Here is a 115,343-nt window from a genome sequence, read left to right on the forward strand (position 1 = left end):
AAATCAACGCCAAGGTCCCTGGCGATTTCGCCAAGAAAACCCTGCTGGTCACCACCGGCTCCGAAGCGGTGGAAAACGCCGTGAAGATCGCCCGTGCCGCCACTGGTCGTGCGGGAGTGATTGCTTTCACCGGCGCTTACCACGGTCGCACCATGATGACCCTGGGCCTGACTGGCAAGGTCGTGCCGTACTCGGCCGGCATGGGCCTGATGCCGGGTGGTATCTTCCGCGCGCTGTACCCGAACGAACTGCACGGCGTGAGCATCGACGATTCCATCGCCAGCATCGAGCGCATCTTCAAGAACGACGCCGAGCCGCGTGACATCGCTGCAATCATCATCGAGCCGGTGCAGGGCGAGGGTGGTTTCTATGTGGCGCCGAAGGAGTTCATGAAGCGCTTGCGTGCCCTGTGCGACCAGCACGGTATTTTGCTGATCGCCGACGAAGTGCAGACCGGCGCAGGCCGTACCGGTACCTTCTTTGCCATGGAGCAGATGGGCGTTGCCGCCGACCTGACTACCTTCGCCAAATCCATCGCTGGCGGCTTCCCGCTGGCCGGTGTCTGCGGCAAGGCCGAGTACATGGACGCCATCGCCCCGGGTGGCCTGGGTGGCACCTATGCGGGTAGCCCGATCGCTTGCGCGGCGGCGCTGGCAGTGATGGAAGTGTTCGAAGAAGAGCACCTGCTGGATCGCTGCAAGGCCGTGGGCGAGCGCCTGGTCAACGGCCTCAAGGCCATCCAGAAGAAATACCCGGTAATCGGTGAAGTCCGCGGCCTGGGCGCGATGATTGCCGTGGAGTTGTTCGAAAACGGTGATTCCCATAAGCCGAACGCCGCTGCCGTGGCCCAGATCGTGGCCAAGGCGCGCGACAAGGGTTTGATCCTGTTGTCCTGCGGCACTTATGGCAACGTCCTGCGTGTGCTGGTGCCGTTGACCTCGCCAGACGAACAGTTGGACAAGGGCCTGGCAATCATCGAAGAATGCTTCTCCGAGCTCTGACGTTGCGAGCTGTGTGTTGATCCATGAAAAACCCGCTTTTTAGCGGGTTTTTTCATGTTCGGGCACCTATTCTGAGAGTTTGAGCTGTTTGCAACGGCGGCCATTGTCTAAGGTGCAGCTATTGCAAGGGAGCGATGCCGCATGACTGCTGTGGATTTGCCCGCTGTACCCCGTGTGTTGATCGCCGAGGCCGACCCGGCGTCCCGTGAGTTGCTGGAACAGGTGTTATCGGGCTTGCGCTGCGATGCGCGGGTGGACACGTGCAGTGAAGGCAAACAGGCGCTGGAGTTGCTGGCGCATCATCCTTACGACCTGGTGATCGCCGATTGGGAGCTGCCGGGTGTCGATGGCTTGAGTATCCTGCGGGGCCTTCGCCATCAACAGCGCACCCCGCCATTGCCATTCATCCTGATGAGCCGGCGCAATGACAGCGCCAGTGTACGAGAGGTATTGCCACTGGCGCCGGCCGCTTATCTGACCAAACCCTTGAACCGGGAAAGCCTGACCCAGCGTCTGCAAGGCTTGCTGTTGAGTGGCTCTGAAGACGTCGCCAGCGATGCGCCGACGCCTGGCCCCGCCCAGACCCTGGCGACGTATCTTGAGCGTCGGCGCGAACTGTCCGAAGGCGCGCCGCTGATGACCGATGTGCAACTGGCCGTCAAGCGCAGCCTCAACCCCGGCGGCCTGGACCTGAAGTTACTGGAAGAGGACATCCGCACCGACCCGCAAATCACCGCCGTGCTGATCGCCGCGGCCAACAGTGCAGCCCAGCATCAGGGCGGCGGTTCGGTGCAGACCGTGGCCCAGGCGCTGCACCAGCTCGGTACCGGGCAGAGCATGAACCTGATCCTCGGGTTGACCCTCAAGCGCTGTGCCCGGCTCAGCAATCCCTGCCTGGCAGACTATGCCGAGCGTTATTGGCTGTTGTCGCTGCATACCGCCGAATACGCCCGGACGATAGCTCGTTTGCTGGATCTGGAACCGGAGCGCTGTTATTGCGCCGGGCTGCTGCATCGCTTGGGTGAACTGGCGGTGTTGCGCTGTCTGGAAGAATGGAAGCAGGCCGGTGGCGAACTGGATGAGCTTGAGGAAGTGGGAAACTTCCTGGAGCAGCAGGGCGCCGGTTTTGGTTCGGCGTTGCGTACGCGCTGGCGCTTGCCGCTGGAACTGCGGGAGTTGATTGCGGCGGTCTACGGCCTTGGCGGCGGGGTTTACTCCCGCGAGGCCCTGGTGATGAACATGGCAGGGCAAATGGCCCACCTGACCGAGCGTGAGGGCCTTGAGGAGCTGGCCCGGGGGCGCACGGCGCGGTTGCTGAAGATTGGCTTGCCGGAGTTGATGCGTTTGCGCAGGAAGTAAGAACGTCGATTCAACCCTGTGGGAGCGAGCCTGCTCGCGAAAGCGGTCTTGCATTCAACGATGCAGTGACTGTCAGACCGCTTCGCGAGCAAGCCCGCTCCCACAGGTACTTGTATAGGACGTCGATCAGGCGACGATGATCCGATTCTTGCCCTGGCGCTTGGCTTCGTACATGGCGGCGTCAGCACGCGAGAACAGGCTGTCGAGGGTCTGATCCTCGTCGGTAATACTGGTCAGCCCCTGGCTGACGGTGATACCGAAACCCTGATCCCCGCTGCGGAAGGTCAGGCGCTGGATTTCCCGTTGCAGGCGCTCGGCCACCTGCATGGCCATGTCCGGGGCACAGCCGGGGAATACGGCGGCGAATTCTTCGCCGCCGATCCGCCCGAACAGGTCGCCTCGCCGGAGCACGGTCCGCCCGCTTTCGGCGATTTTCTGCAGCACGCTATCGCCTTCCTGGTGACCGTAGGTGTCGTTGATCACCTTGAAATCATCGATGTCCAGCAGCAGGAAGGCCATGGGCGTACCTTGCATTCGTGCCTGTTCGAATTCGCGGTGGGCGCATTCGAAAAAGTGGCGGCGATTGCTGCTCTGGGTCAGCACGTCGGTGGTTGCCAGTCGCTGCAGTTCGCTTTCCAGCAGCTTCTTTTCGGTGATGTCTTCGGCGATGCCCACCACGATTACCGGCTGTCCCGATTCGGCCTGGCGGTTGATGAAACACTTGTCGCTCAGCCAGCGGATCTGGCCATCGGCGGCGATGATGCGGTATTCGCGATCTTCCACGGCACCCTTGACCAGCACTTCGGCCAGACTGCGCTCGGCATAGTCCAGGTCGTCGGGGTAAATCGCGTCGCGCCATTCGTTGAAGTCGGCCAGTACCAGGCCGACGGGCCGGCCGAAGATACGTTCGTAGGCGGGGCTGACGTAGAGCAGTTGCCGGGTTTCCCAATTGAACGCCCAGAGCACCGCGTTGACGCTGACCAGCAATGAGCTGAAGAGCTGTTCACGTTCGCTCAGGCGCGCCACTTCGCCTTGGGCGTGCATCAGCGCCATGAGTGTCTGGGCCGCCTCGGGCCAATGAGGTTGGGTTGAATCCTGCAGGTTCTTGTCGACCATTGGTACAAATCTCAAAGAGCGTGCACTGTTGAAGGTTCGCACGCGCTTGCTCCAAAGCCCGCCTGGATGGCGAAGTGCTCTTGAGATAAGGGATTCGGGGTGAAGTTCCTTTTCAGGCGACGAAGGGGCGGGGTTTCGGCAGCCAAATCTGTGGGAGCGTGCAGGAAAGAAAAACCCCGCCGGGTGGCGGGGCTTGGTTATCAAGCCGTAGCAGGCCGCAACGAGTAGGTCTTGAGTTGGTCGGCAAAGTCCCGCAAGGACTGGATTCCGCTGATCTCCGCGTCGTGGACCCATTCCTTGATGGCCGCCAGCATGTCGTGGCCGTTGCTGCTGGTCTTTGCCCAGATCTGCTGCAGGGCCAGGCGTTTTTCGTAGATCACCTTCAACGCCTGGCTGTGTTCCAGCATGTTCTGGATGCGCAGGTGATGACGGTCGTCCAGCAGGCTGGTTTCTCGCGACAGCAGGCGTTTGGCCCGGTGGAACTGGTGGCGTACCGAATGATCGACCTTTTCCAGCTCCTGCTTGACCAGCGGGGCGATTACCAGCCTGCGGTACTGGGCCATGATCTGGAACCGGTTGTTCAGGATCGCGATGGCGGTGTCCATGTCCAGATGACCCTTGCCTTCGATTCGGTGGGCAATCGGCGCGACTCGCTGGACCTTGGCCAGGCGCAGGAAGCGGAACACCTGGATCCAGGCCCAGCCCAGGTCGAACTCCCATTTGCGTACCGACAGTTTGGCGGAGTTGGGATAGGTGTGATGGTTGTTGTGCAGCTCTTCGCCACCGATGAGGATGCCCCACGGTACCAGGTTGGTCGCCGCATCGCGGCACTCGAAGTTGCGGTAGCCCACGGCATGGCCCAGGCCATTGACCACGCCGGCCGCCCAGACCGGGATCCACATCATCTGGATGGCCCAGATGGTGATGCCGATGGTGCCGAACAGCAGCAGGTCGATTACGCCCATGATCGCCACGCCCAGGAGTGGGAAGCGGCTGTAGAGATTGCGTTCGATCCAGTCTTCAGGGCAGTTCTTGCCGTAGATGCGCAGGGTTTCCGGATTTTCCGCTTCGGCTCGGTATAGCTCTGCACCTTTGCGCAATACCGTGGAAAGGCCTTTGACAACCGGGCTGTGGGGGTCGTCCACGGTTTCGCATTTGGCGTGGTGCTTGCGGTGGATGGCCGTCCACTCGCGAGTGTTCTGCCCTGTGGTCAGCCACAGCCAGAAGCGGAAGAAATGTTTGAGACCGGCGTTGAGCTCCAGGGAGCGGTGAGCCGAGTAACGGTGCAGGTAGACCGTGACGCTGATGATCGTGACATGGGTCAGCAGCAGGGTGACTGCCACCAGTGACCAAGGTGACAAGCCAAGAAAACCTTCGTACCACATAGGCTGTAGGGCCCTCGATAAAGATAGAAACAGCCGTTGCATTATCACCAGCCCTACAGATAAAACCAGTCGGCCTTTCAGATAAGAGTGGCAGGATGTTTCTTCCTCTATAATCCCGGCCTATTTATAAGGACATGGACGACCGAATGACTGCCCATCACCGCATTGCCATGCGAGAAGCGCTGTTTTATCTCGTGCTGTCAGTCGCCTGGCTGCAGCTGGTTGGTTATTTAATAAGCAATTTCTTCGATCAATCCGCCGTCAGGCAGAACTGGCAACTGATCAACGGTTATGTCTGGATGTTGATCAGCGCCGGGTTGATCTTCTTCGCGCGGGCGCGCATGTGCCAGTCGCTCGGCGAAGGCGGGCACACGGCCGATCGCGAACGTCTGCGCCAGGCCGCCGCTGTCTTCGATTGCACCCGCGAGGGGGTACTGGTGACGGATCGCAGCGGCCTGATCGTGCACGTGAACCGTGCCTTCATGGCGATCACCGGTTATGACCGGGACGAGGTGCTGGGCCAGCGTCCCAACCTGTTCAAATCCGGCCGCCACGGACCGGAATTCTACCGTGACATGTTTGCCTCACTGAGCGGGCGGGGTGAATGGAGCGGTGAAATCTGGAATCGACGAAAAAGCGGTGAAATTTTCCCGCAGTGGCAGACGATCCGGGTGCTCGCCGACGACAGTGGCCAGGTCAGCCAGTACGTTGCGGTGTTCTCCGACATCAGTGCGATCAAGGATTCGCAGCACGAACTGGCGTATCTGGCCCATCACGATCCGCTTACCGGCCTGCCCAACCGCATGCTGTTTTCCGACCGCGCGGAACAGGCCCTGGCCTCGGCGCAGCTGCACAAGCGCGGTTGCGCTTTGCTGCTGGTGGACCTGGACCACTTCAAGAACATCAATGACAGCCTCGGACATGCGGTGGGCGACGAGTTGCTCAAAAGCGTGGCCGAGCGGTTCCAGGCACTCTTCGTGCCGGGGGTGACCCTGGCTCGCCTGGGCGGCGATGAGTTTGCCGTGCTGGTGGAAAACTGCTCGCAGCCGGGGCAGGCAGCGGTCCTGGCCCAACGTATTCTCGACACGTTGAAAGAGCCGTTGCGGCTTGATGGTCATGCCCTGTTCATCAACGCCAGCATCGGCATCAGCCTGTTTCCGGGCGACGCCCTCAGCGCTGGGCAATTGCTACGTAACGCCGACTCGGCCCTGTTCAAGGCCAAGAGCGCCGGACGTGACGGCTACGCCTTGTACACCGAAGAACTGACCGCCCACGCTCAACAACGGGTCGAGATAGCCTCCGAATTGCGTCGTGCTCTCGCCCAGCAGGAGCTACGGGTGCACTACCAGCCGGTGCACGACCTGACGTCCAGTCGCCTGATCGGGGTCGAAGCGCTGGTGCGCTGGGAACATCCTGTACGTGGTTTGATCTCGCCGGCCGAATTTATCCCCGTCGCCGAGCGCACCGGGCTGATCGCCCAGATCGATGGTTGGGTCCTGGCCCAGGCCTGCCGACAGATGTGCCAGTGGCAGCAGGCCGGGGTTGCGCTGGCGTTTGTTGCGGTGAACGTTTCCAGCCGACTGTTCGCCCATCGCGAGTTGTATGAGCAGGTCGCCCGGGTGCTGCATGAAACCGGGCTGGATCCAGCGTTCCTGGAGTTGGAGGTGACCGAAAGCGCAGTGATGGAGGATCCGGAAGTGGCGTTGGAGCAGATGCATCGTATGCGGGAGCTGGGTGTGCGGCTGGCGATTGACGACTTCGGTACCGGCTATTCATCGCTGCTGCGGCTCAAACGCCTGCCGGTGCAGAAGCTCAAGATCGACCAGGGTTTTGTCGCTGGGTTGCCGTGGGACGAGGACGATGCAGCAATCGTCCGGGTGATCATCGCCCTGGCCCATAGCATGGGTATGCAGGTGCATGCCGAAGGCATCGAACAACGCGAGCAGGCGGGATTCCTGCTGGAGCAGGGCTGTGGGATGGGACAGGGCTACTGGTTCGGGCGGCCGGTGCCGGCGCAGCAGCTGGATTGGGAGCGGGCCCCGGCAATCACCTGACAGCCAAAAAAACCTGTGGGAGCGAGCCTGCTCGCGATGCGGTCTGCCAGAGACAAAAATGTTGACTGTCCCACCGCTATCGCGAGCAGGCTCGCTCCCACAGGGTTTGCTGGCGATATTTTTGGTTATATAAAAATTCTTAAATAGTCTTTTTAAGAATATGCCGGCTTATCTAGTATTGCTCCACGCCCCGGGCAGTACCGCCCACTGCCGGGCACTCATCCAAGGAGCAGCAGCATGAGCGTATCCCTACGTAGCGTTGACGGCCAGGACGAAGCAGGCATCTTGCGCGAAATTCAGAGCGCGTTGCGTGATCTGCGCTTTGGCGCTGTGGAAATCACTGTGCACAACGCGCAGGTGGTCCAGATCGAACGCAAGGAAAAATTCCGCCTGCAGCAGCCGAGCCATAAGCCGGGCTGAAACAGTTTGGCCGTGGGGAGTTTTCAAGACCATCCGATCTGCCGGAAACCATAAGAAGCCAGAGTTCCAGGAGCTTTCATCATGTCGTCGATTCGCCGTTATGCCCTGGCCGTCCTGGCCAGCGCTGTTTTCGCAGGTTCCGCCGTCGCGAAGGATTACGAACTGCTTAACGTGTCCTACGACCCGACCCGCGAGCTGTACCAGGATTACAACGCCGAATTCGTCAGTTTCTGGAAGCAGGCGCACCCGGATGACAACGTGAAGATCCAGCAATCCCACGGTGGTTCGGGCAAGCAAGGTCGAGCGGTGATCGACGGGTTGCGGGCCGACGTCGTAACCCTGGCCCTGGCCGGTGACATCGATGAAATCGCCAAGCTGGGCAAAACCCTGCCGGTGGACTGGCAGCAGCGCCTGCCGGAAGCCAGCACCCCTTATACCTCTACCATCGTGTTCCTGGTGCGCAAGGACAATCCCAAGGGTATCAAGGATTGGGGCGATTTGATCAAGAGTGACGTCTCGGTCATCACCCCGAACCCGAAGACCTCCGGTGGAGCGCGCTGGAACTTCCTCGCGGCCTGGGCCTATGGCCTCAAGGCCAATGGGGGGGATGAGGCCAAGGCCAAGGAGTACGTGCAGGCACTGTTCAAGCACGTGCCGATCCTCGACACCGGGGCCCGTGGTTCGACCATTACTTTCGTCAACAACGGTCAGGGCGACGTACTGCTGGCCTGGGAAAACGAAGCCTTCCTGGCGCTGAAAGAGGAAGGTGGGGCCGACAGATTCGACATCGTCGTGCCGTCGTTGTCGATCCTCGCCGAACCACCAGTGGCGGTGGTGGACAAGAACGCCGAGAAGAAAGGCAACCTTGGGATCGCCGAAGCTTATCTCAAGCATCTGTACAGCCCGGCCGGACAGGAAATCGCCGCGAAGAACTTCTATCGCCCGCGCGACAAGGACGTGGCCGCCAAGTACGCCCGGCAATTCCCGAAACTGGAGCTGGTGACCATCGACCAGGATTTTGGCGGCTGGAGAACCGCCCAGCCGAAATTTTTCAATGATGGAGGGGTGTTCGACCAGATCTATCAGGCGCAGTAGGCTGGGCTGATCTGAAAAACCGAACATTGAATCTGTGGCAAGGGGATTTTGTGGGAGCAAGGCTTGCCCGCGATGAAGGCGATGCGGTCCTTTAGAAACCGAGTCGCCCCCTTCGCGTGCAAGCCTTGCTCCTACCCAGTTCTGCTCCCACAGTGTGTTTTCAACCAAGGACTTTTATGTCGCGTCGCATCTCTCCTGTCATACCCGGCTTCGGGCTGACGCTGGGCTACACCCTGGTGTACCTGAGCCTGATTGTGCTCATACCGCTGGCGGCGATGTTCGTGCATGCCGCCCAACTCACCTGGGACCAGTTCTGGACGATCATTTCGGCGCCGCGTGTGCTGGCTGCCTTGAGGCTCAGCTTCGGCACCGCACTGTGCGCCGCGATCATCAACGGTGTGATCGGCACGCTGCTGGCCTGGGTGCTGGTGCGGTACACCTTTCCTGGCCGCAAGATCATCGACGCGATGATCGACCTGCCGTTCGCCCTGCCAACCGCCGTGGCCGGTATCGCCTTGACGGCGCTGTATGCTCCGACCGGCCTGGTGGGCCAGTTCGCCACCGACCTGGGTTTCAAGATCGCCTATACCCCGCTGGGTATTACCCTGGCGCTGACCTTCGTGACGCTGCCGTTCGTGGTGCGTACGGTGCAGCCGGTGCTGGCGGATATCCCCCGTGAGGTCGAAGAGGCTGCCGCCTGCCTCGGTGCCAAACCTTGGCAAGTGTTCCGCCATATCCTGATGCCAGCGTTGTTGCCGGCCTGGCTGACCGGTTTCGCCCTGGCGTTTGCCCGGGGCGTGGGCGAGTACGGTTCGGTGATTTTCATCGCCGGCAACATGCCGATGAAAACCGAGATCCTGCCGCTGCTGATCATGGTCAAGCTCGACCAATACGACTACACCGGCGCCACCTCCATCGGCGTGCTGATGCTGGTGGTCTCCTTCGTCCTGTTGCTGCTGATCAACTTGCTGCAGCGGCGTATCGAAACCCCATAAGGAGGCGCGAACATGTCCCAATCGTCTATTTCCGCAGGCTCCACCAACGCTGCCCGCCGCGGCAGCGCGACGTCGCGCCGAATCCTGATCGGCTTTGGCTGGTTGTGCTTTGCGCTGTTCCTGCTGTTGCCGCTGTTCATCGTGGTGTCCCAGGGCCTGAAGCTCGGTCTGGGCGCGTTCTTTAGCGCGATCTTCGAACCCGACGCGCTGTCGGCGCTGAAACTCACGGTGATCGCGGTGCTGATTTCGGTGCCGCTGAACCTGGTGTTCGGGGTCAGCGCCGCGTGGTGCGTGAGCAAGTATTCGTTCCGTGGCAAGAGCATGCTGGTGACCCTGATCGACCTGCCGTTCTCGGTCTCGCCGGTGATCGCGGGCCTGGTCTACGTGCTGATGTTCGGTGCCCAGGGCCTGTTCGGTCCTTGGCTGGCGGACCACGATATCCAGATCGTGTTTGCGCTGCCGGGCATCGTGCTGGCGACGATTTTCGTCACGGTGCCGTTCGTGGCCCGTGAGCTGATCCCGCTGATGCAGGAACAGGGCACCCAGGAAGAGGAAGCCGCGCGCCTGCTGGGCGCCAACGGTTGGCAGATGTTCTGGCATGTCACCGTGCCGAACATCAAGTGGGGGCTGATCTATGGCGTGGTGCTGTGTACCGCCCGGGCCATGGGCGAGTTCGGCGCAGTGTCGGTGGTTTCCGGACACATTCGCGGGGTGACCAACACTCTGCCGCTGCACGTCGAGATTCTCTACAACGAATACAACCACGTGGCCGCGTTCGCCGTGGCGAGCCTGTTGCTGATCCTGGCGCTCTTCATCCTGCTGCTCAAGCAGTGGAGCGAGAACCGAATCAACCGCCTGCGCGACAGCAGCTCGGAGGAATAAGTCATGTCGATCGAAGTCCGTAACGTCAGCAAGAATTTCAACGCGTTCAAGGCGCTGGACAACATCAGCCTGGACATCCAGAGCGGCGAGCTGGTGGCACTGCTGGGCCCGTCGGGTTGCGGCAAGACCACGCTCTTGCGGATCATCGCCGGCCTGGAAAACCCGGATCAGGGCAGCATCGTGTTCCACGGCGAGGACGTGTCCGGCCATGACGTGCGCGATCGCAACGTCGGGTTCGTGTTCCAGCACTACGCCTTGTTTCGCCACATGACGGTGTTCGACAACGTCGCCTTCGGCCTGCGCATGAAGCCCAAGGGCCAACGGCCAAGCGAGAGCCAGATCGCGACCAAGGTTCACGAGCTGCTGAACATGGTGCAACTGGACTGGCTCGCCGACCGCTACCCCGAGCAACTCTCCGGCGGCCAGCGCCAGCGTATCGCCCTGGCTCGCGCACTGGCAGTGGAACCCAAGGTGTTGCTGCTGGACGAACCGTTCGGCGCCCTCGATGCCAAGGTCCGCAAGGAACTGCGCCGCTGGCTGGCGCGGCTGCACGAGGACATCAACTTGACCTCGGTGTTCGTGACACACGACCAGGAAGAAGCGATGGAAGTCGCCGACCGCATCGTGGTGATGAACAAGGGCGTTATCGAGCAGATCGGCTCGCCCGGCGACGTGTACGAGAGTCCGGCCAGCGACTTCGTGTACCACTTCCTGGGCGACTCGAACCGCCTGCACCTGGGCGAAGACCGGCATGTGCTGTTCCGTCCCCATGAGGTCTCGCTGTCGCGTTCGGAGCTCGAAGACCATCACGCCGCCGAGGTGCGGGACATCCGTCCGCTGGGCGCAACGACCCGGGTGACGTTGAAGGTGGAAGGTCAGAGTGAGCTGATCGAGGCTGAAGTAGTGAAGGATCACGACAGCCTGGTGGGATTGGCGAAGGGTGAGACGCTGTTCTTCAAGCCGAAGGTCTGGCAGAAGGTCGCCAACCTCTAGGATCAAAAGCATCGCGAGCAGGCTCGCTCCCACAGTGGGCAGCGTCGATCAGCTGATTTGTGAACGACGCTGAACCCTTGTGGGAGCGAGCCTGCTCGCGATGGCGTCCTCCGTCACACCGTCTGTATCCGAATAACACCGTCACGCTTTGCTTCGATTGGTTCTACTTCCACCCCTCTTCTTGATTCAAACCCTACCTAGACTCTGACGTGCCAGGAGGCAGTGAGAGTCCATGACGGACCGGTGTGATCTCCTGGCCCTGATTGCCAAGGAGATCAAGCATGAGAATGGAAGTCAGTCGGCATGGCCCGCTGGGCTGTGCCTTGTTGAGCGTTTTGCTGTGCCCGTTCGCCAGCGCCGACCCCTCGTTGTCGCCGCAAATACCCTTCGATGTCACGGCCACCCAGCCTGTCTCCCTGTCCAGCCTGCAAGGTAATTTCGATGACCTGTCGTGGCAGACCTTCATCGCCCTGAACTGGCCGGCGCTGGACAACGGCAATCCCAATACCGGCACCACCATCGGCCAGCAGGACGGGGCCACGGTCTGGGAAAGCTGGAAAGAGAGTTACCAGATTTTCCGAGCCAAGGGCCAGGCGCCCTTGCCTTGGGATGCGCCAGCGACGCTTCCCGAGGTGTGCAAGCAGCTCAAGCCCGGGCGGTTGCTGCAGCAGATGGGCAAGGTCCCCGACATGTTGGATGAGTTTATCCAGCCCTTTGATAGTGGTCCGCTGGTGGATCAGAACGGCGCTTATACGCGCAATGAAATCGTGGTCAACCAGTCCATGTTCAACGGGATCGTCGACAACGGCCTGTACAGCATCGAAGGTCAGCGGAAATTCTTTGCCGCGAACAAGACCAACACCGTTGCGTTCAGCTGCGGCTCCAACGACACGAGCCAGGTCGGTTCGGTCATGGTGAAGGCATCCTGGAAGGTGCTGGGCGCAAACGACCGTCCCCAGGATTTCCACACGGTCGACGCGCTGGTCTATACGCCGGGCAACAGCGACCCGAGTCATGGGCCGATAGTCGAGGAGTCGTGCGCATCGCAATCGGTCGGGCTGGTGGGCTTGCACATCGTCCACAAGACCGCCAGCGCGCCGCAGTGGGTCTGGTCGACCTTCGAGCATGTGAACAACGTGCCGGAACAATCCACACCGGTGGCGCAGCGCAAAGGCCCGTACCTGTTCTACAACGCCGCCAGCGACAGCGCGGTCAATCGGCCACCGCCACGGCCATGGAACCCGGCCGTCAAGGCGACGCCCTCGCAGATCGTGCGCGAAGTGCCGCTGACCGGACCTACCAATGCCTTGAACGCCAAATATCAGGGCCTGTTGCGCACGGTCAACCCGCAGAGCGTCTGGGCCAACTACCAGTTGGTCAGTACTCAGTGGCCGAGCGCCGCGCCGCCGCCGAACTGCCAGATTTCGGCCGCCAATCCGCTGGGTAATCCCGCGCCACCGTTCCTGGCCAACGCCACCCTGGAAACCTACATCCAAGGCACCACGCCCCAGGCGTCTTCCAGTTGCATGGCTTGTCATGGCAACGCCGCCACCCATGTCACCGAATCCCCGCGTACCAGCTTTGCGGACTTCACCTATTTGCTCGAACGCGCGCAGTCCACTTCCGGACAAGGAGCCAAACAATGAGCACTGACCTGGACAACTTCGTCGGCCTGTCATCGGCCCTGACCGGCATTCCCATCGCGCGCCTGGCGCCGCAGCTCGACCCGGTAGGTCTGCCGCCGCTGTTTCTCGATTACGTCACCCCACGAATCACCACCGATGTGCTCAACCCGTTGTTGACGCTGTACGCCACACTCGCGGCTGACAACGTGCCCCCGGACAAGATCGCCCAGCAGGTGCTGACGACTGTGCAACCGACTCCCAACTCCGTGCTGGCGGCGCGTTCGATCATGAAACTGTGGTTTCTGGGTGTCTGGTACCAACCCTATGACGCAGGGAATTACAAAAAGGATGACTCGGCGGTGGTGTCCGACCAGGCCTACATCTACAGCTGGGCCTGGAAAGTGGCCCAGGCTCACCCCATGGGCTACAGCGAATCGTTCTTCGGCTACTGGAACGAACAGCCGCCGAGCCTCGAGGACTTGACCGGCGTCCCCGCTACCGCGTCCTCTGATGCACAACAAGGAGACCGGTCATGAGTACTGAACAAGCCGAAGTGGTGATCGTGGGTGCCGGGCTGGCGGGTAGCATCGTGGCCTATCAACTGGCCATGGCTGGGGTGGAGGTGTTGGTGCTCGAGTCGGGGCCAGAGATCCCGGTCAACCGGGCTCAATATCTGGAACGGTTCTACACCACCACACTGAAAACCCCGGAATCGCCCTATCCACCGGTCACCAGCCTGGACCCGCCCCGCGACCCGGCCGGGCAGAACGCCCCGCGTGCGACCATCGCCGACCTGATTCTGGGATGGGACAATCCAGCCGTCAGTTACCTGGTGCAGAAGGGCCCGATGCCCTTCACCAGTACCTATGAACGAGTGGGTGGCGGGACCACCTGGCACTGGGTCGGAACGAGCCTGCGTATGGTGCCGAACGATTTTCGCCTGAAATCCTTGTACAACGTCGGGGTGGACTGGCCCATTGGCTACGACGATCTGCAAAGCGCCTACTGCCGGGCCGAGGCGGAAATCGGCGTCTCGGCCAACGTCGCCGACCAGGCGTACCTGGGCATAACCTTTCCCGAAGGCTATGCCTTCCCGATGCACAGCATTCCGCTGTCACTGGTCGATGGCAGTTTTGTCACGGCGGTGACGGGGCAGAGCTTCGACGGCTTGCCGCTGGTGGTCAGTCCGACACCGGCCGGGCGCAATTCCGAGCCCTACGCGGGGCGCCGGGTGTGTGCCGGTAATACCAATTGCACCCCGATCTGTCCGATCCAGGCCAAGTACGACGCCACCGTGACGATGACCAAGGCTCTGGCCACCGGCAAGGTCAAGGTGCTGTACCGAACCGTGGCGAGCAAAGTGACCGTGGGCGCGGACAACAATGTCAGCGGTGTGGAGTTCATGCAGTATCAATTGGGTGACGGACCGGTCACTGGCACTGGCGTGGCCCTTGGCCAACGTTATGTGATCGCCGCCCATGCCATCGAAACCCCCAAGCTGTTGCTCAACTCCGCAACGCCCGCCTGGCCCAAGGGGGTGGCCAACAGCAGCGGTCAGGTGGGACGTAGCCTGGCCGACCACCCGATCTACCTGGCGTGGGGCCTGATGCCTGAGGGCAAGGCGATTTTTCCGTACCGTGGCCCCTTGTCCACTGCGGGTATCGAGAGTCTGCGAGACGGTGCCTTTCGCAGCCAACGAGCGGCGTGGCGCATTGAAATCGGCAACGAGGGCTGGAACTGGCCGGCCAACGATCCCTACGACACGGTGGCCGACTTCATCGACGGCACGAACAACAACCGCGTCAACCCGCTGTCGTCGAATCAGGACCCCAAAGCCCCCACCGAAGCGCTTTATGGGACGGCGCTGGTGCAAAAACTCAACGACATCTTCGTCCGTCAGTTCCGCATCGCGTTCCTGGTGGAGCAGGTAGAAGACGATCCCGATAACGCCAAGTGCTACATCGTGCCGTCCGCCGACTTCAAGGACCGGCTCGGTATTCCCCGGCCGGAAATCCACTATGAGTTGTCCGAGTACACCAAGAAGGGTTTCCTGGAGGCAAAACGACTGGCCACCCACATTATCAAGGACCTGCTCGGCGCAGAGGAGTTGACCAAGCCTCTTAAACCGGGGAAGTTCATTTACGATAAAGAACCTCTCAGCTTCCAAGGGGCCGGGCACTTGATGGGTACCTATCGCATGGGCAGTGACCCGGCCACATCGGTGGTCGACAAGGACCAGCGCAGTTGGGATCACAAGAATCTGTTCCTGGTGGGCGATGGGGTTTTCCCCAGCAGCGGGACCTCGAATCCTAGCCTGACGATTGCAGCGTTGTCGTTCCAGGCCGGCGATACGCTGGCCAATGACTTGAAGGCCGCGGCGGCAGTAGTTGTGGCCGACAAGGGCTGGCAGGGAACTGGCGTGCAGATCGACGGTGTCGTGCCGCGTCGTGCCCGTTGGATTCTGGGCTTCTGGAACGCCAGCCCGGACAGTGGATGGGTGGACGGAAAAGGTAATCCGAACTACACCGCCAAGTCCGGTTATACCTTGCCGGGTGCCGCCGAAGGTGCCTTGATCGGCCGTGTCGGCGACAGCGGTACCCCATTCCTGATCGGTGATCTGGCGCAGATTCCGGCTGGGCAGAGTGGGGAACTGCAGCTGTGTATCAACGATGACCTAATGGGTCGGTATGGCGCGGGCTTGAGTGACAACCAGGGTGCGCTGACGGTGGGGGTCGAGTTCGGTACGGTGTGACCCCAGGTTTTATTCGGGTCAATGTGTCGAGGGAACAAGCTCCCTCGACACAAATCCCGGCACAACCCTTCAGGCGGCCGAGCGCTGGTTGCGCAAGGCCATCGGCCCGGCGCGCTCTTCGATGGCCCGCTTCAGTTCGCCGCGAAGCCCGAGCAGGAAGCCTGCCTCGACCACTACGAACAAGGGCCCGACGATCAACCCGGTCAGGTCATCGACGAATGCCGGTTTGCGACCTTCGTAATAGTGACCGACGAACTGGATCGCCCAGCCCACCACAAACATCCCCAGCCCACTGCCCAGCCACGCCAATGTACTTTGCGCCGCCAATACCTGCCCCAGCCACACGGCCAGGCCCAGTAGAACCGTCATCAGCACGCCCAGGCGTATCTCCAGGCGCAGGTAGAACCAGGCACTGGCCGCCGCGACGAGTAACGCTGGCGAAAGCAGTAGCGCACCCACTGGCCAGCCCGGTCGTGACAGCAGCACGGCGACAGCGACGAAAATCAGCGGGATGCCAATGAAATGGCTGGCGATGTTGCGCGGGTCGCGGTGATAGGCGGCGTATTGACTGAGATGATCGACGAGGCTTTTCATTGTTGTTCCTCCTGAGGTGATGCCTGCATGATGCCCAGGTCCCATAAGGTGTTCTGTCAGTTAGCCGACACTTCCCGGAGTTTCCATGAATTCGCACCCCTGGCATTCGCACCTGATGGCCGGACACTGGTACAGCCATCTGCCTGTTGAATTGCAGAATAGCCTGCTGGGCATGTCACGGGTGCGGCGCCTGTCGACAGGACATCGGCTGTTCCAGCGCGGCGATCCACCGTGCGGTCTGTATGCTGTTCTCGAAGGTTCGGTGCGGGTCGGTTCGGTGAGCGAGCAAGGCAAGGAGGCGCTGTTGAGCGTGGTAGAGGCACCTCACTGGTTCGGTGAAATCTGCCTGTTCGATGGCCAGCCGCGTACCCACGACGCAGTTATCGTGGGGCAGTGCACGCTACTGCACGCACCCCAGGCGACGTTGCTGGCCTTCCTGGAACAACACCCGGTCTACTGGCGGTACCTCGCGCTACTGATGAGCCACAAGCTGCGCCTGGCCTTCATCAACCTCGAACAGCTGAGCCTGATGCCTGCTCCGGCACGCGTGGCCCATCGCCTGCTGCTGATCGCCGAGGGCTACGGCGAGATCGAATCGGCGCGACAGGTCCTGCAACTGTCCCAGGAACAACTGGCCCTGATGCTCTCGCTGTCACGCCAGACCACCAACCAGATCCTCAAGGATCTGCAGACCCAAGGCATTCTTCACCTCGGTTATGGCGAGATCGAGATCCTTGATATGGGGCGGTTGCGGGAGATGACACTGGTCTGAGTGCGGTATCGACTGATCCATCGCTTTCGCGAGCAGGCTCGCTCCCACATTGAGTCTGTATTGGCCGTGCATCTCTGTGGGAGCGAGCCTGCTCGCGATGAGGCCAGCCCTGCTAGCGCAACCCCTCCCGAAACTGCCCGGGCGTCATTCCAGTCCAGCGCTTGAACGCGCGGCTGAAGCTGCTGGCATCGGCAAACCCCAGCAGGTAGCCGACTTCGCTCAACGAGCATTGGGGATCGCGCAGGTGCAGCAGTGCCAGGTTTTCCCGGCACTCGTTGAGCAGCGCGTCGAAGCGGCAGCCTTCATCAGCCAGGTGTCGTTGCAGGCTGCGCAGGCTCAGGTGCATGGCTTGGGCGATGCGTTCGGCGCTGGGTTCGCCTTCGGGTAATTGGGCCTCGATGGCTGCGCGCACCTTGCGCTCCCAGGTCAGTGGCTGGAGGTGGGCGAGGGTGCGCTTGAGCACCGCTTCGTTGTGTTCGGCCAGCTCCGGGTTGGCATCGTCCAGGTGGCTGTCGAAATCGGCAAGGCTGAACTCCAGATAATCGTGTTCGGCGGCGAAATGCACCGGCGAGCGGAACACCTTATGCCACGGTGCAGGGTCTGCCGGTTCAGGGCGCCGCAGGTAAACCGCCAATGGTGCGTAGTCGCGACCCAGGCGATTGCGACAGGTGCGCACGTAAATCGCAGCGAACGCGTCGATGGCTTCGAAAGCCGGCATAGGGCGGCCCTGGGGCACATCAAGGGTGAAACGGTAGCGGTCCTCGCAACGGGTCAGTTGCAGCGTCAGCGCGTCGCTGACCACCGGGTGATAGCGCACGATGCGCTCGAATACTTCGCGCAGACTGCCGCTGGCCACCAGGGCGTAACCCAATGCGTGAAATGTCGTGGGACTTACGAAGCGTGACACCCGCAGGCCGATTGCCGGATCGCCGCTGGCTTGCACCGCCAATGCCCATAGACGGGTGGTGGCTGAAAGCGGGTAGCGGGCGTTCGGATCGTCCATCAACTGTGGGTCGAGCCCGGCCTCAAGGCACAAGGCGTGGCCATCCAGGCCCAGCGCATCGAGCTGTTTGCGCAGGGCGCGGGTCCAGCTGGCGAGGGTGGTAGGTTCAGTCATGGCGATTGGCGCTTGCGGTCAACAGGTTGGCGTCTGCGGCTACCACCCTGCGCAGCAACGCTGGTCAGGATGAGCACATCTCTAACAGAGGATTTAAGCCATGCATGGCCGTAGCGCAAGTCCCGAGCGATTGAATGCACAACAACGATCCGCCCATATTCGCCAAGTGGTATTGGCCCATGGCGAAGAATTGCGCAGACGCTACCCGATTCTGCTCCATCAGGATGCCTTGGGTGCGGGCATTCTGACGTTCGCCCTGGCGGGGATGATCGGATCGGCGCTGCTCTACATCAATGGCCACCTGGTCGGCTGGGCGTGCCTGCTGCTCAACGCCTTTTTTGCCTCGCTGACCCACGAATTGGAGCATGACCTGATCCACAGCATGTATTTTCGCAAGCAGCGCCTGCCCCACAACGTGATGATGGGGCTGGTGTGGCTGGCGCGGCCGAGCACCATCAACCCGTGGATCCGCCGTCATCTGCACCTCAATCATCACAAGATGTCCGGCACCGAGGCCGACCTGGAAGAACGGGCCATCACCAACGGCGAACCCTGGGGGCTGGCACGGTTGCTGATGGTTGGCGATAACGTGATGTCGGCCTTCATCCGCTTGTTGCGCGCCAGGACCTGGGCGCACAGGCGCAGCATCCTCAAACGCACGCTGAAAGTGTATTTCCCGCTGGCGTTGCTGCACTGGGGGGCCTGGTACGTGTTTCTCGGGTTCCACGGGGCCAATGGCGTCGCCGGCCTGTTTGGCACGTCGATTGACTGGTCGGCGAACACCTTGGCGATGATGCACGTGATCGACATCGCGGCAGTGGTGATTATCGGCCCAAACGTGTTGCGCACCTTCTGCCTGCACTTCATCAGTTCCAACATGCATTACTACGGCGACGTCGAACCGGGCAATGTCATCCAGCAAACCCAGGTGCTCAACCCGTGGTGGCTGTGGCCGTTGCAGGCATTCTGCTTCAACTTCGGCAGCAGTCACGGGATTCATCATTTTGCGGTGAAGGAGCCGTTCTACATCCGTCAACTGACGGTGCCGGTGGCTCACAAGGTGATGCGCAAGATGGGTGTGCGGTTCAATGACTTCGGCACCTTTGGCCGGGCGAACCGGTTTGTAGGCGAGGATAAACCGAGGCAGGAAGCGGTGAGTGCTGTTCAGGGTTGAGGTGGCTTTTTTCACACGTCGTCGATAGACCCATAGTCCGTGGCGAGGGAGCAATTCCCTTTGCCACTGAGGTCGCGCCTGTTGGCCATGCAGCAGCCCTGGCGGGCGGGTGCATAACGACTACGCTCATCCTCTCGTCGGGCCACGCCAAAAAAGCCTAATTTTTTCCCGGGGCTTGCCGACAGACTGATATGCGTGCACCAAAGTGGAGCAGACCACAAGTCCTGCCCGCGCTGTCATGTGAACGTTGCAACCGGAATGCACCCCCACTCCCTGCATAAGAAGCCTCTTCGATGAATTTGAAATTCAGCCATAAAATCCTTCTAGCCGCCTCTGGTGTGGTAGTTCTGGCTTTTGCCCTGTTCACCCTCTACAACGACTATCTGCAGCGAAACACCATCGGCCGCAGCCTTGAGTCCTCCATCGAACAATCCGGTGACCTGACGGCCAGCAGCGTCCAGAACTGGATGAGCGGTCGCATCCTGGTGCTGGAAAACCTGGCGCAGAACATCGCACACCAGGGGGCTACCGCCGATCTGGCGGGGCTGGTCGACCAGCCGGCGCTGACATCGAATTTCCAGTTCACCTACGTGGGCCAGGCCAACGGTGTCTTCACCCAGCGCCCCGACGCAAAAATGCCCGACGGCTACGACCCGCGTCAGCGCCCTTGGTACAAACAGGCGGTGACCGCCGATAAAACCATGCTGACCCCGCCCTATTCGGCTGCCGTTGGCGGGCTGGTGGTGACTATTGCCCTGCCGGTGAAAAAAAGCGGTGAGTTGCTGGGTGTGGTGGGCGGTGACCTGAGCCTGGATACCTTGGTGAAAATCATCAATTCGGTGGACTTCGGTGGCATCGGCCATGCTTTCCTGGTCAGCGGTGACGGTCAGGTGATCGTCAGCCCGGACAAGGACCAGGTGATGAAGAACCTCAAGGATATTTATCCCGATACGCCTGTGCGCATTGGCAAAGGTATCCAGGACGTCGAGCTGAACGGGCAGGATCGTATTCTCTCGTTCACACCGGTTACCGGCCTGCCGGGCGCCGAGTGGTACATCGGTTTGTCGATCGACAAGAACAAGGCCTATGCGCCGCTGAGCCAGTTCCGCACTTCGGCGCTGATTGCGATGTTTGTCGCGGTCGCGGCCATCGCGTTGCTGCTGAGCCTGTTGATTCAGGTGTTGATGCGTCCGCTGACCACCATGGGGCGTGCCATGCAGGACATTGCCCAGGGCGAAGGCGACCTGACCCGACGTCTGGCCGTGCAGGGCAAAGATGAGTTCGCGGTGTTGGGCGGCTCGTTCAACCAGTTCGTGGAGCGGATCCACGCCTCGATCTCCGAAGTGTCTTCCGCCACCCGACATGTGCATGACTTGTCGCAGCGCGTGATGACGTCGTCAAACGCTTCACTCGTCGGCTCGGATGAACAGAGCGCCCGCACCAACAGCGTGGCGGCGGCCATCAACCAGTTGGGCGCCGCGACCCAGGAAATCGCCCGCAATGCCGCGGACGCATCGCAACAGGCCAGTGGTGCCAGCGAGCAGGCCGATGACGGTCGTCAGGTGGTGGAAAAAACCATTCAGGCCATGACCGAGCTGTCGCAGAAAATCAGCCTTTCTTGCACCCAGATCGAAACCCTGAACGCCAGCACCGATAACATCGGGCACATTCTGGATGTGATCAAAGGTATTTCCCAGCAAACCAACCTGCTGGCCCTGAACGCCGCCATCGAAGCCGCTCGTGCCGGTGAAGCCGGACGTGGTTTTGCGGTGGTGGCCGATGAAGTGCGCAACCTGGCGCACCGCACCCAGGAGTCGGCGGAAGAAATCCATAAGATGATCACTTCGCTTCAGGTCGGCTCCCGTGAAGCGGTAACCACGATGAACGCCAGTCAGGCGTCCAGCGAAGAAAGCGTGGAAGTTGCCAACCAGGCCGGTCTGCGGCTGGTCAGCGTGACGCAGCGTATCGGCGAAATCGACGGCATGAACCAGTCGGTGGCCGCCGCGACCGAAGAACAGAGCGCCGTGGTGGAAACCCTCAACATGGACGTCAGCCATATCAACCTGCTGAACCAGCAAAGCGTGGCCAACCTCAATGAAACCCTGAAGGATTGCGACGCCTTGTCCCAACAGGCCAACCGGCTGAAGCAACTGGTGGACAGCTTCAAGATCTGACAGGCGCGGGGGCTGTACTGCCGCCATCGCGAGCAGGCTCGCTCCCACAGGGGATTTGGGGTGAGTCTGGATTTTGCAGCCGCTCGGAACCCAGTGTGGGAGCGAGCCTGCTCGCGAAGACGGCGGCACAGCCAACCTCATCGCCAACTGACCCGGCGCTATCGCGAGCAGGCTCGCTCCCACAAGGGGACTACCTAGGCGAACATCTTCTGCACATTCCCCATCGCCTCATCGGCAAAGCCTTGCAGGAAGTCCCTGAACCCCGATGGTGAATGGGCGTCGGTGTGGTCGGCGATGATGGTCCAGGTGGCGCGGCAACGGTTGTCTGCCAGGGGCTCGACGCGCATGGCAGCCCACAGGTTGTCGATGCCCAAGGTGTTGTAAATCAGTGTCCAGGTCATGTGCATGGCCTGGTCGTCACGGCTGTTGAGCTGCTCCACCACCAGGTTCTGCCCGTCGACAAAGAACTTCTTGCGCAGGGACCTCACGCCCTCGCCGGTCATTTCGATACGCTCGAGCGCCGGGATGAAACGGTTGAAACCTCCAAAGTCGCCCACCAGTGCCCAGACCTGTGCCGCGTCGGCCGCTACCTCCACCGAGGTTTCGACTTGGCAGGCTTGAGGATTTCTGATCAGGGTGTCGGGTTGAAATGCATTCATGGTCTTGCTCCTTGCTTCGGGTTGGATTGCTTCAGATGAAGTCGATGGCTTTGAGGTAGTCGGCACCGCGCCGCAGCAGGGCCGGGGATTTTTCCGGGTAGCAGGCGCCCATCTGCCGCACCCCGGTCCGGGCGTTGTCATGGCGGATCATCGAGATGTCGCCGATGTCTTCTTCAAACCCGTTGAGATAAAACCCCAGCACGCCGAACAACGCGTTGTTGGCATCGACTCGACCCAGTTGCCGTTGCCAGTCCGCGACGCTTACCAGGGAAAACTCCCGGCCGCTGTCGCGGAACGACGCCACATAGGCGTCCCAGCTCAACGGCTCGGGGTTGTGCAGGTTGAACACCGCTTGCGTCGGCTGGTAGCGGCTGGCGTGGAAGGCGATGAAACGGGCCAGGAAGTCCACCGGCATCAGGTCGAAATTGAGCGACAGATCCGGCACCTGGCCCAGCTGGATCGAGCCCTTGAGCATCAGCATCAAGCGATTCTTGTGGGGCTGGCAGACTCCGGTCAGGCTGTTGAAACTGATGTTGCCCGGGCGGAACAGGTTGACCCACACCCCGCGATCCCGTGCCCGTTGCAGGATCCGTTCGCCGACCCATTTGGACAGGTTGTAGCCGTTCTTGATGTAGATCGGTGGCGTCGGTGCGGCGGGTTGTTCCAGTACCTGGCCGTCGATGCCCAAGGCACTGGAGGCTGAAAGCGTGGAGACGAAGTTGAAGATCTTCTTGCTGCGGCCTTCACACAGACGCAGGCATTCGAAGATCGGCTCCACGTTGTCCCGCGCCAGGGACTCGTAGTCGAGCACGTGATTGACGTGGGCGGCGTTGTGCACCAGGGCGCCGAAGGTACGGTCGATACGGGCATAGACGTCGTCCGGCAAACCCAATTGTGGCTGGGTGATGTCGGCGGCATAGACGCTGACCCGGCTCAGGTCCAGATGAGTCAGGCGATTGTCCTGCAGTGCCTGGGAAAAGCGTTCCGCCGCGCTTTGTCCGGCGGACGCGCGCACCAGGCAGGCGACTTCGGTGGCGCCCCAGGCCAGCAGTGCCTCGACAATGTGCACTCCGAGAAAGCTGTTGGCTCCGGTCACCACCACTTTATGCACGTCACCGCATTGGCTGATGGGCAGTGGATCGATGTGGAGTTCGGTTTCGGCATCGATGAGAGCCTGGGGACTGAGTGCCGATGTGTCGCTGTGTTCATTGCTGTCGAGCAGCTTCGCCAAGGTCATCAGTGTCGGTGCTTCGATGAAGCGATTGATCGACAGGCTGCGACCGAAGGTCTGGCGAATGCTCAGCAACAGTTGCGACAGCAGGATCGAGTGCCCGCCCAGGTTGAAGAAACTCTCGTCGGTGGCAATGTCTTCGGCCGGCAGTTCCAGCAGCTCGGCCCACACTTGCTGCAACTGGGTTTCCAGCGGATTCTGCGGCTGGCGTCGTTGGCCACCGACCTGGACCTGCACCGACAGAGCGAGCAAGGCGCGGCGATCGACCTTGCCGTTGCTGGTGTAGGGCAGGCTGGGCAGCTCGATGTAGGCGCCAGGGTGCATGTAGCTGGGCAACGTGTCCTGCACATGCTCGCGCAGCGCCTGGAGCGCGGCACCGGGCCGATCTTCCCGGGGATGAACCAGGAACGCCAGGATCCGTCGGCGCTCGTCCACACCCACGGCCACCTGGCGGAACAGCTGGCTCTCCCGCAGGCAATGTTCGATTTCCTCTGGCTCGACCCGAAAGCCACGGACCTTCACCTGATTGTCGCGCCGGCCGCACAGTTCGATGCCGTTGTCGCTCCACTGGCCGATATCGCCGGTGCGATAGACCCTCAGCCTCTGACCGCCGGGCAGGGACAGGTCAAGATACCGCGTGGCGGTCAGCGTCGGGTCGTGCAGATACCCCAGGCCGACGCCCGGCCCCGCGATATAGAGCTCGCCGGGTACGCCTTGGGGCACCGGTTGCAGCCGTTCGTCGAGGATCAGTACCCGACCGTTGGCGATGGGCACGCCGAGGTTGCGGTTGTTATCACCCACGCCAAACTGCCGTGTGGTGGCAAGCACGGTGGTTTCAGTCGGGCCATAGATGTTGTGGAACCGGCATTGGGGCGCAAGCCGCTCGATCACGAACGGCTCGCAGACGTCCCCACCGGTGATCAGGTGTGTCAGGCCCAGCGGTGCCTCCAGCGGCATCACGCTCAGCAATGCAGGCGGTAGAAAGGCGTGGGTGACATGCTGCTGGTGAATCAACGCCACCAGTTGCTGCGGGTCGCGGCGCTGGTCTTCGCTGGGCACTACCAGCAATGCACCCTGGATGAAGGTTGGGAGGATATCCAGCAGCGATGCATCGAAGTTGATGGTGGAGAACTGCAACGCCCGACTGTCTCGCTGTAACCCGACGTAGTCGCTGTACCAGGCACAGAAGTGGCTGAGGTTGCGATGGCTGAGCAGCACACCTTTGGGTTGACCGGTGGTGCCGGAGGTGTAGATCGCCACCGCCGGTTCGTCGATGTCCACTGAGCGACGGATCAGCGAGACGGGGATGCCCGGCTTGAGCACTGGCAGCCGATGCACGTTCAGCGCGGGCACGGGCAGATCGACCAAGTCGCTGTCGCCATCGTGCAGCAGCAGGTCGGCCTTGGCGTTTTCCAGGATGAAGCGTCGACGCTGCACGGGGTGTTGCGGGTCCAGCGGCAGGTACACGGCGCCACAGCCCAGCACGGCCAGGATCGCCGCATATAACGGCGCGGATTTAGGCAGACACACCGCAATCACCATTTGAGAGCTAGGCTTGTGAGTGCAAGTCCTGTGGGAGCAAGGCTTGCCCGCGATGAACGATGACTCGGTCTGGTTGGGTACCGCTGTGTCCGTATCGCGGGCAAGCTTTGCTCCCGCAGGTTTTGCTTCCACAGACTCTGCATATCCCAGCCGTTCCAGTATTGCCTGCTGCAAACCCAGCGCCTGGGTGCGCAAGGTCTTGTAGTCCGTGAGCTGGCCTTCGACCAACAGTGCCGGACATACCGCATCATCGAGCAAGCGCTGTTCGATGCCGTGCATCACCGGCACTTCGGCGGCGGCCAGCAGCCAGGGCACTGGCGGCCGGTTGAGGCCATGCTCGAAAGCCAGCGCGTCCAGTGCGTCGAGCCCCTGTAAAGGGTGTTCGGCAGCGTCGGCCTGCACCGTCGGCCAGTGATCGAGGCCGGTGTCATCCCGGGATAACTGGCTGACCAGCCTTGCACCGACCTCAACCAGCACGGCCTGGGCCTGCAGTCGCAAGGACTGACCATTGCCGCTTTGCGGGTCAATTGTCTCCTGGCTTAACAGCCGCTGCGCGCCGTCGCGAAACACAATGACCGGTTGCGGCAAGGCTTCGCCGGGCACCGTCCGTAACGCGACGCGGACCTCAAGGCGTGAGCGGGCTTCAATGGCGCATGGCGCCGTACCGTCGTCGATCAACAGGTCGATCGCCGGTGCTTGAGTCGTCACGACACCGTGGCCGTGCAGTTCAAGTTCCTGGGCCAGTTCGGCCATGGCCTGGCTGGTGCCAGGCACTGCAATTTCTAGGCGTCTCATTGGCAGCTCCTCATGCGGTCAGGTAGTCGGCCAGGGCATCGCGCACGCAGGGGGAAGCGAGCATCGAACTGCTACGGAAAAAACGGGTGATGTTGCCCACCAATGGATGGAAGCGATTGATGGGGTAGGCCAGCGCACTGGCTTCTTCGCGCAGGGACTGGCGCACCGATTCATCGACGGGCAGATGGGCGATCAGCTCGAAATCGAAGGCCTGCTGCAGATCGCTGGCCAGATACTGGACGATAAAGCCGGGCATCAACCGGGCAATCGCTTCATGGTCTTCTTCGGGTGCTGCACGCCAGTACATCTGTACCAGCCGCGTCCAGAAACCCGAATGTCGGCCCTCATCCATCAGATGATCGGCCATCAGTCCCTTGATCGATGCCTTGACCGAGTCGTCCCGGGCAAATGCGGCGACTTCGTTGGTCACGGTGTTTTCGGCGATCGCGATGCAGATCAGCTCCACGGCGCTTTGCAGGTGTGCCGGCGCCTGGGCCAGCGTCGCCGGTATCGCACGGCTGAGTTCGATCTGCGTCGGTAACGGAATCGGCTCGATGCCGGTCATGTCGATGGTCTGCTGCATGAAATCCATCGCCACCAGCGCGTGATAATCCTCGTCTACCACCACCGTCATTGCGTCGTAGCGACAGGCGAACGGGAATTCGATGCCGAAGCGATTCTTGGCGATGCGCCGGGCGGTGTGGTCCACCAGTTCGGTCTCGAAGATCACCACATCGTTGATGAACTTGTAGAGGCTCTGCACCAGCGCGTAATCACGCAGTTGTGGGCAGTGGCTGAGAAAGGTCTGGCTGTGCACCAGAGGCTGCCGGCTCATGGGAAAGATCATTCTGTCGTCATTTTCGATCCGCCGCCGTGGCCGGGTTCGGATCGTCGCGCGGCTTTCCCAGGTGTCGGCGAAGGACTGGTATTGGATGGCGTTCATGGCGTCACCTGCGCGATCGGTTGGGTCATGCTCTGGCGCAGGCCATCCCACAGGGCCGCCCGACTGTGGACGGCGGCGAGCGCGGCGGACAGCACCTCGGTTTCGCGTTGCGGGTCGCCGTCGATCAATCGGGCCAGCAGTTTCTCCGCAGCAGGGCCGTGGTCTTCGGAGTCGACTTCGATGTGCCGTTGCAGGTAGTACCGAAACGTCGGCGCTTGATCCAGGCCGATGCCCCAGGCATCCAGCATGCGTTGGAACATTTGCGGGATGACGCTCTCGCGACCATGCACGAACGCGGCGGCCACGCTGTGGGCTGGGGCATGCAGGGCGGTGTGCAGGGTCTGACGAACGAAGCGGGCCGCCGCGGGTTCTACTTCGACGCTGTCCAAGGCGGTTTCGGGGCTGACACCTTCCTGTTGCAGGGTGATGAATTGTTCAATCGCCCGAGTATCCGCGCCGACTTCCCGCATGGCGTCCAGGTACAGTTCGAAATGGCTGCAATACCCTGCGCCGGGGCGATCGTCGGACTCCTCTCCTAGCACGATTTCATTGATCAGGCGTGCCGCGTGCGGGTCGGCTGGTGGTAACCAGGGCAGATGAACGCAGGTCAGCTCCCTTTGCAGCCGCTTGGTCAACGACATGAAGTCCCACACGGCAAAAACGTGGCTTTCCATAAAGCGGCGTAACAGGTCAATTGATGTTATTTCGGAAAAAACAGGATGTTGGCCAAGTTCGCGTTTTTTCAAAAAAAGTTGTTCTTTGGTTGGCTGCATTTGAACGTCCTCATCAATGATGTTTGTCCGGTAGGGTGCTCGTTATTTTTAATAAGGCGAGCGGGTGCCTGAACCGGAATCCATGAATTACCCAAGTCATGCAAGTGTGTGCTGCTATTTCACTTCTAAGGCATGACTGCCTTGTTTTATAAGTGTTTATTGAAATTTGAGATCGTCGATAACAACTCGACGTAGAAAAAATTAATACACGGAACAACTCGGCGGCAAGCAATTTTTTAATTATTTGAAGTTCAAGTTTTATTGGGCGTGAAGAGGCTTGATAAGACTTATTGGATAAGTTTTATTGAGGCGAAGTTGCTCCTTCCGATTTATAGCGATCAGAATAGATAGTTCGAGTGAATGCCTCACCCGGAGCACTTCAGGGAACGGGAAATAATGAAGTTCGTGTTTTATGGGCGGGACGTCGGTCGGACATTCGATTCTCCCGCCGGTGGGCGACGCTCCTTGCGTGATGGCTTCGATCCGCCTGGTTTGTAGCCAGGCGCTGACTTCTTCAGGTCTTTTTTTGAATCGACAAGCGCAAGAGTGAGCCCAAATCGACGGCAGTGCCATGGAACTGAACTGGCGGCGCGTCGCAGACACGGCCAAGCCGCTTCAGGTGGGCGGGAAGACGGGTAGGAAGGATATGTAAGAAAGTGATACGCCGGCCGGGTCGCCGGCGGACGATCAGTTGGATGATTGTTCCAGGTACCGTCGAATAGTGACGCAGGCTTTCTCCAGATGACCCTCCAGCAGGGTCACCGCGCTATCGATGTCTTTGGCACTCACGGCCTGAAGCAATGCGCGATGATCATCCTGGGTCAGCTTGCCCAGCCCCATGGACGACAGATGAAAGCGCAGGAAGCGCTCCTCTTCATTGAGCTCGCGCTCGATCAGGTCCAACAACTTGCTGTTGGGTGCCTTGTGATAAAGCGACATGTGGAACAGCCGATTGAGCTTGCCGATCTCGGCGTGATCAGTCTGTGCTTCCAACTGCTCGATGTAGTGGGCGGCCAGCGCCAGGTCATCGGCATCGAGCAAAGGGACCGACAAACGCAAGGCGAACGATTCCAGTACCGCGCGTAGCGCGTAGGTTTCGATGGCGTTGTTGGTGATCAGCGGGGCGACCACGGCACCTTTGTGTTGAACCACATTGAGCAGCGATTGCGCTTCGAGCTGGCGCAACGCCTCGCGTACCGGCATGCGACTCACGCCGAACAGGTCGGCCAGTTCCTGCTGGCGCAGTGCCGTGCCGCAGGGCAGGCGTCCATCGAGGATAGCCTCGCGCAGGGCGCCCTCGATGATCGAACGGGCCTGGGCAGCGGGGATGGGCCCATTGACCTGGATAGTGCTTAACGGCTTGGGCTTCTTAGTCACGACCACGCACCCTGAATAGCGAATTGGATCCATGCCAACATTAGTGACAGATTACCAGCCAGTCAAAGCCTCATGACTGGCGTCCCTGAACTAAAGTGTTCCTGAACGAAAGTGTTCCTGAACGAAAGTTTAGCGTGCCTTGGGTGATTGCACCTTGCCATTGTCTTTTGCCGGGCCAGGCTTCACCATCCCACGAACCCTCAACGGTCTTTTCTGGACGCATTCCCTTGGCTGCACCTTTCCCTGCCTTCAGGTTCCTGCGCTGGCTGTGTTCGGCATTATTGCTGGCCGGCCTCATGCTGGGTGGCCTGCACGCCGATTGGGACTTCGCGCAGATCAGCCGAAGGGCGCAGGCACTGTATGGGTCGCTGGGCGAAGGGCAGCAACGGATCGATGCCTGGCAGCATCTGCTGGCTACCGAGAAGCAGACGCCTGAGCTGGAGCAGCTCAAGGTGGTGAATCTGTTCTTCAACAAACAGGTGCGCTACGTGGAAGACATCGATCTGTGGCATGAGGTCGATTACTGGGAAACCCCGATCCAGGCTTTATGGAAGGGTGCCGGCGATTGTGAGGACTACGCCATCGCCAAGTACTTCAGCCTGCGGCATCTCGGGGTGTCCAGTGACAAGCTGCGCATCACCTACGTCAAGGCATTGCGACAGAACCGGGCGCACATGGTGCTCACCTATTACGCCACGCCCGAGGCCATGCCCTTGGTGCTCGACAGCCTGATCGACGCTATCCAGCCGGCCAGCCAGCGAACCGACCTGTTGCCGGTCTACTCTTTCAATGCCGAAGGGCTGTGGCTACCGGGCGCCAAGGGCAACAAGAAAGTCAGCGACACCAAGCGCCTGTCCCGGTGGCAGGATGTGTTGAAGAAAATGCAGGCCGAAGGTTTTCCGGTCGAGACGACTAACTAGGAGCACGCGCTCAGATGTCTTTGTTCAAACAACTGTTGATCGCTATCTGTCTGTTCCTGGTGGTTGCCTTCAGCGGCAGCTTCATGGTCAGCCTGGAGAGCTCGCGGGCCCAGTACGTCAATCAGCTGCGATCCCACGCCCAGGACGCGGCCACAGCGCTGGCGTTATCCCTGACGCCGAACATCGATGATCCGGCGATGGTGGAGCTGATGGTCAGTTCCATTTTCGACAGCGGCTACTACGCCAGCATCCGTGTGGTCGATGTGGCTACCGACAAGACTCTGGTCGAGCGCACCGGTACTCCAGACGCTGGTAGCGTGCCGCAGTGGTTCGTCAAACTCATCGGCCTGGAGCCGGCCGGTGGCGATGCGATCGTCAGCCGTGGCTGGGAACAGGCGGCACGTGTCGAAGTGGTCAGCCACCCCATGTTCGCGCTTGCCAAGCTGTGGCAGAGCGCACTGGGCAGTTTGGGGTGGTTGCTGCTGTGCGGTGCCGTGAGCGCGGTGCTGGGGGCCTTGCTGCTACGTCGCCAGCTCAAGCCATTGGATTACATGGTGCTCCAATCCCAAGCCATCGCCCGGCGCGAATTCCTGAGCCTGCCGGAGCTGCCGCGTACCCCTGAACTGCGTCGCGTGGTGCAGGCGATGAACCAGATGGTCGAGAAGCTCAAGGCGTTGTTTCAGGAGCAGGCCGAGCGCAGTGAAAAGCTTCGGGTCGAGTCCTACCAGGACAATCTCACGGGGCTGGCCAATCGGCGTTATTTCGAAATGCAGCTCAATGCCCGGGTGAGCAACCCTGAGCAGGCCAGCTCCGGCTATCTGTTGTTGTTGCGGGTCCAGGACCTGGCCGGTTTGAACCAGCGCTTGGGTGGGCAGCGCACCGACCAATTGCTCAAGGCCGTGGGCGAGCAGTTGTTGCGCGAGTGTGCCCGATACCCGGAAACCCAGAATCTGGTGACACGTATCCGTGGCGGGGAATTCGCTGTGCTGGCGCCGGGACTGGTGCGCGAGGAGGCGCTGCAACTGGCGCAGCATCTCGAAACCGCACTGGCGAGCCTGCATGCCACAGGTGCGACCGACGTGGCGTCGGTGGCTGCTATCGGGCTGGCGCCATTCGTCCATGGTGACTCGCCGCAAGCGGTGCTGCAGCTTGGCGACCAGGCCCTGGCCCAGGCTGAAAGCCAGGGCGAGCCGGGCTGGGCCTGCCTGGAGCACAGCGCGTCGGCCAGTGTCGGTGACGATCATCATGCCTGGCATACGCTGCTCGACCGGGCGTTGGAAAAACAGCGGTTCGAGCTGTACTTCCAACCGGTTGTGGCCGCTCAGGACACTCAACTGGTGCTGCATTACAAAGTGCTTTCCCGGTTACTCGACGATCAGGGCCAGACCATTCCCGCTGGGCGTTTCCTGCCTTGGCTGGAGCGCTTCGGCTGGACGGCGCGCCTGGACCGCCTGATGCTCGAGCAGGTGCTGCGGCAAATGGCCGGGCACGAGGAGGCCCTGGCGCTGAATCTGTCCTCTGCCACCCTGGCCGACCCGCAGGCGCTGAACAAAATCTTTGAGATCCTGCGGGCCCATTCCAACCTCGGGTCGCGCCTGACCCTGGAAATCGGTGAAGAACAGTTGCCTGAACAAGCGGTGCTGGAGCAGCTGACTCGACGTTTGCGTGAGCTTGGTTTTTCCTTGAGCCTGCAGCGTTTTGGTGGGCGTTTCAGCATGATCGGCAACCTGGCGCGGTTGGGGTTGGCCTATCTGAAAATTGATGGCAGTTATATCCGGGCGATCGATCAGGAAAGCGACAAGCGTTTGTTCATTGAGGCGATTCAGCGGGCAGCCCATAGCATTGACCTGCCGTTGATTGCCGAGCGGGTGGAGACGGAGGGGGAGCTGGCGGTGATTCGGGAGATGGGGGTGTTTGGGGTGCAGGGGCAGTTGGTGGGGGGGCCGCGGCGTTGGGATTGAGTACATATCCGTTGCTGCGGTAATGGCTGCTGGCGGTTCCGCTCTTACAGCGGGTTACTTTTGGCAGACGCCCGGAATGTCGGCCCAGCCAAAAGTAACCAAAAGGTCTTCGCCCCACCACTCGGCACCTCGCCAAGGCGAGGTGTTCCCTCACTCCGGCATTGCTCCGTGGGCCCGCCGCGAAGGGCCATCCATGGCCCAGCGCGGCTAACCCGGCATCCATGCCGGGTTGCCCACTACGCAATGCCTGCGTTCGGCCAGCGTGGTTAATGGGGCCTTCAGATCAAAAGCAGAGCAAAAGCAGAGCAAAAGCAAGGCGAGGCGGCCTTATGGCCGGTCTGTTCTTGCGGCTGATCTCGATCCCCTTGTGGGAGCGGGCCTGTGGGAGCCGAGCTTGCTCGCGATGACGCCAGCCCAGACAACCTAGCCCTTGATGTCATGCAGAGAGCAGCCAGGTCCTAGGAGATTTCCTTCAAGTTGTAGCGAAGTTGGTGAACTTGTCCGGCGCCGGGCTCGCGGCTAGTCTGGGTTTGTCACTGAAAAAACGGTGATATGGGCGTGCAAGCCCGAAATATCTGTTTAGGGCGAAACGGCCCATGCGATTCAGCGATCTCATTTGGACTCGCTGTGTAGCAAAGGCTCCTTACTAGTCGTTTAGGAGTTCTCAATGACAACAGCGGAAACGAAACACACTTCACACAGTTCCAACGCACTTGACGAAGCCGCCCAACGCGCCCTCGACTACTACCTCAAACCCAAACCCGTCGACGAGTCTCCATCCGGTCAGCTCTTCGTCGTCGCTCCGGACATCGATACCGAAACCCTGCTGGCCAACGCTTCCGAAGACTTGCTGTCCATCAGCGCCATTGCCGCTGACCTGGCCGACGATGTCGACGGTTCACGGCGCAGCGTGATTCTGGCGATCAGTCGGATGGCCGATGGGGTGCATCTGTTGGTGGAGCGAGCGATGGACCGGCTGGAAGCCCGGGCGTCGGACTGAGAGGTTTTCGGTGGACTGAAGATCGCTATCGCGAGCAGGCTCGCTCCCACAAGGGATTGATGTTGCCCCGATTATTGCGGTGAGCACCGATCAACTGTGGGAGCGAGCCTGCTCGCGATGGCGTCAGTCCAGGCGCCTAGATCAAGCCCTTTTCATCATCATCGATCAATCGGCTCAGCCCGCCCAGAGCTTCCCGGGCCTGGTTGCGGTCCATCAGCTTGGCCTGGGCGGCAGGCGGCAGGTCGGTGACGCGGATGACGCCTTTGCTGGTCAGCACCTGGATCAGGTCGTCGAGTACCCGGATCATTTCCAGGTCGCTTTGCTTGAGTTGCTTGAGGCTGTTTTCCACGGCTTGGTTGGCGAACCAGTCCTGGATCTCGTGGCTGTCGGCCGGCAGGGTTTCGGTGGCTTCGGCATAGGCGATGGCTTCTACGCGCACCAGCAGGCCTTGTGCATCGCGTTGCACATAAAACATCGGGCATCCCTCATGGATTAAGCGGCGTCATGCCGAGCAGCATAGGCCAACTGAGCGCGAGTATGAACACAAAAACGGTGGCGAGGGAGCAAGCTCCCTCGCAACCGTTTTTGTATCAGGTTCAGCTGTTGTTGTGATCGACCTTGATGGTCGGGTCACTGCCGGCGATCAACGTGTTCAGGTTGACGTTCGACCAGTTGTTGCCTTCCAGCTTGATCGTCACGTCCGGCGCGGCCGATGCACCGTTGGCCCCGTTGAACTGGCCGGTGGTGCTGACCTGCAACGACGACACGCCATCGACCGTGCTGATCTGCAGGAAGTGGTCGATGGTGCTGCCGGATTCACCTTGCAACAGATCCCGCAGGTCGATCCGGTCGCCATCGGCAGCCTTGAAGTCCTTGATCACGTCGTTGCCGGTGTCGCCCGCCTGCCAGACAAAGGTATCGCCTCCCAGGCCACCGATCAGCGTGTCATGACCCTGACCGCCGATCAGTGTGTCGTTGCCAGTGCCGCCGAGCAGGATGTCATTGCCCTTGCCGCCATTGAGCGAGTCGTTGCCGCCCTGGCCGAAGAGAATGTCGTTGCCGCCACCACCCAACAGCGTGTCGTTGCCGTCATGGGCGCCGGACACGTCGAACGCGGTGTAATGCTCGGTGATGTACTGGTGCACATTGCTGGTGGTGACCTTGCTGACGTCCACGCCGCTCTGTTGGGCCACGAATGCCTGAAGAGCCTGGTAGCCCTCGCCGGTGACGCCGTTGAAACTCACCAGGTCGCCGAAGAGGATGTCGTTGCCTTCGCCACCGTTGACCGTATCCGCGCCCGGCAGGGTCGCTTCGGTGTGGCCGATGATCGAGTTGGCCAGGTTGTTCGGGTCGATGTTGGTCTGCGGCGTGCTATCCGAGTCGTACGGCTTGAGGTCGTTCAGGGTGACGTCATTGTTCAGGCCAATGGCCTCGACGTTGCTCAAGCCTTTGAGCAGCGTGAAGCTGGCGCTCGAACCCGCCGCTGCCCAAGAGTCGGCGTATCCACTACCGTCCACGTAGGAGAACTCGAAGGTGCCGTTGCCCTCGGCGTGCACTGTGCCGACATAATTGTCATCCCAATGCTTGCCGCTTTTGGTCGACAGGTACATGTCGCCGTTTTCGTAGATGGTGTATTTGTGCGTGCTGTCGATCGTCTGGGTGTAGTACTTGCCAATGGAGTAGTTGGCCGCACTCAAGACGTCATCGAGCTTGACGGTGCCGTACAGCGTCGGGTTGGTCTGTTCGCCGGACTGGTAGAGCGTCGGCTGGCCATCGGTGATGAAGTACGTCAGGTTCTTCGCGCCGGTATTGCTCAGGGCCTGGGTGCTGTTGAAGAAGTTCGCGGTGGTCTTGAACACGTCTTCGTAGTTGGTCCCGCCGCCGGAGACCATCGAATCGAGGACGCCCTTGAGCAGCGTGAGCGCGTTCGGGTCATTGAGGTTCACCGCAACGTTCTTGTTCACCTGGTTGTCGAAGTCCGCCAGGAAGATGTTCACGGTCCCGGAGTTGCTGCCCAGGCTCTGCTTGAGGGTATTGAATACCTGGGTCAACGAGTTCTTGGCTGCGGAAATGGACGACGAACTCATGCTGCCGGAGCTGTCGACCATGAACGCGATGTTGTAGTTGACGCCCGGCACGACGGTCAGTCCGCCGATGTCGGCAACCATGATGTCGTTGCCATCGGTGCCGGTGACGTTGTCATTGCCTGAAGTCCCGGTCACGGCGTTGTAGACCGTCGGGTACACGGTGACCGGGATGTGTGCGGTGGTCACCGCCGACCCGCCGAGGGTTTCCGTGGACGTGGAGGTTACGGTCAGGTCCAGGTGACCGTTGTAGTAAGCCGGCGGCGTCAGGGTCAGGCTGCCCAGGTTCCAGCCGCTGACCGTGGCTTCGCCATTGCTGCCCACGGTCGCGGTGTGGCCCGCGCCATCGGTCAGCACGCTGCCCTCGGGCATGCCACCGATCTTCACGCTCAGTTTCTCGGAACCGTCGGTGTCGGTCAGGGCGGTGGTGATCTTCGACAGATGCACGCTGGTGCCTTCGGCGCCTTCGTTGAGCTTGTAGCCGTCGTAGTAGCCTTCGCCGTTGGTGCCGTGCAGGTCCGAGACGGTTACGCCGGCGTTCGCCAGATCGGTCACGCTGGTGTACAGCGGCACACCCGCGCCGCTCAGGTCGATAGGCGTGCCGCCATTGACCGACAGGTTCACGTCATAGCTGCCCGGGCCGCTCTGGTTGTGATGATAGATATCGAGGGTGTAGTAACCGCTGGCGGTCGGTGTGAACGAACCGTTCAGCTGGCCGCCTGCGCCCCAGGTGATGGCTGCCACGTCCTTGCCGCCGACGGTAACCAGCAAACTGTCGTCGCCGGTGCCGCTGAAGGTGTAGGTCTTGCCCGCTTCGAGATAGATCAGGCCCGATGTCTTCGAGGCCGTGCCGGCGTTCACGTTGCTGTCGGACTGCACGTTGGTCACGGTGCTGGTGCTGTTCGGTGTGCCGGCGGCATCGATCACCGATTTGAGCGTGCCGGACGCCGCGCCGCTGCCGTCGGTGCCCAGGCCCGACAGGCCGGTCCAGACTTCCTTGATCAGACCGGTGGAGGTCACGTTGTTGTCGGCCACACTCAGGCTCGGTGCATCCGCCACCGGGGTGATGTCGATCTTCACGGTGCCGGTGTTGCCCAGTGTCTGGCCGTCGGTGGGCTGGAACTGGATCTGTGCGTAATCGGACTTCTGATCGCCCACACCGGTCGGATTGCCGTTGGCGCCGGATTCGTTGGTGTCCGGTGTGAAGCGCAGCTTGCCGCCGTCGATGTCAGCCTTGGTAAAGGTTTGGTTGCTGGTTACATCCTTCCAGGTCGCACCGTCCAGATACTGCAGCTTGCCATCGCCTGGCAGGCCGGTGATCTTCACGCCCTGGCTGGCGGCGGCGCTGTCCACATCGCTGACACCAAAGGTCGACCAGCCGAGGACCAGCGAGGTGTCTTCGGTACCGGTCACCGCGCCTCCCGTGGCAACCGGCGCATCGTTGACCCCGACCACGTTCACAGTGGTGGTGGCGGTGTTGGAGACGTTGCTGCCATCGGTCACTGTCACGGTGATGATGCGCGGCACACTGCTCGGGTCGTCGCTGTTGTTGGTGAAGGTGATGTTCTTGATTTGCTGCATGTAGTCGGCCAGCGACGCGTTGCCCGACAACGTCAACGTGACGGTGCCGTTGGTGCTGTTGGCGTTGATGCTGATGCCGTTGACGCTGTTGCCCAGGTTCAGCGCATCGCCCGGCTGACGGTTGGTCAGCACAACGGTAGCGCCGGTCAGCATGGTGCTGTCCGGGTCGGTGATGTTCAGATCGGTATCGCCAATCGACACTCCCGGACCGGTGATGCCTTCGGTGAAGGTGACTTGGTAGTCGGCTCCGGTCTTGCCGCTGGAGTTGTTGGCGTCCAGGTCGAGTACCGGTGGCGCATCGTTGTCGATGATCGAGGTGCTGACACTGCCATTAGTGGCGCTGATCGCCAGGTGCTCGAAGTTGCCACCGGTCGCTGAATCGATCTTGACCACGAAGTTTTCAGTGCCTTCGGTGATCTTGTCATCCAGCGTCGCCACGTTGAAGGTCGCGCTGGTGGCATTGGCCGGGATCTTGACGGTGTAGACGCCAGTGAAGTCCGTGCCGTCGGCAGCGGTGCCGCTGTAGACGAGCTTGAGGGTCACCTCGGTCTGCGCCGGGTTGGTCAGGCTGACGGTGTATGTGGCGGCCTGGCCTTCGGTGACCGACGAGCTGCCACTGATGCTGACGGTGGTGTCATCGACCGTGTCGGTGACGGCGGTTACCGCAGGCGCGGTGCTCGGTACCAAGTGCTCGAAATTGCCACCGGTAGCGGACTGGATCGTCGCCTGGACATTACCGGCATCCTGATAGACATCGTCCTTCGGTGCGTTGACGGTGACGGTACCGGTGGTCTTGCCGGCATCGATGTTAATGACCGCGCCATTACTCAGGGTCACGGTGACCGGTGTACCGGCGGCATTGGTCAGGGTTGCGGTGTAGGTGATCTGGCCACCCTCGGCAACCGTGCCAGTGGCGCTCAGGCTCAGGCCGGTGTCCTCTTGGACATCGGTGACCGTGGTGTTGGCTGGCTTGTCGTTGATATCGAGTTTTTCGTAGTTGCCGCCCTTGGCGTCATCGATCTTGACGCTGAGGTTGTCGCCGCCGGCGAGGGCGTCGTTTGGCGTGACGAAATTCACGCTGGCGCTGCTCGCGCCGACCGGGATGGTGATGCTCTGGCCGTTCGACAGTGTGACAACCAGCGGAGCATCGGTCACGGGTGCGTTGACCGAAGCGGTATAGACGACGGTGCCGCCTTCAGCAATGGTCGACGTGGCGCTGAGCGAAACGGTGCTGGTGTCGATGGAGTCGGTGATCGTGGTGACCGCAGGTGTGGTATCCGGCACCAGGTTTTCGAAGTTGCCGCCGGTGGCACCGGTGATGGTGGTGCTGACAGTGCTGCCGTTGTTGTAGACGTCATTGGCAGGCGTATTGACCGCAACGGTACCGGTGGTTTCACCGGCGGCGATGTTGATCACCGAGCCATTGCTCAGCGTCACGGTCACTGGCGTTTGAGCGGCGTTGGTCAGGGTCGCGGTGTAGGTGATCTGGCCTCCTTCGGTGATGGTCTCGCTGGCGCTCAGGGTCAGGCCAGTGTCGTCCACCGAATCAGTGATCGTGGTAACCGCAGGCGTCGTGTCCGGTACCAGGTTTTCGAAGTTGCCACCGGTTGCGCCGGTAATGGTGGTGCTGACGGTGCTGCCGTTGTTGTAAACGTCGTTGGCAGACGTATTAACCGCGACGGTGCCGGTGGTTTCGCCCGCAGCAATGTTAATGACCGAACCGTTGCTCAAGGTCACGGTGACTGGCGTCTGCGCTGCGTTGGTCAGGGTTGCGGTGTAGGTGATCTGGCCGCCTTCGGTGATGGTCTCGCTGGCGCTCAGGGTCAGGCCAGTGCTGTCCACCGAGTCCGTGATCGTGGTGACGGCAGGCGTAGTGTCCGGGACCAGGTTCTCGAAGTTACCGCCGGTTGCGCCGGTGATGGTGGTGCTGACGGTGCTGCCATTGTTGTAGACGTCATTGGCAGGCGTATTGACTGCGACGGTGCCAGTGGTTTCGCCTGCGGCGATGGTGATCACCGAGCCGTTGTTCAGGGTCACGGTCACTGGCGTCTGCGCCGCGTTGGTCAGCGTCGCGGTATAAGTGATCTGACCGCCTTCGGTGATGGTTTCGCTGGCGCTCAAGGTCAAGCCAGTGGTGTCCACCGAATCGGTGATCGTGGTAACCGCAGGCGTGGTGCTTGGCACCAGGTTCTCGAAGTTACCGCCGGTTGCGCCGGTAATGGTGGTGCTGACGGTGCTGCCATTGTTGTAGACATCGTTGGCAGGCGTATTGACTGCAACAGTGCCGGTGGTTTCGCCCGCAGCAATGTTAATGACCGAACCGTTGCTCAAGGTGACGGTCACTGGCGTCTGCGCCGCGTTGGTCAGCGTCGCGGTATAAGTGATCTGACCGCCTTCGGTGATGGTTTCGCTGGCGCTCAAGGTCAAGCCAGTGGTGTCCACCGAATCGGTGATCGTGGTGACGGCTGGTGTGGTGTCTGGCACCAGGTTTTCGAAGTTGCCGCCAGTGGCGCCAGTGATGGTAGTGCTGACCGTGCTGCCATTGTTGTAGACGTCGTTGGGCGATGTCTCCAGAGCAATGGTGCCGGTGGTTTCGCCGGCGGCGATGGTGATGACCGAGCCGTTGCTCAACGTCACGGTGACCGGGGTTTGGGCTGGGTTGCTGAGGATGGCGGTGTAAACAATCGAACCACCTTCAGTGATGTTCTCGCTGGCGCTCAAGGTCAAGCCAGTGGTGTCCACCGAATCGATGATCGTGGTGACAGCTGGTGTGGTGTCTGGCACCAGGTTTTCGAAGTTGCCGCCAGTGGCGCCAGTGATGGTAGTGCTGACGGTGCTGCCATTGTTGTAGACGTCGTTCGCAGGCGTATTCACCGCAACGGTGCCGGTAGTTTCGCCGGCCGCGATGGTGATTGCCGAGCCGTTGCTCAAGGTCACGGTGACTGGCGTCTGCGCGGCGTTGGTCAGCGTTGCGGTATAGGTGATCTGACCACCTTCGGTGATGGTTTCGCTGGCGCTCAAGGTCAAGCCAGTGGTGTCCACCGAATCGATGATCGTGGTGACGGCTGGTGTGGTGTCTGGCACCAGGTTTTCGAAGTTGCCGCCAGTGGCGCCAGTGATGGTAGTGCTGACCGTGCTGCCATTGTTGTAGACGTCGTTGGGCGATGTCTCCAGAGCAATGGTGCCGGTGGTTTCGCCGGCGGCGATGGTGATGACCGAGCCGTTGCTCAACGTCACGGTGACCGGGGTTTGGGCTGGGTTGCTGAGGGTGGCGGTGTAAACAATCGAACCACCTTCAGTGATGTTCTCGCTGGCGCTCAAGGTCAGGCCAGTGGTGTCCACCGAGTCGGTGATCGTGGTAACCGCAGGCGTAGTGCTTGGCACCAGGTTTTCGAAGTTGCCACCGGTCGCACCGGTAATGGTGGTGCTGACGGTGCTGCCGTTGTTGTAAACGTCGTTGGTCGGAGTGTCGACGGCAACGGTGCCGGTGGTCTGGCCCGCAGCAATGGTAATGACCGAGCCATTGCTCAAGGTGACGGTCACTGGCGTTTGCGCCGCGTTGGTCAGCGTCGCGGTGTAGGTGATCTGGCCGCCTTCGGTGATGGTTTCGCTGGCGCTCAGGGTCAGGCCAGTGCTGTCCACCGAGTCCGTGATCGTGGTGACGGCAGGCGTAGTGTCCGGAACCAGGTTCTCGAAGTTACCGCCCGTTGCACCGGTGATGGTGGTGCTGACGGTGCTGCCATTGTTGTAGACGTCATTGGCAGGCGTATTCACCGCAACGGTGCCGGTAGTTTCGCCGGCGGCGATGGTAATCACCGAGCCGTTGCTCAAAGTCACGGTCACCGGGGTCTGCGCGGCGTTGGTCAGGGTTGCGGTATAGGTGATCTGACCACCTTCGGTGATGGTTTCGCTGGCGCTCAGGGTCAGGCCAGTGCTGTCTACCGAGTCGGTGATCGTGGTGACGGCAGGGGTAGTGTCCGGGACCAGGTTCTCGAAGTTACCGCCGGTTGCGCCGGTAATGGTGGTGCTGACGGTGCTGCCGTTGTTGTAAACGTCGTTGGCAGGCGTATTCACCGCGACGGTGCCGGTGGTTTCGCCCGCAGCAATGTTAATGACCGAACCGTTGCTCAAGGTGACGGTCACTGGCGTCTGCGCCGCGTTGGTCAGCGTCGCGGTGTAGGTGATCTGGCCGCCTTCGGTGATGGTTTCGCTGGCGCTCAGGGTCAGGCCAGTGCTGTCCACCGAGTCCGTGATCGTGGTGACGGCAGGCGTAGTGTCCGGGACCAGGTTCTCGAAGTTACCGCCCGTTGCGCCGGTGATGGTAGTGCTGACGGTGCTGCCGTTGTTGTAAACGTCGTTGGCAGGTGTATTGACTGCAACGGTACCGGTGGTTTCGCCGGCCGCGATGGTGATTGTCGAGCCGTTGCTCAACGTCACGGTGACTGGCGTCTGCGCTGCGTTGGTCAGGGTTGCGGTGTAGGTGATCTGGCCGCCTTCGGTGATGGTCTCGCTGGCGCTCAAGGTCAAGCCAGTGGTGTCCACCGAATCAGTGATCGTGGTAACCGCAGGCGTCGTGTCCGGTACCAGGTTTTCGAAGTTGCCACCGGTTGCGCCGGTGATGGTGGTGCTGACGGTGCTGCCATTGTTGTAGACGTCATTGGCAGGCGTATTCACCGCAACGGTGCCGGTAGTTTCGCCGGCTGCGATGTTGATCACCGAGCCATTGCTCAGCGTCACGGTCACTGGCGTTTGAGCGGCGTTGGTCAGCGTTGCGGTGTAAACAATCGAACCGCCTTCAGTGATGGTCTCGCTGGCGCTCAAGGTCAGGCCAGTGGTGTCCACCGAGTCGGTGATCGTGGTAACCGCAGGCGTAGTGCTTGGCACCAGGTTTTCAAAATTGCCGCCAGTTGCGCCAGTGATAGTGGTGCTAACGGTGCTGCCATTGTTGTAGACGTCATTGGCAGGCGTATTCACCGCAACGGTGCCGGTGGTTTCGCCGGCGGCGATGGTGATGACCGAGCCGTTGCTCAACGTCACGGTGACTGGCGTCTGCGCTGCGTTGGTCAGGGTTGCGGTGTAGGTGATCTGGCCGCCTTCGGTGATGGTCTCGCTGGCGCTCAAGGTCAGGCCAGTGTCGTCCACCGAATCGGTGATCGTGGTAACCGCAGGCGTCGTGTCCGGAACCAGGTTTTCGAAATTGCCGCCCGTTGCGCCGGTGATGGTAGTGCTGACGGTGCTGCCGTTGTTGTAGACGTCATTCGCAGGCGTATTAACCGCGACGGTGCCGGTGGTTTCGCCTGCGGCGATGGTGATCACCGAGCCGTTGTTCAGGGTCACGGTCACTGGCGTCTGCGCCGCGTTGGTCAGCGTCGCGGTATAAGTGATCTGACCGCCTTCGGTGATGGTTTCGCTGGCGCTCAAGGTCAAGCCAGTGGTGTCCACCGAATCGGTGATCGTGGTGACGGCTGGTGTGGTGTCTGGCACCAGGTTTTCGAAGTTGCCGCCAGTGGCGCCAGTGATGGTGGTGCTGACGGTGCTGCCATTGTTGTAGACATCGTTCGCAGGTGTATTGACTGCGACGGTGCCAGTGGTTTCGCCTGCGGCGATGGTGATCACCGAGCCGTTGCTCAGGGTCACGGTCACTGGCGTCTGCGCCGCGTTGGTCAGCGTCGCGGTATAAGTGATCTGACCGCCTTCGGTGATGGTTTCGCTGGCGCTCAAGGTCAAGCCAGTGGTGTCCACCGAATCGGTGATCGTGGTAACCGCAGGCGTGGTGCTTGGCACCAGGTTTTCGAAGTTGCCACCGGTCGCACCGGTAATGGTGGTGCTGACGGTGCTGCCGTTGTTGTAAACGTCGTTGGTCGGAGTGTCGACGGCAACGGTGCCGGTGGTCTGGCCCGCAGCAATGGTAATGACCGAGCCATTGCTCAAGGTGACGGTCACTGGCGTTTGCGCCGCGTTGGTCAGCGTCGCGGTGTAGGTGATCTGGCCGCCTTCGGTGATGGTTTCGCTGGCGCTCAGGGTCAGGCCAGTGCTGTCCACCGAGTCCGTGATCGTGGTGACGGCAGGCGTAGTGTCCGGAACCAGGTTCTCGAAGTTACCGCCCGTTGCACCGGTGATGGTGGTGCTGACGGTGCTGCCATTGTTGTAGACGTCATTGGCAGGCGTATTCACCGCAACGGTGCCGGTAGTTTCGCCGGCGGCGATGGTAATCACCGAGCCGTTGCTCAAAGTCACGGTCACCGGGGTCTGCGCGGCGTTGGTCAGGGTTGCGGTATAGGTGATCTGACCACCTTCGGTGATGGTTTCGCTGGCGCTCAGGGTCAGGCCAGTGCTGTCTACCGAGTCGGTGATCGTGGTGACGGCAGGGGTAGTGTCCGGGACCAGGTTCTCGAAGTTACCGCCGGTTGCGCCGGTAATGGTGGTGCTGACGGTGCTGCCATTGTTGTAGACGTCATTGGTAGGCGTATTCACCGCAACGGTGCCGGTAGTTTCGCCGGCGGCGATGTTGATCACCGAACCGTTGCTCAAGGTGACGGTCACTGGCGTTTGCGCCGCGTTGGTCAGCGTCGCGGTGTAGGTGATCTGGCCGCCTTCAGTAATGGTCTCGCTGGCGCTCAGGGTCAGGCCAGTGTTATCCACCGAATCAGTGATCGTGGTGACGGCAGGTGTGGTGTCTGGCACCAGGTTTTCGAAGTTGCCGCCAGTGGCGCCAGTGATAGTGGTGCTGACGGTGCTGCCATTGTTGTAGACGTCATTCGCAGGCGTATTGACCGCGACGGTGCCGGTGGTTTCGCCAGCGGCGATGGTGATGACCGAGCCGTTGCTCAACGTCACGGTGACCGGGGTTTGGGCTGGGTTACTCAGGGTGGCGGTGTAAACAATCGAACCGCCTTCAGTGATGGTCTCGCTGGCGCTCAAGGTCAGGCCAGTGTCGTCCACCGAATCAGTGATCGTGGTGACCGCAGGCGTAGTGTCCGGAACCAGGTTTTCGAAGTTGCCGCCAGTTGCGCCGGTGATGGTGGTGCTGACGGTGCTGCCGTTGTTATAGACGTCGTTGGCTAGCGTCTCGACATTCACGCTGCCGGTGGTTTCGCCCGCAGCGATGGTGATGACCGAGCCGTTGCTCAAGGTGACGGTGACTGGCGTCTGCGCTGCATTGGTCAGGGTCGCGGTGTAAACAATCGAACCACCTTCGGTGATGCCTTCGCTGGCGCTCAGGGTCAAACCAGTGGTGTCCACCGAATCGGTAATGGTGGTAACCGCAGGCGTGGTGCTCGGCACCAGGTTCTCGAAGTTGCCACCGGTTGCGCCGGTGATGGTGGTGCTGACGGTGCTGCCATTGTTGTAGACGTCGTTGGCTAGTGTCTCGACATTCACGCTGCCGGTGGTTTCGCCCGCAGCGATGGTGATGACCGAACCGTTGCTCAAGGTCACGGTGACTGGCGTCTGCGCTGCGTTGGTCAGGGTCGCGGTGTAAACAATCGAACCACCTTCAGTGATGCTCTCGCTGGCGCTCAAGGTCAGGCCAGTGCTGTCCACCGAGTCGGTAATGGTAGTGACGGCAGGCGTGGTGCTCGGCACCAGGTTCTCGAAGTTGCCACCGGTTGCGCCTGTGATCGTGGTGCTGACGGTGCCGCCATTGTTGTAGACGTCGTTGGCTGGCGTCTCGACATTGACGGTACCCGTAGTTTGACCGGCAGCGATGGTGATAACCGAGCCATTGCTCAAGGTTACAGTGACTGGGGTCTGGGCCGGATTGGTCAGCGTGGCGGTATAGGTGATCTGGCCGCCTTCAGTGATGTTGTTGGTGGCGCTCAGGGTCAGGCCAGTGGTGTCTACCGAATCAGTGATCGTGGTGACCGCAGGCGCGTTGCTCGGCACCAGGTTTTCGAAGTTGCCACCGGTCGCACCGGTAATGGTGGTGCTGACGGTGCTGCCGTTGTTGTAAACGTCGTTGGTCGGAGTGTCGACGGCAACGGTGCCGGTGGTCTGGCCCGCAGCAATGGTAATGACCGAGCCATTGCTCAAGGTCACGGTCACTGGGGTCTGTGCCGGGTTGGTCAATGTTGCGGTGTAGGTGATCTGCCCCCCTTCGGTCACCGTCTCGCCTGCGCTCAGGGTGACATTGGTGGTGTCGATGGTGTCGGTGATTTGGGTCACGGCTGGCGTGGTGGGCAGAGTCACGGCGATGCCGCTGCCACCGGTGGTGCCGGTCACGGTCACGCTGATCTGGCTTGGGTCGTTGTAGACGGTGTCGTTCGGTGCCAGTGGGACGTTGACGCTGCCGGTGGTTTGTCCGGCGGAAATCACGATCACCGAGCCATTGGACAGTGTCACCGTCAGGTCGGTCAGGGGCGCCTGGGTCACGGTCGCGGTATAGACCAGCACGCCGCCGGCCTCGGTCAGGGTCGGGGTGGCGCTCAGGGTCAACGTCGAATTGAGCAGGGTGTTGGCCGTGGTATTGGCGTTGGTATTGGTGGCCAGGCCAGTGATGTTGTTGTCAGTAGCTGTGGTCGCGCCCAAGCCTTCAGTCGGGAAGCCGACAGTCGGGTCGACGCTGCCGGCCGTGGCATCCAACACTACAACGCTGTGGCCGCCACCGGCGGCACCACCAGTAGTCGCTTCGCCGGCTCCGGCGGCGGTGGCCTCCAGGGCGGTAGTCGGGTCGACACCGGCGGCGATGGCCTGCTGCAGTTCTTCTACCGATGGCGCGGCTTGGGCAGTGGCCTGCGCGAGGTCAGTGGAAGAGTCCGGGGCGTTGGCGCTCCACTGGGTGTCCCGGCCCAGGTCGAGGGTGCGGCCATCGGCCAGCTCCAAGGTGACGGCTCCGGCAGGGCCGGTGTCCAACTGATCGCCCGTAAACAGACGATCGCCTTCAATGAGTACACGCCGGATACCCTCCGGGGATACGGCGAAAACCTGACCGACAATGCTTTTGACGACGGCAATAACGCTGCTCATTGAAGACTCTCCGGATGCCACGTTCAGTTAACTTCCATGGGCCCGCAAGCTACGGATAGCGGCGGTCTGGACGTTTTGGCTTTACTTAGTAGGGTTGTTTTGACGCTGTAAAATGTCAATATTTTGGCTATAATTTCCATAATTTTTGTTTTCGCCAAACTATTGACCTTATCCCGGGCATCCTAAACAATTGTATCGGTCATGTCACATTGATATTTAAGCGGCGACCTGTTCTTCCGGTGCAAGTTTCAGTACCTGTTTCGAACTTTCCGACATACGGTCATTCCGGTTGCCATCATCCGATGCAGCGCCTCGTTTCGCTGTGATCCAAGACACGCGTTTCAGGAAGAAAAAACACCATGCGTTCGCAATTGTTCATGGCTTTACCCTTTGCTCTTGCCGCCAGCTTCGTACAAGCACAAACCTTGCCGCAGGCTATGCAACAGGCGCTGGACGTACACCCTGAAATCCAGGCCGGAGTGAACAGTCGCCTGGCGGCGGACTATCAACTCAAGGCGGCGAAGGGCGGTTATCTGCCTCGGGTCGACCTCGCAGCCGGGTACGGTCGCGAAGGCACCGACAGCGTCACCACCCGCTCGGGCAACAACAATCATTGGGAAACCCTGAATCGAAGCGAGTCGAGCCTGCGTGTGACGCAAATGGTTTTTGACGGTTTTGCGACGTCCAGTGAAGTGGGGCGTCAACAAGCCACCGTTAATGCCCGGGCCTATTCGCTGCTCGATACCTCCGAGCGCACCGGCCTGACCGTGGCCCAGGTTTATCTGGATGTGCTGACCCGGCGCGAGTTCGTGCGCCTGGCCGAGGAGAACCTCAAGAGCCACGAGCGCATCTTCGATCAGATCAAGTTGCGCACCGAGCGCGGCGTGGGCAACCGTGCCGACCATGACCAGGCCGAAGCACGCGTGGCACAGGCCCGCAACAACCTGATCACCGAGCAGACCAATCTGGCCGACGCCGAAACCAACTACCTCAGTGCCGTGGGCCAGTTGCCCGACCAGTTGGAGCGCCCCGCCGATTTTATGGCGCTGCTGCCGGCCAACCTGACGGAAGCTCGCGCGCAGATGCTGGAAAACAGCCCCGTACTGCGTTCGGCTGAAGCGGACATCGTTGCCACCGAGAAACAGTACGAAGCTGCCAAGTCGAGCTTCTATCCTCGCTTTGACGCCGAACTGGGTCGCACCGCCGATAACGACCTGGATGGCCAGAACGGTCACAACAATGAATGGCAGGCCATGCTGCGCATGCGTTTCAACCTGTATGCCGGCGGCAGCAACAAGGCGGATCTGGAATCCAAGTCCTACCTGTCCAATCAGGCCCTGGACATCCGTAACAACGCCTTGCGCCAATTGACTGAAGAACTGGGCCTGGCCTGGAACGCCCTCAACAACGCCAATGCCCAGGTGCCGATTGCCCAGCAATATGTGGACCGCAGCGCCAGCGTGCGCAATGCTTACCAGAAGCAGTTCAGTCTTGGCGAGCGGACCCTGCTCGACTTGCTCGACAGCGAAAACGAGCTGTTCAGCGCCTCCCGGCGGTTGGCGGAAATCAAGAATGTGCAGTTGTTCACCCAGTACCGGATCAAGGCAACCATGGGCGAATTGCTCAAAAGTCAGGGGGTCGTCGCGCCGTTGGCATCCGTTGTGCAGAACGACGTGAAGCCCAGGGTCCAGTTACCTGGGATGAATTGAATCATCCATCCAGTTTGTTCAGTAAAGAGTGCAGAGCGTGGAATCAGAAGTCAGTCGAGTCGAACTAGTCCATGACCCGCGTACGCTGCACGATGACCCCTTGCTGGACGGGTTGCTGGCGCTCTGCATGCTGCATCAGAAACCGGCCAGCGCGGCGATGCTCACCACCGGTCTGCCGCTGCCCAAGCAGCGGTTGAGCGTCGAATTATTGTCGCGCGCGGCGGCCCGGGCCGGTCTACAGGGCCGGGTGCTGCAACGTCGGCTCGAGCAGATCCCGACCATTGCCATGCCGGCCCTGTTGTTGCTCAAGGAAGGTCGCAGTGCGGTGTTGCTGGGCTGGGTCGGCGACGACCAGGCGCGGCTGCTGCTCAGTGAGAGCGACGGCGGAGAAGTGACGGTCAGCCGCGAGCTACTGGCTGACGACTACAGTGGCAAGGTCTTCTTTGCCCAGCCCCAGCACAAATTCGATGTGAACCACGGCACGCTCATTCCCCGGGCGCGCTCGTGGTTTCGCGACACTCTCAAGCGTTCTCGTTGGCTGTACGCCGATGCGATCGCTGCCAGCCTGCTGATCAACATCATCGCCATGGCGGCACCGCTGTTCGTGATGAACGTCTACGACCGAGTTGTGCCGAACCAGGCCGAGTCGACTCTGTGGGTATTGGCCATCGGCATCACCGGCGCCTATCTGTTCGACCTGATCCTGAAGATGCTGCGCAGCCTGTGCCTGGACCTGGCAGGCAAGAAGACCGACCTGATCATTTCCGCCACGCTGTTCGAGCGTATCGTCGGCATGGCGATGAAGTACCGTCCTGCGCGGGTCGGCAGCTTTGCCCAGAACATCCATGAGTTCCAGAGCCTGCGAGACTTCCTCGCCTCGCTGACCCTTACCAGCCTGATCGACCTGCCGTTCACGCTATTGATCTTCATGGTCATCGCGATCATTGGCGGACATCTGGTGTGGATTCCGGTGCTGGCGTTCCCGATTGCCCTGTTGATCGGCTATGCATTGCAAAAGCCTCTGGTGGCGACCATGGAGCGGACCATGGCCTTGGGCGCTGAGCGCCAGTCCAGCCTTATCGAGACTCTCGCCGGCCTGGATGCGGTAAAGGTCAACAACGCCGAGAGCGAGCGCCAATACCAGTGGGAGCAGACTATCGGCACCCTCAGCCGTCTCGAGCTGCGGGTAAAAATGCTGTCCGGGCTGGCGATGAACATCACGTTGCTGATCCAGCAGCTGGCTGGCGTGATCATGATCGTCTTCGGTGTCTACCTGATCATCGCCGGTAACCTGAGCATGGGTGGGCTGGTTGCCTGCTACATGCTCAGTGGCCGCGCCCTCAGCCCGCTGGCATCGCTGTCGGGCCTGCTGACCCGCTACCAGCAGGCGCGGGTGACCATGACCTCCGTCGACCAGATGATGGAGCTACCTCAGGAGCGCAATTTCGAAGAGCGTCCGCTGAGTCGCAAGGTCCTGCAGGGTGCCATTGAATGCCGGCAGTTGAATTTCACTTATCCGAACCAGCAGAACGCCGCGCTGAAGAACATCAACCTGGTCATCAAGCCCGGTGAAAAAATCGGCATCATCGGCCGCAGCGGCTCGGGCAAGAGCTCCCTGGCGAAGCTGCTGGTGGGTCTCTACCAGCCGGACGATGGCGCCTTGCTGGTGGACGGCGTGGACATTCGTCAGATCGATGTCAGCGAGTTGCGCTACAACATCGGCTACGTCCCCCAGGATATCCAGTTGCTGGCCGGCACCCTGCGGGACAACCTGACCTCAGGTGCCCGCTATGTCGAAGACGAGTTGGTACTCCAGGCCGCCGAACTGGCGGGCGTGCATGAGTTTGCGCGCCTGCATCCCCAGGGCTATGAGTTGCAGGTCGGCGAGCGCGGACAGAACCTGTCCGGTGGTCAGCGCCAGAACGTTGCCCTGGCCCGCGCGCTGTTGCTCAACCCACCGATCCTGCTGCTCGACGAACCCACCAGCGCTATGGATAACACCGGTGAGGAACGCCTCAAGCAACGTCTGGCCGCCGTGGTGGAGAACAAGACGGTGCTGCTGGTGACGCACCGGGCATCTCTGCTGTCGCTGGTGGATCGCCTGCTGGTGATCGATCGTGGGCAGATCCTCGCCGACGGCCCGAAAGCTGCCGTGATGGAAGCGTTGAAGAAGGGGCAGATCAGTGTTGCTTAAGTCGGGTTTCAAGGATTCCGTGGGCCGCTATTTCAAAGGCTCTGCTTCGCTTGGTGGGCAACCCCTGCCGGAGGTCAACAAGGCTCTGATCGAAGATGCTCCACGAGTGGTGCGCCTGACGATCTGGAGCATTATCGCGTTCTTCGTGTTTCTGGTGCTGTGGGCCAACTTCGCCGTGGTCGACGAGGTGACCAAGGGCGATGGCAAGGCGATTCCGTCGTCCAAGATCCAGAAGATCCAGAACCTGGAAGGCGGCATCGTCGCCGAACTGTTCGTCAAGGAAGGGCAGATAGTCGAGGCCGGTGCGCCTTTGATTCGTCTGGACGACACGCGGTTTGCCTCGAATGTGGGTGAAACCGAGGCGGATCGTCTGTCCATGCTGTTGCGCGTCGAACGATTGAGTGCCGAGGTCGACGACCGGCCGCTGAACTTCCCGGCGGACGTACTCAAGGCGGTGCCGCGTCAGGCCGCCAGCGAAGAGTCGCTGTATATCAGCCGTCGCCAGCAGCTGCACGATGAAATTGGCGGGTTGCAGGAGCAGTTGGTGCAGCGTCAGCAGGAGCTGCGTGAATTCATTTCCAAGCAGGCGCAGTACCGCTCCGGCCTGGCGCTGCAACGTCAGGAAATCAACATGTCCGAGCCGCTGGTGGCCCAGGGTGCGGTATCACCGGTGGAAGTGCTACGGCTCAAGCGCGCTGAAGTCGAGACCCGCGGGCAACTGGATGCCACGACCCTGGCGATTCCTCGTGCGGAGTCGGCGATCAAGGAAGTGCAACGCAAGATCGATGAGACCCGCGGCAAATTCCGCAGCGAAGCGCTGACCCAGCTCAACGAGGCACGCACCGACCTGAACAAGGCCCAGGCGACCGGCAAGGCCCTGGAAGACCGTGTAAGCCGCACCCTGGTAACGTCGCCAGTGCGGGGTATCGTCAACAAAATGCTGGTGAACACCATCGGCGGAGTGATTCAGCCTGGCAGCGACCTGGCGGAGATCGTGCCGTTGGACGACACCATTCTGGTAGAAGCGAAAATCCGTCCCCAGGACATCGCCTTCCTGCATCCTGGTCAGGACGCCACGGTGAAATTCACCGCGTACGACTACACCATCTACGGTGGGCTGAAAGCCAAGCTGGAGCAGATCGGTGCCGACACCGTTACCGACGAAGACAAGAAAACCACCTACTACATCATCAAGCTGCGCACCGAGCGCAGCCACCTGGGCACCGATGACAAACCGCTGCTGATCATCCCGGGCATGGTGGCTTCGGTGGACATCATCACCGGCAAGAAAACCGTGCTCAGCTACCTGCTCAAGCCCATCATCAAGGCCCGGGCCGAGGCGTTGCACGAGCGGTAGAGACGAGCAATTGAGGCCGCCCCGAGCTCTGTGGCGAGGGGGGCTGTGGCGAGGGGATTTATCCCCGCTGGGCCGCGAAGCGGCCCTCAAACCTGCCACCTCGGTGTGTCAGGTAGCTTGAGTCGCCCGGTTTGGGCTGCTTCGCACCCCAGCGGGGCGGTGCGACGGTTCGCTGAATTCCCTCGCCACAGGGATGCGATGAAAACTCCAAGCCATATCGTTATTCATTGACGGTATTTAAATTCTTATACCGATAAAGTCATACCCCTGCGTACCTGCCGACCAATCGGCGCGCCGCACGACACGAACCCATACGGCCCTGCCGTGAGTTTTTGATCGAGGCGCGCCCATGAAGCCGCGCTGTGCTTGCTGGTGGAGAACCTGGTGTTCGACAACCTGGAGCGGGTGACGGTGAAGCGTCGGGGGATGCAGCGTTGATGGAAGGGCTGTCATGATGTTCAGGTCAGCGGTTGTCTGGGTGGACGCCATCGCGAGCAGGCTCGCACACAGGGTCTGTTCTGGTTGTGACATTCGCGCCTGCGCCCATTTCCTGTGGGAGCGAGCCTGCTCGCGATGGCGGACCTCAACTCACCCCAATTAGCCAGGTAAAGCCACTTTCTTTTCCTTTGGACTTGCGGCTCCCAAGCAAGCCTTCAGGACACGGAATGTCAGCCCCTCCCAGTTCCCTTCGCAAAGCCCTGGTCGCTTGGCTGTACGCCGCTGCCCTCATGCATCTATTGGTCAGTCTCATGCTGACCTGGGCAGGGCATTCGGGACTGCTCGACGGCTATCTGCAAACGCTCGAACACGCTTTCTGGTCCGACGCTGCGGTGCCTTCGGCTGCCCGGGCGCAGCAGGTCTGGTGGCTGGCGCTGTTCGGCGCCACGTTGCAAAGTTATTCGCTGTACATGCTGGCCCTTGTCCATATCGGCAATCGGCTGAGACGCGCGATGCCTTGGGGATGGTTGATCGCCGGCATCGTGCTCTGGGCGCCCCAGGACATGTTGGTTTCCACCCAGGCGCAGGTCTGGTCGCATCTTATAAGACGTGCCGGCGAGCAATCCATAGAAAACGCTATAGCCGTCAACGAAAAAAGCGGTACGCACAAACTCAATCCCCAGAAACGAAAAAACCGGCCGAAGCCGGTGTTTTCACCCCAACTGCCAGAGAACCTAATCTCTGCGTACGAGGTTGAGCAGTGGGCATTGAAACAAGAGATTTCCCAAACCTGACCGCATCTCCCTTGACGCTCCCTGCCGCTGTCGTAGACTCCGACCATCCGTCAGGGAGTAGCGGTCATGCAACGTTTTGGCAGTTGGGTTTTGGGATTGGCCTTTGTAACGTGCGCGGTCCAGGCGCAGACGCCTGTCGCGGACGATCCCTTGTTCGAGAACAATGTGGCGACCGGAGCGCCGGGTGGCAATGAGGCTCGGGGAGTGCTTCGGGCGCGGGATCAGGCGGTGCTGGCCAGCGAGTTGGCCGGACGCATCGTCGAATTACCGTTCAGTGAGGGCGAGTCGTTCAAGAAGGGCGATACCCTTGCGCGTTTCGATTGCTCGGCTTATCAGGCCCAGCTCAATGCCGCCCAGGCGGCAAGTCGGGGTGCCAGTGAAGAGTTGGCGCATAACCGGCAACTGGCGGCATTGAAGTCCGTCGGGCGTTTCGAAGTCTCGCGGGCTGAGGCTCGGCTCAGCGAGGCCCAGGCGCAATCCCAGGTTTATCAGGTTCAGGTCAAGCGCTGCAGTGTAATCGCACCGTTCGATGGACAGGTGGTGGCGCGCAAGGTCCAGCGTTACGAGAGCGTGGCAGCCGGCGCGCCATTGCTGGATGTGGTCGACAACCGCACCCTGGAGATCCACCTGCTGGTGCCGTCGCGCTGGATGGGCAGGCTCAAGCCCGGCCAATCCTTCACGTTCGTTCCCGACGAAACCGGGCGGCCGCTGCAAGCGACGGTCAAGCGCCTCGGCGCGCGTATCGATGAAGGCAGCCAGACGTTGCTGCTGGTCGCGAGCCTGCCCGACGCCAGTGGTTTACTGTCCGGCATGAGCGGCACGGCGCGTTTCGCGGAGTCCAAATGAACGCGCCGGTCATGGGCAGCGCCGAGCAGGTATTTGCCCGCTTCCTTGATCTGGAGCGTCAGACGCGGGCCGCGCGTAACCCGGCGCAACTGAGCTACAGCCTGGTCAACGATGGTCAGGCCCTGTTCGGGTTTCGCCACGCCGCGCTGTTGATCGCCGGCAAGGTCCAGGCGGTGACCGGCGTCAGTGCCGTGGAGCCGAACGCGCCCTTCGTGGCGTTTGTCGAGCAGGCGGTGGCGCAGTTGTTCAAGCAAGGCGTGCTGAATCAGGCCCGTGTGATTGCCGCCGATGGTGTGAGCGAAGCCGTTCAGGCGGACTGGGGAAGCCTGTCGGCCGCGCAGGTATTCTGGCTGCCGTTGATCGATCACAAGGGGCTGGTCTTCGGTGGTCTGTGGCTGGCCCGTGACCTGCCCTGGACGCCGGCTGAGCAAGTGTTGCTATCGCAACTGGGCGACACCTACAGCCACGCGTGGCTGGCGTTGCAACCGCGCAAGCCATGGCGCTTGCGCTGGACGCGCAAGCGCCAGGTCGCGCTGGTGGCGGTGCTGTTGCTGGGTTTGCTGGTGCCGGTGCGTCAGTCGGTGCTGGCCCCGGCCGAAGTGGTGCCGCTGGGCGGTCAGGTAGTGGCGGCGCCGTTGGATGGTGTGATCGCCGAATTCATGGTCAAGCCCAACCAGGCCGTCAAGAACGGCGATCTGTTGCTGCGCTTCGAAAGCACCAGCCTCAAGGCCCAGGCCGATGTGGCCGAGCGCGCGTTGGACGTGGCCGAGGCGGAGCTCAAGGCCAACTCCCAGCGCTCGTTTGCCGACGCCGAGTCGAGCTCCAAGATCGACCTGCTGGCCGCTCGCGTCGAGCAAAAACGTGCCGAGCGCAACTATGCCCTCGAGCTGCTCAAGCGCAGTGAAGTGCGCGCGGAACGAGATGGCATCGCGGTGTTTGCCGATGTCGAGCGCTGGCTCGGCAAGCCGGTGCAGACCGGCGAGCGCTTGATGGAGATTGCCGATCCAAGCCAGGCTGAGCTACGTATCGAACTGGCGGTCGGCGATGCGATAACCCTGGCCCCCGGCGCGCAAGTCGCGTTGTTTCTCGACAGCGATCCGTTGCAGCGGCATTTGGCCCGGCTCGAGCGTTCGGCCTATGAGGCGCAACCCACCGCCGCCGGACAGCTTGCTTATCGGCTGGATGCGCGTTTCGACGCCGCCGCGCCGCGCATCGGCCTGCGTGGCACGGCGAAAATATTCGGTGATCGTGCGCCGCTGGCGCTGTACCTGTTGCGTCGTCCACTGGCTGGCCTGCGCCAGAGCGTAGGTCTGTAGCATGGAGCTGCCGAGCCTGCGGCCGGACCTTCAGCTGTCCCCAGCGGCACCGGACCCTGATGGTTCGCCTCAGTGGACCTTGGCCGATCCGGTGCGGGGGCGTTACTTCAAGCTTGGTGCGGCGGCGATGCGCATGCTGCGACATTGGTCCCTGGGCGATCCGGAAAAGGTGCTGCGAGCCGCGAACCGTGAGCCGGGCCTGCCCCTCAATGGCGAGTCGCTGGAGCAACTGCTGGGCTTTCTGCGCGGTCACGATCTGATCAGCGCAATGGATCCGCAACAGCGTGACAGCTACCAACTCAAGACGGCCGCCCGGCGCCAGAGCCTCTGGCAGATCCTGTTGCATCAATACCTGTTTTTCCGGATTCCGCTGTGGCGCCCGGACGCCTTTCTCAACCGCATCTGGCCTTGGCTGGCACGATTCGGGCCCAAGATCCTGCGCTATGGACTGCCGCTGACCCTGGGTGTCGGGATTTTTCTGGTGTCACGGGATTGGCAGCGGTTCCTGGCGACTTTTCCCCACCTGTTCAGCCTGGGCGGTGCGCTTGCGTTCGGGGTGGCATTGTTTTTTGCCAAACTGTGCCATGAGTTCGGCCATGCCTTCATGGCCAAGCGCGCCGGTTGCCGGGTGCAAAGCATGGGTGTGGCGTTCATGGTGCTGTTGCCGATGTTTTATACCGATGTCAGCGACGCCTGGCGGATCAATGACCGGCGGGCCCGGCTGCTGATTGGCGCCGGCGGCGTGCTGGCGGAACTGCTACTGGCATGCATCGCCTTGCTGGCCTGGTCGCTGCTGCCCGACGGGCCGGCCCGCACTGCCGCGTTCATGTTGGCCAGCGCTACCTGGATCACCACGCTGATCATCAATTTGAATCCCTTCATGCGCTTCGACGGGTATTTCCTGCTCAGCGATTTCTGGGCGGTGGATAACCTTCAAGGCCGGGCGTTCGCCTTGTGTCGCTGGCGCTTGCGCGAAGCCTTGTTCGGTTATGGCGTGGCGGCGCCGGAACCCTGGTCGCCGAAAATGCGCCGCCGCTTGCTCGTATGGGGATATGGGTCGTGGTTGTGGCGAGCGGCGTTGTTTTTCGGCATTGCCCTGGCGGTCTATCACCTGTTTTTCAAGGTGCTGGGCATTTTCTTGATGATGGTGGAATTGGTCTGGTTCATTTTCATGCCTATCGTGAATGAGTGGCGACAATGGTGGCAGCGTCGCGAGCAGGCCCATGGGCCGCGGGTGCTGCTGACTGGATTGGTCTTGCTGGCGCTGATCCTGGCGTTGCTCCTGCCCTGGCGCAGCGCCGTGGAAGTGCCGGCGATGCTGGAGGCCGGACGGGCCAGCGCCTTGTATGCACCAGTGGCGGCACGGGTCAAGCAAGTGAACGTGCACGATGGGCAGGTGGTGGCCCAGGGCGACGTGTTGATTGAATTGGAGTCGCCGGACATGGCGTCACGCCTGAGCATCGTGCGCCGGGAGATCGAGATCCAGCAATTACAGATGCGTCGTCGGGCCGGCCGCAGCGAAACCGCGGCCGACGCAGGCATTGTCGAGCAGCAACTGGCCGAAGCCGTCGCCGAGTACCGCGGCCTGGTCGCCCAGCGTGAGCGCCTGTTGCTGCGTGCGCCCCATGCCGGCCAGGTACGCGACTTGCTGCCGCAATTGGCGGTGGGCCGCTGGTTATCACCCACGCAACCGCTGGTGCGGGTGGTGCAGGCCGACTCCCGCTTGCGCGGTTACCTCACCGAGGCCGAGCTTTGGCGGGTCGGGCCGGGAGCCACGGGGCGATTCATCGCCGATGATCCGATGCACCCTTCGATTGCCGTGCAACTGAATGAAGTCGACACCAATGGCGTCGCCTGGGTCGAGCAGCAGGCATTGACGTCCGATCACCATGGGCCGATTGCCGTGCGCCGCGACTCGCAACAGCGCGCCGAGCCCGTGCAGGCGCAATATGGCGTGCGCCTGAGCGCCATCGATGACGAAGTTGCGCCGCCGCAACCGCTGCGGGGCGTCGTGGTGCTACAGGGGCAGGGCGAATCGATACTGGGAGCGGCCTGGCGTCGGTTGGCGGCGTTGGGTGTGAGGGAAAGCGGATTTTAAGGAGTGTACATGGAGTCAGTAGCGGCAGAGGGACTGGTGGTGCGGCCGTCGCGGGTCAGCGATGGTCCGTTCTTGCAGCGTCTTTATCAGGCGGCGCGGCCGGATCTGCAATGGATCGATGGCGAGCACGAACAAGTGCAGCAGGTGATCGCCCAGCAGTTCCAGGTGCAGGAACAGGGATTGGGGGACAATTTTCCCAATGCCATGCATTACGTCGTGGAAAAACTCGGCACCGCTATCGGCGCCTTGAGCACCGATTTCGGCCCCAATGAAATTCGCGTGTTGTACCTAGCCTTCATTCCCCAGGCGCGTGGACAGGGTTATGGCCGGACGGTGTTGCAAGGTGTGCAGAAAGCCGCGCAGCAGATCCGCTGTCCGGTGGCGACCGTAGTCTGGACCAGCAATCCTCACGCACGTCGGCATTACCTGGCGCTGGGCTTCGAAGTCCAGGAGCGCAACCCGGCGGCAGAGCGGTTGGTCTGGTATCCGAAAGGCGACTGACAGCTCAATATTCCTTAGTGTGCGGGGGAGTTTCTGTGGGAGCAAAGCTTGCTTGCGATAGCGGCAGACCAGTCGATATTGTTGCTGCCTGACTTGTCGCAGTCGCGAGCAAACTTTGCTCCCACAGGGCCGCAGCCCTGCGATTGAAAAATCAGTTACGGGATGGGAACAGACCGTTCAGGGCGATGCTGAAGTTGATGACCAGGAACGGGTTCATGATTGCCATCGGCAGCCCGTTGCCCGTGGGGGCCACCGTGCCGCTGACCGTCGTGGTCACGCCCTTGAGCGGTACCGGCGAAGCGCCTATCTGGTCGGAATAGATATTCGCCGCACCGGGCCCGGTCCCCGAGGTGCCGATGAACGAGTTGGTGGCTGTTGGTGTATTCGCCGGATTGCTGGCCGGGTTCGCCAGTTGCAGGGTGGTTGAGGCAGTGATGCCCGTAAGGGTGTGGGTGTGGTTGGGCAGGTTGTTCAGTGTCGCCGTGACGTTTTCGGTGCCGGAAATCTCACCGATGACACGCGGAGTCAGGCCCAGGCCGTTGCCCTGGCCCAAGGGCTGTCGGCCTTGCAGGTTGGGGAGCATGAAGTTGGTCTGGCCATTGCCTCCGTAGTAGGTGCCGATCAGTGAGAACAGCGCCTGATATTGCGCGATGCCGAGTGTCTGCCCGCTACACAGCGCCCAGCCGCTGGGTGCGAAATTAAAGGCAAACGACTGGATAGTGCCCATGAATACTTCCATAGATTCCTCGTTCCTCAGGTTATCGTTCTGGTGTTGCCAAGGGAGAAGATTGCGTTCAGTTTGACTCCGTCCCAGGCCTGGTCACGCACGGCTGAGCGTAGACGCGGTTGCCGTGCTCTGCCGGATGGAACTCCATTACAGATTCAATGTGGGGGCGAGCCTGTTCGCGAAAACGGAGGGGCAGTCGCTAATGCCAGTCAGTTAAGCCACAAACCTGTGGGAGCAAAGCTTGCTCGCGATTGCGGTAAGTCAGTCAGCAGCAATGTTGACGGGGCTGTCGTCATCGCGAGCAAGCTTTGCTCCCACAGGTTTTGCGCCGTTTGATCCTTAACTGACTGGCATCAGGGGCAGTCGCTCCTTGTTGGATGGACAGCCATCCATCGCGAACAGGCTCGCTGCCACAGGGTTCTCGGATGGCTGCATGATCTGTGACCCCCGTTGGCTAGTTGAACGCGATATAGAAATACCCCACCGCCGGATCCCGACCCATGGGAGGGACCCGCGACACGAACACCCCTTCGAGCCTGCCCAGTTCAGGGACTTCCAGTGAGCACAAGCCATCCACGAAATCAGTAGCCTGCAAGCTATTGAATTCGACGCTGAAGGGCATGCGTTCGGTATTGGGCATTTTCGCTCGAGGCGCTTGCTCAAGTGTTTCGATCCGCACGGGCAAGCAACTGCCGTCGGGCAGGGTCAGGTGGCTCGTCTGGCCCAGCAGTGGTTGGAAGTGGTGGCTATGAACCGCTTGCAACATGTCGATACTCCAACAGGCCGGAGGGCCGTAGTCCTCCGGTAAATCATCAGTTACGGGACGGGAAGTAGCCTTGCAGGGCAATGCTGAAGTTGATCGCCAAGAATGGGTTCATGATCGCCATCGGTGTGCTGCCGCCCGTGGGGGCGACCGTGCCGCTGACCGTCGTGGTTACACCCTGCAGCGGTACCGGCGAGGCGCCTAGCTGGTCGGAATAGATATTCGCCGCACCCGGACCGGTGCCTGAGGTGCCGATGAAGGAGTTGGTGGCCGTTGGCGTATTCGCCGGGTTGCTGGCCGGGTTCGCCAGCTGCAGCGTCGTTGCGGCGGTTATACCGGTAAGAGCGTGGGTGTGATTAGGCAGGTTGTTCAGTGTCGCCGTGACGTTTTCAGTGCCGGAGACGGTGCCGATCACCCTCGGGGTCAGTCCGAGGCCGTTGCCCTGACCAATGGGCATCCGCCCCTGCAGATTGGGGAGCAGGAAGGTGGTCTGGCCGTCGCCCCCGTAGGTCACGCCGATCAGGGCAAACAGTGTCTGGTATTGGGCAAGACTGAGCGTCTGCCCGTTGCACAAGGCCCAATCCCTGGGTGCAAAGTTGAAAGCGAAAGGCTGGATGGTCCCGATAAATACTTCCATAGAATCCTCATCCTTCAGGTTGTTGGTCTGCGATGTCTAGGCGGATACAACGGGCAAAGATGCGTTCTCCTTGGCCTGGTCAAGCACGGCTGAGCGTAGACGGGGTTATTTCATTCTGCCCATGAGCTGAAAATGGCTGCTGCCTGGCTTAATCGATTCAGGTCGAGGGAGGATCCATACCGTCCATCTTTTTTACAGATTCAGCTGCATTTGATATCAAAGTAGTACTAGTCGATGTTTGTTTCCTCGTCTACTCTTCGGACACAAAGGAACTACAAACGGTGAAAGGGATTGTCAAAGTTTCACTTCATTTCAGGTCTTCCGCGCTCAGGTTCAACCCTGCTTTCTGCGATTCTGTTGCAGAATCCACGCTTCCACGCCGGGATGACCAGCCCCGTCGGTACGCTGTTCAGCAGCGTGTTGCAGCAATGCAGCGCCGGCAGCGAATTCGGTTCGGTGATCGACACCGACTTGCGTCGTCGACTGCTGCGCGGGTTGTTCGACTCGTACTATGCCGACAAGGCCGAAAAACCCGTCATCTTCGACACCAACCGCCAGTGGTGCGCACGTTTGCCCGCGCTGCAGGATCTGTTTCCCCAAGCCAAGACCATCGCCTGCGTGCGCAATGTCGCTTGGGTGCTCGACAGCCTGGAGCGGCTCTACCGCGCCAACCCGTTCGAGAACACCAAGCTGTTCAACGATGATGACGAGCGCAACACCGTTTACAGCCGCTGCGAAACCCTCGCCCAGCGCAACCGCCTGGTGGGGTATGCCTGGACGGCACTCAAGGAAGCCTATTACGGCGAAAACGCCGAGTCGTTGCTGATCGTCGATTACGACCTGCTGAGCCAGGCGCCCGAGCGGGTGATGCGGCTGATCTATGAGTTCATCGATGAGCCCTGGTTCGAACACGATTTCAATCACTTGACCTACGACGCTCCAGCCTTCGATCTGGCCCTGGGCGTTGCCGGCCTGCACAAGGTCAAGCCCAGGGTTGCGCCGCAAGCGCGACGGACCGTGCTGCCGCCGGATCTGTTCGAGAAGTATGCCGAATTGTCCTTCTGGCGCGATGGCTCTGCCAGCGCCGCCAATGTCATTCGTATGAAAACCGACGCCGCGCTCAGCTGATCGCGGTTTTTATCATTAGCGTGTTCAAGCAGTTCGAGTCCGGGTGAACGTCATGTGGTGGAGCAAAGGTAAATCGCGGGTAATCGAGGGCGCACAGGCCCTGGCATCGCCAATGATCATGTCCCTGGAACCGCGGATGCTGTTCGACGGTGCCGTCGCCGCGACCGTCGCCGATGCCGCGCAGCCGGACGCCCACCCCACTGCCGATGCGGCCAAGACGCCTACGGCCGATCAGGCCACCGATACCCACGCGGCCCAGGGCCAGGCTGATGCCACCGAGGCCGCCGCGGTTCCGGGCAAGTCCGTGGTATTCGTCGACTCCCGGGTCAAGGACTCCGCCAGCCTGCTTGAAGGGGTGGCGCCCGGTACCCAGGTCGTGCAGCTGGATGCCACCAAGGACGGCTTGCAACAGATTGCCGATTACCTGGACACTCACCAGGGCGTCAGTTCGGTGCAGATCATCGCCCACGGCAATGCCGGTGATCTGTGGTTGGGCAACGCCTATCTGTCGGCGGACAACGTCCAGGCCCGCGCCGAGGTGCTGGCGCAGATCGGCCAGGACATGAACGCCGGTGGCGATATCCTGATCTACGGCTGCTATACCGCCCAAGGCGAGCGTGGTCTGGAACTGGTCGATTCACTGGCGCAACTGACCGGCCGCGATGTGGCCGCGTCCAACGACCGTACCGGTCTGGGTGGCGACTGGGATCTGGAAATTGCCACCGGTAACATCGAAAGCGCCAACGTGTTGTCTGCCACTGCAATGAGCGACTACCAATGGGGCCTCGCTACCTGGACCGCCACCAATAACGCCAACACCGGCGTCGGCTCGTTGCGCGCGGCCCTGGCCTCTGCGCAGAACGGCGACATCGTGACTTTCAACAGTGGCATGACCGTCGCGTTGACCCAGGTGCTGGTGGTCAACAAGAACGTGACCATCGATGGCGACCTCAATAACGACAACGTCGCCGATGTCACCCTCGATGGGCAATTCCGCACCCAGGTCCTCAACGTGACGTCCGGTACGACGGCGACCCTCGATGGCCTGGTGATTACCCGTGGCATGGTGGCGGGTGATGGTGGCAATGGTGGCGTCGATGCTGCGGTTGCCAAGGCCGGTGGTATCTACAACGCCGGGACCCTGACCCTGAAGAATGTCACGATCACCGCGAACGCCGCCTCGGGCGGCGGTGGCGGTGGCGGCGTGACGCCGCAATATGCTGGTGGCGGCGGCGGTGGCGGCGGCGCGGTTGGCAGCGGTACCGGCGGCAAGGGCGGCGATACAATCAATGCCACGGGTTCCGTTGGTTCGACCGGACAAGGCGGCGCCGGCGGCGGTTTCTTCAACATGGGCGGACGGGGCGGCAACTCCACCGGCGGCATTGGTGGTGCCGCGTACCCGGGCTACAGCACCGGATCGGCCGGCGGCACGGCGGCCAGCGCTGGCTTGTCCATCGGCGGTGGTGGTGGCGGTGACGGCTACAACGCGGTCGGTGGTGCCGGTGGCGGCGCGGTCGGCGGTATCTACAACGACACTGGGGCGACCCTGCGCATCATCGGCAACTCGGTGATTTCCAACAACATCGGCGCCGGTGGTGGCGGTGGCGGCGGCGGTGCTGGCGGTGGCTACACCCACACCGGCGGTGCGGGCGGCGTCGGCGTTGGCGCCATCTGGAACAAGGGGGCGATCCTGATCACCGCCGCCAACTTCGCGGCCCTGTCAGGTAACGTCGGCGGCAGCGGCACCGGGGGCGGCAGTGCCGGCACCGCGGGCACGTCGCCGGCCTCTGTCGCCAACGTCTACGGTGACGGCGGGACCATCAACACCAATTATGTACCGGACGAGACCCCCCCTACCGCAACCGTCGTGGTGACCAATACCTCCCTGAATTCCGGCGGCACGTCGCCAGTGACCATCACTTTTTCCGAGGCGGTGACAGGGCTTACTGCGGCGGATTTGACGGTGCAGAACGGCTCGGTAGGTACCTTGACCAGCGGCGACGGCGGCATCACCTGGACCGGCACGTTGACGGCGGCCAGCAACATCGCCGATACCACCAACGTCATTACCCTGGACAACACCGGCGTTGTCGACCTGGCGGGCAATGCTGGCGTGGGCACCACCGACTCGAACAACTACGTGGTCAACGACACAGTGGCGCCGACGGCGACTATTGTGGTGGCCGATACCGCACTCAAAAGCGGTGAAACCTCGGCCGTCACCATCACGTTCTCCGAAGCGGTGACCGGCTTCACCACCGCCGACCTGACGGTGGCCAACGGTACCCTCACCGGGTTGAGCAGCGCCGATGGCGGCATCACCTGGACCGCGACCCTGACCCCGGATGCCGATGTGACCGACACCACCAACCTGGTGGTCCTGGACAAGACTGGCGTCGCAGACCTGTCCGGCAACGCTGGGGTGGGCACCACCAACTCGAACAACTACGCCATCGATACCCTGCGCCCGACCGCTACCATCGTGGTGGCCGACACCGCGCTGAGCGTTGGCGAAACTTCCCTGGTGACCATCACCTTCAACGAGGCGGTGACCGGCTTCACCACCGCCGACCTGACGGTCGCCAACGGTACCGTCACCGGGCTGAGCAGCAGCGACGGCGGCATCACCTGGACCGGGACACTCACCCCGACCGCCAGCATCAGCGACACCACGAACCTGATCACACTGGCCAACAGCGGCGTTGCCGACCTGTCTGGCAACGCCGGCACGGGCACCACCGACTCGAATAACTATGCCATCGACACGCTGCGCCCCACCGCGACGATCGTAGTGGCCGACACCGCGCTGAGCGCGGGTGAAACCTCACTGGTGACCATCACGTTCAGCGAGGCCGTCAGCGGGTTCACCCTGGCCGACCTGACGGTCGCCAACGGCTCCTTGAGCGGGTTGAGCAGTGCGGATGGCGGTATCACCTGGACCGCGACGCTCACTCCTAGCGCCAGCATCACCGACGCCTCCAACCTGATCGTCCTGGCCAACACGGGAGTGCAGGATGCGGCCGGCAACGCCGGCACCGGCACCACCAACTCCAATAACTACGCCATCGACACGCAACGTCCGACCGCCAGCATTGTCGTTGCCGATACCACGTTGAGTGTCGGCGAAACCTCGTTGGTGACCATCACCTTCAGTGAGGCGGTCACCGGTTTCACCACCGCTGACCTGACGGTCGCCAACGGTACCGTTACCGGGTTGAGCAGCGGCGACGGCGGTATTACCTGGACCGGGACATTCACCCCGAGTGCGAGCACCAGCGACGCGACAAACCTCATTACCCTGGACAACACCGGGGTGAGCGATGCGGCGGGTAACGCCGGCAGCGGCACCACAGATTCCAACAACTACGCCATCGACAACGTGCGTCCCACCGCCACCGTGGTGATTGCCGATACGGCGCTCGCCGCTGGCGAGACCTCGTTGGTAACCATTACATTCAGCGAGGCGGTGACCGGTTTCACCCTGGCCGATCTGACCGCTGCCAACGGCAGCCTGAGCGGGCTGAGCACCAGCGACAACATCACTTACACCGCAACCTTTACCCCGAGCGTCGGGATCAACGACACCAGTAACCTGATCACCCTCGATAATACCGGCGTCGTGGACGGCGCAGGCAATGCCGGTACCGGCACCACCGATTCCAACAATTACACGATCGATACCCAACGTCCGACCGCCACCATCGTCGTGGCCGATAACGCTCTGAGCGTCGGCGAAACCTCGCTGGTGACCATCACCTTCAGCGAGGCGGTCAGCGGCTTCGACAACTCGGACCTGAGCGTGGCCAACGGTACGCTGAGCGCCGTCAGCAGCAGCGACGGCGGCATCACCTGGACCGCTACCCTCACGCCGAATCTGGGGATCGTCGACACCACAAACGTCATCACGCTGACCAACACCGGTTTCAGTGACGCGGCGGGCAACACCGGTACCGGCACAACCAGTTCGAACAACTACCAGGTCGACACCAACGTGCCGACGGCCACCATTGTGGTCGCGGACTCGTCGTTGAGTATCGGTGAAACTTCGACGGTGACCATCACCTTCAACGAAGCGGTGAACGGGTTCGACAACAGTGACCTGACCGTCAGCAATGGCACCCTGAGCAGTGTCAGCAGCATGGATGGTGGCGTGACCTGGACGGCCACCTTTACCCCGAGCGTCGGTATTTCCGATACCAGCAACGTGATCACCCTGGACAATACTGGCGTGCGCAACGGTGCGAGCAACGCCGGGGTCGGCACCACCGACTCCAACAACTATGCCGTCGATACCGTGCGCCCCTCGGCGACCATCGTCGTGGCCGACACCGCCATCGGTGCTGGCCAGACCTCGCTGGTGACCATCACCTTCAGCGAGGCGGTGACCGCTTTCACCACGGCCGACCTGACGGTCGCCAACGGTACGGTCACCGGGTTGAGCAGCAGTGACGGCGGTATCACCTGGACCGCGACGTTCACGCCGAGTGCCGGCATCAACGACACCAGCAACGTCATCACCCTCACCAACGGCGGTATCGCCGATCTGGCGGGCAACATCGGCACCGGCACCACCGATTCCAACAACTATGCCATCGACACCCAGCGTCCGACCGCCACCATTGTGCTGAACGATTCAACGCTGCGGCCGGGCGAGACCGCCCAGGTGACCATTACCTTCTCCGAGGCCGTGACCGGTTTCACCAACGCTGACCTGAGTGTTGCCAATGGCAGCCTGACCGCGGTCAGCAGCAGCGATGGTGGCCTGACCTGGACCGCCACGTTCACGCCGACCGTAGGCGTGAGCGATGCCACCAACCTCATCGTTCTGGACAACACCGGCGTAAGCGATGCGGCCGGCAACGCCGGAACAGGGACCACCAACTCGGCCAACTATGCGGTCGAAACGCAGGTGCCGACCGCCACCGTCGTGGTTGCGGACAGTTCACTCACGGTGGGGGAAACTTCGCAGGTGACCATCACCTTCTCGGAGGCGGTCAGCGGCTTCGATAATTCGGACCTGAGCGTGAATAACGGCACGTTGAGCAATGTGTCGTCCTCGGACGGTGGCGTGACCTGGACGGCGACGTTCACCCCGAGCGCCGGCATTTCCGATACCAGCAACCTGATCAGCCTGGACACCAGCGGCGTGGTCAACGTTTCCGGCAACAGCGGTGTCGACGTGGTGAACTCCAACAACTACGCTGTCGACACGGTGCGCCCGGGTGCCACCATCGTGGTGGGCGATACCAACCTGGGCATCGGCGAGACTACCACCGTGACCATCAGCTTCACCGAGGCGGTGACCGGTTTCGACCTGTCGGACCTCAGCGTCGCCAATGGGGTGCTGTCCAATCTCGCCAGCAGCGATGGCGGCCTGACCTGGACGGCGACCCTGACGCCTACGGCGGGAGTCAACGACACCACCAACCTGATCCTGCTCGACGCCAGCACTGTGCAGGACATTGCCGGCAACGCCGGCGCGGGTATCGCGATCTCCAGCAACTACGTACTCGATGCTACCCGGCCGACCGCGACCATCGTGGTCGCCGATTCAAACCTGACTGTGGGTGAGACGAGCCAGGTGACCATCACCTTCAGCGAAGCCGTGGCCGGTTTCGATCTGTCGGACCTGAGCGTCACCAACGGTGAACTGACCAATCTGACCAGCAGCGACGGTGGCAAGACCTGGACAGCGACCTTCACTCCCACGGTGAATCTCACCGACCCGAGCAACTTCATCGCCCTGGACACCAGTAACGTCAGCGACTTGGCCGGCAACGCCGGGGCAAGCGTGGCGGTGTCCAACAATTACGCAATCGATACGGTTGTGCCCAACGACGTGAAGCCACCTCCGGAGTTCCTGACGTCGGATCCCGTCACGGTCATACCGCCGTCCGATGTGCCGTTGCAACCGATCATCTTCACGCCGCCGACGGGCGACCTGGGTTCGCCGTTGGGCTTCCCACCGCTGTTCGAGCAGCGTGATGTGGGCGGCGGTCTGCGGCCTATAGGCGATATTTTCATCAACCGTGGCGAACTGGCGCCAAGCTATATCGCCCAGGTATTCAGTACTGATGCCGCCGGCGATGGCTCGGGTCAAGGGTTCCTCGGTTTTGGGGGCGGTGATGGCGGGGTGTTCGGCAGCAGCACCATTTCGACCTTGTTCAACCATGATTCCGGCACCGAAAACGAGTCGATGAATGCCTTCGGCAACTCGTCGATGCAGGGGGGCGATGTTTCCCAAGGTATGCGCGGGATGTTCGGCGCACCGACCTTGGGCCAGCAATTGCAACACCTCAAGGACACTGAGCAGCGTCAGGTCGACAGCCTGGCAATGGCTCTGCAACAGGTGGGTGTAAGCCAGGTACAGGCCTGAAGCATTCAATAAGAAAATTGTGCGGCAACCAGGGGCATTCCAAGGAATGAATAGAAGTCAGAAGTTATTCGGTATGAGTCTGCTGGCCGTGATGGTCAGTGGGTGTGCAGTCACCAGTGAGCCGATCGATCGTAGCGTCAGCGAACAGCGCGCCCAAACCGATCTGCAGAACATGTTCAAGGGCCAGGAACCTCTCAGCGGCCCGCTGACCCTGCACCAGGCCATGGCTCGGGCAGTGAAGTACAATCTGGAGGGGCGTCTTAAAATCATGGAAGAGGCCCTGGCCAAGCGGCAACTGGACCTGGCCAGTTTCGACATGCTGCCACGCATGGCGTTGGATGCCGGTTACGTGGGCCGCAACAACGTCAACGCCTCCAGCAGCCAGAGCGTGGAGACCGGCACCCAGTCCCTCGAACCGTCGACGTCCCAGGACCGTGATCGTGAAGTGGCCGACCTCACCATGGTCTGGAACGTGCTCGATTTCGGCGTGAGCTACATCAGCGCCAAGCAGGCCGGTGACCAGCGGTTGATCGTCCAGGAACGCCGGCGCAAGGTGATCAACACCATCGTCCAGGATGTGCGTTCGGCCTACTGGCGAGCCATGGCTGCCGAACGCCTGCTCAAGCAGATCGACAGCCTGATGGCCCGGGTCGAGGCGGCGCGCAACAACAGCCAGAGCATGAGCGAACAACGCATCGGTGACCCGGTGCAGGCTCTGGGTTACCAGCGCTCGTTGATCCAGGCCACCCGCCAGCTCGAAGAGCAGCGGCGCGCGTTGTCCCTGGCCAAGACCGAACTGGCCACCCTGATCAACCTGCCTCTGGGCACTGAGTTGACCCTTGCGACCCCGGATGAGTACGAGATCCCGGAACTCAAGGTCGACATGGCCCGTCTCGAGCACGAAGCCCTGACCAGCCGTCCGGAACTGCGCGAGCAGGATTACCAGACGCGCATCACGGCCGCCGAAACCCGCAAGGCCATGCTGCGGCTGTTGCCGGGCCTGGAGTTTTCCGCCGGCGGGCACTACGACAGTAACTCGTTCCTGGTCGAGCAGGGCTGGGCCGACTATGGCGTGAAAGTCACCTGGAACCTGTTCAACGTGATCTCTGCCCCGGCGGCCATCGATGTGGCCAAGGCCGGTGAAGAAGTGGCGGCGGCGCGGCGTCAGGCGATGTCGATTGCCGTGCTGGCGCAGTTGTATGTGGCCAACGCCAACTACCGCGATGCGCTGCGCCAGTTCAAGACCAACCAGCAACTGTCGGACATCGACGGGCAAATCGTCGGCCAGTTGCGCAACCGTCATCAAGCCGCCGGCATCGGTGAGCTGGATCTGATCCAGGGCGAACTCAATACCTTGCAGGCCGATCTGCGACGGGATCTGTCCTATGCCGACCTGCGCAATGCCTACGGCCAGATCTTCGCCAGCGCCGGTCTCGACCCGCTGCCCGATGAAGTGCAATCGACCAAGGTGCAGTCGATTGCCACGGCATTGGCCAATCGCGAAGCGGCCTGGGCCCAGGGCGACATCACGGTACCCAAGGCGGCGGTGAAGCCATAACCGGGCGCAAGCATGACGCGTCCGGCGTTTTCCCGGCTGCCGGTGACGGTGGACCTGCCCCTGCTGTTGCAAGCGCTGGCGGCCATTGAGGACGATCGCTGGCAGGGGCATTTCAACAGCGCCTATTACCACGGCGATTGGAGCGGCGTGGCGCTGATTTCGGCGGCCGACGCGCTGACCGAATTGTCGCCCGGCCAAGGGCAGCCGTTGCGCCGGCCGCCCTGGTCAAACGATGATCGCTGGCACCAGGCGTTGCGCGACTGGTCCGTGGAGATCGTTTCGGCCCGGCTGCTGCGGCTCGGCCCCGGCGGCCGGATCCACGAACACCGTGACTATGACCTGGGCGGACCGGACGCCGACCTGCGCCTGCACGTGCCACTGCTCAGCCCGCCCGAAGTGGATTTCTGGCTGGAGGGGCAGCGCATCCCGATGAAGGCTGGTGAGTGCTGGTTTCTCGACTTGTCACGGCCCCATCGTGTCGACAATCGGGACCGGTTGCCACGGGTTCATCTGGTGCTCGACTGTCGCCCCGGCCCCTGGCTGGAGCAACAGATTGTCGATGGGCTGCCCACCACCCCAGCTGTCCGCGACGAACTCGGCGACTTCCTGCGCTTTCAAGAGCAGGTGGCAAGCGATCCGCAACTCGCCAGGACCCTGCAGAGCCTGGCAGACCCGGACGCCTTCATCGAATGCGCCCTGGCGTTGGCTGCCCGGCAAGGGCTGCAGGTGCGCCGGGAAGAATTGCGGGCGGCCATGCGCAATGGTCGTCGGCAGTGGAGCGACCAATGGAAGGCCTGAACCTGCAAGACTGGCTGCCGATTCGCGTGTGGCAAGAGGCGGGACAGTGGCGGGTCGATTGGTGCTGGTTCGGCGATAAGCCCTTGTCGCAGCCCTTCTTCGGTGATGCCGTGGAAGACGCCTTGCGCCTGCCCTTCAACCAGGCGTTCCGGCGCCAGACACCCCTGGACGCGCTCGCCCAGTGGCAGCAGCAGAGCCCTGGACTTGTGCCCAGTGCGTTCATCTTTCATGCCTCGCGCTGTGGTTCGACACTGATCAGCCAGATGCTGGCGCAACTGGACGACCATATCGTCGTCTCCGAACCGCCGCCGCTGGATCGGCTGCTGCGCAGTGATCTGCCTGCCGTCGAACGCTGCGCGGCGCTCAAGGGGTTGCTGTCGGCCTATGGGCAGCCTCGTCGAGGTGTGGAGCGGCGATTGGTGATCAAGCTCGATGCCTGGAACATCGGTGAACTGTCGCGGCTGCGTGAGTGTTTTCCCGATACGCCTTGGCTGTTCGTGTACCGCGACCCGCTGGAAATTGCCGTGTCTCATCTGCGCCGCCCCGGCATGCACATGGTGCCGGGGATGATTGGTCCGAGCATCCTGGACGATGGATTGTCTTTCAGCGGCCCGGAAGACTTCATCGCGCGACGGCTGGGCCGGTTGTTGCAGGTGGGATTGGAGCATTGCCACGGCGCTGGTGGGTTGGCGGTCAACTACAACGAGCTGCCCGAGGCGATGACTGGAGGGCTGGCGAGGTTTTTCCAACTCGATGATGCACAACTCAAGCAAGCTTTCACGACGGTGGGACGGCACGCCAAACAGCCGTCGCAGGTATTTGTCGATGACAGCGCAGAAAAACACCGGGAGGTTTCGCCATTGCTGCGCGAGCGGGTGGGGAGTTGGGCGCAGGGGCCCTATGACGCATTGGAGAACCTACGCAGTGACCTTTGTGGCGAGGGGGATTTAGCGAAACGTCGCACCGCCCCGCTGGGTTGCGCAGCAACCCTGACAGCCCAGGACCGCTCCGCGGCCCAACGGGGATGAATCCCCTCGCCACAGGGGCTCATACAAACCTTGAGAAAGCAGCAGATAGTCAACTCGGGGCAGTGCTTCTCTCTCCGGCGGTCCATCAGGGCTTGTTTGGAGACAACTCCGCCATCCCCTTGAGCAACTCGATCGGCAGGGGAAAGACGATGGTGGAGGACTTGTCCCCGGCAATCGACCCCAACGTCTGCATGTAGCGCAGTTGCATGGCGCCTGGCTGGCGCCCGAGCATCTCGGCGGCTTGCATGAGTTTTTCCGACGCCTGCAGCTCGCCTTCGGCGTGGATCACCTTGGCCCGCCGCTCCCGTTCGGCCTCGGCTTGACGAGCGATGGCGCGAATCATCGATTCGTTGAGGTCCACATGTTTGATCTCGACGTTCGCCACCTTGATGCCCCAGACGTCGGTCTGGGCGTCCAGCACCTGCTGGATATCGCCATTCAATTGTTCGCGCTCTGCCAGCAACTGGTCCAGGTCATGTTTGCCGAGCACGGCGCGCAAGGTGGTCTGGGCCAACTGGCTGGTCGCCATGAGGAAGTTCTCGACCTGGATGATTGCCTTCTGCGGGTCGAGTACGCGGAAATACAGCACCGCATTGACCTTCACCGATACATTGTCCCGGGTGATCACGTCCTGCGGCGGTACGTCGAGTACGATGGTGCGCAGATCTACGCGAATCATTTGCTGCACCACTGGAATCAGCAGGATCAATCCGGGCCCCTTGACCTGCCAGAACCGGCCGAGCTGGAACACCACCGCACGCTCGTATTCGCGCAGGATCCGGAAGGTCGAAGCTGCCAGCGCTATCAGCAGTAACAGCAGCATTACAAAACCGATTTGCATACCCATCTCATGCTCCTTGTGAATCAGCGGGGGCCACTTCCAGCAGCAGGCCCTTGCGTGCGGTGACACGCACCGCTTGTCCAAGTCGTAGCGACGTCGCGCATGCCACTTGCCAGCGTTCGCCTTCCAACTGTACCCAGCCATGGTGATGATTACCGGCCTGCAGGGAAGTGACCAAGGTGATGCTTCCTATTAACACGGCGTCGCCGCTGACGGGGCGGCGCGGCCGCGTTTTCAACGCGCGGATCAGCAGGAAGATCAGCAGCAAGGCACTGACCAGGCCCAGCCCGACCATCAAGGGAGCAGGCACATCGGTATTGGTCAGGATAATCGCGCCGATGACACACAAAATGATGCCACCCAGCCCGGCTACGCCATAGTTGGGCAAGGCTGCCTCGGCGATCAGTAATGCCACGCCCAAGGCGATCAACCAGAAACCCAGGGAGTTTGCGACCATCAGTACAGGGCCATCGGCTGCCAGCACCGGCCCGCTCATGGCCAACAGCGCAAGCATCAAGCAGCGAATATTCACCGGACCCTCCGCAACGCCCATGCGTGATGTTTATCCACAGTCGTTACTCACAGTCTAGTCGAAGCCTGGGTTGATCGAATTTTGACCCGTCCGGCGATGCCTCAGAGGCTAGACTGCTAGGAGAGAAGCCGCATCCAGCCATGTCAGGAGCTCCCATGGAAACCCCAATCCACAGCCTTCCCGCCCTGTTCAAGCAACTGGGCCTGTCCGACGATGCCGTCAGTATCGATCAGTTCATTGCCAGCCATTCACCCCTCAAGCCTGAACTGCACCTGGCTGACGCGTTTTTCTGGAACGAGGGCCAGCGGCAATTGCTGCGCGACGAAATCCTTGAAGATGCCGATTGGGCGATGGCGGTGGATCAATTGGATGTGTTGTTGAGAAAGGGCCGCTGTGACTGATCCAGAGGCAAACCCTGTGAGCGAGCCTGCTCGCGATAGCGGTTTCACATTCCAGCGCAGAGGTGACGGGTGTATCGCTTTCGCGAGCAGGCTCGCTCCCACAAAAGCTCTAATATGCAATTTAATTATTAATAAATATCTTCTTATTCCTTAAAGAATATATCTCTCCTCCCTATACTCGTTCCTCAACAGACACGCAGGAGAGCCCCCATGCGCAACGAATCGACTCGCTACCTGATTGTGCCGGGCTGGCAAGGTTCGCCGGACAATCATTGGCAGACCTATTGGCAAAGCAGTTTGCCCAACAGTGCCCGGGTCGAGCAGGACGACTGGCTGACGCCCCGACGTGATGACTGGGTGGCCGCACTGGCCGAGGCCATCGCCGCCGACACCACGCCGGTGATCCTCATTGCCCACAGCCTGGGTTGCATCACGGTTGCCCATTGGGCCGTCACCGCACCGCAGCAACGGTTACGGCAGGTTCGCGGGGCGTTGCTGGTCGCACCGGCGGATGTCGAACGGCCGGCCTGTGCGCCTGCGTTGCGCAATTTCGCACCGATCCCCTCCGCTCAGTTGCCCTTTCCCAGCCTGGTGGTCAGCTCCGACAACGACGCTGCAGTGAGTGCCCCACGTGCGCTGAAGCTGGCGCATGACTGGGGGGCCGAAGCCGGGATCCTGGCCGGGGCGGGGCACATCAACGTGCAGTCCGGCCATCAGCGCTGGGAGCAGGGTTTCGCCTATCTCTATCGGCTGCAAAACCGCACGGAGCATCACGCCCTGCGTCGCGCCTGATTAATTTACGCCTCCCCGTTACCCGGCGGTGTGGGGCGGGAGTCTGCCATGAGCCTGCATGAAACTTTCGGTCAGCCGTTGCTGACCTTTCCCGATGCGGAAAAAAGCCCCCTGAGCATCCGCGCCAAGGCGCTGGTGTTCGTTGACCCTCGTTCGCGCCGGTTGCGTCACGCACTGGAGCAACTGGCGCCCCGTTCAATACCGGTGCTGATTCGTGGCGAAACCGGCACGGGCAAGGAACTGCTCGCCCGGCACATTCACCGTGAAAGCGATCGTGGCGGGTTGTTCGTCTCGGTCAATTGCGGCGCCATCAGCCCGACTTACGCCGACGCCGAATTGTTCGGCTATGCGGTCGGCAGTTACAGCAGTTCGGCCAGCAGCCGGGCCGGCTGGTTCGGCTCGGCCAATGGCGGCACGCTGTACCTGGATGAAATCGGTGATCTGCCGTTGCCGATCCAGGTCAAATTGCTGGCGGCCCTGGAAAATCACGAAGTCACCCGCGTCGGCGCTCACCAGCCGAGCCCCGTGGACGTGCGGCTGGTGGCGGCCACCAGTATTGATCTGGCACAAGCAGTAGACGCCGGGAAATTTCATGAACGGCTTTTCCACTACCTCAGCGAAGGGCGTCTCGAACTGCCGGCCCTGCGTGATCGGGTGGGCGATATCCTGCCTCTGGCCGAGTACTTCCTGGGTATCTATACCCAGCGCCTCGGCCTGACCATGCCGCTGATCAGCGAGGCGGCTCACCAGGCGCTTGAGCGGCATAGCTGGCCTGGCAATACCCGCGAGCTCGAGAACGTCATTCATTTCGCGTTACTGGTGAGCGTGGGAGGAGAGATTTTGCCGGAGCATTTGAACCTGCCGTTCCCGCCGTTGGTGCTCGACGCCATCGAGCAGGCAGCAAATCTCCTTGCAAACGGGACGCCTGCTGAGCGCTTGGCACTCAAGGCATTGCTTACCCGTCTGGACCGGCTCTTTTAGAGTCTGTGGCATGAGCGCCCGGTCTATATGAGTAAAATGAATATGAACTTGAACAAAAGATATTGTTCAGGAATAAAAAGTATCGGTATCGTCCGCTTCACGCGAGCGATAGCAATTCGCTGGCACCTCACCCTTTGAGCGTCGTCCATGACGACCGTGATTTTTCGATAAGGACACTGCATGAAAAAGGTTCTGTTGTTCACCGCATTGGCGGCAGCGCTGGCTTCGGGTCTGGCCCAGGCTGCGGAGAAACTGGTGGTGGCGGCTACTCCGGTGCCCCACGCTGAAATCCTTGAGCTGATCAAGCCAGCCCTGGCCAAGGAAGGCGTGGACCTGCAAATCAAGGTGTTCACCGACTACGTCCAACCCAACGTACAGGTCGATCAGAAGCGTCTGGACGCCAACTACTTCCAGACCCTGCCGTACCTCAAGAGCTTCAATGAGGGCAAGGGCACGAACCTGGTCACTGTGATTGGTGTGCACGTCGAGCCATTTGGCGGCTACTCGAAGAAAGTCAAAAGCCTGGCCGAGTTGAAAGACGGCGCGACCATCGCCATTCCCAACGAAGGCAGCAACAGCGGTCGCGCCCTGATCCTGCTGCAGAAGGCTGGCCTGATCGAGCTCAAGGACCCGAAGAACGCCCTGGCAACACCCAAGGACATCGCCAAGAACCCGCATAACTTCAAGTTCAAGGAACTGGAGTCGGCCATGCTGCCGCGGGTGCTGGATCAGGTCGACCTGGACATGATCAACACCAACTATGCTTTGGAAGCGGGTCTCAATCCGGCCAAGGATGCGCTGGTGATCGAGGGTTCGGATTCGCCTTACGTCAACTTCCTGGTGGCTCGTCCAGACAACAAGGACAGCGTCGCCATGCAGAAACTGGCCAAGGCCCTGACCAGTCCGGAAGTGAAGGCATTCATCGAGAAGAAATACAGCGGCGCGGTATTGCCGGCGTTCTGATCGAATCCACCATTTAAAAAACTATGTGGCGAGGGAGCAAGCTCCCTCGCCACAATGGATTGCGGGTCTATGCCGCCCTGTTCTTCAGCGCCCGGCGCAGGGCCACGAGCAGTTTGACCATGTCTTGCGGGTCGAGTTGTTGCGGGGCTTTCACGTCGGCCATGTCAATCCTCCTTGTGCGTGTCGCCAGAGGTCCTGGCTTTGAGCTGCGGTTCCTTGGCGGTGTCCCGTCCTGCAGCGATAGAAAAATAGACCTACCGCAAGGCTTCTGCAAATACCACGGATCAATCCGGCCAGTTCCACGCCGGCGCATCCAGCATCCCCTGGCCGACGATTCCTGTCTGGCCCAAATCCTTTTCCAGCACGATGCAGTTGCAATCGCCATCCTGCTGCAGGGTAGTGATCAAGCGCCGGGCGTGAGAAACCACCCAGACCTGACAGTGCTCTGAAGCCCGAATGATCAAACGCGCCAGGGCCGGCAACAGGTCTGGGTGCAGACTGGTTTCCGGTTCGTTGAGCACCATGAGCGAAGGTGGTCGCGGGGTGAGCAGTGCGGCGATCAGCAGCAGGTAACGCAGGGTCCCGTCTGACAGTTCGGCGGCGGACAATGGGCGCAGCAGGCCATGCTGGTGAAACTCGATGCCGAAGCGTCCGCCTTGCAGTTTATCGATATGCAGCCTGGCGCCTGGGAACGCATCGCTGATGGACGCCTGCAGGGCCTGATCGTCTCCGATCTCAAGAATGGTTTGCAGAGCGGCTGCCAAGTCACGTCCGTCGTGGTGCAGCACTGGTGTACGAGTGCCCAGTTGCGGTTGACGCGCCGGGGCGTCGGCGTCGCTGCGAAAATGGTCATAGAAGCGCCAGCGACGAATGAACTCGCGCATCTGCAGCACCTCCGGCGAGGCGCGCAGGCTGCCAACCTGGTCGAACAGGCTGTCGAAGGTCGGTACAGGTTGGACTTGCCACTGCCATTGGGGCCGGTGATCAGGTTCAGCCGCCCCAGGGGGACCACCAATTTATTGATGGATCGGTAATTGGCCACCGCGAGGGTTTTGAGCATGAGCGATTTCCTGCTGCCTGGTTAGCGTCTGTGCATCCGTGGAACCCTGTTCTAAGCTCACAGTCGTATCGTCACTGGCACATTCGTGCAATGCAAGGAGTCTGCATGGCTGGTCCCCGAAACAAACTGTTTGTTTGCCTGGGCTTGTGTGCGTTGTTGGTGGGATGCGGTGACGAAAAAATCGGTGAAAAAGCCCTGCCACGGGTTTTCGTTCAGCAAGCCGTGCCAACCGAGTACGCAGCCTCGGTAACCTTGACCGGGGATATCCAGGCTCGGGTTCAGACTGATCTGTCGTTTCGTGTAGGCGGCAAAATCATCGAACGCAAAGTCGATGTCGGTGACCGTGTCTCGGCCCGGCAAGTGCTGGCCCGGCTCGACCCTCGGGATTTGCAGACCAACGCTGATTCCGCCGAGGCCCAGGTGGCCGCCGAACAGGCGCGGGTCAAGCAAAGCGCGGCAGCCTTCGTGCGCCAGCAAAAACTTTTGCCCAAGGGCTACACCAGCCAGAGTGAATACGACGCGGCCCAGGCGCAATTGCGCAGTAGCCAGAGCGCACTGACGGCCGCCCAGGCCCAGTTGGCCAATGCGCGGGAACAACTGAGCTACACCGCGCTGATTGCCGAGGCGCCAGGCATAGTCACGGCGCGCCAGGCCGAGGTTGGCCAGGTAGTACAGGCCACGGAGCCGATCTTCAGCCTGGCCCGGGACGGCGAGCGTGACGCGGTGTTCAACATCTACGAATCCCTGCTGAGGGAATCTCCCCCGGATCCGGCCATTGTCATCAGCCTGCTGGATAACCCGGCCATCCAGACTACCGGCAAGGTGCGCGAGATCACCCCGGCGGTGTCCGCCGAGACCGGCACCGTAAGGGTCAAGGTTAGCCTCAACGAATTGCCCGAAGGCATGCACCTGGGGTCGGTGGTCAGCGCCACCGCCAAGTCCGCCGGCAAGACAGCTGTGGAGTTGCCCTGGTCGGCACTGACCAAGGACCTCCGCGAGCCCGCCGTATGGGTGTTAGATGGCGAAGGTCGGGCGCAGTTGCGCACCGTCACCGTCGGCCGGTATCTGACCGGAAAAGTCATCATCAGCGATGGGCTCAAGGGTGGCGAGACAGTTGTCACCGCCGGTGGGCAATTGCTGCATCCCGGCGTGCGCGTCGAGATCGCTGAAAACACCCATGATGAATCTCCGGCAGGAGCTCAGCCATGAAGCGCTTGGGGATGGTCCTGGTGAGCCTGGTCCTGGTTGCCTGCTCGAAGGAAGATGCGCCGCCTGAGCCGGTACGTCCGGTGTTGTCCATCGAAGTCCAGGCGCTCGACCAGCAGCCGCTCGGACGCTTCGCCGGAAATATCCAGGCGCGTTACGAGACCAGTGTGGGTTTCCGGGTACCTGGGCGAATTGCCAGCCGTCATGTCGATGTCGGTGCCGAAGTGAAAAAAGGTGACTTGCTGGCGACCCTCGACCCCACCGATCAACAGAACCGCTTGCGTTCTGCTCAGGGCGACCTTGCGCGGATCGAGGCGCAGTACATCAATGCCCAGGCCAATGCCCGTCGCCAGCAGCAGTTGTTCGATCGGGGTGTCGGTGCCCAGGCGCAGCTGGATGTCGCTCAGACCGACCTGAAAACCACTGGTGCCGCCCTCGAACAGGCCCGGGCTGCGGTGGAACAGGCCCGTGACCAGCTCAACTACAGCGAGCTGCGTACCGACCACGATGCCGTTGTCACCGCGTGGACTGCAGAAGCCGGGCAGGTGGTAACCGCCGGCCAACAAGTGGTGACCCTGGCCCGTCCGGACATCAAGGAGGCGGTGATCGACCTGCCGGCCGGGCTGGTCGAGCGCTTGCCCGAAGACGTGGTGTTCGAAGTCGCGGCGCAACTGGACCCGAGTATCCGCACCACTGCCATCGTGCGCGAGATCGAGCCCCAGGCCGAGAGCGCCACCCGCACCCGTCGTGCGCGCCTGACCTTGACCGACGCCCCTCCCGGCCTGCGTCTGGGGACGGCCATCAGCGTGACAGTGAGCTCGGCCATCGAGCCGCGCATCGAGTTGCCGCTCAGTGTGTTGCAGGAGGTCGATGGCAAGGCGCGGATCTGGCTCGTCGACCCGCAGAGCCAGACCGTTTTCCCCCGTGAGGTGAACATTCTCGAACGCTCGGCCGACACGGTGCTGGTGGCCAACGGCATCAAGCCCGGCGACCGCGTGGTCAGCGCCGGCGTCAACAGCCTCCAGCCAGGACAGAAAGTGAAACTCGACGAGGACGCACGATGAAAGGGCCTTTCAACCTGTCCGAATGGGCTCTGCGGCATCAGTCGTTTGTCTGGTACCTGATGTTCGTTGCGTTGTTGATGGGCGTGTTTTCCTACGTGAACCTGGGCCGCGAAGAAGATCCGTCGTTCACCATCAAGACCATGATCATCCAGACCCGCTGGCCGGGTGCGACCCAGGAGGAAACTCTCAAGCAGGTCACCGATCGCATCGAGAAAAAACTCGAAGAGCTCGACTCCCTCGACTACGTCAAAAGCTACACCCGGCCTGGCGAGTCGACGGTATTCGTTTACTTGCTCGACACCACCAGCGCCAAGGATATTCCCCAGATCTGGTATCAGGTGCGCAAGAAGATCAACGACATCCGCGGCGACTTCCCCGAAGGGTTGCAGGGGCCAGGTTTCAACGATGAGTTCGGAGACGTGTACGGTTCTGTGTATGCCTTTACCGGCGACGGCCTGTCGATGCGCCAGTTGCGCGACTACGTGGAGCAAGTGCGGGCCGAAATCCGTGACGTGCCTGGTCTGGGCAAGGTGGAAATGCTCGGCGAGCAGAATGAAGTGCTGTACCTGAACTTCTCCACCCGCAAGCTCGCTGCTTTGGGTATCGACCAGCGCCAGGTGGTACAGAGCCTGCAATCGCAGAACGCGGTGACGCCTGCCGGGGTGATTGACGCCGGGCCGGAGCGGATTTCCGTGCGCACGTCCGGGCAGTTCCAGTCGGAAAAGGACCTGGCGAACGTCAACCTGCGACTCAATGATCGGTTCTATCGATTGGCTGACATTGCTGACATCAGTCGTGGTTACGTCGATCCGGCTACGCCGCTGTTCCGTTTCAATGGAACGCCGGCCATCGGCCTGGCCATTGCCATGAAAAAGGGCGGCAACATTCAGGAGTTCGGCAGGGCGCTGCACGCCCGCATGAACGAACTGACTGCCGACCTGCCGGTAGGCATCGGCGTGCATACGGTTTCGGACCAGGCCGAGGTGGTTCAGGAGGCGGTCGGCGGCTTTACCAGCGCCTTGTTCGAGGCGGTGGTGATCGTGCTCGTGGTCAGCTTCATCAGTCTCGGCATACGTGCGGGGCTGGTGGTGGCCTGCTCGATTCCCCTGGTGCTGGCGATGGTCTTTGTGTTCATGGAATACAGCGGCATCACCATGCAGCGGATCTCCCTCGGCGCGTTGATCATCGCCCTCGGCCTGCTGGTGGATGACGCGATGATCACCGTGGAAATGATGGTCACGCGCCTGGAAAAAGGTGAGACCAAGGAGCAGGCCGCGACCTTCGCCTACACCTCGACTGCATTTCCTATGCTCACCGGCACCCTGGTCACCGTCGCCGGTTTCGTGCCCATCGGCCTGAACGCCAGTTCCGCCGGCGAATATACCTTTACCCTGTTCGCGGTGATTGCCGTGGCGATGCTGGTGTCCTGGATCGTCGCGGTGCTGTTCGCCCCGGTGATCGGCGTGCATATCCTCAGCACCAACGTGAAACCCCACGACACCGAGCCGGGGAGGATCGGTCGGGCGTTCAATGGCGGCCTGCTGTGGGCGATGCGCAATCGTTGGTGGGCTATCGGCATCACCGTGCTGCTGTTTGTGCTGGCGGTGTTCTGCATGCGCTTCGTGCAGAACCAGTTCTTCCCGTCTTCGGACCGGCCCGAGATCCTGGTGGACCTAAACCTGCCGCAGAACGCCTCGATGGATGAGACCCGCAAGGCCGTCGACCGTCTGGAAGCGACACTCAAAGGCGACCCGGACATCGAGCGTTGGAGCACCTACATTGGCGAAGGCGCAATTCGTTTCTATCTGCCGCTGGACCAGCAACTGCAGAACCCCTATTACGCGCAATTGGTGATCGTCAGCAAGGGCCTGGAATCGCGCGCGGCCCTCACCGAGCGCCTGCAAAAACGTCTGCGCGAGGACTTCGTCGGTATTGGCAGCTACGTGCAGCCGCTGGAAATGGGGCCGCCGGTAGGGCGGCCGATCCAGTACCGGGTCAGCGGCAAGGATATCGACCAAGTGCGCAAGCATGCTATCGAACTGGCCACTGAGCTGGACAAGAACGAGCACATCGGCGAAATCATTTATGACTGGAACGAGCCGGGCAAGGTCCTGCGCATCGACATCGCCCAGGACAAGGCGCGGCAACTGGGGTTGTCTTCCGATGATGTGGCCAAGCTGATGAACAGCATCGTCAGCGGATCGCCGGTCACCCAGGTCGACGATGATATCTACCTGATCAACGTGGTCGGGCGTGCCGTGGACAGCGAACGTGGCTCGCCGGAAACCTTGCAGAACCTGCAGATTGTCACGCCGGGCGGCACGTCGATTCCGTTGCTGGCGTTCGCCACGGTGCGCTATGAACTGGAGCAGCCGCTGGTGTGGCGGCGTGACCGCAAGCCCACGATCACCATCAAGGCTGCCGTGCGCGATCAAATTCAACCCACCGATCTGGTGAAGCAGCTGCAACCGGACATCGACAAGTTCGCCGCTGGCCTGCCCGTGGGGTACAAGGTCGCTACCGGGGGCACGGTAGAGGAGAGCGGCAAGGCCCAGGGACCGATTGCCAGTGTGGTGCCGCTGATGCTGTTCCTGATGGCGACGTTCCTGATGATCCAGTTGCACAGCGTGCAGAAGCTGTTCCTGGTAGCCAGCGTCGCGCCCCTCGGATTGATTGGCGTGGTTCTGGCGCTGGTCCCGACCGGCACGCCCATGGGCTTCGTGGCGATCTTGGGGATTCTTGCGCTGATTGGCATCATCATCCGCAACTCGGTGATTCTGGTCACCCAGATCGATGAGTATGAACGTGACGGGTATGAACCTTGGGATGCGGTGGTGCAAGCCACCCAACACCGGCGACGACCGATCCTGCTCACGGCGGCTGCGGCGAGCCTGGGGATGATCCCGATTGCCCGGGAAGTGTTCTGGGGACCGATGGCCTACGCGATGATCGGCGGGATCATCATCGCCACGCTGCTGACCCTGCTGTTTCTGCCGGCGTTGTATGTGGCCTGGTACAAGATTCGCGAGCCGCAACGCGATTGATGGTTTCTGTGGCGAGGCGCCAAAACCTGTGGGAGCAGCGCTTGCTCGCGATTACGGTAAGCCAGTCGACATGAATCCTGGCTGGTCTGCCGCTATCGCGAGCAAGCGTTGCTCCCACAGGTTTTTGGTCTCGCCACAATGGTTGTGTGTTGCGCGCAGCTACACCTTCATTTACGCAACAACCGCAACCCATTGAACACCACCAGCAAACTTACCCCCATGTCGGCAAACACTGCCATCCACATGGTGGCGAACCCGGCGAAGGTCACGCCGAGGAAGATCGCCTTGATCACCAGCGCCAGGGCGATGTTCTGTTTCAGGATGCTCGAGGTTTGCCGCGAGAGGCGGATGAAGGCCGGAATCTTGCGCAGATCATCGTCCATCAAGGCCACATCGGCCGTCTCGATGGCCGTATCGGTACCAGCCGCCGCCATGGCGAAGCCGATTTCCGCTCGGGCCAGGGCGGGGGCGTCGTTGATGCCATCGCCGACCATGCCAACCCGGTGACCTTGGGCGTACAGCGCTTCGATGGCCTGCAGCTTGTCCTCCGGCAGCAGGTCACCTCGCGCCTGATCCATGCCGACCTGGCCGGCAATCGCTTCGGCGGTATGGGCGTTGTCGCCGGTGAGCATCAAGGTCTTGATGCCCAGTTCATGCAGTTGCCGGATGGCTTCGCGGCTGGAGTCCTTCACGGTGTCAGCCACGGCGAACAGCGCCAGGGGACCTGAGCCGTCGAGCAGCAGCACGACGGACTTGCCTTGTTTTTCCAGGGCGAAAAGTTTCTCTTCCAGTTCCGGGGAACACTGGCCCAGGTCCTCCACCAGGCGATGATTACCCAGATGGTAGGTCTGGCCATTGATATCACCTCGAACCCCACGACCGGGGAGGGCTTCGAAGTTATCCACAGGCTGCGGCGCCGATTGTTTATCCACCGCGGCAATGGCCCGGGACACGGGGTGGTCGGAGCGGGCTGCGAGACTGGCGGCCAAGGTCGGGGCGATGGTCTCCATGGTCGTGTCCAGCACCACGTAGTCGGTCTGTGCCGGTTTGCCGTGGGTGATCGTGCCGGTCTTGTCCAAGGTCAGGTAGTCGAGCTTGTAGCCACCCTCCAGGTATACGCCGCCCTTGACCAGGATGCCTTTGCGCGCTGCCGCGGCAAGACCGCTGACGATGGTCACCGGCGTGGAAATCACCAGCGCACAGGGGCAGGCCACCACCAGGAGCACCAGGGCCCGGTAGATCCAGTCGAACCACTCCGCGCCCATGAACAATGGCGCAATGACAGCCACCGCCAGCGCCAGGGCAAACACCGCCGGGGTATAGACTCTCGAGAATCGGTCGACGAAGCGCTGGGTCGGCGCACGGGAGCCCTGGGCCTGCTCCACGGCGTGGATGATCCGTGCCAGGGTGGAGTGGTCGGCCGCCGCGGTCACGCTGTACTCCAACTCGCCGGCCTGGTTGATGGTGCCGGCGAACACTTTATCGCCCACGGTTTTTTCCACCGGCAGGCTTTCACCGGTGATCGGCGCCTGGTCGATGGTCGAACGACCGGCCACTACCTCACCGTCCAGTCCGACGCGCTCGCCGGGGCGAACCCGAACCCGCGCGCCGAGGGCGATGGCCTTGACTTCCTGTACCTGCCAGGTGCCATCGGGCTGTTGCACCGTGGCCTGTTCCGGGGCCATCTGCATCAGACCGCTGATGGCATTGCGCGCCCGGTCGAGGGATTTGGCTTCGATCAGCTCGGCCACGGTGAACAGAAACATTACCATGGCCGCTTCCGGCCACTGCCCGATCAAAACCGCGCCGGTCACGGCGATGCTCATCAACGCATTGATGTTCAGGTTGAGGTTCTTCAGGGCGATCCAACCCTTCTTGTAGGTGCCCAGGCCGCCACTGAGGATCGACACCAGTGCTACCACGGCGACCACCCAGCCAGGCGCGGCATTGGTGAAATGGATCAGTTCGGCGCCCAAGGCAGTGACGCCGGACAACGCCAGCGGCCACCACGGTTTGGCCGGGGCCGGCAGGTCGCTGGTTTGTTGCTCCTGACCCGGGGTCAGCGGCTCGGCCTGCATGCCGAGGGACTGGATCGCATGGATGATCGGCCCATCGTCGGGCAGGTCGTGGGTCACGCCCAATACGCGATTGATCAAGTTGAATTCCAGCTGCTGCACGCCTTCGAGCTTGCCGAGCTTGTTCTGGATCAGCGTCTGCTCGGTGGGGCAGTCCATCGCTTCGATGCGAAAACTGCTCAGCCGAGCACCGTCCGTCGGCGCTTTACCGAGATTGACCACAGAAGGCGCGGCTTTCGAAGCGCAGCAGGAATGCCCGTGGCCATGGTCGTGGGCGGGCTTATGGATGTGGAGAGAGTCGCTCATCGGGTTACGTCCATGAGAAGTGCTTGTTGCACAGTAAAGACCCTGTAGCCACTATAGGGTCAAGCACCTGTTCTGGAGGCAATGCCATGAAGATCGGCGAACTGGCGAAAATCACCGACTGCCAGGTCGAAACCATCCGTTACTACGAACGCGAAGGCCTGCTGCCGGAGCCGGCTCGCAGCGATGGCAACTACCGCGTCTACACCCAGGCCCACGCCGAGCGGCTGACGTTCATTCGCAACTGCCGCACTCTGGACATGACCCTGGAAGAAATCCGCAGCTTGCTGGCACTGCGTGACAGTCCCCAGGATCAGTGCGAGAGCGTCAACGCGCTGGTCGACGAACATATTCTCCACGTCAAGACTCGCATTGATGGCCTGCTGGCCTTGCAGGCACAACTGATCGACCTGCGCCATCGCTGCGACAAAGGGCCGGATCCGGACCAGTGCGGGATCTTGCAGCGCCTGGAAGTGAGCGGAGCGGTGGCGCCGGAGGTAGAGCATTCACATGTGGGGCGCAGTCACGGGCATTGAGCCCTTGCCGCCAATCCGAATACACAGAGGCCTATGGGCTGGGCCTGTGGGAGCAAAGCTTGCTCGCGATGAAAACACCTCGATCCGTCAGTAGATCGCGCATCGTTCGTCGCGAGCAAGCTTTGCTCCCACAGACTCGCACACAGGGATAGTGGTGTGCTTTAGACCGCCATCGGTGCGGTCATCGGCGCATGGTGCTGGTAGCCTTCAAGGGAGAAGTCGCTCGGCTCCACCTGTTCCAGCCACTCGGGCTGGTACACGCCCGTCTTGGCAAACTCCGGTACCCGCTCGCAAATCACCAGCCTCGGCATCGGGAACGGCTCGCGGGTGAGTTGTTCCTTGAGCATGTCCAGGTGGTTTTCGTAGACGTGGGCGTCACCGATGAAATAGGTGAACCAGCGCGGCGTGTAGCCGGTCAGGCGGCCGATCAGGCTCAGCAGGGCGGCGCCTTCGGTGAGATTGAACGGCGTGCCCAGTCCCAGGTCGTTGGAGCGGATGTAGAGGGTCAGGGAAATTTCCTTCGTCTCGACATTCGGGTGGAACTGATAGAGCAGATGGCACGGCGGCAGGGCCATTTCATCGAGCTGGGCGCAGTTCCAGCCGTGGAACAGGATGCGGCGGCTGCCCGGGTCCTTGATGATGGTGTCGACGCACTGGCGAACCTGGTCGATGGCCTTGTACAGCACCACATAGGCCTGGCCGTTTTCTTCGCCTTCGGCAATCTGCCGGTAGCCCTGGGCCAGGGTCTGCTCGATGGCCGCCGGATTGCTTACGGGGATCTGCTTGTAGGCCGGCCACTTGCGCCACTGCACGCCGTAGATCTCGCCCAGGTCGTCCTCTCCCTGGCGGAACGGGTTGGCCAGCCACTGGGTGTTTTCGTTGGCGTTCTGGTCCCAGACCTTGCAGCCCAAGGCGCGGAATTCGGCGGCGTTGTTGACCCCGCGGAGGAATCCGCACATCTCGCCGATAGCCGATTTGAACGCCATCTTGCGGGTGGTGATGGCCGGGAAACCATCCTTCAGGTCATAGCGCAGCATGGCACCAGGAAAACTGATGGTGTTGACGCCCGTGCGGTTGGCTTGCTTGGTGCCGTTCTCGATGACATGGGCCACCAGATCGAGATATTGCTTCATGGATTACCTGTGTCCTTGAGCCCGAGGCCAGCGCCTCGGGTTTCGAATTTTAAGCCTTGGCCGCCGCAGCCGGCGCACGATGATAAGCCAGCCAGATCAGCACCAGACCACCGACGATCATCGGCAGGCACAGCAGTTGACCCATGGTCAGCCAGTTCCATGCCAGATAGCCCAGCTGGGCGTCCGGTACGCGGACGAACTCAACGATGAAGCGGAAGATGCCGTAAAAAAGCGCGAACATCCCGGACACTGCCATCGTGGGCCGCGGCTTGCGTGAGAACAGCCAGAGAATTAAGAATAGTGCCACGCCTTCGAGGGCAAACTGATAGAGCTGCGACGGATGGCGCGGCAACTGCGCCGGATCGCTGAACGGCGGGAAGATCATCGCCCACGGCACGTCGGTCGGCTTGCCCCACAATTCGGCGTTGATGAAGTTGCCGATGCGTCCGGCGCCCAGGCCGATCGGGACCATCGGCGCGATGAAGTCCATCAGCTCGAAGAACGACTTGTTGTTGCGCTTGCCAAACCACACCGCCGCCAGCATTACACCGATGAAGCCTCCGTGGAACGACATGCCGCCCTTCCAGACCTCGAAGATCAGCGTCGGGTTCGCCAGGTAGGCGCTCAGGTCATAGAACAGCACATAGCCCAGGCGTCCGCCGACGATCACCCCCATGGATAGCCAGAACACCAGGTCGGAGAGTTTTTCCTTGTTCCAGGTCGGATCGAAACGGTTGAGCCGTCGCGACGCCAGCAGCCAGGCACCGCCGATGCCGACCAGGTACATCAGGCCGTACCAGTGGATTTTCAGCGGACCGATGGCCAGGGCCACCGGATCGATCTGCGGGTAAGGCAGCATTGATATTCCTCGTAAACGTCAAAAATATGCGGGTGACCCTGTCACCTCGGGATTAAGCCAGGATTGCGTCAGAGCAGAAAACTCAGCCCCACGCAGAACAGCAAAGCCGCGAACAGCCGCTTGAGCAAGCGTGGCGACAGGCGATGGGCCAGTCTTGCGCCGACACGGGCGAATACCATGCTCGTCAGGGCGATGCCCAGCAGCGCCGGCAAATACACAAAACCGAGACTATGGGCCGGTAACAGCGGATCGTGCCAGCCCAGAATCATGAAACTTAATGCACTGACCAGTGCTATCGGCAAGCCGCAGGCCGACGAGGTGGCCACCGCCTGCTGCATGGGCACGCTGCGCCAGGTCAGGAATGGCACGGTCAGCGAACCGCCGCCGATGCCGAAAATCGCCGAGGCCCAGCCGACGATTGTACCGGCCAGGGTCAACCCGGCCTTGCCAGGTACGGTGCGGCTGGCCTTGGGTCTGAAATCCAGGGCCAGTTGCGCGGCGACGATCATGGCGAACACACCGATGATCTTTTGCAGGTGGGGCCCGGAAATCGCTTCGGCGGTGACAGCGCCGAAACCGGCACCGATCAGGATCCCGACGGTCATCCAGGCGAAAATTGGCCAGCGTACCGCGCCTTTGCGCTGGTGCTCGCGCACGGCATTGACCGAGGTGAAGATGATTGATGCCAGGGACGTACCAACGGCCAGGTGCGTCAATACCTGCGGGTCGAATCCCTGCAGGGTGAAGCTGAACACCAGCACCGGGACAATGATCATCCCGCCACCCACGCCGAACAACCCGGCCAGCACCCCGGCGCAGGCACCGAGCAGCAGATAGATCACGAATTCCACCAGCGTCCCCCGCCCATCCCCGAAACAAGAGCGGCATGGTAACGGATCGATGGCCTTGTGCTCCACTGAAGGCGATGGATGCGCGGGCGATGTGTCGGTTAGAGTGGAACGTCAATCCGATGCAAAACCCTGTGGCGAGGGGATTTATCCCCGCTGGGGCGCGAAGCGGCCCTAAAAATTGGACACCTCGGTGTGCCAGATAAATTGCTTTGGGGCTGCTTCGCAGCCAGCGGGGCGGTGCGACGTTTCGCTGAATCCCCTCGCCACAGGAACTGTGCTGGGTCTTGTTAATGGGGACTACCTGATGTGCCTGATCGTATTTGCCTGGCGACCTGGTCACGCCCAACCGCTGATCGTGGCGGCCAATCGTGACGAGTTCTACGCGCGCCCGACCCTGCCCCTGGCCCAATGGCCTGACGCTCCCCATGTCTACGCTGGTCGCGACCTGGAGGCCGGTGGCACCTGGCTCGGGATCGGCGCCGACAGTCGCTTTGCGGCCCTGACGAATATCCGTGATCCAGACCAGTTGCCGGCGTTCAAGTCTCGTGGCGAGCTGGTGGCTCGGTTCCTGACCGGGAATCTGTCGATCGCCGACTACCTGAGCGAAATCGTGCCCCGTGCCGGCGAGTATGGCGGGTTCAACCTGCTGCTCGGCGACGGCAGCGAGCTGTGGCACTACAACGCCCGCGATGCCCGGCCACAGCGCTTGGCCGAAGGCGTCTACGGGTTGTCGAACGCCGGGCTGAACACGCCTTGGCCCAAGTTGCTCAAGGCCCGGGCGGCATTGGTTGAGGTGCTCGCCACTGCGCAGCCTCCGAGTCTGCTGGCGCTACTGAATGATCCGCTACCGGCGCCCTTGGCGGAACTGCCGGACACCGGAGTGGGGGTGGCGACCGAGACGCTGCTGTCGAGTGTGTTCATTGCCAGCCCGGCGTATGGGACGCGGGCGAGTACGGCGTTGATTGTCCAGGCCGATGGGGCGCGGCACATGGTCGAACGCAGCTTCGGGCCCCATGGGGGGCATTTGGGGGAGGTCGAGGTCAGGGTTTAGTGTTGTGGTGACTGCGCTGGCCTCATCGAGAGCAGGCTCGCTCCCACACTGAGTCTCCAGCGAACACGGAGTTTGTGTCCGACCGAGAACCACTGTGGGAGCGAGCCTGCTCGCGATGGCGGTCCAACGGTTAGAGTGTCTTGTTCGACGCAGGATTGATCATCCGCGCCAATCCAAGGTTCTTCAGCGCCAGTTGCAACGAGCTATGGATGACCTGCGGATTATCAATGGTCATTACCTCCGCCAGCAGTTCCTGGGCTTTGCTGAGGTTGATCTGGCGCAGCATCCACTTCACTTTGGGCAGGTTGGTGGCGTTCATCGACAAGCTGTCGAAACCCATCGCCATCAACAGTACCGCCGCGGCCGGATCGCCGGCCATTTCACCGCAGATACTCACCGGCTTGCCTTCGGCATGGGCGTCACGCACCACGGTCTGCAAGGCCTGTAGCACGGCAGGGTGCAGGTAGTCGTACAGGTCGGCCACCCGTGGGTTGTTGCGGTCCACGGCCAGCAGGTACTGCGTCAGGTCGTTGGAGCCGACCGAGAGGAAGTCCACCTGCCGCGCCAGTTCCTTGGTCTGGTACACCGCTGCCGGGATCTCGATCATGACGCCAACCGGCGGCATCGGCACGTCGGTGCCTTCGTCGCGCACTTCGCCCCAGGCCCGGTGGATCAGGTGCAGGGCTTCTTCCAGCTCATGGGTGCCGGAGATCATCGGCAACAGGATGCGCAGGTTATTCAGCCCTTCGCTGGCCTTGAGCATGGCACGGGCCTGGACCAGGAAGATTTCCGGATGGTCGAGCGTCACGCGAATCCCGCGCCAGCCGAGGAAGGGGTTTTCTTCCTTGATCGGGAAGTAGGACAAGGCCTTGTCGCCGCCAATGTCCAGGCTGCGCATGGTCACCGGCTGCGGATGGAACGCGGCCAGTTGCTCGCGGTAGATCGCCAGTTGTTCCTTTTCGCTGGGGAAGCGCTGGTTGATCATGAATGGCACTTCGGTGCGGTACAGCCCCACACCCTCGGCGCCGCGCTTCTGCGCCCGGGCCACGTCGGCCAGCAGGCCGGTGTTGACCCACAGCGGCATGCGATGGCCGTCGGGCGTCACACAGGGCAGATCCCTCAGCGCATCCAGGCCCAGGGACAGTTGTTTTTCTTCCTCCACCACATCGGCAAACTGCTTGCGAAGCACCTCGCTGGGGTTGGTGTAGACCTCGCCATGGTAGCCGTCGACGATCATCTGGATGCCGTCGACCTTGGAGTACGGCAGGTCCACCAGGCCCATCACCGTGGGAATGCCCATGGCCCGGGCGAGGATCGCGACATGGGAGTTGCCCGAACCCAATACCGAGACCAGCCCCGCCAGCTTGCCCTCGGGCACCTCGCCGAGCATGGCCGGGGTCAGCTCCTCGCTGACCAGGATGGTGTTGTCGGGGTAGACCAGGGTCTGCTGGCGCTCCTGCTGCAAGTAAGCCAGCAGGCGGCGGCCAAGGTCCTTGACGTCCGAGGCACGCTCGCGCAGGTAAGCGTCGTCCATCAGTTCGAAACGGTTGACGTGGTCGGTCACCACCTGGCGCAACGCGCCCTGGGCCCATTGGCCAGTCTTGATGACCGTGGTCACTTCGCTGCCCAGGGAGGCGTCGTCGAGCATCATCAGGTAGACGTCGAACAGCGCGCGTTCTTCGGGGCGCAGCTGCGTCGCCAGTTTGGCCGACAGGGCTCGCATGTCGGCGCGCACCCCTTCGATGGCGGTCTTGAACAGCTTCAGCTCGGCATCGATGTCGCTGATGGCCTTGTCCGGCACCACATCCAGGTCGGCGGGCGGCAACATGACCACCGCCGTGCCCACGGCCGCGCCCGGAGACCCCGGCACGCCGACGAACTTGGCTTCCTGGATGCCCTTGCCCTGGCGGCCCAAGCCGCTGATCGAGCCGGTGGCCTCGGCGTGGGCGATCACCCCGGCCAGTTGCGCGCTCATGGTCACGAGGAAGGCTTCTTCACCCTCGTCGAACTGGCGGCGCTCCTTTTGCTGTATGACCAACACGCCGACGACGCGGCGGTGGTGGATGATCGGTGCGCCGAGGAACGAGGCATAGCGCTCCTCGCCGGTTTCGGCGAAGTAGCGGTAGCGCGGGTGGTCCGCGGCGTTTTCGAGGTTCAGGGGCTCTTCGCGCGTGCCGACCAGGCCGACCAGACCTTCATTGGGTGCCATGCTGACCTTGCCGATCGAGCGCTTGTTCAAGCCCTCGGTGGCCATCAGCACGAAACGGTTGGTCTCGGGGTCCAGCAGGTAGACCGAGCAGACCTGGCTGCCCATGGCCTCTTTGACGCGCAACACAATAATCCCCAACGCCGCTTTGAGATCCTTGGCGGCGTTAACTTCCTGGACGATCTTGCGCAGCGTATTGAGCATGGCTCGGGGTCGAACTCCGTCGTCAGTCGCGCGTCAGCAGGCGCGGGGCAAGCTCTTTGAGAGCGCGTCGATACACCTCGCGCTTGAATGTCACCACCTGGCCCAGCGGATACCAATAGCTGACCCAGCGCCAGCCATCGAACTCCGGTTTACCGGTCAAATCCATCCGCACCCGCTGCTCGTTGGAGATCAGGCGCAGGAGAAACCATTTCTGCTTCTGGCCAATGCACAGCGGTTGGCTGTGCGTTCTGACCAAGCGTTGCGGCAAACGATAGCGCAACCAGCCTCGGGTGCAGGCGAGTATTTCAACATCTTCACGCTCCAGCCCCACTTCTTCGTTCAACTCGCGGTACAAAGCCTCTTCCGGCGTCTCCTGGGGGTTGATCCCGCCTTGAGGAAACTGCCAGGCGTCTTGATTGATACGGCGAGCCCATAGTACCTGCCCGGCATCATTCGTAAGAATGATCCCCACATTGGGTCGGAAACCATCGGGATCGATCACGGCAACAACCTCGCAAGCGCATGTCGCCGCATTGTTCCACAAAGGTTGTGAAAGCAGCAACGAGCCCGCCCAGGTTATGTGCACTCTTGTGAAAAGTCCGTATTCTGAACGCCTTTCTTCAGAAATTTCAGCGAGTAACTGCAATGCGGCTGGCCTTATTCGACCTGGACAACACACTGTTGGGCGGCGACAGCGATCACGCCTGGGGCGATTACCTGTGTGAGCGCGGCTTCCTGGACGCCGTCGCGTACAAGGCGCGCAACGATCAGTTCTACCAGGATTACCTGGCCGGCAAGCTCGATAATGCCGAATACCTGAACTTTTGCCTGGAAATCCTCGGTCGCACCGAAATGGAGGTGCTGGCCCAATGGCACCTGGACTACATGCGCGATTGCATCGAGCCTATCGTGTTGCCCCAAGCCATCGAACTGTTGGATAAGCACCGTGAAGCTGGCGACAAACTGGTGATCATTACCGCCACCAACCGCTTCGTCACCGCTCCGATTGCCGAGCGCCTAGGGGTCGAAACCCTGATCGCCACCGAGTGCGAGATGATCGATGGGCGCTACAGTGGACGCAGCACCGATATTCCCTGCTTCCGCGAAGGCAAGGTGGCTCGCCTGAAGCGCTGGCTGGAAGAAACCGGGTATTCCCTCGACGGCAGCTACTTCTACAGTGATTCGATGAACGACTTGCCGTTGCTGGAGGTGGTTTCGCGTCCGGTCGCCGTGGATCCGGACCCGAACCTGCGGGCTGAGGCCGAGAAACGCGGTTGGCCGGTGATCAGTCTGCGCGACTGATATCGCCATCGCGAGCAGGCTCGCTCCCACATTGGAATGCGTTTCCCCTGTGGGAGCGAGCCTGCTCGCGATGAAGCCGACTCGGTTCCAGATCCTAGACCGGCTTGGCGCCCATCAACCCGGCAATGGCGATCAAGCAGACAAAACTGAACAGCGCCAAGGCCAAGGTAAAGGTGCCATTGCCCGCCGTCGGCAGCCTGCGCCGCTTGTTCAGTCGCACCAAAAGCCAGAACCCTGCAAGCGCCGCCAAGGTATAGAGAATGCTGGAGGCCAGCAGCCAGGTCTGTCCCAACGGCCAGCCGATCTGATGAACCATCCACCAGCCCGTGAAGGGCAGGCTCGCCAGGGAAAGCCCCATCACCAGCCAGACGAACACCCGCGGGCGTTGCAATACGCGGGCAGATGCCGTGGCGTCACCGTTGCGGCGTGTTCGCCAAACCCAGATAGCCAGCCCCGCGGCGCCCACCAGCAGCAGGGCAGTAGCCAGGACGTGAGCGATCTTCAGCGCGGTCAACGTTTCCATTGTTCGATTTCCTTGAGCCGTGCCCAACAGCCTAGCTCTTTATCAACCCAGGAATAACTGGTACGCCGGGTTATCGCTTTCATCCCAGTACGGATAGCCGATCTCCTCGAGGGCGGCTGGTACCAGATGGCGCTCATCGTGGGGCACTTGCAAGCCAGCAACCACACGGCCGTCCGCCGCGCCATGGTTGCGATAATGGAACATCGAAATGTTCCAGCGTCCGCCCAGCTTGTTGAGGAAGTTGAACAGCGCGCCCGGACGTTCAGGGAATTCGAAGCGAAGCACCACCTCGTCGATGACGTGGGCCGCATGTCCGCCGACCATGTGGCGGATATGCAGCTTGGCCAATTCGTTGTCGGTCAGGTCCAGTACCGGGAAACCTTGCTCGGTCAGGCTGGCGATCAGTGCGCTGCGTGGGTCGCTCTCCGGATGCGTCTGCACGCCTACGAAGATGTGCGCCTCGCTGCCGGTGTTGTAGCGGTAGTTGAATTCGGTGATCTGGCGCTTGCCCACGGCTTCGCAGAACGCCTTGAAGCTGCCTGGTTGCTCGGGAATGGTCACCGCGATGATTGCTTCGCGACCCTCGCCTAGTTCAGCGCGCTCGGCCACGTGGCGCAGGCGGTCGAAGTTGACGTTGGCACCGGAGTCGATGGCGACCAGGGTCTGGCCACTGATGCCGCGTGACTCGACGTATTTCTTGATCCCGGCTACGCCCAGCGCGCCTGCAGGTTCGGTGATCGAGCGGGTATCGTCGTAGATATCCTTGATTGCCGCGCAGATCTCGTCGGTGCTGACGGTGATGACTTCATCGACGTGATGCTTGCAGATATCAAAGGTGTGTTGGCCGATCTGTGCCACGGCGACGCCGTCGGCAAACAGTCCGACGGTCGGCAACACCACCCGCTCGCCAGCGGCCATGGCGGCCTGCAGGCAGTTGGAGTCGTCGGGTTCGACACCGATGACCTTGATTTCGGGGCGCAGGTATTTCACGTAGGCCGCGATCCCGGCAATCAGCCCGCCACCGCCCACCGGAACGAAAATCGCGTCCAGGCGCCCCGGATGTTGACGCAGGATTTCCATCGCCACCGTGCCCTGCCCGGCAATGGTGTGGGGATCGTCGTAGGGATGGATATAGACGTAACCCTTTTCGTCGACCAGTTTCAGCGAATAGGCCAGGGCCTCGGGGAACGAGTCGCCGTGCAACACCACTTTGCCGCCACGGGAGCGCACGCCTTCAACCTTGATTTCCGGGGTGGTCTTGGGCATCACGATGGTGGCTTTCACACCCAGGACCTTGGCGGCCAGGGCCAGGCCCTGGGCATGGTTGCCCGCCGACGCTGTGACCACGCCGCGTGAACGCTCTTCATCGCTGAGCTGGGTCAGCTTGTTGTAGGCCCCGCGAATCTTGAACGAGAACACCGGCTGCAAGTCTTCGCGCTTGAGCCAGATGCTGTTGCCCAGTCGCTCGGAAAGCTGGCGAGCGTTCTGCAGCGGGGTTTCTACGGCGACGTCGTAGACGCGCGAGGTGAGGATCTTTTTGACGTACTGTTCAAGCATCGGAAAGCATCACTGGGCGGGTTGGGCAGGGTCAAGGAGTCTAACCCGGCTTTTGGCCGGGCGACCACACGAATCCCGAGGTTTTGTTGGGTTATACTCGCGTCCCTCTTCACTCCCTGCCCGTTTTCGGAGCCCGCATGACCCAGGATCAACTCAAACAGGCCGTGGCCCAGGCTGCCGTCGACCTCATCCTCCCGAAACTGGATGACAAGAGCATCGTCGGGGTCGGCACCGGCTCCACCGCCAATTGCTTCATCGACGCGCTGGCACAGCACAAGGGAGCCTTCGACGGGGCGGTTGCCAGCTCCGAAGCCACCGCCGCGCGGCTCAAGGGCCACGGGATCCCGGTGTATGAGCTCAACACCGTGAGCGACCTGGAGTTCTACATCGACGGCGCCGACGAAAGCGACGCGCACCTGAACCTGATCAAGGGCGGCGGCGCGGCCCTGACCCGCGAGAAGATCGTCGCGGCGGTGGCCAAGACCTTCATCTGCATCGCCGACGCCAGCAAACTGGTGCCGGTACTCGGCGCGTTCCCGCTGCCGGTCGAAGTCATTCCGATGGCTCGCAGCCACGTGGCCCGCCAACTGGTGAAGCTGGGCGGCGATCCGGTGTATCGCGAGGGTGTGCTGACCGATAACGGCAATATCATCCTGGATGTGCATAACCTGCAGATCACCAACCCGGCGGAGCTGGAAAGCCAGATCAACGCCATCGTCGGTGTGGTCACCAATGGTTTGTTCGCTGCCCGTCCGGCGGATGTCCTGTTGCTGGGCACTGCGGAAGGGGTGAAGACTCTGCGGGCCGAGTAAACAGGGAAAAAGCCCGGTCTTCTGCTCGAAGTCGGGCCCCTGTGGGAGCGAGCCTGCTCGCGATAGCGATTCACCCGTCACATCAGCGTTGAATGTGAAACCGCTATCGCGAGCAGGCTCGCTCCCACATGGATTTATGGCAGGCCTGGTTCAAGGCTGTTTCTTGAACACATAGAACAGGTTCGGCTCGCTCACCAGGTACAGAGTGCCGTCATCGTCCATGGCGATGCCTTCGGCCTGGGGGACATTTTTTTGCAATCCCTGGCGACCTTTGCTCAACGACAGGGTGCTCAGGGGTTTCCCGTCGATATCCAGCTCGATGATCAACCGCGACTCATCGGACAATGCCAGCAAATGGCCGCTGCGCTCATCGTATTGCAGGCTCGACAGGTCGCGCACGAACAGTCCGGCATCGCGCTTGGGGTTGTTGATGACGTGGACTGCGTAAGATTTTTCTGAGTTGTGATGGGGAAAACCCTGCACTTCATAAATCAGCATCGGGTCGCGCTCCTTCGCGACGAACAGCCGCTTGCCCACTGAATCGTAAGCCAGTCCTTCGAATCCTTTGTTCTTGCTCATGTGCACGCCGAGGGTCATCTGTTCGGCGTCGGCCGCGTCGAGAAACCGGGTGCCTTCATCCAGGTGTATCTTGATCAGCCGCTGTTGGCGCTCGTCACTGATGACGTAAATGTCTTCGCTGATGAACTCCACCGCTTCCGGGTCACCGAAGCCGATCAGCGCCACCCGGCGCAGGATTTTGCCGTCCAGTGACAGTTCGATCAGTTCGGCATTCTTGTTGGTGACGGTGAACAGGCTCTTGCGTACCGGATCGAAGGTCAGTGCCGACACGTCATCGAGACCTTCGATCACCAGGGCCTCTTTCGTAATCCGGTACTGATCCAGGGCGATGGCCTGCTCATTTGCGGGTTGCCAGAGGGTATTGAGGTTGAACCAGGCCCGTTCGAACAGGCGCAGGTACTGACCCGCCGTGATCAGGGCGATCAGGGCGATTGCCAGCAACATCAGGATCAAGGGCTTGGGACGGGCAAGTCGACGCATGGGGTGGGCTCGGTAAGAACAGGTGGCTGGAAATATCACAGCGGCCTGAACTGAAGCTTAATGGCTGTGTGCCACACCCTACGGCGAAGGAGAAATTACCTTACAGAGTTGCGCTGTCAGCGTTGTTTTTCGAAACGATAGAACAGGTTCGGCTCGCTGACCATGTACATGTTACCGGCTTCGTCCACGGTGACGCCTTCGGCGCGGGGGATGGTGTTCTTCAGCCCGTTGAAGCCGCCCAGCAACGTCATGAAACTGACTTGCTGGCCTTTTTTATCAAGCTCCAGCAGCAGATGTGAATCGGCCGAAAGCACCAGCATATGACCGGTTCGAGGATCTATCGCCAGGGCCGAGAGGTTGCGCATATCCAGTTCATTGCTGGTATGGATCTGCTTGTCACCCTTGAGCAGCAGGCTGCCATCGCTTTTCCAGGTGAACAACGCTGGCGGGCGTTCCTCGCCCAGCACCAGTTGCTGGTTGCGTGGATCCCAGACGACCGCTTCGAACCCCTTGTTCTGGTTCTTTGAAGGGCCAAGGTCGTAGTCAGGGAAATCGCTCTTGTTCAACTCCCGCGTATCGGTGTCGACGTGAACGATCGACAGTGTGTGGCTTCGCTCATCGGTAATGGCCAGTAGTCCGTTCTCCATGAAAGAGACCCCTTCAGGATTACTCCAGCCCACCAAAGGCATCTTGCGCAGCACGTCGCCCTGCAAGGTCAGCTCCACCAGGAACGGATTCTTGCCCATCACGGCAAACAGGGTCTTGGTCTGTGGGTTGTAGGTCACATCGGACGCTTCATCCTTCTCCATGCCAGGGAGCGGCTTGGCGTCGATCACGGCTGTGTAATCCGGCAGCCAGACGCTTTCCTGGCGTAGAGCCGGGCTTTGAAAGTGCTCCTTCACCCATAGCAGGCCCCGGTCATCCCAATGCATCGCAAACGCCAATCCATAAGCGGCAGCCAGCGCCAGCAGCGACCAGGCATACCGGGGCAGGGCAAAGCGGGAGCGGCGGGCAGGTTTGGCGTGGGGCAGTACTTGGGTCTTGGCCATCGGTGATTGCGTTCCAGGAATTCGGGCTGGGGAATGGCTGGCTCAGATGCCGCATTCTTCGGAATTATCCGGATAGCATGTGAAAAAAACGGTAAATCGTGGGGTGGATGCCTTAAAACCCTTGTGGGAGCGAGCCTGCTCGCGATAGTGGTGTGTCAGGCAACATCAATGTTGCAGGCAGACCGCGATCGCGAGCAGGCTCGCTCCCACAGAAAGGAGATGACGCAGCTGTCAGCAAACGCTGCTTTCGAAACGGCTCGCGCCCGGCAGTTCCAGCACCAGCTCATCACCCACATTCAACGGGCCGACGCCCGCCGGGGTGCCAGTGAGGATCACGTCGCCGGCCTGCAGCGAGAAGCAGCCGGCCATGTATTGGATCATCGGCACGATGGGGTTGAGCATCAGACTGCTGTTGCCATCCTGGCGCACTTCACCGTTGATGGTGAGGCGCACGGGAATGTCTGTCAGGTCGGCAAAGGTGGCGTTCGATACGAATGGCCCAATCACCGCGGCGCCGTCGAATGACTTGGCAACTTCCCACGGCAGGCCCTTGGCCTTGAGTTCGGCCTGTTTGTCCCGAAGAGTCAGGTCCAGGGCCGGAGCAAAGCCGGAGATGGCGTCGAGGACTTCTTCGACGCTTGGCCGGGTCGACAGCGGCTTGCCGATCAGCACGGCAATTTCCGCTTCGTAATGCACCGAACCCCGGTCCACTGGAATGCTGAAGCTGCCTTCCAGCGGCACCACGCAACTGCCGGGTTTGATGAACAGCAAGGGTTCGGTGGGCACCGGGTTATCCAGTTCCTTTGCATGTTCGGCGTAATTACGGCCAATGCACACCACCTTCCCGACCGGAAAGTGGATGCGGGTACCGTCGACATACTGGTGCTGATAGCTCATTACCGACTCCTGTTTTCTGAAACTTATCAGGTGCTTTTCATCACACCGCGAAAATCTTGCCCGGATTCATGATGCCGTTCGGGTCGAATGCGGCCTTGATGGCTTTCATATATTCGATTTCCACCGGCGAGCGACTATAGGTCAGGTAGTCCCGCTTGGTCATGCCTACGCCGTGTTCGGCCGAGATCGAGCCATGGTATTTCTCGACGATCTCGAACACCCATTTGTTCACTGTCGCACACTTGGCGAAAAATTCATCCTTGCCCAGGTTCTCCGGCTTGAGAATATTCAGGTGCAGGTTGCCATCGCCAATGTGGCCGTACCAGACGACTTCGAAGTCCGGGTAGTGTCTGCCGACGATTGCGTCTATTTCCTTGAGAAAATCCGGGACGTTCGAGACAGTCACCGAAATGTCGTTCTTGTACGGCATCCAGTGGGAGATGGTTTCCGAGATGTATTCACGCAGCTTCCACAGATTCTGTAGCTGGGTTTCGCTCTGACTCATCACGCCATCGAGCACCCAGCCCTGTTCCACGCAGTGCTCGAAGGTAGCCAGGGCGTGATTGGCAACGTCTTCGGTAGTGGCTTCGAACTCCAGCAGAGCGTAGAACGGGCAGTCGGTTTCGAACGGTGCCGGCACGTCGCCCCGACCCATGATCTTGGCCAAGGCCTTATCCGAAAAAAACTCGAAGGCGGTCAGGTCGAGTTTGCCCTGGAAGGCGTGGAGCACGGGCATGATCGAATCGAAGTCCGGCGTGCCGAGCACCATTGCCGTGAGGTTCTTCGGCGCCCGATCCAGGCGCATGGTGGCCTCGACCACGAAACCGAGGGTGCCTTCGGCGCCGATGAACAACTGCCGCAGGTCATAGCCAGTGGCGTTCTTGATCAGATCCTTGTTCAGCTCCAGCAGGTCGCCCTTACCGGTGACAACTTTCATCCCGGCTACCCAATTACGGGTCATGCCATAGCGAATCACCTTGATCCCGCCGGCATTGGTGCCGATATTGCCGCCAATCTGGCTGGAACCAGCCGAAGCGAAGTCCACCGGGTAGTACAGCCCATGCTCTTGAGCCTTGTTCTGCAGTTGTTCGGTGATGACGCCCGGCTGGCAAACGGCGGTGCGGTCGGTGAGGTTCACCCCGAGAATCTGGTTCATGTAGTCGAATGAGACGACCACTTCGCCGTTGGCCGCCACGGCTGCGGCGGAAAGCCCGGTGCGTCCGCCCGAAGGCACCAGGGCGATCCGGTGTGCATTCGCCCAGCGTACGATGGCCTGGACCTGTTCGATGGTCTTGGGGAAAACGATGGCACTCGGCGCCGGGGCGAAGTGTCGGGTCCAATCCTTTCCATAGGCTTGCAGGGAGTCGGCATCGGTCAGCACCTTGCCAGGCTCGACCAGGGACTTGAGCTCTTCTATCGGGGCAGGATTGGTCATCGGCAAAACTCTCGAACAATTCATGGTCACCCTGAGAACGCTTCATGTCGCAGAATGAGTGTTTGCAGGTCGCATATGCTAGCATACCGCCCCCGTAGAACAGTGCCGAAGGCCGTTCTGCGGCGACGGCCATCAAGCCGGTCGGGCCAGCGTCGCGCGGTCCGATTCCCTGCCATTTTTTCCGGGACACAGGTTTACGCAGATGAGCAAGACTTCTCTCGATAAGAGCAAGATCAGGTTCCTTCTCCTCGAAGGCGTCCACCAATCGGCTGTCGACGTCCTCAAGTCGGCGGGCTATACCAGTATCGAGTACATCACCAGTTCTCTGCCGGAAGCCCAGCTCAAGGAAAAGATCGCCGATGCTCATTTCATCGGCATTCGCTCCCGCACCCAATTGACCGAAGAGGTCTTTGACCACGCCAAGAAACTGGTGGCGGTCGGCTGCTTCTGCATCGGCACCAACCAGGTTGACCTCGACGCGGCTCGCGAACGCGGTATCGCGGTGTTCAACGCACCGTACTCCAACACCCGTTCCGTTGCCGAGCTGGTGCTGGCCGAAGCCATCCTGCTGCTGCGCGGCATCCCCGAGAAAAACGCTTCCTGCCACCGTGGCGGCTGGATCAAGAGTGCGGCCAACTCCTTCGAAATCCGTGGCAAGAAGCTGGGGATCGTCGGTTATGGCTCGATCGGCACCCAGTTGTCGGTCCTGGCCGAAGGCTTGGGCATGCAGGTGTTCTTCTACGACACCGTGACCAAGCTGCCACTGGGCAACGCCACCCAGGTCAACGATCTGCATGAGTTGCTGGGCATGTCCGACATCGTGACCCTGCATGTGCCGGAAACCGCGGCGACCCAATGGATGATCGGCGAGAAGGAAATCCGCGCCATCAAGAAGGGCGGGATCCTGATCAACGCCGCCCGCGGCACTGTGGTCAAGCTCGATGCGCTGGCCGACGCGATCAAGGACAAGCACTTGATCGGTGCTGCCATCGACGTGTTCCCGGTGGAGCCGCGCTCCAACGACGATATCTTCGAAAGCCCGCTGCGTGGCCTGGATAACGTGATCCTGACCCCGCACATCGGTGGCTCTACCGCTGAAGCCCAGGCCAACATCGGTCTGGAAGTGGCGGAAAAACTGGTCAAGTACAGCGACAACGGTACTTCGGTATCGTCCGTGAACTTCCCGGAAGTGGCCCTGCCGGCGCACCCTGGCAAACACCGCCTGCTGCACATCCACGAAAACATCCCGGGTGTGATGAGCGAGATCAACAAGGTCTTCGCGGAAAACGGTATCAACATTTCCGGTCAGTTCCTGCAGACCAACGAGAAGGTCGGTTACGTCGTGATCGACGTCGATGCCGAATACTCGGACCTGGCGCAAGAGAAGCTGCAACACATCAAGGGCACCATTCGGTCCCGCGTGTTGTTCTAAAGAGCAGTGGCGAGCTGTTAGCTTCAAGTGGCATGTAATGAAAAAACGGGAGTCCATAAGGACTCCCGTTTTTTATGGCCTGATATAAACCTGTGGGAGCGAGCAGGCTCGCACACAGAGGTATTTACTGTCAGTCAATCACGTTTATTTCACGTTTACGGTGATCTTTTCGGAGACAATCGGCGGATCGAACGGTACATGGCTGAAGTCGCCCAGCTCCAGCTGCAGTGTGTGCTTGCCTGGTGCCAGTTTGATGGTGGCCTCGGTTTGCGCCTTGCCGAAGTGCATGTGGTTGGCGTCGGCCGGAATCGCCGCGCCGGCGGCAGGCAGTTTGTCGACGTCGATCAGCAGGTGATGATGTCCGGTGTTCTTTGTCGTATCACCCGCCGGTGCCAGCGCAACGCCCTCGACGCCGAACTTGACCTTGAATTCCTGGGGGACGGTGGCGCCATCCTCTGGGGATACGAAAAATACCTTTGCGTCTTTAGGCGCGGGCGTTGCTGTCGCCAGCATCGAGGTTCCCAGCAACAGGCCTGCTAAAACTGCACGTGACATAAAGCTTTTCATTTTTTTCTCCAGTTTTTCCGTGAAATCCTGTTGGTCGTGACAACTTCATGACCAATCGTTGTCGAAGCCTGCAACAACCATAGCAAAGCGAGCCTGAAACGAGCGTCGCTTGTACCCATACAAAGGAGTGACCATGCGTTTCCTGCCTGGCCTGATCTGCCTGCTACCCCTTCTGAGTCCCCTGGCCCATGCCGAGCTGATTGATGACGTCAATGATCGTGGCGAATTGCGCATCGCCCTCGAAGCCAATGCCGCTCCCTTCAACTTCAAGGAGGACGGCAAGCTCAGCGGCTTCGAAGTGGAACTGGGCCAGATGCTGGCCAATGAACTCGATGTGCGCGCCGACTTTGTGGTCACCGATGCCGCGGATCTGCTGAGCGGCGTGGAAAGTGGCAAGTACGATGTCGCCATCAACCACATAGCAATGACCCCGGAACTGGCGGAACGTTTCGACACCAGTGCTGCTTACAGCCACCCGGATGCGCAGCTGTTGGCGAAGAAGGAGGAAGCACCGCGCCCGCTCATGATGGCGCAGTCTTTCCAACCGGAAGAAAAGCGCGGTCCGGCACCGAGTCTGGTGATCCCGTTCCAGAAGGGCAACCCGGCGTTCAAGGCCAGCGTGGACAACGCCCTGGCGCGTATCAAGGATGATGGGAGGTTGGAGCAGTTGACGCAGAAGTGGTTGGGTAAGCAGCAACCGGTTGGACAGTAGTGCCGTCATCGCGAGCGGGCTCGCTCCCACCGGGGAATGCCATCACCTGTGGGGACGAACCTGTTCGCGATGAGGTCTTCAAGGGTTAAAGCGTCTTGCGCCACACACTCGCCAGCCATGGCTGTTGCTCCCGGGGCAACCCCGTCGGCCGGTAGTAGTGTTCCAGTTCGACAAAACCGGCTGCGATGAGCAGCGTGCGCCAAGCCTCGAGGTCGTGATAGGCGCCGAAGCGCTGGCCGTTCCAGCCCTCCTGGTTCTCGCCCCGGGGGTTGGAACTGAACAGCACACCGCCGGGCTTGAGGGTGGCATGCAGCTGCCTGAGCACTCTAGGCAGTTCCTGGACGGGAATATGAAACAGTACGGCGTTGGCGAAGATCCCGTCGAAGCGTTCGGTTGGCAGGTCAAGTTGCAGGAAATCCTGTTGCCAGACCTCGCACCCGCTGTCGTGATGGGCCATCCGGGCGAATTCGGCTGAGCCGTCCAGGCCCACCGCCACATGGCCCATGGCGGTGAATTTCTGTAAGTCCCGCCCGGGACCGCAACCGAAATCCAGAATGTGCAGCGGTGTCTGGCCCTGGATATGGCGCAGTAGTGCATCGATATTCTGGCTGACATCGTGATCGCGGGTGCCTTCGCGAAACTCCTCGGCGACGGCGTTGTAATGACCCAGGGTCGTGGTGGTGATGGCGTGCAGGTCTTCGGGAGTAAGTTTCATGGTCGTTGGCTTGGATGGGGAGCGTGGGCGGACTATAGCGCAACAGCATGGCGTCACGACCCGACAGAAACACACTCCCCTTCTCGTACAAGCGTTGGCGTCTCCGGGGGGCTTCGCTTCAAGGCTTCATGCGTCTCGGTTCGGCGGCCATGAGGGGGGCTTTCGGTGGCGTTCTCGAATAGGACCTGGCGCAACCGATCGTCAGCGTTCTGGGTGGCGCCCAGTGGGAGTTGTTGCCCACTCGATCGAGGATGCAATAGGTGACCTCCAGGCGCAGGTCTTCTCCCGCTTCCAGAATGATCTCCGGGGGCACCCATACATTGACCGGTTGGCCCACTTCGCTTGATTTGATCCGGGGCAAGTCCATGCGCACATCGCCCCAGCGCAAGGTGATTGCATCGTCGACGGCCATGTTCAGGTAGGGCTCAATGGTCAACGGGACTCCGCGTTTGATCTGGCTCGGGTTCACCCCGTGACGACGGATGGCGTCTGGAATACGCACCGGTGCCAACCCTTGGTTTTCATCGCCACTCAGGGTTGATGTCCGGCCGCCTGGGCAATCGAGCTTGACCTGCACCCGATGCGTTGCCGACAACGCTGGTCCGCGCCCGATTCGCATCACACGATAATGGATGCGCGAGCTGCCGTTGACGATGAAGCTCTCCGGCACACGCAGCGTGACGCTGGCTTGTACATCCGCCTCGGTCAGCAGGCGGGAGCCGACGTAGCAGTTGTCCCAGAACAGTTCGATCAGGTCGCCGGTATCCATGCCGGGATAAGGGGCGATGAGCACTTCCAGGCGAGCGGCACCGGTGATGTTGATACCGGTACGGCAGGCATTGGCGAGGGAGGGAGCGGCCAGCTCCGGGATGGTTGACGTACATGTCATGGTGTTCTCCTTGAGGCTTGAAAAACAAAGTCCGTTTCGGAAAGATCAAAGGCGTTGAAATACGCGCCCTACTTCATTGTGAAGTCTTGGATGCGTTCCTGCGGCGATTCGCTGCGTACAATTGAAATAATGCGCGTCGCCTGTTGGTCAACTAGATACGGGGTCGATAGTTTCAGTGTCAATAGAGGTGCTTGCTTATTAGTGGGCTATGTATCTCTTCAGAAATTTCCCACGTGATGAAGTTAAAAGTACACAGCGAGAATAGCCTTTTACCTCGGCTTGAGAGCCTGGTCGAAGGTCGGCGGAGCACGAACTGGCAGGGAGTTTGGCGAAAGGGAAGTGTTGCGAGGGGTATGTCTGCACCGCGCGTCAAATAATTCAAGATGCTAGGCGGTTTTAAGGCTTTGAGTTTGTTTTAAAAACGACAGCTCCTTCCATCCCTGGAAGTAAGCCTCTATCGATGAATTACTGCGCACCGTGACCGGCGGAGAGAAACTTGCTGAGGAACTGTCGGGTGCGTTCTTCCTTGGGCGCTGCGAACATTGCCTTGGCTTCACCTTGTTCGACGATCACGCCCTTGTCGAAAAACACCACGCGGTTCGCCACATCACGAGCAAAGCTCATTTCGTGGGTCACGATGACCATGGTGCGTTTTTCTTCGGCCAGGCCGCGAATGGTCGCCAGGACTTCTCCGACCAGTTCCGGGTCCAGCGCCGAGGTCGGTTCGTCGAACAAGATCACCTGTGGTTCCATCGCCAAAGCCCGGGCAATCGCCACCCGTTGTTGCTGACCGCCGGAGAGGCGCCGTGGATAGGCGTCCTCCTTGCCAGCCAGGCCAACCTTGGCCAACAGCTTGCGGCCCAGGGTTTCAGCGTCGGCGCGTGGGGTCTTCTTCACCACCAGCGGCCCCTCAATGACATTTTCCAGGGCCGTGCGATGGGGAAACAGATTGAAGTTCTGGAACACAAAACCCACCTGCTGGCGCAGACGACGCACCAGTCCCTGCTGCTGGTTCAACGGGCGGCTGCCATCGATTTCGATGTCACCGACCTTGATCCGGCCGCTGCTGGGTTCTTCGAGGAAGTTCAAGCAGCGCAGGAAGGTGGTCTTGCCCGAGCCGCTGGGGCCGATGATGGCAATGACTTCGCCTTCCTCGACCTGCAGGTCGATGCCGTTGAGTACCGTCTGACCCTTGAATTGTTTGGTCAGCTTTTCAACCACGATCATGCTTCAAGACTCCTGCTCATGCCGGTTGACCCGCGCTTCCAAACGGTTTTGCACATGGGCCAGGGCGCTCACAAGGATCCAGTAGATCAATGCGGCAGACAGGTACATGGCGAAAATTTCAAAGGTCCGTGCAGAAACCAACTGCGCCTGGCGGAGCAATTCAGGTACCTGGATGGTGGCGGCCAGCGAGGTGTCCTTGACCAGCGACGTGAAGCTGTTTCCCAAGGGTGGCAGGGCCGTGCGCATGGCTTGTGGCAGGATGGCCCGGCGCAGCGTCTGCACGCGGGTCATGCCGATACTGGCCGCCGCCTCCCACTGGCCGCGTTCGATGGAACTGATGGCGGCCCGCAGGGTTTCACAGATGTAGGCGGCCATGTTCAACGAGAGGCCGATCAGCGCAGCAGGTATCGGGTCCAGCTCGATGCCCACCTGGGGCAGGCCGTAATACATCATGAACAATTGGACCAGCAATGGCGTGCCACGGAAGAACGAGACGTAGATCCGGGCGAACCAGTTCACCAGTTTGAAGCGTGACAAGCGCATCAAGGCCAGGACAAACCCGAGCAGGAAGCCGAAGAACATTCCGCCCAGGCTCAGGATGACCGTGAAGTACACGCCCTGAAGCAAGAAGGGCGTGGAACTGAGGACGAGTTGGAGCTTTGCTTCCATTATTGAGTGACGTCAGCGTTGAAGTATTTCTCGGACAGCTTCTTCAAGGTGCCGTCGGCGCGCAGCTTATCAATGGCTTGGTTCACCGCCGCCAGCAGCTCGGGTTCGCCTTTGCGCAAGGTCACACCGGCTTCCTGGCGGGAGAAGGCGTCGCCGGCAACCGCGGTGTCCGGGGCTTTCTTCGCCAGTTCAAAGGCGGCCAGGCGGTCCACCAGAATTGCGTCGATACGGCCGATACGCAGGTCCTGGTACTTGGTCGGATCATCCTCGTAGGTACGGATGTCGGCCTTGGGCACGTTGTCCTTGAGCCATTGTTCGTAGTTGGTGCCCAGGCCTACACCGACTTTCTTGCCAGCCAGGTCGGCGGCGGCCTTGATATTGAGTTTTTCTTCGTTCTTTTTCAGAACCAGCGCCTGGATACCGGAGACGGTGTAAGGCTGGGAGAAGTCGTACTTCTTCTTGCGCTCTTCGGAAATGGTGACCTGGTTGATCACGGCGTCCAGACGCTTGGACTCCAGCGCAGCCAGGATGCCATCCCATTTAGTGGCTTGCAGCTTCACCTTTACACCCAGTTCTTTGGCCAGGGCTTCGGAAAACTCTACTTCGAAACCGGCCAGTTTGCCGTCGGCATCGACGAAGCTGAACGGTGGATAGGTGCCTTCCAGGCCGACGTTGATCACGCCTGCGTCCTTGATTTTTTGCAGCTGCTCACCGGCGACTGCTTGCCCCAGCAGGCCGGCGCTCAATGCCAGGCCCAGCGAACCGATCAACAGGTTGCGACGTAATGCAGAAAAATTCATGACAAGCCCCTGTGTTTTCTTATGAAGACGTATTGGATTAGAAGGTGTAGCCGTGATCTGGAAGACTGCCACATCCTGCCTTAAAGCGGTGCGTGCGTCTCGTGGCAAATAGGCCAGTGGGCGTGACTATAGGGCGGCTTCCATAGATTGGAAAATAATATTAAATCATCCACATATTCCAAATGGAGTTGTTAATTGTGGGAGCGAGCCTGCTCGCGATGGCGGCGTGTCAGTCAGCGGCTATTCGACTGATACACCGCCATCGCGAGCAGGCTCGCTCCCACATCAAGACCTCCGAACTTCAGAACGCGGCGTTGTAGGCAAACAGCGCCGGAGCCCCGCCGGTGTGCAGGAAGATGATCGGACCCTCGTCAAAACGGTCGCGGCCGATGCCGTCGAGCAGGCCGGCCATGGCCTTGCCGGTGTAGACCGGATCCAGCAGCAGACCTTCGAGGCTTGCCAGCAGCTTGACCGCTGCCAGCGTACCGGCGTTCGGCTCACCGTAGCGAGGGGCGAAATATTCGTCCCACAGGTTCACCTTGAAGGCCTCTGGAAGGGCTACCTCAAGCAACTGGGCGACGCGCTCGGCAAGCCCCTGGACCTTCGGCAATTGGTCTTCTTCACTGCGCGATACCGTGACGCCAATCACTGGAAGCTGCGGCAGTGTTTCACTCAAGGCCAGGGCCAGGCCGCTGTGGGTGCCGGCACTGCCCGAGGCCAGCACCACGGCGGCGAAGTCCAGGCCGGTGTCCTTGATCTGCTCGGCCAACTCCAGGCCGGCGCGCACGTACCCCAAAGCGCCCAGGGCGTTTGAGCCACCAATCGGCACCAGATACGGCTTCTTGCCGTTGTTGCGCAGCCGCGCGGCCAGGGCCTGCAGCTGCTCATCGGCGTTATCCAGGTTTTCCACCAGTTCGACCTTGGCATCGAACAGCTCCAACAGCAATCGGTTGCCATTGCCCAGGTAATTGGCGTCTTCGGTGCCGATGGGGTTTTCCAGCAGCGCCACGCAACCGAGGCCCAGTCTGGCGGCCAGTGCGGCAGTCTGGCGCACATGGTTGGACTGGATCGCGCCGGCGGTAATCAGCGTGTCGGCACCCTGGGCCAAGGCGTCGGCGCCGAGGTATTCGAGCTTGCGCAGTTTATTGCCACCCAGGGCCAGGGGCGTTAGGTCGTCGCGCTTGATGTAAAGGTCGCGACCGAGCCATGAGGAGAGGCGTTCGAGTTTTTCCAGTGGTGTCGGATGGCCGAGCAGGTCGAGGCGGTTAAAGCGGGACAGCTGTTGTTTGATCATGAGTCCGTACTGGTTGTAGGCAATGTCTGGACTATAGGCACGCTGATATTCACGGGCAACCGTCAATCGTATCTGGGGGCTCTCTGGTCTTGTTCGCAAGATGAACTGTTGGCTGTGGGAGCAAAGCTTGCTCGCGATAGCGATAGACCAGCCAACATCTTTGCTGACTGGCTTACCGCTATCGCGAGCAAGCTTTGCTCCCACAGGTTTGTGACTCAACTGACTGGCACTAGGGCCAGTCTTGCTCCCACAGGAAGCGTAGGTGGTTACCGCGAATGAAACAAAAACGCTGAGCAACGTCATACCTTCCCTTGGGCTAGCGTGAAGCACGTACCGCCGAGCCCGACGATTAGTCCTTAGCTGCCTATTCATGTTTAAATTGAACGTTCATTCAAGTTAAACCATTGGTTTGCTGCCCGCTCACAACAGGAGGCTTGCCTTTGCTGAGTCTGTTATCCACTGTCACGGTTTCCCACTTCGGGGTGCTTCGTTCATGAGTGCCTCGTCCCTTCCACCCAGCGGCCTGGTCCGCATGAACCCGCCGGTGTTCTACTTCGCGGCGACGGTTATCCTGCTGTTCGGCCTGGTGGTGATTGCCATGCCCGAGCAAGCCGGTGCCTGGCTACTGGCGGCGCAGAACTGGGCGGCCAATACGGTCGGCTGGTATTACCTGCTGGCGATGGCCCTGTATCTGGTCTTCGTGGTGGTCACCGCCTTGTCCGGCTACGGCAAGATCAAGCTTGGTGTCGACCACGACGAGCCCGAATTCAGTTACCTGTCCTGGGCCGGAATGTTGTTCGCCGCCGGGATCAGCATCACGCTGTTCTTCTTTTGCGTCTCCGAACCGCTGACCCATCTGGCGCAGCCGCCTCAAGGCGAGGCCGGCACTGCCGACGCAGCGCGCCAGGCCATGCAAATACTGTTTCTGCATTGGGGCCTGCACGGCTGGGGCGTGTTTGCGTTCGTCGGCATGGCCCTGGCGTACTTTGCCTATCGACATAACCTGCCACTGGCCCTGCGTTCGGCGTTGTATCCCCTGATCGGCAAACGCATAAACGGCCCCATCGGCTATGCCGTCGACGGCTTCGGCATCATCGCGACCGTATTCGGCCTCGGCGCCGACATGGGGTTTGGGGTCCTGCACCTCAACTCCGGTCTCGACTACCTGCTGGGCATTCCTCATACCCAATGGATTCAGGTCGGCCTGATCGTGCTGATGATGGGAGCGGCGATCATCGTGGCGGTGGCCGGCGTCGATAAGGGCGTGCGGGTCATGTCCGACATCAACATGTTGCTGGCCTGCGCGCTGCTGCTGTTCGTGCTGTTCGCCGGGCCCACCCAGCATTTGCTCAATACCCTGATCCAGAACGTGGGTGATTACCTCGGCGCCCTGCCGATGAAGAGTTTCGATCTGTATGCCTACGACAAGCCCAGTGACTGGCTGGGAGGCTGGACGGTCTTCTATTGGGCCTGGTGGATCGCCTGGTCGCCCTTCGTGGGGCTGTTCATCGCACGGATATCCCGTGGTCGTACCATCCGTGAGTTCGTGTTTGGCGTGCTGCTGATTCCCTTGGGTTTCACGCTCGCGTGGATGTCGATTTTCGGCAATAGCGCCATCGACCAGGTGCTGAACCACGGCATGAGCGCCCTGGGCATGTCGGCGCTGGACAATCCGTCGATGAGTCTTTACCTGCTCTTGGAAACCTACCCGTGGAGCAAGACGGTCATCGCAGTCACGGTGTTCATCAGTTTCGTGTTCTTTGTGACCTCGGCCGACTCTGGCACCGTGGTGCTTTCAACGCTCTCGGCCAAGGGCGGCAATCCCGATGAAGACGGTCCGAAATGGCTGCGGGTGTTCTGGGGAGCGATGACCGCCCTGGTGACCAGCGCGCTGCTGTTTTCCGGAAGCATTGATGCGTTGAAGTCGGCGGTTGTGCTGACTTCACTCCCGTTCTCGTTGATTCTGTTGATGATGATGTGGGGCCTGCACAAGGCGTTTCACCTCGAGTCCCAGAAGCAGATCGCGCAGTTGCACTCCCTGGCTCCGGTGTCGGCCTCGCGGCGAGGCAAGGGTGGCTGGCGCCAACGCTTGAGCCAGGCGGTGCATTTCCCGTCTCGGGACGAGGTCTATCGCTTCCTCGACACCACGGTACGTCCGGCCGTCGAGGAAGTGAAAGCGGTGTTCGCCGAGAAGGGGCTGACGGTGGTGACCCAGCCAGATCCGGCCAACGACAGCGTCAGCCTGGAGATCGGCCATGGCGAGCAACACCCGTTCATCTACCAGGTGCAGATGCGCGGCTACTTCACGCCATCCTTCGCCCGGGGCGGCATGGGCTCCAAGCAGATCAACAACCGTCGTTACTATCGTGCCGAGGTGCATTTGAGCGAGGGTAGCCAGGACTACGACCTGGTGGGTTATACCCGGGAGCAGGTCATCAACGACGTCCTCGATCAGTACGAACGGCACATGCAGTTCCTGCATCTGGTGCGCTGATCGGGCGGTGACTCAGACAAGCCCGCCGTTGGCCCGCAGGATCTGGCCATTCACCCAGCCGGCAGCAGGGCTCACCAGGAAGGAAAGGATGCTGGCGATGTCCTCCGGCTGGCCGAGGCGCTCCAGAGGGGGCATCTTGGCGTGTTGCTGGATCTGCTCTTCGCTTTTGCCGTGCATGAACAGTTCGGTCGCCACCGGGCCGGGAGCGATGGCATTGACGGTGATCTGACGGCCGCGCAGCTCCTTGGCGAATACCTGTGTCAGCGATTCCACCGCTGCCTTGCTGGCGATGTACACCGAATAGCCGGGCAGGTTCAGGCCAACGGTACTGCTGGAGAAGTTTACGATGCGGCCGCCATCGTTCAGACGGGTCGCGGCTTCGCGCATGGTATTGAAAGTGCCCCGGGTGTTGATCGCGAAAGTCTGATCGAACAATTCGTCGCTGTGTTGCACCAGGGGCGCTACCTGCAGGATGCCGGCGTTGTTGATCAAAACATCGACCTTGCCCAACTGCGCTTCTGTTTCATCGAACATCCGGCGAACGTCGACGGCAGAAGACACATCGGCCTTGATCGCTATGGCCCGGTGACCGGCCTGGCGCAACTGCACCACCAGCTTCGAGGCTTCGGTGGCACTGCTGGCGTAGTTGACGGCGACAGAAAAGCCGTCGTGAGCCAGTTGCTTGGCGAGTTCTGCGCCGATGCCGCGGGAGGCACCGGTGATGATGGCTACTTTGGAGATTTGAGTCGACATGGCTGGAAGTCCTTCGTTGAGTGGAGTGAATCCAGATTCACATGTTTACTCACGTCGATAAATGCACGAGAGTTGCCTTGACTGTTCAATAATCACCAACAATCAGGGCGTGGGCATTCAATGGATCAGGTCAAGGCGATGAGGGTGTTTGTACGCATCTACGAGCGCAGCAGTTTTACCCTGGCCGCCGAAGACCTGCACCTGCCCCGGGCCACGCTGACTCATACTCTCAATCAGTTTGAAGCCTGGTTGGGCGTGCGCCTGCTGGAGCGCAGCACCCGCAAGGTACGACCGACACTGGATGGCGAGGCCTATTACCCGCGCTGTGTGCAACTGCTGGCGGAACTTGAAGAGGCCGAGCTGGCGTTTCGCAGCGTGGCGCCCAAGGGACGGCTGCGGGTCGACTTGCACGGAACCCTGGCCCGGCATTTCGTGATCCCGGCGCTGCCGCAATTCATGGCCCGATACCCGGACATTGAATTGTCCATCAGCGAGGCCGATCGTTTAGTCGACCTGATCAGCGAAGGGGTCGATTGCGTGCTGCGGGCCGGCACGCTGGGGGATTCGTCATTGATCGGCCGGCGCGTCGCCAACCTGCGGCAGATCACCTGCGCCAGCCCCGCCTATCTGCGCCAGTACGGCGAACCGAAAAACCTCGACGACCTGAGCCGGCATCGGGCGGTGAACTACGTTTCTCGCACCAGCGCCAAACAGTATCCGTTCCAGTTCATGGTCGAAGGCGAACTCAAGGAAGTGACTATCGACGGTGCGCTCTCGGTGTTCGGTGCCGAAATCTACGCCGCTTCGGCTATTGCCGGCCTGGGCCTGATCCAATGCCCGCACTATCGAATGGAAACGCAGATCCAGCAGGGCCTGCTCCAGGAAGTCCTCACGGCCACCCCTCCGCCGTCCATGCCGATATCGGTGCTCTACCCCCACAACCGTCACCTTTCGCCGCGGGTGCGGGTGTTTGTCGATTGGATGACAGAGGTGTTTGCCGGGGCGCGTTAGCGCTTATTTCGGGCTTGTGATCGCTGCACCATCTGTGGGAGCGAGCCTGCTCGCGATGAGGCCTTTTCTGCCTACGTATCATTGCCTGTTCCGCCGCTATCGCGAGCAGGCTCGCTCCCACATTTGATCTCGCTGCAATGCTCTTTCCGGGCGACTACGCGAACTTTCGACCTGACTGATGCGTCTGTGAAATGTTAGCTTCTGCCATCCGCGCCGTCCCCGAACAGAGAGCCTTCGATGACCTACATCGCTGCTGAAAACCGCTACGAGTCCATTCCCTATCGCCGCGTTGGTCGTAGCGGGCTGGTGTTGCCGGCGTTGTCGCTGGGGTTGTGGCACAACTTCGGCGACAGCACTCCAATAGACACCCAGCGTGCCTTGCTGCGCACGGCGTTTGACCTGGGCATCAACCACTTCGACCTGGCGAACAACTACGGGCCACCCTATGGCAGTGCCGAGATCAATTTCGGTCGGTTGTTGCATGAGGATTTCAAGCACTACCGCGACGAGCTGATCATCTCCAGCAAGGCCGGTTGGGACATGTGGCCCGGACCGTATGGCCAGGGCGGCGGGTCGCGCAAGTATGTGCTGGCCAGCCTCGACCAAAGCTTGCAACGGCTCGGACTCGACTATGTGGATATCTTCTATTCCCACCGTTTCGATCCGGATACCCCGCTGGAAGAAACCGCCAGCGCCTTGGCCACGGCAGTGCAACAGGGCAAGGCGTTGTACGTCGGTATTTCTTCCTATTCCGGGGTGAAGACCCGGGAAATGGCCGCGTTGCTCAACGAGTGGAAAATCCCCTTGCTGATCCACCAACCAGCCTACAACCTGCTCAACCGCTGGGTGGAAAAAGACCTGCTGGAGGCCACCGACGAATTGGGTACCGGTGTGATCGCTTTTACCCCGCTAGCCCAGGGCCTGCTCACGGACAAATACCTCAAGGGCATCCCGTCCGATGCGCGAGTCAATCGTCCGGGTGGCGGCTCGCTGCAGGCTTCGCACTTGTCGGAGGAGAACATCGCCCACGTGCGCGCCCTCAACGAGATCGCCCAGCGACGCGGTCAAAGCCTGGCACAGATGGCCCTGGCCTGGACCTTGCGCGATCCTCGGGTCACGTCTGCCCTGATCGGCGCGAGCCGCCCGGAGCAGATCATTGAGAACGTCGGAGCGCTGAAGAACCTGGAATTCAGTGCCGAGGAACTGGCGGAGATCGATCGATTTGCCCAAGAGGGCGGTATCAATCTCTGGGAGAAGCCTTCTTCGGCGGAGTAACACCAAAGCTGAACGCAAACGCTGTGGCGAGGGAGTCTGATGTTTACTCCTTCCCGCTATGCCCGTAGGAGCTGCCTCGCGAAGCGAGGTTGCGATCTTTTCCCAGGCAATTGAGTCGCGAGCGAAAGATCAAGATCAAAAGCCAAAGGATCGCAGCCTTTGGCAGCTCCTACAAAGAGCCGAGCGGGAGCAAGCTCCCTTCAGTTACTGATCGCCAGAATGCTCGCCTGGTAAGAACCAACGAACACGTCGAAATCCCCCACTTCGTTCTGCTCCAGCTCAGTTTGCTGGGCCAGGGATTCGCGAGCGGAGGCTTCGAACGCGGCCTGTTCCTGGGCCGGCAATGGTTCGGCACGGAAGAACTCGGCGTGGGCCTTGCTCTGACGCAAGGAGAACTGGGCGAAGCTTTCCTGATGTTCCGCCATGGCCGCCAACACCCGTGCGGAGGGCGTCAAGGATGGGTCCCGCACCTTCGCCAGTTGCGCATCCAGGGCCTGGCGGTGAGCATCGCCATCGTGGCTCTGGTCGAGCAACGATGCCAACGGTGCGATCTGCTCCAGCAGTTCGATGGCCCAGGCTTGCATGTCCACCGATTGCCCCTGGCGTAGCAACTGCAGGCCCGGCTTGCGGCCTTCCTTGACCACGGTCAGGAAGTTGTCCGTGGCATTTCCGCATTCGCTGTTTTCGAACAACGGACTTTCGTTGAGGCCGCAATACAACAGGAACGCATCGAGGAAACGGGACTCGGTGACGTCAATGCCCAATGGCATGAACGGGTTGATATCCAGGCAGCGTACTTCGACGTACTGGATGCCCCGGGCCATCAAGGCCTGGATCGGACGTTCGCCGGTGTAGGTCACGCGTTTGGGGCGGATGTTGGAGTAGTACTCGTTTTCGATCTGCAGGATATTGGTGTTGAGCTGTACCCACTCGCCGTTCTGGTGCGTGCCGACTTCGACATACGGCGCATAGGGCGTCGCCACCGCTTTGCGCAGGCTGTCGGTGTAGCTGGCCAGATCGTTGTAGCACGGCGTCAGGCCGGCCTGGGCGTTGCTCTGGTAACCCAGGTCGCTCATGCGCAGGCTGGTGGCATAGGGCAGGTACAGGGTGTCCGGGTCCAGTTGTTCCAACTGGTGCGGGCGACCCCGCAGGAAACCGGCGTCCAGGGCCGGCGAGGCACCGAACAGGTACATCAGCAGCCAGCTGTAGCGACGGAAATTACGGATCAGCGCGATGTAGGCCTGCGACTGGAAATCACGGTCGCTGACATCTGGCGCCTCGGCCTGGCGGAGCAATGGCCAGAGTTTTTCCGGCAAAGAGAAGTTGTAATGGATCCCGGCAATGCATTGCATGGTCTTGCCGTAGCGCAGGGCCAGACCCTGGCGATAGACGTACTTGAGCCGACCGATGTTCGAGGTGCCGTAATACGCGATCGGGATCTCTTCTTCCGCCGGCAGCGGGCATGGCATCGACGGGCTCCACAGGTATTCGTCACCGAGTTTGCTGTAGACAAACCGGTGGATCCTGTCGAGGCTGCTCAGGGTGTCGGCCGGGTCCGCCAGGGCGGGGGTGATGAACTCCAGCAGCGACTCGGAATAGTCGGTGGTGATCTGCTCGTTGGTCAGCGCCGAGCCCAGGGCTTCGGGATGCGGGGTCAAGGCCAGGCGCCCGCTGCTCGTGACACGCAGGCATTCACGTTCGATACCGTGCAGGCACTGCTCGAGCAGGGAGAGGTTGGCGCGCTCGCCGAGCAGGGCCAGGCGGCGGTTTAAGAGGTCGCTCAAGTTGAATTCCTTCACGCGTCAGTCGCCCCAATATGGGGGTGGGCAAGTCGCTCTACAAGGGTGAAGTTGAAACTGGCGTTATCGCCTGGTTTTGTACGGCCAAGAACGGATTACCGCAGTCCTTTGTGGGAGTTGCGACGCTGTTTCTGTTGCGCCGAAATTAACTCAAATCGATGACAGGGAGCTATAGGACAGCGAAGGTGCCTTGTGCTTTTGCGACCAGCTTGTCGCCCTGGGTCACCTCAGCCTCGACCACCAGCGTGCGCCGGCCCGGGTGGAGGACCCGGGCGGTGCACAGTACCTCGCCCTCGGACACGGCGCGAATGTAGTTGATCTTGCATTCGATGGTCGCGCTCTGTTGGTCAAAACCATGGACACTGGAGCAAGCCAGGCCCATGGCGATGTCCACCAGGCTGAATAGCGCGCCGCCGTGCAGCTTGCCGCCACGATTGCGCAACGGCGGCTCCAGGGCCAGGGCGACTTGCGCCACCCCATCCCCCAGGTTGTGCAGTCGGCAGCCGAGCAGCTTGAAGAAGGCGCTTTCCACCAGCCCGGTCGGCGCGTCCATCAGCGTTTCTTCAACTGTTTGGCGTTGGCGAACAGCGAGGCCATGGCATTGTTGGCCGGGGCCGCCGTGGCGGTTTCCTTGCGCGGTGCAGTGTTCTGCGACTGGCGCGGCGCCGAGCCTGGACGAGGGCCACGGGCGCCGTCGACTTTCTCGCCGGGGGTGTCGCTCATGCGCATCGACAGGCCGACGCGTTTGCGCGGAATGTCGACTTCCATGACCTTCACTTTCACCACGTCACCGGCCTTCACGGCTTCGCGCGGGTCCTTGATGAACTTCTCCGACAGTGCCGAAATGTGCACCAGGCCGTCCTGATGCACGCCGATGTCAACGAACGCGCCGAAATTGGTGACGTTGGTCACCACGCCCTCGAGGATCATGCCGGGCTGCAGATCCTTGAGGTCTTCGACGCCTTCCTGGAACTCGGCGGTCTTGAACTCGGGACGCGGGTCGCGGCCCGGTTTCTCCAGTTCTTGCAGGATGTCGGTGACGGTAGGCAGACCGAAGGTTTCGTCGGTGAACTTCTTCGGATCCAGGCGCTTGAGGAACGAGGCGTCACCGATCAACGAACGGATATCGCGATCGGTCTGGGCGGCGATGCGTTGCACCAGCGGATAGGCTTCAGGGTGGACGGCCGACGAATCCAGGGGGTTGTCGCCGTTCATGACGCGCAGGAAGCCGGCGGCCTGTTCGAAGGTTTTTTCCCCCAGGCGCGGGACTTTCTTCAACGCGGCGCGGGTTTTGAACGCGCCGTGCTCATCGCGGTGGGTCACGATGTTTTGCGCCAGCGTAGCGTTGAGGCCCGAGATCCGTG

General features: G+C 61.0%; 85 protein-coding genes and 1 pseudogene (2 of these 86 cut by a window edge). 46 read left to right on the plus strand and 40 right to left on the minus strand.

Annotated elements, in window-relative coordinates; all coding sequences use genetic code 11:
* Together gabT and QZH45_RS01800 are read left to right on the plus strand one after the other, a co-directional pair.
* Window positions 1-1,001: the 3' portion of a 4-aminobutyrate--2-oxoglutarate transaminase gene (gene gabT, locus QZH45_RS01795; protein WP_024780857.1), read on the plus strand. 277 nt of this gene lie to the left of the window's left edge; the window shows 1,001 of its 1,278 coding nt (coding positions 278-1,278); the start codon falls outside the window, past its left edge; the stop codon is at window positions 999-1,001.
* 141 nt (window positions 1,002-1,142) lie between these two features.
* Window positions 1,143-2,360 (plus strand): HDOD domain-containing protein, encoded by a 1,218-nt coding sequence (locus QZH45_RS01800; protein WP_024780858.1) that lies wholly within the window; start codon window positions 1,143-1,145, stop codon window positions 2,358-2,360.
* A 126-nt stretch (window positions 2,361-2,486) separates the two neighbouring features.
* Here the strand turns inward: QZH45_RS01800 and QZH45_RS01805 are convergent, their stop codons facing one another.
* Together QZH45_RS01805 and desA are read right to left on the minus strand one after the other, a co-directional pair.
* Window positions 2,487-3,476, minus strand: a complete 990-nt coding sequence (locus tag QZH45_RS01805; RefSeq protein ID WP_053190481.1) for a GGDEF domain-containing protein — start codon at window positions 3,474-3,476, stop codon at window positions 2,487-2,489.
* Between the two features lie 200 nt (window positions 3,477-3,676).
* On the minus strand, window positions 3,677-4,861 hold the full coding sequence (desA, locus tag QZH45_RS01810; RefSeq protein ID WP_055134915.1) for a delta-9 fatty acid desaturase DesA: 1,185 nt from the start codon (window positions 4,859-4,861) through the stop codon (window positions 3,677-3,679).
* A 146-nt stretch (window positions 4,862-5,007) separates the two neighbouring features.
* On the opposite strand from desA, the gene dibA reads away from it, so the two are divergent.
* From dibA to QZH45_RS01855, 9 genes are all read left to right on the plus strand, one after another.
* The gene (gene dibA, locus QZH45_RS01815; RefSeq protein ID WP_069018375.1) at window positions 5,008-6,915 is read left to right on the plus strand and encodes a phosphodiesterase DibA; all 1,908 of its coding nucleotides are present in this window, start codon (window positions 5,008-5,010) and stop codon (window positions 6,913-6,915) included.
* 237 nt (window positions 6,916-7,152) lie between these two features.
* Window positions 7,153-7,335, plus strand: coding sequence for a sulfur starvation response protein OscA (oscA, locus tag QZH45_RS01820; RefSeq protein WP_053190482.1), 183 nt, complete (start codon window positions 7,153-7,155; stop codon window positions 7,333-7,335).
* 81 nt (window positions 7,336-7,416) lie between these two features.
* Window positions 7,417-8,430 carry a sulfate ABC transporter substrate-binding protein gene (locus QZH45_RS01825; RefSeq protein WP_055134913.1) on the plus strand — a complete coding sequence of 338 codons (1,014 nt, stop codon included), beginning with the start codon at window positions 7,417-7,419 and terminating at the stop codon, window positions 8,428-8,430.
* Window positions 8,431-8,606: 176 nt separating this feature from the next.
* A complete protein-coding gene (gene cysT, locus QZH45_RS01830; RefSeq protein ID WP_024780864.1) occupies window positions 8,607-9,425 on the plus strand; it encodes a sulfate ABC transporter permease subunit CysT in 819 nt (272 codons plus the stop codon).
* A 12-nt stretch (window positions 9,426-9,437) separates the two neighbouring features.
* Window positions 9,438-10,307, plus strand: a complete 870-nt coding sequence (cysW, locus tag QZH45_RS01835) for a sulfate ABC transporter permease subunit CysW (protein ID WP_055134912.1) — start codon at window positions 9,438-9,440, stop codon at window positions 10,305-10,307.
* A gap of 3 nt (window positions 10,308-10,310) precedes the next feature.
* On the plus strand, window positions 10,311-11,300 hold the full coding sequence (locus QZH45_RS01840) for a sulfate/molybdate ABC transporter ATP-binding protein (RefSeq protein WP_024780866.1): 990 nt from the start codon (window positions 10,311-10,313) through the stop codon (window positions 11,298-11,300).
* A gap of 281 nt (window positions 11,301-11,581) precedes the next feature.
* Window positions 11,582-12,946: a hypothetical protein gene (locus tag QZH45_RS01845; protein WP_024780867.1), complete on the plus strand. Its 1,365-nt coding sequence runs from the start codon at window positions 11,582-11,584 to the stop codon at window positions 12,944-12,946.
* The gene (locus QZH45_RS01850) at window positions 12,943-13,461 is read left to right on the plus strand and encodes a sorbitol dehydrogenase (protein ID WP_053190487.1); all 519 of its coding nucleotides are present in this window, start codon (window positions 12,943-12,945) and stop codon (window positions 13,459-13,461) included. The genes QZH45_RS01845 and QZH45_RS01850 overlap by 4 nt, the downstream gene beginning before the upstream one ends.
* Window positions 13,458-15,677, plus strand: coding sequence for a GMC family oxidoreductase (locus QZH45_RS01855; protein WP_024780869.1), 2,220 nt, complete (start codon window positions 13,458-13,460; stop codon window positions 15,675-15,677). Before QZH45_RS01850 ends, QZH45_RS01855 begins: the two co-directional genes overlap by 4 nt.
* A gap of 69 nt (window positions 15,678-15,746) precedes the next feature.
* Here the strand turns inward: QZH45_RS01855 and QZH45_RS01860 are convergent, their stop codons facing one another.
* Entirely contained in the window at window positions 15,747-16,271 is a 525-nt protein-coding gene (locus QZH45_RS01860; protein ID WP_053190489.1) for a DUF962 domain-containing protein, read from the minus strand.
* 85 nt (window positions 16,272-16,356) lie between these two features.
* Here QZH45_RS01860 and QZH45_RS01865 point away from each other — a divergent pair, with 85 nt between their 5' ends.
* Entirely contained in the window at window positions 16,357-17,043 is a 687-nt protein-coding gene (locus QZH45_RS01865; RefSeq protein ID WP_055134911.1) for a Crp/Fnr family transcriptional regulator, read from the plus strand.
* Window positions 17,044-17,155: 112 nt separating this feature from the next.
* On the opposite strand, the gene QZH45_RS01870 is transcribed toward QZH45_RS01865, so the two are convergent.
* Entirely contained in the window at window positions 17,156-18,160 is a 1,005-nt protein-coding gene (locus QZH45_RS01870) for an AraC family transcriptional regulator (RefSeq protein WP_024780872.1), read from the minus strand.
* A 100-nt stretch (window positions 18,161-18,260) separates the two neighbouring features.
* Here QZH45_RS01870 and QZH45_RS01875 point away from each other — a divergent pair, with 100 nt between their 5' ends.
* A complete protein-coding gene (locus QZH45_RS01875) occupies window positions 18,261-19,334 on the plus strand; it encodes a fatty acid desaturase (RefSeq protein WP_024780873.1) in 1,074 nt (357 codons plus the stop codon).
* A gap of 293 nt (window positions 19,335-19,627) precedes the next feature.
* A complete protein-coding gene (locus tag QZH45_RS01880) occupies window positions 19,628-21,508 on the plus strand; it encodes a methyl-accepting chemotaxis protein (protein WP_053190491.1) in 1,881 nt (626 codons plus the stop codon).
* Between the two features lie 194 nt (window positions 21,509-21,702).
* Here the strand turns inward: QZH45_RS01880 and QZH45_RS01885 are convergent, their stop codons facing one another.
* The 5 genes from QZH45_RS01885 to QZH45_RS01905 all read right to left on the minus strand — a co-directional run bounded on the left by QZH45_RS01885 (window position 21,703) and on the right by QZH45_RS01905 (window position 28,828).
* Window positions 21,703-22,167: an SRPBCC family protein gene (locus tag QZH45_RS01885; protein WP_024780875.1), complete on the minus strand. Its 465-nt coding sequence runs from the start codon at window positions 22,165-22,167 to the stop codon at window positions 21,703-21,705.
* A 31-nt stretch (window positions 22,168-22,198) separates the two neighbouring features.
* Complete coding sequence (locus tag QZH45_RS01890) at window positions 22,199-25,735, minus strand: non-ribosomal peptide synthetase (protein ID WP_053190492.1); 3,537 nt, start codon at window positions 25,733-25,735, stop codon at window positions 22,199-22,201.
* Window positions 25,736-25,745: 10 nt separating this feature from the next.
* On the minus strand, window positions 25,746-26,678 hold the full coding sequence (locus QZH45_RS01895; RefSeq protein WP_024780877.1) for a diiron oxygenase: 933 nt from the start codon (window positions 26,676-26,678) through the stop codon (window positions 25,746-25,748).
* Window positions 26,675-27,451 (minus strand): DUF3050 domain-containing protein, encoded by a 777-nt coding sequence (locus tag QZH45_RS01900; protein WP_024780878.1) that lies wholly within the window; start codon window positions 27,449-27,451, stop codon window positions 26,675-26,677. Before QZH45_RS01900 ends, QZH45_RS01895 begins: the two co-directional genes overlap by 4 nt.
* 687 nt (window positions 27,452-28,138) lie before the next feature.
* Window positions 28,139-28,828 (minus strand): GntR family transcriptional regulator, encoded by a 690-nt coding sequence (locus QZH45_RS01905; protein WP_024780879.1) that lies wholly within the window; start codon window positions 28,826-28,828, stop codon window positions 28,139-28,141.
* 296 nt (window positions 28,829-29,124) lie between these two features.
* On the opposite strand from QZH45_RS01905, the gene lapG reads away from it, so the two are divergent.
* The 3 genes from lapG (at window position 29,125) to QZH45_RS01920 (ending at window position 32,709) form a co-directional block, all read left to right on the plus strand.
* Window positions 29,125-29,748 (plus strand): cysteine protease LapG, encoded by a 624-nt coding sequence (gene lapG / locus QZH45_RS01910; protein ID WP_231995073.1) that lies wholly within the window; start codon window positions 29,125-29,127, stop codon window positions 29,746-29,748.
* A gap of 14 nt (window positions 29,749-29,762) precedes the next feature.
* The gene (lapD, locus tag QZH45_RS01915; RefSeq protein WP_053190498.1) at window positions 29,763-31,709 is read left to right on the plus strand and encodes a cyclic di-GMP receptor LapD; all 1,947 of its coding nucleotides are present in this window, start codon (window positions 29,763-29,765) and stop codon (window positions 31,707-31,709) included.
* 667 nt (window positions 31,710-32,376) lie between these two features.
* Window positions 32,377-32,709: a DUF6124 family protein gene (locus QZH45_RS01920; protein WP_024780722.1), complete on the plus strand. Its 333-nt coding sequence runs from the start codon at window positions 32,377-32,379 to the stop codon at window positions 32,707-32,709.
* A gap of 136 nt (window positions 32,710-32,845) precedes the next feature.
* Here the strand turns inward: QZH45_RS01920 and QZH45_RS01925 are convergent, their stop codons facing one another.
* Window positions 32,846-33,184, minus strand: a complete 339-nt coding sequence (locus QZH45_RS01925) for a hypothetical protein (RefSeq protein WP_024780723.1) — start codon at window positions 33,182-33,184, stop codon at window positions 32,846-32,848.
* Between the two features lie 121 nt (window positions 33,185-33,305).
* Entirely contained in the window at window positions 33,306-45,338 is a 12,033-nt protein-coding gene (locus tag QZH45_RS01930) for a retention module-containing protein (RefSeq protein ID WP_069018376.1), read from the minus strand.
* A gap of 359 nt (window positions 45,339-45,697) precedes the next feature.
* Between QZH45_RS01930 and QZH45_RS01935 the strand changes: the two genes are divergently transcribed.
* The 8 genes from QZH45_RS01935 (at window position 45,698) to QZH45_RS01970 (ending at window position 56,591) form a co-directional block, all read left to right on the plus strand.
* The gene (locus QZH45_RS01935) at window positions 45,698-47,047 is read left to right on the plus strand and encodes a TolC family outer membrane protein (RefSeq protein WP_024777922.1); all 1,350 of its coding nucleotides are present in this window, start codon (window positions 45,698-45,700) and stop codon (window positions 47,045-47,047) included.
* A gap of 37 nt (window positions 47,048-47,084) precedes the next feature.
* The gene (locus tag QZH45_RS01940) at window positions 47,085-49,241 is read left to right on the plus strand and encodes a type I secretion system permease/ATPase (RefSeq protein ID WP_024777923.1); all 2,157 of its coding nucleotides are present in this window, start codon (window positions 47,085-47,087) and stop codon (window positions 49,239-49,241) included.
* A complete protein-coding gene (locus QZH45_RS01945; RefSeq protein WP_024777924.1) occupies window positions 49,231-50,598 on the plus strand; it encodes an HlyD family type I secretion periplasmic adaptor subunit in 1,368 nt (455 codons plus the stop codon). The genes QZH45_RS01940 and QZH45_RS01945 overlap by 11 nt, the downstream gene beginning before the upstream one ends.
* A 665-nt stretch (window positions 50,599-51,263) precedes the next feature.
* The gene (locus tag QZH45_RS01950) at window positions 51,264-51,830 is read left to right on the plus strand and encodes a hypothetical protein (RefSeq protein ID WP_237140464.1); all 567 of its coding nucleotides are present in this window, start codon (window positions 51,264-51,266) and stop codon (window positions 51,828-51,830) included.
* Between the two features lie 66 nt (window positions 51,831-51,896).
* Entirely contained in the window at window positions 51,897-52,676 is a 780-nt protein-coding gene (locus QZH45_RS01955) for an efflux RND transporter periplasmic adaptor subunit (protein WP_024777927.1), read from the plus strand.
* A complete protein-coding gene (locus QZH45_RS01960) occupies window positions 52,673-53,992 on the plus strand; it encodes an efflux RND transporter periplasmic adaptor subunit (RefSeq protein WP_024777928.1) in 1,320 nt (439 codons plus the stop codon). The genes QZH45_RS01955 and QZH45_RS01960 overlap by 4 nt, the downstream gene beginning before the upstream one ends.
* A gap of 1 nt (window position 53,993) precedes the next feature.
* Complete coding sequence (locus QZH45_RS01965) at window positions 53,994-56,090, plus strand: efflux RND transporter periplasmic adaptor subunit (protein ID WP_024777929.1); 2,097 nt, start codon at window positions 53,994-53,996, stop codon at window positions 56,088-56,090.
* A 9-nt stretch (window positions 56,091-56,099) separates the two neighbouring features.
* The gene (locus tag QZH45_RS01970) at window positions 56,100-56,591 is read left to right on the plus strand and encodes a GNAT family N-acetyltransferase (RefSeq protein WP_024777930.1); all 492 of its coding nucleotides are present in this window, start codon (window positions 56,100-56,102) and stop codon (window positions 56,589-56,591) included.
* A 151-nt stretch (window positions 56,592-56,742) separates the two neighbouring features.
* Here the strand turns inward: QZH45_RS01970 and QZH45_RS01975 are convergent, their stop codons facing one another.
* The 3 genes from QZH45_RS01975 to QZH45_RS01985 form a co-directional block, all read right to left on the minus strand.
* A complete protein-coding gene (locus QZH45_RS01975; RefSeq protein ID WP_024777931.1) occupies window positions 56,743-57,330 on the minus strand; it encodes a phage tail protein in 588 nt (195 codons plus the stop codon).
* Window positions 57,331-57,772: 442 nt separating this feature from the next.
* Window positions 57,773-58,084 (minus strand): DUF6916 family protein, encoded by a 312-nt coding sequence (locus QZH45_RS01980; RefSeq protein WP_024777932.1) that lies wholly within the window; start codon window positions 58,082-58,084, stop codon window positions 57,773-57,775.
* Window positions 58,085-58,130: 46 nt separating this feature from the next.
* Entirely contained in the window at window positions 58,131-58,718 is a 588-nt protein-coding gene (locus QZH45_RS01985; protein WP_024777933.1) for a phage tail protein, read from the minus strand.
* Window positions 58,719-59,009: 291 nt separating this feature from the next.
* Between QZH45_RS01985 and QZH45_RS01990 the strand changes: the two genes are divergently transcribed.
* The 5 genes from QZH45_RS01990 to QZH45_RS02010 are packed head-to-tail and all read left to right on the plus strand — an operon-like array spanning window position 59,010 to window position 69,606.
* Complete coding sequence (locus QZH45_RS01990; RefSeq protein WP_024777934.1) at window positions 59,010-59,846, plus strand: sulfotransferase family protein; 837 nt, start codon at window positions 59,010-59,012, stop codon at window positions 59,844-59,846.
* 52 nt (window positions 59,847-59,898) lie between these two features.
* On the plus strand, window positions 59,899-66,222 hold the full coding sequence (locus QZH45_RS01995; protein WP_432783614.1) for an Ig-like domain-containing protein: 6,324 nt from the start codon (window positions 59,899-59,901) through the stop codon (window positions 66,220-66,222).
* 46 nt (window positions 66,223-66,268) lie between these two features.
* On the plus strand, window positions 66,269-67,780 hold the full coding sequence (locus QZH45_RS02000; protein WP_055135940.1) for a TolC family protein: 1,512 nt from the start codon (window positions 66,269-66,271) through the stop codon (window positions 67,778-67,780).
* A gap of 12 nt (window positions 67,781-67,792) precedes the next feature.
* On the plus strand, window positions 67,793-68,578 hold the full coding sequence (locus QZH45_RS02005) for an aspartyl/asparaginyl beta-hydroxylase domain-containing protein (protein ID WP_024777937.1): 786 nt from the start codon (window positions 67,793-67,795) through the stop codon (window positions 68,576-68,578).
* A complete protein-coding gene (locus QZH45_RS02010; RefSeq protein WP_081325350.1) occupies window positions 68,566-69,606 on the plus strand; it encodes a sulfotransferase family protein in 1,041 nt (346 codons plus the stop codon). The genes QZH45_RS02005 and QZH45_RS02010 overlap by 13 nt, the downstream gene beginning before the upstream one ends.
* A gap of 85 nt (window positions 69,607-69,691) precedes the next feature.
* Here QZH45_RS02010 and QZH45_RS02015 read toward each other — a convergent pair whose 3' ends face one another.
* Both QZH45_RS02015 and QZH45_RS02020 read right to left on the minus strand, forming a co-directional pair.
* A complete protein-coding gene (locus QZH45_RS02015; RefSeq protein ID WP_053193071.1) occupies window positions 69,692-70,453 on the minus strand; it encodes a slipin family protein in 762 nt (253 codons plus the stop codon).
* A gap of 1 nt (window position 70,454) precedes the next feature.
* On the minus strand, window positions 70,455-70,979 hold the full coding sequence (locus QZH45_RS02020; RefSeq protein WP_024777940.1) for an NfeD family protein: 525 nt from the start codon (window positions 70,977-70,979) through the stop codon (window positions 70,455-70,457).
* A gap of 155 nt (window positions 70,980-71,134) precedes the next feature.
* Here QZH45_RS02020 and QZH45_RS02025 point away from each other — a divergent pair, with 155 nt between their 5' ends.
* The 4 genes from QZH45_RS02025 to QZH45_RS02040 all read left to right on the plus strand — a co-directional run bounded on the left by QZH45_RS02025 (window position 71,135) and on the right by QZH45_RS02040 (window position 74,116).
* Window positions 71,135-71,380: a DUF2789 domain-containing protein gene (locus QZH45_RS02025; protein ID WP_024777941.1), complete on the plus strand. Its 246-nt coding sequence runs from the start codon at window positions 71,135-71,137 to the stop codon at window positions 71,378-71,380.
* 210 nt (window positions 71,381-71,590) lie between these two features.
* Window positions 71,591-72,172: an alpha/beta hydrolase gene (locus tag QZH45_RS02030; RefSeq protein ID WP_024777942.1), complete on the plus strand. Its 582-nt coding sequence runs from the start codon at window positions 71,591-71,593 to the stop codon at window positions 72,170-72,172.
* A 48-nt stretch (window positions 72,173-72,220) separates the two neighbouring features.
* The gene (locus QZH45_RS02035) at window positions 72,221-73,153 is read left to right on the plus strand and encodes a sigma 54-interacting transcriptional regulator (RefSeq protein ID WP_053193073.1); all 933 of its coding nucleotides are present in this window, start codon (window positions 72,221-72,223) and stop codon (window positions 73,151-73,153) included.
* A 180-nt stretch (window positions 73,154-73,333) separates the two neighbouring features.
* The gene (locus QZH45_RS02040; protein WP_024777944.1) at window positions 73,334-74,116 is read left to right on the plus strand and encodes a MetQ/NlpA family ABC transporter substrate-binding protein; all 783 of its coding nucleotides are present in this window, start codon (window positions 73,334-73,336) and stop codon (window positions 74,114-74,116) included.
* A gap of 284 nt (window positions 74,117-74,400) precedes the next feature.
* Here the strand turns inward: QZH45_RS02040 and QZH45_RS02045 are convergent.
* A pseudogene (locus QZH45_RS02045) lies at window positions 74,401-75,176 on the minus strand (AAA family ATPase).
* A gap of 105 nt (window positions 75,177-75,281) precedes the next feature.
* Here QZH45_RS02045 and QZH45_RS02050 point away from each other — a divergent pair.
* From QZH45_RS02050 to QZH45_RS02060, 3 genes are read left to right on the plus strand one after another with little or no spacing between them, the layout of a single operon-like run.
* Complete coding sequence (locus tag QZH45_RS02050; protein ID WP_055135939.1) at window positions 75,282-76,385, plus strand: efflux RND transporter periplasmic adaptor subunit; 1,104 nt, start codon at window positions 75,282-75,284, stop codon at window positions 76,383-76,385.
* Complete coding sequence (locus QZH45_RS02055; protein ID WP_024777947.1) at window positions 76,382-77,446, plus strand: efflux RND transporter periplasmic adaptor subunit; 1,065 nt, start codon at window positions 76,382-76,384, stop codon at window positions 77,444-77,446. The genes QZH45_RS02050 and QZH45_RS02055 overlap by 4 nt, the downstream gene beginning before the upstream one ends.
* The gene (locus QZH45_RS02060; RefSeq protein ID WP_053193080.1) at window positions 77,443-80,490 is read left to right on the plus strand and encodes an efflux RND transporter permease subunit; all 3,048 of its coding nucleotides are present in this window, start codon (window positions 77,443-77,445) and stop codon (window positions 80,488-80,490) included. The genes QZH45_RS02055 and QZH45_RS02060 overlap by 4 nt, the downstream gene beginning before the upstream one ends.
* A 167-nt stretch (window positions 80,491-80,657) precedes the next feature.
* On the opposite strand, the gene QZH45_RS02065 is transcribed toward QZH45_RS02060, so the two are convergent.
* Entirely contained in the window at window positions 80,658-82,871 is a 2,214-nt protein-coding gene (locus tag QZH45_RS02065; RefSeq protein WP_024777949.1) for a heavy metal translocating P-type ATPase, read from the minus strand.
* Window positions 82,872-82,957: 86 nt separating this feature from the next.
* Between QZH45_RS02065 and cadR the strand changes: the two genes are divergently transcribed.
* Window positions 82,958-83,404 carry a Cd(II)/Pb(II)-responsive transcriptional regulator gene (gene cadR, locus QZH45_RS02070; RefSeq protein ID WP_024777950.1) on the plus strand — a complete coding sequence of 149 codons (447 nt, stop codon included), beginning with the start codon at window positions 82,958-82,960 and terminating at the stop codon, window positions 83,402-83,404.
* 161 nt (window positions 83,405-83,565) lie between these two features.
* Here cadR and QZH45_RS02075 read toward each other — a convergent pair whose 3' ends face one another.
* The 3 genes from QZH45_RS02075 to QZH45_RS02085 form a co-directional block, all read right to left on the minus strand.
* Window positions 83,566-84,537 carry a thymidylate synthase gene (locus QZH45_RS02075; protein ID WP_055135719.1) on the minus strand — a complete coding sequence of 324 codons (972 nt, stop codon included), beginning with the start codon at window positions 84,535-84,537 and terminating at the stop codon, window positions 83,566-83,568.
* A gap of 49 nt (window positions 84,538-84,586) precedes the next feature.
* Window positions 84,587-85,396 carry a prolipoprotein diacylglyceryl transferase gene (gene lgt, locus QZH45_RS02080; protein WP_024777952.1) on the minus strand — a complete coding sequence of 270 codons (810 nt, stop codon included), beginning with the start codon at window positions 85,394-85,396 and terminating at the stop codon, window positions 84,587-84,589.
* A gap of 68 nt (window positions 85,397-85,464) precedes the next feature.
* A complete protein-coding gene (locus tag QZH45_RS02085; protein WP_024777953.1) occupies window positions 85,465-86,247 on the minus strand; it encodes a sulfite exporter TauE/SafE family protein in 783 nt (260 codons plus the stop codon).
* A gap of 304 nt (window positions 86,248-86,551) precedes the next feature.
* Here QZH45_RS02085 and QZH45_RS02090 point away from each other — a divergent pair, with 304 nt between their 5' ends.
* Entirely contained in the window at window positions 86,552-87,298 is a 747-nt protein-coding gene (locus QZH45_RS02090) for an NRDE family protein (RefSeq protein WP_053193088.1), read from the plus strand.
* Between the two features lie 130 nt (window positions 87,299-87,428).
* Here QZH45_RS02090 and ptsP read toward each other — a convergent pair whose 3' ends face one another.
* Both ptsP and QZH45_RS02100 read right to left on the minus strand, forming a co-directional pair.
* Complete coding sequence (ptsP, locus tag QZH45_RS02095; RefSeq protein ID WP_024777955.1) at window positions 87,429-89,708, minus strand: phosphoenolpyruvate--protein phosphotransferase; 2,280 nt, start codon at window positions 89,706-89,708, stop codon at window positions 87,429-87,431.
* A 22-nt stretch (window positions 89,709-89,730) separates the two neighbouring features.
* Window positions 89,731-90,210: an RNA pyrophosphohydrolase gene (locus QZH45_RS02100; protein ID WP_003186867.1), complete on the minus strand. Its 480-nt coding sequence runs from the start codon at window positions 90,208-90,210 to the stop codon at window positions 89,731-89,733.
* Between the two features lie 143 nt (window positions 90,211-90,353).
* Here QZH45_RS02100 and QZH45_RS02105 point away from each other — a divergent pair, with 143 nt between their 5' ends.
* Window positions 90,354-91,010, plus strand: coding sequence for an HAD family hydrolase (locus QZH45_RS02105; protein WP_055135721.1), 657 nt, complete (start codon window positions 90,354-90,356; stop codon window positions 91,008-91,010).
* 94 nt (window positions 91,011-91,104) lie between these two features.
* On the opposite strand, the gene QZH45_RS02110 is transcribed toward QZH45_RS02105, so the two are convergent.
* Window positions 91,105-91,533 (minus strand): DUF2269 domain-containing protein, encoded by a 429-nt coding sequence (locus QZH45_RS02110; protein WP_055135722.1) that lies wholly within the window; start codon window positions 91,531-91,533, stop codon window positions 91,105-91,107.
* A gap of 42 nt (window positions 91,534-91,575) precedes the next feature.
* Window positions 91,576-93,090: a threonine ammonia-lyase, biosynthetic gene (gene ilvA / locus QZH45_RS02115; RefSeq protein ID WP_053193093.1), complete on the minus strand. Its 1,515-nt coding sequence runs from the start codon at window positions 93,088-93,090 to the stop codon at window positions 91,576-91,578.
* A 137-nt stretch (window positions 93,091-93,227) separates the two neighbouring features.
* Here ilvA and rpiA point away from each other — a divergent pair, with 137 nt between their 5' ends.
* Window positions 93,228-93,902: a ribose-5-phosphate isomerase RpiA gene (gene rpiA / locus QZH45_RS02120; RefSeq protein ID WP_053193096.1), complete on the plus strand. Its 675-nt coding sequence runs from the start codon at window positions 93,228-93,230 to the stop codon at window positions 93,900-93,902.
* Window positions 93,903-94,052: 150 nt separating this feature from the next.
* On the opposite strand, the gene QZH45_RS02125 is transcribed toward rpiA, so the two are convergent.
* The 4 genes from QZH45_RS02125 to QZH45_RS02140 all read right to left on the minus strand — a co-directional run bounded on the left by QZH45_RS02125 (window position 94,053) and on the right by QZH45_RS02140 (window position 98,342).
* Window positions 94,053-94,961: an SdiA-regulated domain-containing protein gene (locus QZH45_RS02125; RefSeq protein WP_024777960.1), complete on the minus strand. Its 909-nt coding sequence runs from the start codon at window positions 94,959-94,961 to the stop codon at window positions 94,053-94,055.
* 116 nt (window positions 94,962-95,077) lie between these two features.
* On the minus strand, window positions 95,078-96,010 hold the full coding sequence (locus QZH45_RS02130) for an SdiA-regulated domain-containing protein (protein ID WP_024777961.1): 933 nt from the start codon (window positions 96,008-96,010) through the stop codon (window positions 95,078-95,080).
* A gap of 231 nt (window positions 96,011-96,241) precedes the next feature.
* The gene (locus tag QZH45_RS02135; protein ID WP_024777962.1) at window positions 96,242-96,907 is read right to left on the minus strand and encodes a fumarylacetoacetate hydrolase family protein; all 666 of its coding nucleotides are present in this window, start codon (window positions 96,905-96,907) and stop codon (window positions 96,242-96,244) included.
* A 40-nt stretch (window positions 96,908-96,947) separates the two neighbouring features.
* Window positions 96,948-98,342 (minus strand): FAD-binding oxidoreductase, encoded by a 1,395-nt coding sequence (locus QZH45_RS02140; RefSeq protein ID WP_024777963.1) that lies wholly within the window; start codon window positions 98,340-98,342, stop codon window positions 96,948-96,950.
* 202 nt (window positions 98,343-98,544) lie between these two features.
* Between QZH45_RS02140 and serA the strand changes: the two genes are divergently transcribed.
* Complete coding sequence (gene serA / locus QZH45_RS02145) at window positions 98,545-99,774, plus strand: phosphoglycerate dehydrogenase (protein ID WP_024777964.1); 1,230 nt, start codon at window positions 98,545-98,547, stop codon at window positions 99,772-99,774.
* Window positions 99,775-99,918: 144 nt separating this feature from the next.
* On the opposite strand, the gene QZH45_RS02150 is transcribed toward serA, so the two are convergent.
* Window positions 99,919-100,341, minus strand: a complete 423-nt coding sequence (locus QZH45_RS02150; RefSeq protein WP_024777965.1) for a DUF4399 domain-containing protein — start codon at window positions 100,339-100,341, stop codon at window positions 99,919-99,921.
* Window positions 100,342-100,474: 133 nt separating this feature from the next.
* On the opposite strand from QZH45_RS02150, the gene QZH45_RS02155 reads away from it, so the two are divergent.
* The gene (locus QZH45_RS02155; protein WP_024777966.1) at window positions 100,475-101,053 is read left to right on the plus strand and encodes a transporter substrate-binding domain-containing protein; all 579 of its coding nucleotides are present in this window, start codon (window positions 100,475-100,477) and stop codon (window positions 101,051-101,053) included.
* 85 nt (window positions 101,054-101,138) lie between these two features.
* On the opposite strand, the gene QZH45_RS02160 is transcribed toward QZH45_RS02155, so the two are convergent.
* The 6 genes from QZH45_RS02160 to QZH45_RS02185 all read right to left on the minus strand — a co-directional run bounded on the left by QZH45_RS02160 (window position 101,139) and on the right by QZH45_RS02185 (window position 106,647).
* On the minus strand, window positions 101,139-101,768 hold the full coding sequence (locus tag QZH45_RS02160) for a class I SAM-dependent methyltransferase (protein ID WP_053193105.1): 630 nt from the start codon (window positions 101,766-101,768) through the stop codon (window positions 101,139-101,141).
* 118 nt (window positions 101,769-101,886) lie between these two features.
* On the minus strand, window positions 101,887-102,657 hold the full coding sequence (locus QZH45_RS02165; protein ID WP_024777968.1) for a hypothetical protein: 771 nt from the start codon (window positions 102,655-102,657) through the stop codon (window positions 101,887-101,889).
* Window positions 102,658-103,122: 465 nt separating this feature from the next.
* Complete coding sequence (gene tcyN, locus QZH45_RS02170; RefSeq protein WP_024777969.1) at window positions 103,123-103,884, minus strand: L-cystine ABC transporter ATP-binding protein TcyN; 762 nt, start codon at window positions 103,882-103,884, stop codon at window positions 103,123-103,125.
* A 3-nt stretch (window positions 103,885-103,887) separates the two neighbouring features.
* The gene (gene tcyL, locus QZH45_RS02175; protein WP_055136231.1) at window positions 103,888-104,553 is read right to left on the minus strand and encodes a cystine ABC transporter permease; all 666 of its coding nucleotides are present in this window, start codon (window positions 104,551-104,553) and stop codon (window positions 103,888-103,890) included.
* Window positions 104,553-105,353, minus strand: coding sequence for a cystine ABC transporter substrate-binding protein (tcyJ, locus tag QZH45_RS02180; RefSeq protein ID WP_024777971.1), 801 nt, complete (start codon window positions 105,351-105,353; stop codon window positions 104,553-104,555). Before tcyJ ends, tcyL begins: the two co-directional genes overlap by 1 nt.
* Before the next feature lie 301 nt (window positions 105,354-105,654).
* Entirely contained in the window at window positions 105,655-106,647 is a 993-nt protein-coding gene (locus QZH45_RS02185; RefSeq protein WP_024777972.1) for a D-cysteine desulfhydrase, read from the minus strand.
* Window positions 106,648-107,179: 532 nt separating this feature from the next.
* Here QZH45_RS02185 and betT point away from each other — a divergent pair.
* On the plus strand, window positions 107,180-109,141 hold the full coding sequence (gene betT / locus QZH45_RS02190) for a choline transporter BetT (RefSeq protein WP_167355746.1): 1,962 nt from the start codon (window positions 107,180-107,182) through the stop codon (window positions 109,139-109,141).
* A gap of 12 nt (window positions 109,142-109,153) precedes the next feature.
* On the opposite strand, the gene QZH45_RS02195 is transcribed toward betT, so the two are convergent.
* A complete protein-coding gene (locus QZH45_RS02195) occupies window positions 109,154-109,894 on the minus strand; it encodes an SDR family oxidoreductase (RefSeq protein WP_024777974.1) in 741 nt (246 codons plus the stop codon).
* 120 nt (window positions 109,895-110,014) lie between these two features.
* On the opposite strand from QZH45_RS02195, the gene QZH45_RS02200 reads away from it, so the two are divergent.
* Window positions 110,015-110,905 (plus strand): LysR family transcriptional regulator, encoded by an 891-nt coding sequence (locus QZH45_RS02200; protein ID WP_024777975.1) that lies wholly within the window; start codon window positions 110,015-110,017, stop codon window positions 110,903-110,905.
* A 237-nt stretch (window positions 110,906-111,142) separates the two neighbouring features.
* Entirely contained in the window at window positions 111,143-112,180 is a 1,038-nt protein-coding gene (mgrA, locus tag QZH45_RS02205; protein ID WP_055136169.1) for an L-glyceraldehyde 3-phosphate reductase, read from the plus strand.
* 200 nt (window positions 112,181-112,380) lie between these two features.
* Here the strand turns inward: mgrA and gshA are convergent, their stop codons facing one another.
* From gshA to QZH45_RS02220, 3 genes are all read right to left on the minus strand, one after another.
* Window positions 112,381-113,964 carry a glutamate--cysteine ligase gene (gshA, locus tag QZH45_RS02210; protein ID WP_055135998.1) on the minus strand — a complete coding sequence of 528 codons (1,584 nt, stop codon included), beginning with the start codon at window positions 113,962-113,964 and terminating at the stop codon, window positions 112,381-112,383.
* A 184-nt stretch (window positions 113,965-114,148) separates the two neighbouring features.
* Window positions 114,149-114,532 carry a PaaI family thioesterase gene (locus QZH45_RS02215; protein ID WP_024777978.1) on the minus strand — a complete coding sequence of 128 codons (384 nt, stop codon included), beginning with the start codon at window positions 114,530-114,532 and terminating at the stop codon, window positions 114,149-114,151.
* On the minus strand, window positions 114,532-115,343 hold the 3' portion of the coding sequence (locus QZH45_RS02220; RefSeq protein WP_055135997.1) for a Tex family protein. 1,513 nt of this gene lie beyond the right edge of the window; the window shows 812 of its 2,325 coding nt (coding positions 1,514-2,325); its start codon lies off the right edge, out of view — the gene reads right to left on this strand; its stop codon occupies window positions 114,532-114,534. The genes QZH45_RS02215 and QZH45_RS02220 overlap by 1 nt, the downstream gene beginning before the upstream one ends.

Origin of the sequence: Pseudomonas corrugata (genome assembly GCF_050920615.1) — a bacterium.
In the GTDB taxonomy this organism is placed as follows: Bacteria; Pseudomonadota; Gammaproteobacteria; order Pseudomonadales; family Pseudomonadaceae; genus Aquipseudomonas; species Aquipseudomonas corrugata.

What these genes read in the sequence shown, in the direction of transcription:
- QZH45_RS01800 (WP_024780858.1), top strand. Translation starts at nt 1,143, where the DNA reads ATGACTGCTGTGGATTTGCCCGCTGTACCCCGTGTGTTGATCGCCGAG.
- QZH45_RS01805 (WP_053190481.1), bottom strand. Translation starts at nt 3,476, where the DNA reads ATGGTCGACAAGAACCTGCAGGATTCAACCCAACCTCATTGGCCCGAG.
- desA (WP_055134915.1), bottom strand. Translation starts at nt 4,861, where the DNA reads ATGTGGTACGAAGGTTTTCTTGGCTTGTCACCTTGGTCACTGGTGGCA.
- dibA (WP_069018375.1), top strand. Translation starts at nt 5,008, where the DNA reads ATGACTGCCCATCACCGCATTGCCATGCGAGAAGCGCTGTTTTATCTC.
- oscA (WP_053190482.1), top strand. Translation starts at nt 7,153, where the DNA reads ATGAGCGTATCCCTACGTAGCGTTGACGGCCAGGACGAAGCAGGCATC.
- QZH45_RS01825 (WP_055134913.1), top strand. Translation starts at nt 7,417, where the DNA reads ATGTCGTCGATTCGCCGTTATGCCCTGGCCGTCCTGGCCAGCGCTGTT.
- cysT (WP_024780864.1), top strand. Translation starts at nt 8,607, where the DNA reads ATGTCGCGTCGCATCTCTCCTGTCATACCCGGCTTCGGGCTGACGCTG.
- cysW (WP_055134912.1), top strand. Translation starts at nt 9,438, where the DNA reads ATGTCCCAATCGTCTATTTCCGCAGGCTCCACCAACGCTGCCCGCCGC.
- QZH45_RS01840 (WP_024780866.1), top strand. Translation starts at nt 10,311, where the DNA reads ATGTCGATCGAAGTCCGTAACGTCAGCAAGAATTTCAACGCGTTCAAG.
- QZH45_RS01845 (WP_024780867.1), top strand. Translation starts at nt 11,582, where the DNA reads ATGAGAATGGAAGTCAGTCGGCATGGCCCGCTGGGCTGTGCCTTGTTG.
- QZH45_RS01850 (WP_053190487.1), top strand. Translation starts at nt 12,943, where the DNA reads ATGAGCACTGACCTGGACAACTTCGTCGGCCTGTCATCGGCCCTGACC.
- QZH45_RS01855 (WP_024780869.1), top strand. Translation starts at nt 13,458, where the DNA reads ATGAGTACTGAACAAGCCGAAGTGGTGATCGTGGGTGCCGGGCTGGCG.
- QZH45_RS01860 (WP_053190489.1), bottom strand. Translation starts at nt 16,271, where the DNA reads ATGAAAAGCCTCGTCGATCATCTCAGTCAATACGCCGCCTATCACCGC.
- QZH45_RS01865 (WP_055134911.1), top strand. Translation starts at nt 16,357, where the DNA reads ATGAATTCGCACCCCTGGCATTCGCACCTGATGGCCGGACACTGGTAC.
- QZH45_RS01870 (WP_024780872.1), bottom strand. Translation starts at nt 18,160, where the DNA reads ATGACTGAACCTACCACCCTCGCCAGCTGGACCCGCGCCCTGCGCAAA.
- QZH45_RS01875 (WP_024780873.1), top strand. Translation starts at nt 18,261, where the DNA reads ATGCATGGCCGTAGCGCAAGTCCCGAGCGATTGAATGCACAACAACGA.
- QZH45_RS01880 (WP_053190491.1), top strand. Translation starts at nt 19,628, where the DNA reads ATGAATTTGAAATTCAGCCATAAAATCCTTCTAGCCGCCTCTGGTGTG.
- QZH45_RS01885 (WP_024780875.1), bottom strand. Translation starts at nt 22,167, where the DNA reads ATGAATGCATTTCAACCCGACACCCTGATCAGAAATCCTCAAGCCTGC.
- QZH45_RS01890 (WP_053190492.1), bottom strand. Translation starts at nt 25,735, where the DNA reads ATGAGACGCCTAGAAATTGCAGTGCCTGGCACCAGCCAGGCCATGGCC.
- QZH45_RS01895 (WP_024780877.1), bottom strand. Translation starts at nt 26,678, where the DNA reads ATGAACGCCATCCAATACCAGTCCTTCGCCGACACCTGGGAAAGCCGC.
- QZH45_RS01900 (WP_024780878.1), bottom strand. Translation starts at nt 27,451, where the DNA reads ATGCAGCCAACCAAAGAACAACTTTTTTTGAAAAAACGCGAACTTGGC.
- lapG (WP_231995073.1), top strand. Translation starts at nt 29,125, where the DNA reads ATGCTGGGTGGCCTGCACGCCGATTGGGACTTCGCGCAGATCAGCCGA.
- lapD (WP_053190498.1), top strand. Translation starts at nt 29,763, where the DNA reads ATGTCTTTGTTCAAACAACTGTTGATCGCTATCTGTCTGTTCCTGGTG.
- QZH45_RS01920 (WP_024780722.1), top strand. Translation starts at nt 32,377, where the DNA reads ATGACAACAGCGGAAACGAAACACACTTCACACAGTTCCAACGCACTT.
- QZH45_RS01925 (WP_024780723.1), bottom strand. Translation starts at nt 33,184, where the DNA reads ATGTTTTATGTGCAACGCGATGCACAAGGCCTGCTGGTGCGCGTAGAA.
- QZH45_RS01930 (WP_069018376.1), bottom strand. Translation starts at nt 45,338, where the DNA reads ATGAGCAGCGTTATTGCCGTCGTCAAAAGCATTGTCGGTCAGGTTTTC.
- QZH45_RS01935 (WP_024777922.1), top strand. Translation starts at nt 45,698, where the DNA reads ATGCGTTCGCAATTGTTCATGGCTTTACCCTTTGCTCTTGCCGCCAGC.
- QZH45_RS01950 (WP_237140464.1), top strand. Translation starts at nt 51,264, where the DNA reads ATGTCAGCCCCTCCCAGTTCCCTTCGCAAAGCCCTGGTCGCTTGGCTG.
- QZH45_RS01955 (WP_024777927.1), top strand. Translation starts at nt 51,897, where the DNA reads ATGCAACGTTTTGGCAGTTGGGTTTTGGGATTGGCCTTTGTAACGTGC.
- QZH45_RS01960 (WP_024777928.1), top strand. Translation starts at nt 52,673, where the DNA reads ATGAACGCGCCGGTCATGGGCAGCGCCGAGCAGGTATTTGCCCGCTTC.
- QZH45_RS01965 (WP_024777929.1), top strand. Translation starts at nt 53,994, where the DNA reads ATGGAGCTGCCGAGCCTGCGGCCGGACCTTCAGCTGTCCCCAGCGGCA.
- QZH45_RS01970 (WP_024777930.1), top strand. Translation starts at nt 56,100, where the DNA reads ATGGAGTCAGTAGCGGCAGAGGGACTGGTGGTGCGGCCGTCGCGGGTC.
- QZH45_RS01975 (WP_024777931.1), bottom strand. Translation starts at nt 57,330, where the DNA reads ATGGAAGTATTCATGGGCACTATCCAGTCGTTTGCCTTTAATTTCGCA.
- QZH45_RS01980 (WP_024777932.1), bottom strand. Translation starts at nt 58,084, where the DNA reads ATGTTGCAAGCGGTTCATAGCCACCACTTCCAACCACTGCTGGGCCAG.
- QZH45_RS01985 (WP_024777933.1), bottom strand. Translation starts at nt 58,718, where the DNA reads ATGGAAGTATTTATCGGGACCATCCAGCCTTTCGCTTTCAACTTTGCA.
- QZH45_RS01995 (WP_432783614.1), top strand. Translation starts at nt 59,899, where the DNA reads ATGTGGTGGAGCAAAGGTAAATCGCGGGTAATCGAGGGCGCACAGGCC.
- QZH45_RS02000 (WP_055135940.1), top strand. Translation starts at nt 66,269, where the DNA reads ATGAATAGAAGTCAGAAGTTATTCGGTATGAGTCTGCTGGCCGTGATG.
- QZH45_RS02005 (WP_024777937.1), top strand. Translation starts at nt 67,793, where the DNA reads ATGACGCGTCCGGCGTTTTCCCGGCTGCCGGTGACGGTGGACCTGCCC.
- QZH45_RS02010 (WP_081325350.1), top strand. Translation starts at nt 68,566, where the DNA reads ATGGAAGGCCTGAACCTGCAAGACTGGCTGCCGATTCGCGTGTGGCAA.
- QZH45_RS02015 (WP_053193071.1), bottom strand. Translation starts at nt 70,453, where the DNA reads ATGGGTATGCAAATCGGTTTTGTAATGCTGCTGTTACTGCTGATAGCG.
- QZH45_RS02025 (WP_024777941.1), top strand. Translation starts at nt 71,135, where the DNA reads ATGGAAACCCCAATCCACAGCCTTCCCGCCCTGTTCAAGCAACTGGGC.
- QZH45_RS02030 (WP_024777942.1), top strand. Translation starts at nt 71,591, where the DNA reads ATGCGCAACGAATCGACTCGCTACCTGATTGTGCCGGGCTGGCAAGGT.
- QZH45_RS02035 (WP_053193073.1), top strand. Translation starts at nt 72,221, where the DNA reads ATGAGCCTGCATGAAACTTTCGGTCAGCCGTTGCTGACCTTTCCCGAT.
- QZH45_RS02040 (WP_024777944.1), top strand. Translation starts at nt 73,334, where the DNA reads ATGAAAAAGGTTCTGTTGTTCACCGCATTGGCGGCAGCGCTGGCTTCG.
- QZH45_RS02050 (WP_055135939.1), top strand. Translation starts at nt 75,282, where the DNA reads ATGGCTGGTCCCCGAAACAAACTGTTTGTTTGCCTGGGCTTGTGTGCG.
- QZH45_RS02055 (WP_024777947.1), top strand. Translation starts at nt 76,382, where the DNA reads ATGAAGCGCTTGGGGATGGTCCTGGTGAGCCTGGTCCTGGTTGCCTGC.
- QZH45_RS02060 (WP_053193080.1), top strand. Translation starts at nt 77,443, where the DNA reads ATGAAAGGGCCTTTCAACCTGTCCGAATGGGCTCTGCGGCATCAGTCG.
- QZH45_RS02065 (WP_024777949.1), bottom strand. Translation starts at nt 82,871, where the DNA reads ATGAGCGACTCTCTCCACATCCATAAGCCCGCCCACGACCATGGCCAC.
- cadR (WP_024777950.1), top strand. Translation starts at nt 82,958, where the DNA reads ATGAAGATCGGCGAACTGGCGAAAATCACCGACTGCCAGGTCGAAACC.
- QZH45_RS02075 (WP_055135719.1), bottom strand. Translation starts at nt 84,537, where the DNA reads ATGAAGCAATATCTCGATCTGGTGGCCCATGTCATCGAGAACGGCACC.
- lgt (WP_024777952.1), bottom strand. Translation starts at nt 85,396, where the DNA reads ATGCTGCCTTACCCGCAGATCGATCCGGTGGCCCTGGCCATCGGTCCG.
- QZH45_RS02090 (WP_053193088.1), top strand. Translation starts at nt 86,552, where the DNA reads ATGTGCCTGATCGTATTTGCCTGGCGACCTGGTCACGCCCAACCGCTG.
- ptsP (WP_024777955.1), bottom strand. Translation starts at nt 89,708, where the DNA reads ATGCTCAATACGCTGCGCAAGATCGTCCAGGAAGTTAACGCCGCCAAG.
- QZH45_RS02105 (WP_055135721.1), top strand. Translation starts at nt 90,354, where the DNA reads ATGCGGCTGGCCTTATTCGACCTGGACAACACACTGTTGGGCGGCGAC.
- QZH45_RS02110 (WP_055135722.1), bottom strand. Translation starts at nt 91,533, where the DNA reads ATGGAAACGTTGACCGCGCTGAAGATCGCTCACGTCCTGGCTACTGCC.
- ilvA (WP_053193093.1), bottom strand. Translation starts at nt 93,090, where the DNA reads ATGCTTGAACAGTACGTCAAAAAGATCCTCACCTCGCGCGTCTACGAC.
- rpiA (WP_053193096.1), top strand. Translation starts at nt 93,228, where the DNA reads ATGACCCAGGATCAACTCAAACAGGCCGTGGCCCAGGCTGCCGTCGAC.
- QZH45_RS02125 (WP_024777960.1), bottom strand. Translation starts at nt 94,961, where the DNA reads ATGCGTCGACTTGCCCGTCCCAAGCCCTTGATCCTGATGTTGCTGGCA.
- QZH45_RS02130 (WP_024777961.1), bottom strand. Translation starts at nt 96,010, where the DNA reads ATGGCCAAGACCCAAGTACTGCCCCACGCCAAACCTGCCCGCCGCTCC.
- QZH45_RS02135 (WP_024777962.1), bottom strand. Translation starts at nt 96,907, where the DNA reads ATGAGCTATCAGCACCAGTATGTCGACGGTACCCGCATCCACTTTCCG.
- QZH45_RS02140 (WP_024777963.1), bottom strand. Translation starts at nt 98,342, where the DNA reads ATGACCAATCCTGCCCCGATAGAAGAGCTCAAGTCCCTGGTCGAGCCT.
- serA (WP_024777964.1), top strand. Translation starts at nt 98,545, where the DNA reads ATGAGCAAGACTTCTCTCGATAAGAGCAAGATCAGGTTCCTTCTCCTC.
- QZH45_RS02150 (WP_024777965.1), bottom strand. Translation starts at nt 100,341, where the DNA reads ATGAAAAGCTTTATGTCACGTGCAGTTTTAGCAGGCCTGTTGCTGGGA.
- QZH45_RS02155 (WP_024777966.1), top strand. Translation starts at nt 100,475, where the DNA reads ATGCGTTTCCTGCCTGGCCTGATCTGCCTGCTACCCCTTCTGAGTCCC.
- QZH45_RS02160 (WP_053193105.1), bottom strand. Translation starts at nt 101,768, where the DNA reads ATGAAACTTACTCCCGAAGACCTGCACGCCATCACCACCACGACCCTG.
- QZH45_RS02165 (WP_024777968.1), bottom strand. Translation starts at nt 102,657, where the DNA reads ATGACATGTACGTCAACCATCCCGGAGCTGGCCGCTCCCTCCCTCGCC.
- tcyN (WP_024777969.1), bottom strand. Translation starts at nt 103,884, where the DNA reads ATGATCGTGGTTGAAAAGCTGACCAAACAATTCAAGGGTCAGACGGTA.
- tcyL (WP_055136231.1), bottom strand. Translation starts at nt 104,553, where the DNA reads ATGGAAGCAAAGCTCCAACTCGTCCTCAGTTCCACGCCCTTCTTGCTT.
- tcyJ (WP_024777971.1), bottom strand. Translation starts at nt 105,353, where the DNA reads ATGAATTTTTCTGCATTACGTCGCAACCTGTTGATCGGTTCGCTGGGC.
- QZH45_RS02185 (WP_024777972.1), bottom strand. Translation starts at nt 106,647, where the DNA reads ATGATCAAACAACAGCTGTCCCGCTTTAACCGCCTCGACCTGCTCGGC.
- betT (WP_167355746.1), top strand. Translation starts at nt 107,180, where the DNA reads ATGAACCCGCCGGTGTTCTACTTCGCGGCGACGGTTATCCTGCTGTTC.
- QZH45_RS02195 (WP_024777974.1), bottom strand. Translation starts at nt 109,894, where the DNA reads ATGTCGACTCAAATCTCCAAAGTAGCCATCATCACCGGTGCCTCCCGC.
- QZH45_RS02200 (WP_024777975.1), top strand. Translation starts at nt 110,015, where the DNA reads ATGGATCAGGTCAAGGCGATGAGGGTGTTTGTACGCATCTACGAGCGC.
- mgrA (WP_055136169.1), top strand. Translation starts at nt 111,143, where the DNA reads ATGACCTACATCGCTGCTGAAAACCGCTACGAGTCCATTCCCTATCGC.
- QZH45_RS02215 (WP_024777978.1), bottom strand. Translation starts at nt 114,532, where the DNA reads ATGGACGCGCCGACCGGGCTGGTGGAAAGCGCCTTCTTCAAGCTGCTC.